This is a genomic window from Domibacillus aminovorans, from assembly GCF_001643235.1.
Taxonomy (GTDB): Bacteria; Bacillota; Bacilli; order Bacillales; family Domibacillaceae; genus Domibacillus; species Domibacillus aminovorans.
Genome location: NZ_LQWY01000044.1, coordinates 1 through 80,938, shown reverse-complemented (window position 1 = coordinate 80,938; position 80,938 = coordinate 1). Strand labels below are relative to the sequence as shown.

The 80,938-nt window shown below is 42.1% G+C and carries 77 protein-coding genes, 3 pseudogenes and 3 riboswitches; of the genes and pseudogenes, 50 read left to right on the top strand and 30 right to left on the bottom strand.

Annotation, left to right across the window (positions count from 1 at the left end):
• The coding region (locus tag AWH49_RS14375) for a transposase (protein ID WP_211268378.1) at positions 1–329 on the top strand (329 nt) is incomplete at its 5' end.
• 183 nt (positions 330–512) lie between these two features.
• Here the strand turns inward: AWH49_RS14375 and AWH49_RS14370 are convergent.
• Both AWH49_RS14370 and AWH49_RS14365 read right to left on the bottom strand, forming a co-directional pair.
• Complete coding sequence (locus tag AWH49_RS14370; protein WP_082862864.1) at positions 513–2,201, bottom strand: methyl-accepting chemotaxis protein; 1,689 nt, start codon at positions 2,199–2,201, stop codon at positions 513–515.
• Between the two features lie 195 nt (positions 2,202–2,396).
• The gene (locus tag AWH49_RS14365) at positions 2,397–4,577 is read right to left on the bottom strand and encodes a GDYXXLXY domain-containing protein (protein WP_063966291.1); all 2,181 of its coding nucleotides are present in this window, start codon (positions 4,575–4,577) and stop codon (positions 2,397–2,399) included.
• A 532-nt stretch (positions 4,578–5,109) separates the two neighbouring features.
• Between AWH49_RS14365 and AWH49_RS20820 the strand changes: the two genes are divergently transcribed.
• The 4 genes from AWH49_RS20820 (at position 5,110) to AWH49_RS14345 (ending at position 8,177) form a co-directional block, all read left to right on the top strand.
• Positions 5,110–5,373 carry a hypothetical protein gene (locus AWH49_RS20820; protein ID WP_244886864.1) on the top strand — a complete coding sequence of 88 codons (264 nt, stop codon included), beginning with the start codon at positions 5,110–5,112 and terminating at the stop codon, positions 5,371–5,373.
• A gap of 20 nt (positions 5,374–5,393) precedes the next feature.
• The gene (locus AWH49_RS20815) at positions 5,394–5,531 is read left to right on the top strand and encodes a winged helix-turn-helix domain-containing protein (protein WP_244886863.1); all 138 of its coding nucleotides are present in this window, start codon (positions 5,394–5,396) and stop codon (positions 5,529–5,531) included.
• 31 nt (positions 5,532–5,562) lie between these two features.
• Positions 5,563–5,976 (top strand): transposase, encoded by a 414-nt coding sequence (locus AWH49_RS19450; RefSeq protein ID WP_157723742.1) that lies wholly within the window; start codon positions 5,563–5,565, stop codon positions 5,974–5,976.
• Between the two features lie 266 nt (positions 5,977–6,242).
• A complete protein-coding gene (locus tag AWH49_RS14345; RefSeq protein WP_063966288.1) occupies positions 6,243–8,177 on the top strand; it encodes a primary-amine oxidase in 1,935 nt (644 codons plus the stop codon).
• Between the two features lie 110 nt (positions 8,178–8,287).
• Here the strand turns inward: AWH49_RS14345 and AWH49_RS14340 are convergent, their stop codons facing one another.
• Positions 8,288–10,477 carry a DNA topoisomerase III gene (locus AWH49_RS14340; protein ID WP_063966287.1) on the bottom strand — a complete coding sequence of 730 codons (2,190 nt, stop codon included), beginning with the start codon at positions 10,475–10,477 and terminating at the stop codon, positions 8,288–8,290.
• Positions 10,478–10,716: 239 nt separating this feature from the next.
• Here AWH49_RS14340 and AWH49_RS19445 point away from each other — a divergent pair.
• The 3 genes and pseudogenes from AWH49_RS19445 to metA all read left to right on the top strand — a co-directional run.
• A pseudogene (locus AWH49_RS19445) lies at positions 10,717–10,875 on the top strand (transposase); the annotation flags it as partial.
• Positions 10,866–11,162, top strand: a pseudogene (locus tag AWH49_RS14335) (DNA topoisomerase III); the annotation flags it as partial. The pseudogenes AWH49_RS19445 and AWH49_RS14335, both read left to right, overlap by 10 nt.
• A 253-nt stretch (positions 11,163–11,415) precedes the next feature.
• Entirely contained in the window at positions 11,416–12,324 is a 909-nt protein-coding gene (gene metA / locus AWH49_RS14330) for a homoserine O-acetyltransferase MetA (RefSeq protein WP_034288833.1), read from the top strand.
• Between the two features lie 234 nt (positions 12,325–12,558).
• Here the strand turns inward: metA and AWH49_RS14325 are convergent, their stop codons facing one another.
• The gene (locus AWH49_RS14325) at positions 12,559–13,335 is read right to left on the bottom strand and encodes a carbon-nitrogen family hydrolase (protein WP_063966285.1); all 777 of its coding nucleotides are present in this window, start codon (positions 13,333–13,335) and stop codon (positions 12,559–12,561) included.
• Between the two features lie 100 nt (positions 13,336–13,435).
• A riboswitch (SAM riboswitch) is annotated at positions 13,436–13,538 on the top strand.
• Positions 13,539–13,611: 73 nt separating this feature from the next.
• Here AWH49_RS14325 and AWH49_RS14320 point away from each other — a divergent pair.
• The 4 genes from AWH49_RS14320 (at position 13,612) to pabC (ending at position 16,976) form a co-directional block, all read left to right on the top strand.
• Positions 13,612–14,130, top strand: a complete 519-nt coding sequence (locus AWH49_RS14320) for a hypothetical protein (protein WP_063966284.1) — start codon at positions 13,612–13,614, stop codon at positions 14,128–14,130.
• Between the two features lie 64 nt (positions 14,131–14,194).
• Positions 14,195–15,568 (top strand): anthranilate synthase component I family protein, encoded by a 1,374-nt coding sequence (locus AWH49_RS14315; RefSeq protein WP_063966283.1) that lies wholly within the window; start codon positions 14,195–14,197, stop codon positions 15,566–15,568.
• Positions 15,565–16,155: an aminodeoxychorismate/anthranilate synthase component II gene (pabA, locus tag AWH49_RS14310; protein ID WP_063966282.1), complete on the top strand. Its 591-nt coding sequence runs from the start codon at positions 15,565–15,567 to the stop codon at positions 16,153–16,155. Before AWH49_RS14315 ends, pabA begins: the two co-directional genes overlap by 4 nt.
• Positions 16,140–16,976 (top strand): aminodeoxychorismate lyase, encoded by an 837-nt coding sequence (pabC, locus tag AWH49_RS14305; RefSeq protein ID WP_063966281.1) that lies wholly within the window; start codon positions 16,140–16,142, stop codon positions 16,974–16,976. The genes pabA and pabC overlap by 16 nt, the downstream gene beginning before the upstream one ends.
• Before the next feature lie 198 nt (positions 16,977–17,174).
• On the opposite strand, the gene AWH49_RS20120 is transcribed toward pabC, so the two are convergent.
• Positions 17,175–17,348: a hypothetical protein gene (locus AWH49_RS20120; protein WP_018395590.1), complete on the bottom strand. Its 174-nt coding sequence runs from the start codon at positions 17,346–17,348 to the stop codon at positions 17,175–17,177.
• Positions 17,349–17,491: 143 nt separating this feature from the next.
• Positions 17,492–17,677, top strand: a riboswitch (cobalamin riboswitch).
• Between the two features lie 104 nt (positions 17,678–17,781).
• On the opposite strand from AWH49_RS20120, the gene AWH49_RS14300 reads away from it, so the two are divergent.
• The 19 genes from AWH49_RS14300 (at position 17,782) to AWH49_RS14210 (ending at position 34,164) form a co-directional block, all read left to right on the top strand.
• Positions 17,782–18,735, top strand: coding sequence for an ABC transporter substrate-binding protein (locus AWH49_RS14300; protein ID WP_063966280.1), 954 nt, complete (start codon positions 17,782–17,784; stop codon positions 18,733–18,735).
• Positions 18,698–19,753: a FecCD family ABC transporter permease gene (locus AWH49_RS14295; RefSeq protein ID WP_063966279.1), complete on the top strand. Its 1,056-nt coding sequence runs from the start codon at positions 18,698–18,700 to the stop codon at positions 19,751–19,753. The genes AWH49_RS14300 and AWH49_RS14295 overlap by 38 nt, the downstream gene beginning before the upstream one ends.
• Entirely contained in the window at positions 19,753–21,219 is a 1,467-nt protein-coding gene (locus AWH49_RS14290; RefSeq protein ID WP_063966278.1) for an adenosylcobinamide amidohydrolase, read from the top strand. The genes AWH49_RS14295 and AWH49_RS14290 overlap by 1 nt, the downstream gene beginning before the upstream one ends.
• Complete coding sequence (gene cbiB, locus AWH49_RS14285; protein ID WP_063966277.1) at positions 21,216–22,196, top strand: adenosylcobinamide-phosphate synthase CbiB; 981 nt, start codon at positions 21,216–21,218, stop codon at positions 22,194–22,196. The genes AWH49_RS14290 and cbiB overlap by 4 nt, the downstream gene beginning before the upstream one ends.
• Positions 22,153–23,226 (top strand): threonine-phosphate decarboxylase CobD, encoded by a 1,074-nt coding sequence (gene cobD, locus AWH49_RS14280; RefSeq protein WP_063966276.1) that lies wholly within the window; start codon positions 22,153–22,155, stop codon positions 23,224–23,226. The genes cbiB and cobD overlap by 44 nt, the downstream gene beginning before the upstream one ends.
• Positions 23,220–23,765 (top strand): bifunctional adenosylcobinamide kinase/adenosylcobinamide-phosphate guanylyltransferase, encoded by a 546-nt coding sequence (locus AWH49_RS14275; RefSeq protein ID WP_063966275.1) that lies wholly within the window; start codon positions 23,220–23,222, stop codon positions 23,763–23,765. The genes cobD and AWH49_RS14275 overlap by 7 nt, the downstream gene beginning before the upstream one ends.
• Positions 23,750–25,210: a cobyric acid synthase gene (locus AWH49_RS14270; protein WP_063966274.1), complete on the top strand. Its 1,461-nt coding sequence runs from the start codon at positions 23,750–23,752 to the stop codon at positions 25,208–25,210. The genes AWH49_RS14275 and AWH49_RS14270 overlap by 16 nt, the downstream gene beginning before the upstream one ends.
• On the top strand, positions 25,207–25,986 hold the full coding sequence (locus AWH49_RS14265) for an adenosylcobinamide-GDP ribazoletransferase (RefSeq protein ID WP_063966273.1): 780 nt from the start codon (positions 25,207–25,209) through the stop codon (positions 25,984–25,986). The genes AWH49_RS14270 and AWH49_RS14265 overlap by 4 nt, the downstream gene beginning before the upstream one ends.
• Positions 25,944–26,558: a histidine phosphatase family protein gene (locus AWH49_RS14260; RefSeq protein WP_063966272.1), complete on the top strand. Its 615-nt coding sequence runs from the start codon at positions 25,944–25,946 to the stop codon at positions 26,556–26,558. Before AWH49_RS14265 ends, AWH49_RS14260 begins: the two co-directional genes overlap by 43 nt.
• Positions 26,510–26,935, top strand: coding sequence for a bifunctional adenosylcobinamide kinase/adenosylcobinamide-phosphate guanylyltransferase (locus AWH49_RS14255; protein WP_034288875.1), 426 nt, complete (start codon positions 26,510–26,512; stop codon positions 26,933–26,935). The genes AWH49_RS14260 and AWH49_RS14255 overlap by 49 nt, the downstream gene beginning before the upstream one ends.
• Positions 26,932–27,519, top strand: a complete 588-nt coding sequence (locus AWH49_RS14250) for a cob(I)yrinic acid a,c-diamide adenosyltransferase (RefSeq protein ID WP_063966271.1) — start codon at positions 26,932–26,934, stop codon at positions 27,517–27,519. The genes AWH49_RS14255 and AWH49_RS14250 overlap by 4 nt, the downstream gene beginning before the upstream one ends.
• Positions 27,516–28,004 (top strand): ECF transporter S component, encoded by a 489-nt coding sequence (locus AWH49_RS14245; RefSeq protein WP_063966270.1) that lies wholly within the window; start codon positions 27,516–27,518, stop codon positions 28,002–28,004. Before AWH49_RS14250 ends, AWH49_RS14245 begins: the two co-directional genes overlap by 4 nt.
• The gene (locus AWH49_RS14240) at positions 27,997–28,665 is read left to right on the top strand and encodes a hypothetical protein (RefSeq protein WP_063966269.1); all 669 of its coding nucleotides are present in this window, start codon (positions 27,997–27,999) and stop codon (positions 28,663–28,665) included. Before AWH49_RS14245 ends, AWH49_RS14240 begins: the two co-directional genes overlap by 8 nt.
• 137 nt (positions 28,666–28,802) lie before the next feature.
• Positions 28,803–31,010 (top strand): FapA family protein, encoded by a 2,208-nt coding sequence (locus AWH49_RS14235; protein WP_063966268.1) that lies wholly within the window; start codon positions 28,803–28,805, stop codon positions 31,008–31,010.
• 113 nt (positions 31,011–31,123) lie between these two features.
• Positions 31,124–31,576: a DUF6376 family protein gene (locus AWH49_RS14230; protein WP_063966267.1), complete on the top strand. Its 453-nt coding sequence runs from the start codon at positions 31,124–31,126 to the stop codon at positions 31,574–31,576.
• An 89-nt stretch (positions 31,577–31,665) separates the two neighbouring features.
• Positions 31,666–32,643 carry a dihydroxyacetone kinase subunit DhaK gene (gene dhaK / locus AWH49_RS14225; RefSeq protein ID WP_063966266.1) on the top strand — a complete coding sequence of 326 codons (978 nt, stop codon included), beginning with the start codon at positions 31,666–31,668 and terminating at the stop codon, positions 32,641–32,643.
• A 10-nt stretch (positions 32,644–32,653) separates the two neighbouring features.
• Positions 32,654–33,256: a dihydroxyacetone kinase subunit DhaL gene (gene dhaL, locus AWH49_RS14220; RefSeq protein WP_018395607.1), complete on the top strand. Its 603-nt coding sequence runs from the start codon at positions 32,654–32,656 to the stop codon at positions 33,254–33,256.
• Positions 33,249–33,632 (top strand): dihydroxyacetone kinase phosphoryl donor subunit DhaM, encoded by a 384-nt coding sequence (gene dhaM, locus AWH49_RS14215; RefSeq protein WP_034288889.1) that lies wholly within the window; start codon positions 33,249–33,251, stop codon positions 33,630–33,632. Before dhaL ends, dhaM begins: the two co-directional genes overlap by 8 nt.
• Positions 33,633–33,786: 154 nt before the next feature.
• A complete protein-coding gene (locus AWH49_RS14210; protein WP_034288892.1) occupies positions 33,787–34,164 on the top strand; it encodes a PH domain-containing protein in 378 nt (125 codons plus the stop codon).
• A 77-nt stretch (positions 34,165–34,241) separates the two neighbouring features.
• On the opposite strand, the gene trhA is transcribed toward AWH49_RS14210, so the two are convergent.
• Positions 34,242–34,889, bottom strand: coding sequence for a PAQR family membrane homeostasis protein TrhA (gene trhA, locus AWH49_RS14205; RefSeq protein WP_063966265.1), 648 nt, complete (start codon positions 34,887–34,889; stop codon positions 34,242–34,244).
• Positions 34,890–35,032: 143 nt separating this feature from the next.
• Here trhA and AWH49_RS14200 point away from each other — a divergent pair, with 143 nt between their 5' ends.
• Positions 35,033–35,593 (top strand): DUF1836 domain-containing protein, encoded by a 561-nt coding sequence (locus tag AWH49_RS14200; protein ID WP_063966264.1) that lies wholly within the window; start codon positions 35,033–35,035, stop codon positions 35,591–35,593.
• 127 nt (positions 35,594–35,720) lie between these two features.
• Here the strand turns inward: AWH49_RS14200 and aspA are convergent, their stop codons facing one another.
• The 4 genes from aspA to cidR all read right to left on the bottom strand — a co-directional run bounded on the left by aspA (position 35,721) and on the right by cidR (position 39,360).
• Positions 35,721–37,142 (bottom strand): aspartate ammonia-lyase, encoded by a 1,422-nt coding sequence (aspA, locus tag AWH49_RS14195; RefSeq protein ID WP_063966263.1) that lies wholly within the window; start codon positions 37,140–37,142, stop codon positions 35,721–35,723.
• A 256-nt stretch (positions 37,143–37,398) separates the two neighbouring features.
• Complete coding sequence (locus tag AWH49_RS14190) at positions 37,399–37,773, bottom strand: hypothetical protein (RefSeq protein WP_063966262.1); 375 nt, start codon at positions 37,771–37,773, stop codon at positions 37,399–37,401.
• 15 nt (positions 37,774–37,788) lie between these two features.
• A complete protein-coding gene (locus AWH49_RS14185; protein WP_063966261.1) occupies positions 37,789–38,319 on the bottom strand; it encodes an acyl-CoA thioesterase in 531 nt (176 codons plus the stop codon).
• A 144-nt stretch (positions 38,320–38,463) separates the two neighbouring features.
• The gene (gene cidR, locus AWH49_RS14180) at positions 38,464–39,360 is read right to left on the bottom strand and encodes a cidABC operon transcriptional activator CidR (protein WP_063966260.1); all 897 of its coding nucleotides are present in this window, start codon (positions 39,358–39,360) and stop codon (positions 38,464–38,466) included.
• A gap of 226 nt (positions 39,361–39,586) precedes the next feature.
• Between cidR and AWH49_RS14175 the strand changes: the two genes are divergently transcribed.
• Positions 39,587–39,844, top strand: a complete 258-nt coding sequence (locus AWH49_RS14175; protein WP_018395616.1) for a YciI family protein — start codon at positions 39,587–39,589, stop codon at positions 39,842–39,844.
• Positions 39,845–39,936: 92 nt separating this feature from the next.
• Positions 39,937–40,131, top strand: coding sequence for a hypothetical protein (locus AWH49_RS14170; RefSeq protein WP_063966259.1), 195 nt, complete (start codon positions 39,937–39,939; stop codon positions 40,129–40,131).
• A gap of 65 nt (positions 40,132–40,196) precedes the next feature.
• On the opposite strand, the pseudogene AWH49_RS19440 reads toward AWH49_RS14170, so the two are convergent.
• A pseudogene (locus tag AWH49_RS19440) lies at positions 40,197–40,421 on the bottom strand (CocE/NonD family hydrolase); the annotation flags it as partial.
• 181 nt (positions 40,422–40,602) lie between these two features.
• Here AWH49_RS19440 and lplA point away from each other — a divergent pair.
• Positions 40,603–41,592: a lipoate--protein ligase gene (gene lplA / locus AWH49_RS14165; protein WP_063966258.1), complete on the top strand. Its 990-nt coding sequence runs from the start codon at positions 40,603–40,605 to the stop codon at positions 41,590–41,592.
• Between the two features lie 42 nt (positions 41,593–41,634).
• Here the strand turns inward: lplA and AWH49_RS14160 are convergent, their stop codons facing one another.
• Positions 41,635–42,915, bottom strand: coding sequence for an N-acetylmuramoyl-L-alanine amidase family protein (locus tag AWH49_RS14160; RefSeq protein WP_063966257.1), 1,281 nt, complete (start codon positions 42,913–42,915; stop codon positions 41,635–41,637).
• Positions 42,916–43,210: 295 nt separating this feature from the next.
• Between AWH49_RS14160 and AWH49_RS14155 the strand changes: the two genes are divergently transcribed.
• Positions 43,211–45,247: a catalase gene (locus AWH49_RS14155; RefSeq protein WP_063966256.1), complete on the top strand. Its 2,037-nt coding sequence runs from the start codon at positions 43,211–43,213 to the stop codon at positions 45,245–45,247.
• A gap of 171 nt (positions 45,248–45,418) precedes the next feature.
• Here the strand turns inward: AWH49_RS14155 and AWH49_RS14150 are convergent, their stop codons facing one another.
• Together AWH49_RS14150 and AWH49_RS14145 are read right to left on the bottom strand one after the other, a co-directional pair.
• On the bottom strand, positions 45,419–45,994 hold the full coding sequence (locus tag AWH49_RS14150) for a beta-class carbonic anhydrase (protein WP_063966255.1): 576 nt from the start codon (positions 45,992–45,994) through the stop codon (positions 45,419–45,421).
• A gap of 54 nt (positions 45,995–46,048) precedes the next feature.
• Positions 46,049–46,369, bottom strand: a complete 321-nt coding sequence (locus AWH49_RS14145; RefSeq protein WP_063966254.1) for a thioredoxin family protein — start codon at positions 46,367–46,369, stop codon at positions 46,049–46,051.
• Positions 46,370–46,449: 80 nt separating this feature from the next.
• Here AWH49_RS14145 and queF point away from each other — a divergent pair, with 80 nt between their 5' ends.
• The 5 genes from queF to AWH49_RS20115 all read left to right on the top strand — a co-directional run bounded on the left by queF (position 46,450) and on the right by AWH49_RS20115 (position 49,655).
• On the top strand, positions 46,450–46,947 hold the full coding sequence (queF, locus tag AWH49_RS14140; protein ID WP_063966253.1) for a preQ(1) synthase: 498 nt from the start codon (positions 46,450–46,452) through the stop codon (positions 46,945–46,947).
• 248 nt (positions 46,948–47,195) lie between these two features.
• The gene (locus AWH49_RS14135; RefSeq protein WP_063966252.1) at positions 47,196–47,549 is read left to right on the top strand and encodes a hypothetical protein; all 354 of its coding nucleotides are present in this window, start codon (positions 47,196–47,198) and stop codon (positions 47,547–47,549) included.
• An 815-nt stretch (positions 47,550–48,364) separates the two neighbouring features.
• On the top strand, positions 48,365–48,781 hold the full coding sequence (locus AWH49_RS14130; RefSeq protein ID WP_034288931.1) for a hypothetical protein: 417 nt from the start codon (positions 48,365–48,367) through the stop codon (positions 48,779–48,781).
• A gap of 405 nt (positions 48,782–49,186) precedes the next feature.
• Positions 49,187–49,420, top strand: a complete 234-nt coding sequence (locus AWH49_RS14125) for an MFS transporter (protein ID WP_169816003.1) — start codon at positions 49,187–49,189, stop codon at positions 49,418–49,420.
• Positions 49,421–49,502: 82 nt separating this feature from the next.
• Complete coding sequence (locus tag AWH49_RS20115; protein WP_157723741.1) at positions 49,503–49,655, top strand: hypothetical protein; 153 nt, start codon at positions 49,503–49,505, stop codon at positions 49,653–49,655.
• A gap of 77 nt (positions 49,656–49,732) precedes the next feature.
• On the opposite strand, the gene AWH49_RS14120 is transcribed toward AWH49_RS20115, so the two are convergent.
• Positions 49,733–50,884 carry a tetracycline resistance MFS efflux pump gene (locus AWH49_RS14120; RefSeq protein ID WP_034288935.1) on the bottom strand — a complete coding sequence of 384 codons (1,152 nt, stop codon included), beginning with the start codon at positions 50,882–50,884 and terminating at the stop codon, positions 49,733–49,735.
• Between the two features lie 161 nt (positions 50,885–51,045).
• Between AWH49_RS14120 and AWH49_RS14115 the strand changes: the two genes are divergently transcribed.
• Entirely contained in the window at positions 51,046–51,249 is a 204-nt protein-coding gene (locus AWH49_RS14115) for a hypothetical protein (protein WP_034288938.1), read from the top strand.
• 184 nt (positions 51,250–51,433) lie between these two features.
• Here the strand turns inward: AWH49_RS14115 and AWH49_RS14110 are convergent, their stop codons facing one another.
• Positions 51,434–51,634 carry a cold-shock protein gene (locus AWH49_RS14110; protein ID WP_018395637.1) on the bottom strand — a complete coding sequence of 67 codons (201 nt, stop codon included), beginning with the start codon at positions 51,632–51,634 and terminating at the stop codon, positions 51,434–51,436.
• A gap of 318 nt (positions 51,635–51,952) precedes the next feature.
• Here AWH49_RS14110 and AWH49_RS14105 point away from each other — a divergent pair, with 318 nt between their 5' ends.
• Complete coding sequence (locus AWH49_RS14105; protein ID WP_034288941.1) at positions 51,953–52,522, top strand: TetR/AcrR family transcriptional regulator; 570 nt, start codon at positions 51,953–51,955, stop codon at positions 52,520–52,522.
• Between the two features lie 88 nt (positions 52,523–52,610).
• Positions 52,611–54,683: an MMPL family transporter gene (locus AWH49_RS14100; RefSeq protein ID WP_063966250.1), complete on the top strand. Its 2,073-nt coding sequence runs from the start codon at positions 52,611–52,613 to the stop codon at positions 54,681–54,683.
• 92 nt (positions 54,684–54,775) lie between these two features.
• On the opposite strand, the gene metH is transcribed toward AWH49_RS14100, so the two are convergent.
• From metH to AWH49_RS14075, 5 genes are all read right to left on the bottom strand, one after another.
• Positions 54,776–58,216, bottom strand: coding sequence for a methionine synthase (metH, locus tag AWH49_RS14095; RefSeq protein WP_063966249.1), 3,441 nt, complete (start codon positions 58,214–58,216; stop codon positions 54,776–54,778).
• On the bottom strand, positions 58,197–60,056 hold the full coding sequence (locus AWH49_RS14090; RefSeq protein WP_063966248.1) for a bifunctional homocysteine S-methyltransferase/methylenetetrahydrofolate reductase: 1,860 nt from the start codon (positions 60,054–60,056) through the stop codon (positions 58,197–58,199). Before AWH49_RS14090 ends, metH begins: the two co-directional genes overlap by 20 nt.
• An 86-nt stretch (positions 60,057–60,142) precedes the next feature.
• A riboswitch (SAM riboswitch) is annotated at positions 60,143–60,254 on the bottom strand.
• 70 nt (positions 60,255–60,324) lie between these two features.
• Entirely contained in the window at positions 60,325–61,029 is a 705-nt protein-coding gene (locus AWH49_RS14085) for a hypothetical protein (protein ID WP_157723740.1), read from the bottom strand.
• Entirely contained in the window at positions 61,029–61,892 is an 864-nt protein-coding gene (locus tag AWH49_RS14080; RefSeq protein WP_063966246.1) for an ATP-binding cassette domain-containing protein, read from the bottom strand. The genes AWH49_RS14085 and AWH49_RS14080 overlap by 1 nt, the downstream gene beginning before the upstream one ends.
• Complete coding sequence (locus tag AWH49_RS14075) at positions 61,889–62,260, bottom strand: GntR family transcriptional regulator (RefSeq protein ID WP_063966245.1); 372 nt, start codon at positions 62,258–62,260, stop codon at positions 61,889–61,891. Before AWH49_RS14075 ends, AWH49_RS14080 begins: the two co-directional genes overlap by 4 nt.
• Positions 62,261–62,427: 167 nt before the next feature.
• Here AWH49_RS14075 and AWH49_RS14070 point away from each other — a divergent pair, with 167 nt between their 5' ends.
• Positions 62,428–63,315 (top strand): EamA family transporter, encoded by an 888-nt coding sequence (locus tag AWH49_RS14070; protein WP_063966244.1) that lies wholly within the window; start codon positions 62,428–62,430, stop codon positions 63,313–63,315.
• A gap of 54 nt (positions 63,316–63,369) precedes the next feature.
• Here AWH49_RS14070 and mreBH read toward each other — a convergent pair whose 3' ends face one another.
• The gene (gene mreBH, locus AWH49_RS14065; protein WP_063966243.1) at positions 63,370–64,377 is read right to left on the bottom strand and encodes a rod-share determining protein MreBH; all 1,008 of its coding nucleotides are present in this window, start codon (positions 64,375–64,377) and stop codon (positions 63,370–63,372) included.
• A gap of 317 nt (positions 64,378–64,694) precedes the next feature.
• Between mreBH and argF the strand changes: the two genes are divergently transcribed.
• Complete coding sequence (gene argF / locus AWH49_RS14060) at positions 64,695–65,648, top strand: ornithine carbamoyltransferase (RefSeq protein WP_063966242.1); 954 nt, start codon at positions 64,695–64,697, stop codon at positions 65,646–65,648.
• A gap of 134 nt (positions 65,649–65,782) precedes the next feature.
• Here argF and AWH49_RS14055 read toward each other — a convergent pair whose 3' ends face one another.
• Positions 65,783–66,787, bottom strand: a complete 1,005-nt coding sequence (locus tag AWH49_RS14055; RefSeq protein ID WP_063966241.1) for a YeiH family protein — start codon at positions 66,785–66,787, stop codon at positions 65,783–65,785.
• A gap of 109 nt (positions 66,788–66,896) precedes the next feature.
• Here AWH49_RS14055 and AWH49_RS14050 point away from each other — a divergent pair, with 109 nt between their 5' ends.
• A complete protein-coding gene (locus AWH49_RS14050) occupies positions 66,897–67,757 on the top strand; it encodes a LysR family transcriptional regulator (RefSeq protein WP_063966240.1) in 861 nt (286 codons plus the stop codon).
• 161 nt (positions 67,758–67,918) lie between these two features.
• On the opposite strand, the gene AWH49_RS14045 is transcribed toward AWH49_RS14050, so the two are convergent.
• Together AWH49_RS14045 and gltB are read right to left on the bottom strand one after the other, a co-directional pair.
• On the bottom strand, positions 67,919–69,397 hold the full coding sequence (locus tag AWH49_RS14045; protein ID WP_063966239.1) for a glutamate synthase subunit beta: 1,479 nt from the start codon (positions 69,395–69,397) through the stop codon (positions 67,919–67,921).
• 17 nt (positions 69,398–69,414) lie between these two features.
• Positions 69,415–74,004 (bottom strand): glutamate synthase large subunit, encoded by a 4,590-nt coding sequence (gene gltB / locus AWH49_RS14040; RefSeq protein WP_063966238.1) that lies wholly within the window; start codon positions 74,002–74,004, stop codon positions 69,415–69,417.
• 131 nt (positions 74,005–74,135) lie between these two features.
• On the opposite strand from gltB, the gene gltC reads away from it, so the two are divergent.
• Entirely contained in the window at positions 74,136–75,041 is a 906-nt protein-coding gene (gene gltC, locus AWH49_RS14035) for a glutamate biosynthesis transcriptional regulator GltC (RefSeq protein WP_034288977.1), read from the top strand.
• Between the two features lie 92 nt (positions 75,042–75,133).
• Here the strand turns inward: gltC and AWH49_RS14030 are convergent, their stop codons facing one another.
• Positions 75,134–75,763 carry a hypothetical protein gene (locus AWH49_RS14030; RefSeq protein WP_063966237.1) on the bottom strand — a complete coding sequence of 210 codons (630 nt, stop codon included), beginning with the start codon at positions 75,761–75,763 and terminating at the stop codon, positions 75,134–75,136.
• A 152-nt stretch (positions 75,764–75,915) separates the two neighbouring features.
• Here AWH49_RS14030 and AWH49_RS21015 point away from each other — a divergent pair, with 152 nt between their 5' ends.
• Positions 75,916–76,044: a hypothetical protein gene (locus AWH49_RS21015; RefSeq protein WP_280512835.1), complete on the top strand. Its 129-nt coding sequence runs from the start codon at positions 75,916–75,918 to the stop codon at positions 76,042–76,044.
• 254 nt (positions 76,045–76,298) lie between these two features.
• Here the strand turns inward: AWH49_RS21015 and AWH49_RS21340 are convergent, their stop codons facing one another.
• The 4 genes from AWH49_RS21340 to AWH49_RS14015 form a co-directional block, all read right to left on the bottom strand.
• Positions 76,299–76,439, bottom strand: a complete 141-nt coding sequence (locus tag AWH49_RS21340) for a hypothetical protein (protein ID WP_244886860.1) — start codon at positions 76,437–76,439, stop codon at positions 76,299–76,301.
• A gap of 102 nt (positions 76,440–76,541) precedes the next feature.
• Positions 76,542–77,102 carry a MerR family transcriptional regulator gene (locus AWH49_RS14025; RefSeq protein ID WP_063966236.1) on the bottom strand — a complete coding sequence of 187 codons (561 nt, stop codon included), beginning with the start codon at positions 77,100–77,102 and terminating at the stop codon, positions 76,542–76,544.
• A 656-nt stretch (positions 77,103–77,758) separates the two neighbouring features.
• The gene (locus AWH49_RS14020) at positions 77,759–78,988 is read right to left on the bottom strand and encodes an aminopeptidase (RefSeq protein WP_063966235.1); all 1,230 of its coding nucleotides are present in this window, start codon (positions 78,986–78,988) and stop codon (positions 77,759–77,761) included.
• A gap of 53 nt (positions 78,989–79,041) precedes the next feature.
• Positions 79,042–79,494 (bottom strand): Rrf2 family transcriptional regulator, encoded by a 453-nt coding sequence (locus AWH49_RS14015; protein ID WP_063966234.1) that lies wholly within the window; start codon positions 79,492–79,494, stop codon positions 79,042–79,044.
• Positions 79,495–79,659: 165 nt separating this feature from the next.
• On the opposite strand from AWH49_RS14015, the gene hmpA reads away from it, so the two are divergent.
• A complete protein-coding gene (gene hmpA, locus AWH49_RS14010; protein ID WP_063966233.1) occupies positions 79,660–80,859 on the top strand; it encodes an NO-inducible flavohemoprotein in 1,200 nt (399 codons plus the stop codon).
• Positions 80,860–80,938: the final 79 nt, after the last annotated feature.

The window sequence follows — 80,938 nt, the reverse complement described above, 5'->3', positions numbered from 1 at the left end:
CTTCCGGCCCGAAGCAATGCCGGGACTGTCCGCTTTTATCGATGTGCACGCAAAGCCAGAACCGCATGAAACTGATCCACCGGCATGTGTGGGAAGGCTATCTTGAAGAAGCAGATCATCTGCGGCACACTCCGCAACATAAAGAAATCTATGCAAAACGCAAAGAAACGATTGAACGGGTTTTTGCGGACGCAAAAGAAAAGCATGGCATGCGCTGGACAACCCTCAGAGGACTGGGGAAATTATCCATGCAAGCGATGCTTACTTTCGCTGCCATGAACCTTAAGAAACTGGCAAGCTGGGCGTGGAAGTCTCTAAAGCCAGCTTGAGCAGGCCTGATCAAGCATACAAAAAAGACGAAGCCGCCTCAAATCAAAGATTTGAAAACGGCTTTGTCGACAGTCTGAGAGCCGCGATGTTTCGCAGCTCTTTTTTATTGGGACGGCAATATAGCGTTCCTATATGTGGATAATGCTAACAACTAAATATGAGAAACCGCCTATAAAGCGGTATTAAACGTTAAATTGTCCGACAATTTCATTCAGTTCCCGAGCCACTTTACTCATTTCGGTCGATCGATCGGCGACTTCTTCAATAGCTGAAGAGGTTTGTTGGGCAGCAGCTGATACATTAACAGTCGTTACTTCAATTTCACGAATCGATTCGGCTAGGTGTGTAATCAATTCAACGATGCGGTCCGATTTGGCTGCTTCTTCATTGGTCAAAGTGGACACTTCGCTAATTTCTTCAGCTGTGTTTGAGACGGCTGTCAGAATATCTGTAAGCGACTGAGATGTAAATTGAACCGTTTTGTTACCTTCTTCAACGAGGTTAGTGCTTTCGTTCATAGACACGACGACGTGCTGAATGTTGCTCGTAATATCTTTGACTAATTTTTCAACTTGTAATACTTCTTCGTTCGATTGTTCCGCAAGCTTGCGTACTTCTTCTGCGACAACGGCAAATCCTTTTCCATGATCACCAGCGCGGGCCGCTTCGATAGAGGCGTTCAGCGCAAGCAAATTTGTTTGTCCGGCAATACCAGCAATTGTGCCAGCGATACGATTAATTTTCGCAGTAGATTCGTTCAATTGTTGAATGGTCTGTCCGGTTTCGATGGAAGACGTTCTAATTTTGTTCATATCACGGCTAATGTCATCCACACGGCTGCGGCCTTCTTCTGCAGTCGCTATCGTCTTTTTCGAGTTATCAACACTCGTATCTGCTTTTTGTTTCGCGGTTTGAATTAAGCTTGCAAGCTCATCTAAAATATAGGTAGATTGTTCAGCGTTCATCGTGCCATCCGAAATAGAGGATGCGACTTCACCCATGTTAGAAGATACTTGCTGAACAGATACTTTCATTTCATTCAAAGATTCCGCTGTTTCAAATGAGTTGCGTGTTAATTGATCGGATGTTGTTTTCAGCGTACCAATCATATGTTTCAAATTAGCGGCCATTAAGTTTAATGTGCGGGCAAGATCGCCAATTTCATCGTTGCTTTTATTATGTGTGTTTTCAACTGACAAATTGCCATCTGCAATTTCTTTTGCCTGTGTAATGAGCGCTGAAATCGGCTTTGTTTTGCGACGGATAAGTATAATCGTCACAAGGGACGCCAAAATCATTGGAATTAAACTGATTAAAATACCATCTTTCACTACACCCCATGTCCGATCGGCTACAATCGAAGCATCAAAATCAATGACGCTGACCGCGACAATTTCATTATTCAAATAGATCGGAGCATAGCCGGATAAGCGATCCATGCCATCATATTCGTAAATTTCTGAGTATGTCGGGTGGCCCATTTCAACTAACATATCGATCGCTTCCTGATCAATATAAAAAGAATCGCCCGGTTCGAAGCCTTTTTTACGTAAATGATCATCGAGTGCTAGCAGTTTTCCATCAAAATCGACAATATACTGTGTTTCGAATATGGATTTATGTTCTGTCGTCCAATTTAGCTGTAAGCCAACCTTATTCATCGCTTTTCGATCACCAGATAAAATGGATTCTATGTCTTCCGGTGCGATTAAACCGGTTGTAATATTGGCGCATCCATACGCTTCAATACCTGCTGCTTCAGATAACTTATCGTATGCCGTTTTATATGTAGCGACAGATGTAATAAGAAGCATCGTAATAATAATGCCAATAATAATTGTTCCAAGCTGCCATGTGACTGTTTTTCTCATGTGAATCCCCCCTATTGAAAACGTTATCATTTTACAGTTATACCATATAAACAGGGAAGAAAGATACAGGATATGTGAAAATTTTGGCAATGAAAAAAGCCCACAGACGTAACCATCATCTGTGAGCACTTTAGAATATTAAATCAACGGTTTTCGAGAGAGTACATTGTTTACTCTTAAAAGAGTATAAAGCCATTATTCTAACGTTTCTAAAATCGCATCGCCATTTTCAGCAACACGGACGATCGCATGTGTTTTTTCTTCCCATTCGGCACCCGAGTTTTCGGGGATAAAGAAATGCTCAATACCGAGTGTCAACGTTCCAGCACGGGCTTTTCCTTTCATCGTCAATCCCTCTCCCGTTCCGGCATGTGCAAAGCTCGATGCTGTATAGACGGGAATGATTTTACCGTTATAATCAATCGTTTCGGCTGATTTCTCCAGCAAAACATTTACTTTTCCATCTGGGAGAGTAGACGTATCCTCATAGTAATGTTCACGATAGTTTGTCTGGATTTCATAGTTCAATTGTACATAATCTCCCTGAAGCATCGAACGTGGATCAATCGGTGCAAGTTCAAGTGCGACTATTTCCCCGTTTTGAAGGAGCTGCTCTTTTTGCCAAGCAGTGAATAATAAGAAACCAGATTGAATAGTGATAACAGCCACAAATGCGCCGATACTCCATTTCTGCACTTCAACAGGTACGGTATGCTTTCGTCCCCACATATACCAGATGGCAAAAAAGATTATGCTAATAAGAAAGAATGTAAGTGATTTGTGGAGAAGAAGCCATGCGTATTCGTAATATTTCCAGATGATGAAACCGATAAATGCCGCCCAGGCTGCCCACCGGTAAAATCTCGTTTCAAGAATTGGACGGAATAAATGCCAGCAAATATACGCCAGAAAGACGAGATGAAGCAATAATGAGTCCCAGCCTTCTTCTGTTAACGAGTAAAGCATAAATGTGATCGATAGCCAAAAAGCGGCAAGTCCGACCGGCTGCTCTTTTAAGATAAAAAACAAACAGGCATTCAAAACACCAGCGGCGAATAAAACCCACGTGCTTACTGAAAAGTCTACTCCATTTACCATAAGCAACTGGAATATCCCGTATAAAAGGGCACTGTTAGCGGCGAGATAGTACAAAATGGCTTCTTTTTTCTTAAATAAAAGAATTGTTAGTACGATAAACGGTACTACGATTAAAAATGCCGGCCACGTTGTCCCCGATGTAAATCTAACAAACAAGAAAGCGAAGACAAGTCCAGTAATTTGCAATGTCATCCGAACAACAAGCCAAGAATCTTTTCGAACGGCAAGCCCTGAACCGATACAAAGAACAGAAAGAAAGAGAAAGCTGTTTGACATGTCTCCGCTGAAACCAAAGATGAGTGCAATAAAGGAACTAAGTGACGAAACAGCAATAATTGTTCCGATAAATGCGAGAACGCCGGTTAATAGCGATATGGTATAGCGAATCCATTTCCGATCGCTCGTTTCAGAAGATGTTTTTAGTTTTCTTAAAACGAAAATGCTGAAGGCGAACAGGATAAATAACATTGGGAACCCTGCGTAAAAAATGTATTCTCCCATAATGCTGAACCATATATAAAAGACGTTCCAGACGACATAGAGGCCGAAAAATAACAGATGGACCGCAAGTTCAAACGGGTGATGCTTACGTACTTTCATAAAGGATTTCCAGAAAAAAATGATAAACGCAATGTATAGTACGTGAAGCAGCATAAATATAAAGGTGTATTCCACATCATCTGTAAATAAGTCATAAATGGAATGTGGAATGAGTAAATAAAGTGCACAGTATTGCGACACAATGAGTGATAAAAAAGACAACTTTTGTTCGTGCATTTTCAACCAGAAAAAATAAATTCCAATATGCAGAGCGATCAATCCGGTATACAAAAGGAGCTGCTCGCCTGTTGTATACGTCACAAACGTTCCGGTTGGGTACAATTTCATCCATAGTGTCAATTCAAATAATAAGAAAGACAGCCAGTAAAGCGGACGATAGCGTGTAAGCAACGCTAAAATGATGGTCGGTATGAGTGTAACGATGAAAAGTACATACGAATCTGCATGTGAATTGTACATTTGTCCGACGAGCGCGACGGCCACAGCAAACGCAATGACTGATAAAAACAACCACCAGTTGCCAAGGTAAGGAAATGTTTTGCTTCGTCTGTAAACGAGTGCTGCACCGGCACAAAACAGCAATACCGCAAGACTTAAGCCAATTTTCATCGGACGGTCAAATTCTGGCCAGTTCGATGCGAAAAAATAAACGATAGCTGTAATGAAAAAAATAAGACTGAGTAAATACGGAATATCCCCCCGCTTTTGTGCAATCATAAGAAACCCCCTGTTCCTGTTGTGTAAATCATACTACAAATAATCTCAATAAATCCTTTTCTTTGTACTTCACTTCCCGTTTTAATCTATGTTATAACACTTGTCCTTTTTCATAATATTATTTCAGAATAACAAATTGGCGATGGTATAATAAACGAAAGCAGCAAGCAGAAAGGAATGTTCGAATGAGTAGAACAGTTGTACTTGCAGAAAAGCCATCTGTTGCCCGTGACATCGCCCGAGTCCTCGGATGCAGCAAAAAAGGGAATAGGTTTTTAGATAGAAGCAAAATTGATATCTAACATATTATATAAATCAAACTTAATCCTTCGGCGTGTTTAGGCAGCCTACTTCTTTGTCCATACTGCTCCTAAAAGAACGAACAAAGGAGCGAGGAAAATGTGAAAAGGATTGACGATTACTAATGACCACGGCTGGACACTGGAACAGCTGAAAGCCTATGAAAAAAAGATAAAAAAGGCTTCTATGGTCAAGCGGGTGACTATGATCCTGCTTATTATGGAGGGCTATTATGCGATGGAAATCTCCAAGCTGCTGCATGTCCACCAGGATACGATTTCCACCTAAGTCAAGAAATTCAATCAGGGGGGTGAAGGCGCTGCTTCACCGCGGATCCTCACCGGGAAAACCTCCTCTATTGTCGCCGGATCAAGAAGCTGAAGTAAAACGGATGATCGAGCACAGCACACCGGCTGAAGAAGGCCACGGCTGTGAATCCAGCTGGGATACACGTATTTTGAAACATGTCTTGGACGAAAATCCTCTATTGCGATGACTCGTATGGGAATTGGCAAGATGCTGAAACGCTGGGGATTCAGCTACACACGTCCGACGTATATGTTAAAACGCGCGAACGGCAAGAAACAGGAAGCTTTTCAAAAAGAGCTGGCCATGATAAAAAAACGCGTCAGACAAGTTAGTCTTTTTATATGAAGATGAAAGCCATATCCGCGATTATCAGGCTTTGCGCTCCACGTGGAGTCCCAAAGGAAAACAAAAACAGATTCCGACTTACGGCCACCATGCGTCTGTCAGCTTGTTTGGCTGTGTGAACGTTCAAAATGGCGAATTCTTGTGTATGGAGAAAGAACAGTGCAATGCGCAGACGTTTTTGGCATTTCTCCGTTATATTGTAGGGAGGCATAAAGACCGGCATATCGTCATGATCCTAGATAATGCCCGGATTTTATCATGCCAAACTCTTGAAACCTTTTTAGAAGCGAATGAACACCGTCTCACGCTGCTTTTCCTGCCGCTTTTGGAAAGAGGGGGAAGAATAGATAGAATTGTCTTTGATGATGATTTTTATGTTCTTATTTGGCTAATTGGAGCTGTGATACTATTTAAGGTTCTGATGCGAATAATTGGAGAAATATAAAAAGGCGAAAAGTTTCTTAGTAGAATCTGGTCTTAAGCAGCAAATCCAAATAGTTGATGGATGAACTCCACTTGATTTTGGAAAGAATGGCTAGGTTCGAAAATAGCAAAAGTCGTGGACTTTTTTGGATTTTTTGTATAAGTTTCTCATAATTAGTTAAACTGTTACTGACGAGAGTTTCCTACTACTCGGTAGTGCCACTGAATCGAACCTTAAAGTCACTTGAAAAGTCAGTATTGTTTTGTAAATAAAAGGGAGGATATTACATGAGCAATCAAGAACCATTGAAGCAAGTTGGCCATCCATTGGAGCCTCTTACAACCGGTGAAATTATAAAAGCGGTTGCAATTGCAAGAAAAGAAAAAGGACTAACGGATGCAGCTCGATTTGAGCAAGTTGGTTTGTACGAGCCTGAAAAATCAGTTGTGTTAAATTTCAAAGAAGGCGACGCAGTTGTACGTGAAGCTTTCATGATCGTTTTGGATACATCAGATAGCCAAACATATGAAGGGGTTATCTCTCTTACAGATGAAAAAGTTGTTTCATGGACACATGTTCCAGGCGTTCAACCTTCATTCCTTTTTGAAGAATATGCTGAACTTGAAGAAACGGTGAAAAAAAATCCTGAATTCCATAAAGCGCTTGAAAAACGCGGCATTACGGATCCAAGTCTGGTTATGGTTGATCCTTGGTCTGTTGGATACTTTGGTGTTGAAGAAGATGAAGGAAAAAGACTTGCTCGTGCACTTTGCTTTGTAAGAAAAAATGAAGGCGATAATGCATATGCTTATCCTCTTACAGGTTTATTGCCAGTCGTCGACTTAAGTACGATGAAAGTTGTCAGAATCGAAGACTCTGGAGTAAAACCGATTGCGCCTATGGATGCAGAATATAAACCTGAACGAACTGATAAAATCCAAGTACGGACAGATTTAAAACCGTTAGAAATTACACAACCAGAAGGCCCAAGCTATGAAATTAATGGACATAACATTAAATGGCAAAAATGGGATATCCGAATTGGTTACACAGCTCGAGAAGGACTCGTTCTTCATACGGTAGATTATGAAGACAAAGGAGTAAAACGCCCAATCCTATACCGTGCAGCTTTATCAGAAATGGTTGTACCTTACGGGGATAATAGTCCAGCGCATGACTGGCAATGTGCGTTTGATGCTGGTGAATACGGAATTGGTCAATTAGCCAACTCATTGGAACGCGGTTGTGACTGTGTCGGTCATATCGACTATTTCGATGCGGTTATGGCCACGGGTAATGGTGATATCCATAGAATTCCTAATGCGATCTGTCTCCATGAAGAAGATTACGGAATTGCATGGAAACATACAGATTGGAGAACAGAAGATGTAGAAGTACGCCGTTCACGTCGTTTAGTAATTTCATTCTTTACGACAGTAGCAAACTATGACTACGGATTCTTCTGGTACTTCTATACAGACGGTAAAATTGAACATGAAGCAAAATTAACAGGAATCTTGAATATTGGTGTGCTTGAGGAAGGTGAAACACCAAAGTATGGATCACTGGTTGCACCACAAATCAGTGCGCCGATTCACCAACATATCTTTAATTACCGTATTGATGTAAATGTCGATGGACAACAGAACTCTGTTCAAGAATTGAACACAGTAGCGTCGCCGCCAAATTTCCAAACCAATCGCTATTTAAATTCATTCCATGCTGAAACGACAACATTCAAAACAGAACTAGAAGCTCAACGAAGAGTGAATCTTGAAACAGCAAGAGTATGGAAAATCATTAACCCTAATAAGAAAAACTTTGTAGGTGAGCCAGTAGGTTTTGAACTTGTACCTGGTGAAAATGCGTCTCCATTCTTGCATGAAGAATCAAGTATCATGAAACGTGCAGGATTTATTAAAAATCATTTACACGTTACGAAATTTGATCGTGATCAAATGTATGCTTCTGGAAAATATCCGAACCAAAATAAAGGCGGAGATACTCTAGAACATTGGGTAAAAGAGAACCGTAATATCGAAAACGAAGATATTGTTGTTTGGTATAATATGGCCGTTCATCATATTGTGCGTTCTGAGGATTGGCCAGTAATGCCAACTCACTATATCGGATTCATGTTGAAACCGCATGGTTTCTATGATGGAAATCCAGCGTTGGATCTTCCACGTCCAGCAGCAATCAAAGGCACTAGCTGCCATTAATAACTAAAAGTTGATTGAAAAGGGGAATTGTAATTAATTCCCTTTTCGCCTTTCATAACTAAAAGCAATTAACCCCTTGAATGTTATTAATTCGAAGGGGTTAATTTTAATTAATCAAATTTCAATCCTTTTAATGCTTCTGCTAGTGCATTGTTTAAAGGCTCTTCTTGTTTCTCTTGTTGTTTTAAATATTTCTGTACAGAACGTTTATCCACTTTTCCGCCAGATTCTTTCTTACGTCTTGCTTCAAAGGCAGATAATTTCTCGCGATATCCACATTTACATGCGAAAATTTGACCTGCACCTTCACCGCGAAGTTCCATTTTCTTTTTGCATTGAGGGCAGCGAGCGTTTGTGATGCGTGCGACATTTTTGCGGTGACCACATTCACGATCTTGGCAGACAAGCATTTTTCCTTTTTTTCCGTTTACTTCAAGCATTGGTTTTCCACAGTCCGGACAAGATTTTGTTGAAATATTGTCATGTTTGTATTTTTTATCACTTGCTTTAATGTCAGCAACGATTTTTTTTGTATAATTTTTCATTTCAGAAATAAATACTTCTTTTTTCAGTTTGCCATTTGCAATAGCTTCAAGCTTTTGCTCCCATTCAGCTGTTAACATAGGGGATTTTAATTCTTCTGGAACTAGATCAAGTAGCTGACGCCCTTTTGACGTAATGTGAATATCTTTACCACGTTTTTCAATTAAGAACGAGTTGAATAACTTTTCAATAATGTCAGCACGCGTTGCCACAGTACCCAATCCACCGGTTGATTTTAATGTTGCTGCAAGCTGTTTATTTTGCGTGTCCATGTACTTCGTAGGGTTTTCCATTGCCGAAAGTAATGTCGCCTCATTAAAACGTGCAGGAGGCTTTGTTTGACCTGAGGTTTGCACAATTAATTTTACATCTAATTTATCGCCTTGTTCGATGCTAGGTAAAATTTGTTCTTTCAAGTCATTTTCTGTGTCGTCATCCTCAAATCGATTTTCGTATGCTTCTTTCCAACCATTCGATAAAATGGTTTTCCCTCTAGCAACAAAATTCTCATTTCCGATTTTTGCACGAAGCGTTAATTGCTCGTATTCAAATGGTGGGAGTAGTACAGCTAAAAACCGTTTAACAACTAAATCATAAATTTTGCGTTCTTTATCCGTAAAAGCTGAGAAATTTACGTAATCTTCTGTTGGAATAATAGCGTGGTGATCAGATACTTTACTATCATCAACAAATGATTTAGAAGCTTTTATAGGCTTGCTTAAGATCTTGTTAGTCAAAGAACGATATTCTCCAGCTCCGCAAGCTTTAAGACGCTCTGAAAGCGTTCCTACGATGTCTGAAGAGATATAGCGTGAATCTGTGCGAGGGTATGTTAATACTTTGTGCTGCTCATACAGTTTTTGCATAATATTTAACGTTTCTTTTGCTGAGTAGCCAAAAATCTTATTCGCATCACGTTGTAGCTCTGTTAAATCATAAAGGCTAGGTGCAAATGATTTTTTCTTCTTTTTATCAATTTCTGTAACTACTGCATCAAGATTTCCAAGCTTTTTTACAATGGTATCGATTTTTTCTTTTTCGAAACTACGGCTATTGCCTTTTGCGTCTTGCCATGTCAGCTTTAAATTCTCTGATGTCTGTGCTTCAATGCCATAATAAGTCTGTGCTTTGAAATGCTTAATTTCTTCTTCACGTTGGGCAATAATCGCAACTGTTGGTGTCTGCACACGTCCACAGTTTAACTGCGCGTTAAAACGTGTTGTTAGAGCACGTGTTGCATTTAATCCGATATACCAGTCTGCTTCAGATCGTGCCACGGCCGATGAATATAAATTGTCGTAGGCTTTTCCAGGTTTCAGGTTTGCGAAGCCGTCTTTTATTGCTTTATCAGTTACAGATGAAATCCATAAACGCTTAATCGGTTTATTTATTTTTGCTTTTTCAATAATCCAGCGTGCGACTAATTCTCCCTCTCTCCCTGCATCAGTAGCCACAATTATTTCGTTAACATCACTTCGAACGAGCTGACTTTTAACGGAATTAAATTGTTTTCCAGTTTGCTTCATTACAACTAATTTCATGCGTTCTGGAAGCATTGGAAGATCTTCTAAATTCCATGTTTTGTATTTATTATCGTAAGCCTCTGGATCTGCCAGCGTAACTAAATGTCCTAATGCCCACGTAACGATGTATTTATCACCCTCTAAAAATCCATTTCCTTTTTTCGTACACTTCAATACATTTGCAATATCGCGTGCAACTGAGGGTTTCTCGGCGATTACTACACTTTTTGCCATTTCTTCGAACTCCTTTACTGACTATGTACCGTCTAATATACCATAGTTTTAAGTTGGTAAATGTGAAGATGCTTGCTATTTAGCAGACATAATAGACATCGCTCGTTTGAGAATTTCAGCTTCTTGTTTTAAACGTTTATTTTCTTTATGAATTTCACTTAATTTTTTAGGAGTGATTGTTGTTTCTATACCTGAATTGTTTATGGAATTCTAAAAATGTAGCTCATGGCACTTAATTAATGGAAAGAGCCTGTAAACAAGCCTCTTCAAGTAATAATCACTCAGTATTCTTATTTTATTTTCACCTTGTATTAGTCGTGAAAGACAGAAGAAATGTATTTGATGATGAATTGTCAGACTATGCAAAGGAGATGTTTGTGAGGTTGTCGGCAAACTACTTGTACGCCAGGATCGCGAATGCGGTTATCGGAAGCAATTGGCCCGTTTGACGAATGCTCGCTGCCCGAATTGTCATAAAAAGATGGAAATGCGCGGCGAAGGGGAAGGAAAGCTATTCTTCTGTAAGTGCGGCTATCGAGAAAAACTGTCGGCGTTTGAAAAGCGTAAGCAAAAAAGCGGAAATGCAGCAAACAAACGTGATGTGAATCAATACTTGAAAACGCAGCAAAAGGATGAACCGATTAACACAGCACTTGCCGATGCTTTGAAAAATTTAAAATTATAATGAGCAAAAACCGTTCCTAATTATTATCAAAAAATAATAATTAGGAACGGTTGTTTTTTTTCGGGAAAGGTGCCTATAATTATTATAATGTCTAGCTATGGACGCTCTCGGTTCGAGGATCTCGCGATGTGAGTTATGAAGGCAGTGCGATTAACGTCGTACTTTTAGTCTTTGTGTCATCCAAGTGTGTATTTCCAATGAATAGGTGTCTTCGCTTATATTTAATGAAAATGTAAACCAGGGGGGAAACTAAATGCCAATTAACATACCATATCAGCTACCGGCACGTGAGGTTCTTGAAAAAGAGAATATTTTCATTATGGACGCGGATCGTGCTCGGATGCAGGATATCCGCCCGCTCAATATCCTTATTTTGAACTTAATGCCGGAAAAAGAAAAAACGGAAGCTCATTTGCTGCGGTTGCTCGGCAATACACCGTTGCAAGTAAATGTTTCGTTTTTATATACAGCGACATATGAGTCAAAAAACGTAAGCAAATCACATCTTGAGCAATTTTATACGACACTAGAAGAAGTGAAAAGCCGCCGCTACGATGGACTGATTATTACAGGCGCACCGATTGAGCTGATGGATTTTGAAAAGGTTAACTATTGGCCGGAATTACAGGATATTATGAATTGGGCAAAAACAAATGTCACATCGACATTGCATATTTGCTGGGGTGCCCAGGCAGCGTTGTATCATCATTACGGCATTGATAAATATGAACTACCGGGTAAATGTTCTGGTATATATAAACATACGATTACTGACCCGACTATTAAATTGTTACGCGGTTTTGACGACGAGTTTTATTCGCCGGTATCGCGTTATACAGATGTGAGTCAGGAAGCGATCGAAGCAAATGAAGACTTGGTTTTGCTCGCATCGTCACCGGAAGCCGGACCGCTTCTCATGATGTCAAAAGACGCACGAAACATTATGATCACTGGCCATTTGGAGTATGACGCGACTACGCTCGCAGAAGAATATGAGAGAGACTGTGCCAAAGGTATCGATATCGCGATGCCAGAAAACTACTTTCCAGATAACGACGCATCAAAACGCCCACTAAACAAATGGCGCTCGCACGCGCATTTGCTCTACTACAACTGGCTTAACTACTATGTCTATCAGGAGACGCCATACGAGTGGAAATGAAAGGGTAAGACCCGAAAACCTGTCCATAGCTGATGGATAGGTTTTTTGACGTACAGGATGTACTAAACAAAGGTGTTGCGACAGACGTCGCGTTTATAGCCTTTGATCTATCGATATGGGTGGTCATAAAATGGGATAAGCGGTCACAAATAACTGTGAGTACCCAAAAATGATGACAGGTGATCATCATTCAATAAGAAAAGCGCCACCGACACCGATCGGGGCGCTCAACAATTAATAAAATGACTCGAGTCTGTCTTCGAATACCGGAATGCGGCTCCGAATTTCGTCAATCGCATCAAAGTCAATTTCACCAATCAGCATTTCTTCCTCTTTACCTGCTTCTGCAATCACTTCGCCCCACGGCCCAACAATGATCGAATGTCCGGCGAATTGATTATCTGGATCAGAGCCTACACGGTTGCACGCAACGACATACGCCTGGTTTTCAATTGCTCGGGCAATTAACAATGTGCGCCAATGATCGACACGAGCGAGGGGCCACTCTGCCGGTACAAACAACACACGTGCGCCATTTAAGACGTGCTTTCGGAACCACTCTGGGAACCGAATGTCATAGCAAATAAATCCGGCCATTTTTTCGCCGTCCAATTCAAACAGTCCGTCCGTATCACCCGCAGCCAAATACTTTTCTTCGTTCATCAACCGGAACAAATGCAATTTGCTATACTCTTTTACGACCTCACCGTGATGATTCACAATGATCATCGTGTTTTTCACGCCGTCATCCGTGTCATTTGCAACCGAACCGCCAACGATATGCATTCTGTATTTTTTCGCTGCATCAGACAAAAATGCTTTTGTCCGCGAAGCACCGGTATCAGCGATCTCATCAAGCCGCGTTAAGTCGTAACCAGTCGTCCATAACTCGGGCAAGACCGCCAGTTCACACCCTGCTTCATGTGCTTTTTTCAAATAGTCTGCCGCGCGTTTATAATTCAAATCTGGATTACCAAAGGCGATGTCTATCTGTAAACAAGCTATTTTCATATCCCTAGCCTCCGCTTCTTTTTGAAAATTGTATCATGGTTGACAGAGAAAATGAAACGTGCCATAATCCATCTTACATAATAAACGGACAATTTAATACATCTTATCAAGAGCAGGTGGAGGGACAAGCCCGATGACACCCGGCAACCGACCTATTTTTAGGCACGGTGCTAAATCTTGCAGTTACGACTGAGAGATAAGAGGAATACACAGACGAATCCCTCTTCCATATTCTCAGGAAGAGGGATTTTTATATTTTAAAAGGGAGGGCTTGCCATGGCAGTCGCAGAAAAAATAAAACAGGAAAAAGAGTTGAAAATCACATTAGGCAATTTATACAATACCATTCAACCGCAACAAGGAGAGCGAATCATGGTTATCGGCGGCTCAGAAACATTAGCGGCGCGATGTTCAGATGCCGGTGCGATTGTCCTGCCCGCAGCTATCTTTTCACAAATAAAGCAAAATGAATTTGATACAGTCGCGGCTCCGCTGTCGATTCACGGATATGCAGAAGGAGCACAGTGGACGGCACAGGCATACGATGTGCTCAAGGTAGGCGGCCGTTTCGTCGTCGATTTCGCCGAAGCAACCTCACTTCCACCCGCTTCCGACTTTCCGTACGCGGAAACACTCCCAGGCTACTGGGAGCGTTTGAAAGCGGTCGGCTTTACGACGATTTTATTTCAGCAGCTGACGGCTCAGAACGCGCGTGAAGCTGTTTTAAATGGTTGGACAGAACTCATGTTAGCTGAATTTCCTGTTATTGTTAACCGCTTCATTGCTGTAAAATAACCATTTCCAAACAAGTGCCGCCCGTATTATGATGAATGTAGAACATTGTGAAAGGTGGCACCACGTGAACATTTTTTACCGTAAAACAACCTACAATAAAGATCAATTTTTCACTCAATATACAGTACTGACGAAAAATGAATCGCATCATGCCTTGCTTGAAAGCGGACGCGGAGGACGCTATAGCTTTGCAGGAATGAAGCCATCGGCTATTGCGACGTCTACAACTGAAGGACTTCTTTTGCAAGAAAAAGGGCAAGAGAAGCTGTTTAAAGGGAACCCGCTTCATATGTTGATCCAGCTTTTAAACGAGCGAAACATATCGAAACGCGATGATCTCCCAGACTTTCAAGGCGGTGCGGTGGGCTGGATCAGTTACGATTATGTTCGGTTCATTGAAGCGCTCCCTAGGGTAGCGAAGCAAGACATTGACCTTCCCGATGTACAGTTTTTGCTGTTTGATGAATGGGCGGCATTCGATCATGAAACGAACGAATTATTTGTCATGAAAATGGGTGAAACGGATGAGGGACTGGATGAATTATTCTCTAGTTGGCTTGATTTAGCTGAACCAACCAATAATTGGTCGCATGCTAAATCGAAAGGCAGTACGGACGTATCGTTTCCAGAAGAGCTGTTTAAACATGCTGTTGAGCAAGTGCGTGAATACATTGCGGCAGGAGATGTATTCCAAGTCAATTTATCAGTGCGCCGGTCGAAAGCACTCGATGTGCCGCCGCTTGCCGTTTATGCAAAGCTGCGTGAATTGAATCCATCGCCGTATATGGCGTACATTCAAACACCTGATTTTCAAATTGTGTCAGGATCGCCGGAATTGCTCGTGAAAAAAAATGGTACTAAGCTCTCGACACGCCCAATTGCTGGAACACGCTCTCGCGGAAAAGATGATACGGAAGATGAGCAGCTTGCAGCAGAACTGATCAACAATGAAAAAGAGCGGGCGGAACATGTGATGCTTGTCGATTTAGAGCGAAATGATCTCGGCCGTGTGTCCCGGTATGGCACGGTTGAAGTAAATGAATTTATGGTCATTGAAAAATACTCACATGTGATGCACATCGTCTCAAACGTGCGCGGCGAACTCGCTGAAGGTAAAACGAATGCGGATGTCATCGACGCAGTCTTCCCTGGTGGCACGATTACCGGTGCACCTAAAGTGAGGACGATGGAAATTATTGAAGAGCTTGAACCAGTGCAACGGGGTATTTACACAGGATCGATCGGCTGGATTGGCTATAACGGCGATATGGAGCTGAATATTGTCATCCGGACGATGCTTGCGGCAAACGGATATGGCTATGTGCAGGCAGGAGCCGGCATTGTCATTGATTCTAAACCGGAATACGAGTATAAAGAGTCGCTTAAAAAAGCAGCGGCAATGTTAAAAGCGATGGAACTAGCGGAGGATGCACAATGATTTTTATGATTGATAATTACGATTCATTTACATACAATCTTGTACAATATCTCGGTGAACTTGGCCATGAACTCGTCGTGCGTCGCAATGATGAAGTGACAACCGATCAAATTGCCGGCATGAATCCGGATTTTGTTATGATATCTCCTGGACCATGCACGCCAGACGAGGCGGGCATCAGCATGGAAGCGGTTGAGAAATTCGCCGGCAAGATTCCGCTGTTTGGCGTTTGTCTCGGTCAGCAGTCGATTGCGCAGGCGTTCGGCGGTGATGTCATTCGCGCGGAACGGCTTATGCACGGGAAAACGTCTCCCGTTTTTCATGACGGCAAAACAGTATTTAAAAATTTACCAAACCCATTTCGGGCGACGCGCTATCATTCGCTCATAGTCAAAAAAGAAACGTTACCGGATTGCTTCGACGTATCTGCATGGACAGAAGAAGGTGAAATTATGGCGATCCGTCATAAAGAATTTGCCGTTGAAGCCGTTCAGTTTCACCCCGAATCAATCATGACCGAATGCGGGAAAGAGATGCTGCAAAATTTCATATCCACATATGGAGGCGCGTTATGTACACGTACGTAAATGGGGAAATCATTAAAAACGAAGATGTACGTATTTCTCCGTATGATCACGGCTTTTTATACGGAATCGGTGTTTTTGAAACGTTCCGTACATATAATGGCAGACCGTTTTTATTGGATGAACATCTTATCCGGCTGAATGAAAGCTTGACGGAATTAAATATTGATCTGCAATTGAATCGAAGCAATGTTGAAAAAATATTATCGATGCTTTTTGACGCCAATGGATGGGAAAATGCTTATATTCGATTGAACGTTTCAGCGGGTGACGGTGAAATTGGGTTACAGACAACGCCCTATCGAAATCCGAATATGATCGTCTTTCAAAAACCACTCACTGGGACAGAATCTCTTGCTGAAAAAAAAGGTGAATGGTTAACGCTGCGCCGGAACAGTCCAGAAGGCCGTTATCGTTTGAAGTCGCATCATTATTTAAATAATATGTTTGGTAAGCGTGAGGTTGGAAATGATCCTAAAGTTGAAGGGATATTTTTGACGGAAAACGGTTATATAGCAGAAGGGGTTGTGTCGAATATTTTTTGGACGCAGCAAAACACGCTATATACACCAGCGCGTGAGACTGGTATCCTGGCCGGTGTGACACGGCGATTTGTCATGAAAATAGCGCGGGAAGCCGGTATGAATGTAGAAGAAGGATTGTACCATCCGGAAGATGTTTATGCAGCTGATGAAGCATTTGTCACGAATTCTATTCAAGAAATTGTGCCGTTGTCTGCACTCGGAAATACAACATTTCCAGGTGCAGAAGGGGCGGCCGTAAATGCATTATTTATACGGTACCGGGAGGCTGTTCGTCTATGACGAGCAGCACTTTTTCTTTTGCGAACTCCCTGTGATAGTTCTCTGCGTCTTCTTCAGATAACCCAAATTTAATTAATGAATCTTTCACCGGTTTTTCCCGTGATATTGGATGTAGAAACAGGATAGGAAAATAATTTTAAGAGTATGTTCTGTTCCTTTCAAATAAAAAAACCTGTCCATAATAGACAGGCGGTCACATTACAATTTTTGTTCATATGATGAATCTTGGTTGAAATAGCTGTCATTATTGTCCGGAAATTTATCAATCCGGTTCGAGTCACTGAAATCAAATGAGTCACGGAGAAAATAAACGAAAAAGAATCCAACGACCATAATAATCAGAAAAAGAATAATTACTGTTAAGGGACCCACTATAAACGCCTCCATTCTTTATCGTTACTAAACATGTTCCACTTTTTCATAGATAATAAACATATAATTTTTATATAAAGCTGAATTTTCTGAAAAAATAACCTTTCTCTTTTTTCATGTATAATGAAACATGACGGAAAACATACATATGAACGTATCTAGGTGAAGCTGCGAATAGCGGTTTCTTAAAAGGGAAGCTGGTGAAATTCCAGCGCGGTCCCGCCACTGTAAATGGGAGTAAAAGACACGATGTCACTGTGTAAACACACGGGAAGACGTTTTTTACGATGACCATGAGCCAGGAGACCTGCCTTGGAACGATGCACCGACAACCTGCGCGGATAGGTGGTGTGACGGACGGGTCTGACTGTCTTTCATACACCTCTATCACGTAGAGGTGTTTTTTATTTTCCGAAAAAAGGGGGAATTATTGATGAAAAAATCATGGCTGGCATTAGGAATATCAGCGGCATTGCTTGCAGGCTGCGGTGCGGAAGAAGAGGCACCTACTAAAGAAAATAAGGAAACAAAGACAGAAGAAACAGCTGGATTTCCTGTTATAGTAACAGGGGCGGACGGTAATGAAGTCGAAATTGAAGCGGCACCAAAACGCATTGTCACATTAGCACCAAGCAATACGGAGATCGTGTACGAATTAGGTCTTGGTGAAGAAATCGTTGGTGTATCGGATAATGATACATATCCGGAAGATGTACAAACAAAAGAAAAAGTCGGCGGCATGGAGTTTAACGTCGAAAAAATTATTAGCCTTGATCCGGATCTTGTTTTGGCGCATGATTCTGCCGGTGCCGCTTCTGAAACAGGTGTTCAGCAGCTTCGCGAAGCAGGCATCGATGTCCTTGTCATTAATAACGCGGATAGCATCGCTGAAATGTACAATTCGTTTGAATTAATTGGAGAAGCAACCGGGACAGCAGCAGAAGCTGAAACGGAAGTAAAAGAATTAAAAGCGGATTTTGCGGCGCTTGAAGAAAAAGCCGCTTCTATTAAAGAAGAAGACGTGAAAAGTGTCTTTTTTGAAGTTGATCCAACACTTTATACAGCAGGAAAAGGCACATATCTAAATGAAATTTTTGAGCTGATCAACGTTGAAAACACAATGGCAGATCAAGAAGGATGGCCGCAAGTAACGGAAGAAGCGGTAATTGAAAAAAATCCAGATGTTATTTTACTGAATTACGGCTCTTACGTGGAAAACGCGGTTGATGGCGTATTGACGCGCGAAGGCTGGGATAACGTGAATGCAGTGAAAAATAAAGAAGTCATTGAAGTGAATGCGGATATTACGAGCCGGACAGGCCCTCGTCTTGCAGAAGGAGCTGAATCTATTGCGGAAGCGGTCTACCCGGACGTTTTTGCCCAATAAAAAAACGGCGTACGCTTTTGCATTGTTGTTTCTCATTGGGGCCATCTTTATAGGAACGGCAGTTGGAACGATACACGTCCCATTTCGACACATTGCTGCGATTTTAGCGCATCATTTATTCGGAACGGGGCTGTCAATGGACGCATCCATTGACAATATCGTCTGGAAAATCCGGTTCCCTCGTGTAGTGCTTGCTGGTTTAATTGGGGCTTCACTGGCGATTGCGGGAGCCGCTTTTCAAGGATTGCTCCGTAATCCGCTGGCTGATCCGTATACACTTGGTGTTTCTTCCGGGGCATCAGTTGGTGCGGTGCTTGTGCTGTTTTTTCATGTCTCGATTCCATTTCTCGGCGGATTTACGCTGCCGGTTGTCAGTGTGGCAACAGCCATTTTAACGATCTTTTGTGTGCTTTTGTTTGCGCAGACGATTGAGCGGTCAATGAAGCTTGAAACGATTATTTTAACAGGCATTATTTTCAGCTCGTTTCTTGGTTCGTTTATTTCATTGATGATTGCGCTCACTGGCGAAGAGCTGCGGCAGATTATCAACTGGCTACTTGGCAGTGTTTCAATGCGCGGGTGGTCGTATGTACAGCTTATGACACCATTTTTTATCGGTGGCGCGCTGCTTCTCATGTATATGGCACCAGAATTAAATGCGATGTCATTTGGCGAAGAAAAAGCGAAATATCTCGGTGTGAATGTTCAGCGAAAAAAAATGATGGTTCTTATTGCGGGTTCCGTCTTAACAGGTGCGGCAGTTGCAGTGTCTGGCACGATCGGTTTCGTCGGTCTTGTCGTTCCACATTTTGTCCGTATTCTTATCGGGCCTGATCACCGGCACCTGCTGCCACTTTCAATGATTACCGGTGCAGGATTTTTAATCATGGCTGATTTAACCGCTCGTACGATTATTTCACCGACTGAGCTTCCGATTGGCGTCATTACGTCACTGATCGGCGCACCGGTATTTGCACTTATTTTACTAAACAAAAAACGAAAAGGAGGCGTCGCGTGATGTTGCAAGTGAACGAGCTTTCAGGAGGATACGGAAGCGGGCTTATTGTCCGCGGCGTATCCTTTTCTGTTAAACAGGGAGAACTGTTCGGCATTCTCGGGCCGAACGGGAGCGGGAAAACAACCTTGCTGAATATGATCAGTGGGTTAACAAAACCGGCATCCGGCACGATTGTTGTGAAAGAAAAGCCGATTTTGACTTATGCACCGAAAGAATTGGCGCGCGTCGTTGCGGTGCTTCCGCAAATGACGTCGAGCCAGTATGCCTATACAGTGAAAGAAACGGTATCGCTCGGCCGATATGCGCATCAAACCGGATTTTTTAAATCGTGGACCAATGAAGATGAAACGGCTGTGCAGGAAGCGATGAATCAAACGGGAACGTCTTTATTTGCAGACAAACAGCTTTCTGCATTGTCCGGCGGCGAAAGGCAGCGCGTCTTTCTTGCGCAGGCGCTGGCACAGGAACCGGAAATATTACTGCTTGATGAACCAACCAATCATCTCGATTTATCGTTTCAAAAAGACTTGCTTGATTTATTAAAACAAATGACATCGAATGGACTCACTGTCATTTCGATTTTTCATGATTTAAACCTTGCGTCGCTTTACTGTGATAGGCTTTTACTGATGAAAAACGGTGCGGTGCATACAATAGGTACAGCAGCTGACATTATGAAAGAACAGCACATTCATGACGTGTACAATACGGATGTGCAAAAACAGCCGCATCCGGAAGTGCCAAAGCCGCAAATGAGTTTGCTGCCTGCGCCGTCGAACGTGCAACCGGTTGAAATTGGAGAAGAATTATTGGAGTGGCACAGTGACTACATTTCGATCCGCCCGCCCGTGCCATTAAAAACATTATCATCCGGCGTCATTGGAGCTGGTTGGGGATGGCGCAGTGCGTTTGTAAATCGGCACGTCGATAAAAACTACAATATGGATAACTTTGAAGAAGAAGCAGCGAATTATTTTCATGAACGCGGTTTTGACTTAAATGAAACGGTCGGCATGATGACAGCGGTGAAAATGAATGATGCGTCGTATCGACGCGAAGTTCGGGATGACGTATCCGTATTTGTCGTCGCTACAGCAGGTGTCGGCAATGCCGTAGATGTTACGAGGCCGCGTGCAAGCTGGAAAGAAAAGAAAAAACCCGGCACAATCAATATTTGGGTATTTGCGAACGGTAAGCTATCTGAAGAAGCTTTTGTGCAAGGGCTCATGACCGCGACCGAAGCGAAAGCGAAAGCACTTGCCGATGCGGGCGTTCGTGATCCCGAAACTGGCACAATCGCAACCGGTACATCAACCGACAGTATGCTGATTGCTGCTACACAGCGAGGCGCGTACCAGCAATTTGCTGGATCGATCACACCGCTTGGCATTGCGATCGGCTGTGCAGTGTACAAAAGCGTAACAGAAGCACTGGAAAAAAGCAGCCGTAGAAAGGCAATGCTATGATAATCCATGCTCTGGCCATCATTGCTGCACTTATTCTTGATCGTCTGATCGGTGATCCAAAAAATGCCCCCCATCCGGTTAAATGGTTCGGGCATTTAATTACGCTGCTAGATATAAAATGGAACAAAGGCGCATACCGCTTTGAAAAAGGAATCGCGATGCTCATCGTCGTTCTCGTCGTCACGGCAAGCGCTTCGATGGCTCTCTTATATGTCGCATCACGGGTACATCCAGGCGCCCAGATCATGATCGAAGCTATCATGATCTGGGCCTCGATTGCCCCGCGCAGTTTAAAAGAAGCAGGTATGGACGTTTATAAGCCACTTATGGATGGAGATATGAACGAAGCACGCCGTAAACTGTCGTGGATTGTCGGGCGTGATACGGATACCCTCGATGAAGGTGAAATCACACGCGGTGCAGTTGAAACGATCGCCGAAAATACGTCAGATGGTGTTATCGCCCCATTATTTTGGGCGATGATCGGTGGTGGACCGGCGGCGCTTTTATATAGAGCAGTCAACACGTGTGACTCAATGGTCGGCTACCGGAATGATGCATATGAACAATTCGGTAAAGCGGCGGCACGTTTTGATGATATCGTTAACTATATTCCCGCCCGGCTGACGGCTTTTTTGCTCGTTGTCGCAGCGGACAAACGGGCAGACATTCGCCGCCGCGCCTGGCATATAGTCGTGCGCGATGCGAAAAAACATCCGTCGCCAAACAGCGGCTGGTGTGAAGCCGCGGTGGCTGGCCTTTTACAAATTGAACTAGGCGGCTTAAATACGTACAAAGGCATCGTCTCAGATCGCGCCCGAATGGGAGAAGCAATCCATGTGCGCCGTGCTGAACACATTTTGGAAGCCGCTACATTAATGGAACGGGCCACGTACTTATTCGTAGCTATGTTTCTAGCAGGAGTGTTTATTTATGAATTTGCCATCGCACGGAGCGAATCCGTCCCATTTATATAAAGCATCAGGCGTTGCTGAACCAGGGAATGTACTTGACTTTAGTGTGAATACAAATCCGTTTGGTCCGCCGAGCTGGTTAAAAGAAAAATGGCCAGCTCTTTTACATACAATCGAAGACTACCCAGACCCGACAGGCCAAAAAGCTGTCGCGGCCATCGCAGAACAATTCACCGTCTCACATGACCAGATTTTACTCGGAAATGGTGCAGCAGAAATTATTCATTTCATTGCTCGGCACGCAGCCGGCCAAAAAGCGGTCATCTGTACACCGGCTTTCTCTGAATATGAAGACGCGTGTGAGGCTTACAAATGTCCGATTGAATTCGTCCCCGTATCTATTGACAATTGGCAGTTGCCAGTCAATGAACTCATCGAAAAAGCAGTTGATGCCGCTGTATTATTTTTATGTACACCGAACAACCCGACAGGCCAGTCTTTTCATGAGAAGGACATTCTCTCGCTACTTGAAAAAACGAGACAGTCAAATGCTATGATCGTGATAGATGAAGCATTTTACGATTTTGCAAGCGACGATTCGCTTGCGAAATACGTGAATGAATTCTCGCATCTTGCTGTTATGCACTCATTAACAAAAATGTATGCGATCGCGGGTCTACGTATAGGCTATGTCATTGCTTCTGAAACGATTATCCGTCAGTTGAAAAACTATCGTCCGCATTGGAATGTCAATGCGATCGCTCTGCAGGTAGCGGAATCCATTGCCCGTGATCATCACCATGCGTCTAAAACAAGGACAATGATTGACGGTGAACGAAATAAAATGAAAGAACAGCTCGAAAGGATCGGTTATCTCGTCTTGTCCTCTTCCGTTAACTTTTATTTGTTAAAAGATCCAGAGCTGGATGATCAAAAACCGCTTCTTCACTTTTTAATGGAACGCGGTATCGTTCTTCGGCATACAGAAAACTTCTACGGATTAAACGGAAAGTGGCTTAGAGCCGCCGTGAAAAAAGAGCAGGATAATAACCGGCTGATCGATGCGCTCATAGAATGGAGGAACAAATGTTAATCTTTATTTCTGGCGGTGTCCGGAGCGGAAAAAGCGGCATTTCCGAACAGATTGCGATTCGTCACATTCATCCAGAAGGGCGTCTATTGTACGTTGCCTGTGGGTCTAGGACGGATGCAGAAATGGATGAACGCATTTTTCATCACCGCGAGCGCCGGGCAAATTCCGGTTACACGTGGTCAACGATTGAACAGTCTGTTGATATTGGGGACATTCCTATTGAATCGAATGATACGGTGCTCATTGACTGCGTAACGACGCTTCTTGCCGGTGAATATTTTCGGGAAGATAAAGCGGCGTTTGAAGCGGGCGTCAGGATTACGGATGGCATTCTTAACATTCATAAAAGAGCTAAAACGGTCGTAGTCGTTTCGAATGAGCTGTCGTATGAAACGCCGGCAACCGATTTAACGGCTGATTATATGAAAATGCTTGGGATGATTCACCAGAAGATTGTGAAAGAAAGTGATCTGGCAGTGCTTGTCGAACACGGCATTCCTGTTGTGAAGAAAGGGGTGGTGACGTGCGCGGTGTCATGATTCAAGGAACGTCGTCGGATGCAGGGAAAAGTTTTATTGCGACAGCGCTTTGCCGTCTTCTTATCCAAAAAGGTTACAGGCCGGTGCCGTTTAAACCACAAAATGTATCAAACAATTCATATGTAACGGCGGACGGAAAAGAAATTGGCCGGGCACAAGGACTTCAGGCAGAAGCAGCAGGCTTGGAAGCGAAGCCGTGCATGAATCCACTCTTGTTAAAGCCGTCGGGAAATGGAGCATCTGAAATTGTTTTGTTCGGTGAAAGGCTCGAAGTCATGTCGGGGATGGCGTACCGGACGGATTATTACGACCGGGCGATTGCGGCGATCAAGCAGGGGCTGCAGGAAGTAAGTGAACTCGGCGATATAGTCGTCATTGAAGGTGCCGGAAGCCCGGTTGAAATGAATTTGAAAAAACAGGAAGTCGTTAATATGAAAACCGCGGAACTGGCTGATGTCCCGGTAATACTGACCGCCGATATTGACCGTGGCGGACTGTTTGCATCAATCGTTGGCACACTTACGTTGTTAGAAGAACATGAACGTGCACGTGTAAAAGGGATTATCGTTAACCGGTTTCACGGCGATGCACGCTTCTTTGAAGACGGGAAAACGTGGCTTGAAAAGTACACCGGCATTCCAGTGCTGGCGGTGCTGCCGTTTTTGCCGGGGCATACGCTTGATGGCGAAGATTCATTGTCGATCCGGGATATAAGACGGAATAACGCAGCAATTGATATCGCTGTCATCCGTTTGCCGTACATTTCAAATGGAAGTGATATTGAACCGTTTGCATTTGAAGACGATGTGAATGTACGCTGGGTACAGTCAGCTCATTCGTTCGGATCGCCGGATGCTGTTATTATTCCGGGGACGAAAAGTGCATTCGCTGATCTTGCTTTTCTAAAAGAAACGGGTCTTGATGAGAGAATTGTTTCTTTTGCAAAAGGGGGTGGTGTTGTTACCGGACTGTGCGGCGGATTTCAATTGATGGGCCAAACACTTTCTGATCCGGATGGCACTGATACAGGTGAAACGGGTTCGATAGCATATGGCATGGGGATCATTCCGGCTCATACGATTTTTAAAAGTGAAAAAACAGTCGTTCGAACAGAAGGAATAGCACGCGGCATCCCGCTATCCGGCTATGAAATTCATTTTGGCGAAACGAAGGTATGCGGCGAACCGTTTATGGTGTGCACAGATTATGAAGAAGGCTATAGATCAACGGACGGGAAAGTGAGCGGCACGTATTTGCACCATTTATTTTATAATGATCTATTTCGGGCAGACTGGCTAAATCAGATCCGCCGAGCAAAAGGATTGACAGAACGCGCGCCGCTGGATATGAATAGAGATCAAACGTATGATGTGATTGCAGAACATCTTGATCGTCATCTTGACTGGCCAATGTTTGAAGCCATTTTGGATGGTCTCCCCTTATGAAAGCCTATTTATATGCAGCTGGCATTATTATTCAATTTTTTTCGGTACTGCCTCTTCATAAAACGCTGCCGATGGAGAAAGCGGAACTGCGGGCAGTACTTCACTTGTTTCCGGTGCTTGGTCTTGCGAAAGGTATTCTTTATGCCGGCGCATTCTGGGTGCTTCTTGAATGGAACCTCCCGTTTTCAGCGCTGGCTGTGGCATTTATCGTCTGGCTTTTGCCGATCGCATTTACAGGAGGCCTTCATCTTGACGGCTGGATGGACTGGGCAGATGCGCATTTTTCGTTTCGCGACAAAGATCGTCGACTGACCATTTTAAACGATCCACGCGCTGGTGCATTCGGTGTTCTCGCGCTTGTTCTGCTATTATCGGCAAAGTTTTTATTCATTTATGAAACGGTTGCAGCAGGGAGTGGCAATGCGATGTTCGTACTGCTCATTCCATTTTTGGCACAGCTATTGACAGGTTTGTTTTTACAATACGTTCCACCTGCAAAAGAAGAAGGACTTGCATATTTTTTCCGAAAAGGTCATTCGAAGTCGCTTCCATATATATATGCGGTTTTTATAATAGCCGCAGGAAGCATTTATAGTATGTCTCCGTTATTCTGGATAATGCTTGGCTGTTCGGGATTGTATTTCGTCTTGATTAAGAGAGGCATGCAAAAAGAATTTGGTGGTGTGACGGGTGATTTGCTCGGTGCGGCACAGGAAGGAGCGGAACTTTTGTTATGGATGATCGTGTGGTTATCGGTCTGTATCGCCACGGTGTGACATACGCAAATGTAAATAAACAATTTTGCGGATGGACCGATGTGAGTGTGACAGAGGAAGGATTAATGGCATTACGTGGAATGCAAGTACCTGACTATGACTGGATCGTATCCAGTGATTTGACGCGATGTGTGCAGACAGCTAGTGCTTTTTGGAGTCAGACTCCGAATCAAAAAAAGGGGTTCAGAGAATTCCATTTCGGGGAATGGGAGAACAAGACGCACGCGGAGCTGAAACATATTCCGGTTTATCGAGACTGGCTCAACGATTATACGATTCAAGTGCCAGGTGGAGATTCATATGTTGCATTTGCGGAGCGGGTTGAAGAGGAATTTCAGCAGGTTCTTACGGAAATGGCGGAGCAGAATATTCATCGGACGGCGATCGTGACGCATGGCGGTGTCATTCGTCATTTGCTTTCGGTGTTTGCGCCGGAAGAAAAGTCATTTTCGGACTGGACGTCGGATAACGGACAAGGATATGAATTATCCGGTTCTCTTTCCGCGATGAGGAGGGGTGAGCGATGCATCTCGTTACAGGCGGTGCCTTCAATGGAAAAAAACAATGGGTAAAAGAGTATTATAGGTTAGATAAAGTAGATCATCAATGGCATTCGTTTTATGAAGAAAAGCAAGTACCTGATTTTACAGAAGATATCGTTGTATTAGAAGGCATCGAACGATATGTCAGAATGCTTCTTGAAAAAGCGGAGACTGCGTTTGAAGCGCGCGCATTGTTTAAAAAGGATCTTGATCATTGGAAAAAAGAAAAACGAGATGTTGTGTTAATTGGGACGGATATGATGAAAGGTATTGTGCCGATGAATGCTTTTGATCGACACTGGCGTGATGCAACAGGATGGTGTTTTCAGGATGCAGCAGCGGCGTCAAGCCGGGTAGACACGGTTTGGTACGGCATTGCCGAAATGATAAAGGGGGAAAAAAGATGAGATTGTATACAAGAACAGGTGATAAAGGCGAAACGAGTATTATTGGTGGGCGCGTCGGAAAAGATAATTTGCGCGTGGAAGCATACGGGACAGTTGATGAACTGAATTCAGTTGTGGGTATGGCCATAACGGAGCTTGATCCGGCAAAATTTAGAGATATTTTAGCAGATCTGGAAACAATTCAGCATGAGCTGTTTGACTGCGGCGGCGACCTTGCGACAGTAAACGGAAAGCGTGGATTTAAGTTGCAGCAAGAATCGATTGATGAGATGGAAAAGAAAATCGATGTGTATATCACGGAGGCGCCGGAATTAGAGCGGTTTATTTTACCGGGCGGTTCAAAAGGATCAGCGATGACTCATCTGGCACGTACGGTTACGCGGCGGGCAGAACGGCTTGTAGTGGGTTTAATGCGTCAGGAAGACGATATTCATCCGGTGACGCTTAAGTATTTGAACCGGTTGTCTGATTATTTCTTTGCGATTGCCCGCGTCATTAATTTCCGAGAAGGCGTGAAAGATGTGGAATATGTGCGCAGTGCGAAAGTGTTCCGCGGAGGCAAGAGGAAGGAAGAAAAAGAATGAATGCGAAAAAAATAAGCTGGCTCGCTCTGTTTGTTTCCTTATCAGTTGTTGGTGGGATGATCAAAGTGCCAGCACCGATTTCGAGCGTGGCGCTTGATTCGTTTCCCGCATTAGTCGCGGCGGTTTTACTTGGCCCTGTTGCCGGAGCTTTAGTCGGTGCATTCGGTCATCTCGTCTCGGCGTTAATCGGCGGCCTTCCAATGGGGCCGCTTCATTTGCTTATTGCCATTGAAATGGCGGCGATTGTGTGGCTGTTCGGTCAATTGTATGTGGCCGTTCGAAAATGGACGGCGATTGTGACATTCATCCTTTTGAATGGATTTGTTTTACCGGCTCCGTTTATTTTGCTTATGGGGATGCCGTTCTATATTGGAGCAGTGCCGGGCATTACGATGGCGGCGATTTTTAATACGATGATCGCAGCGATATTAATTCCCCGCATTGTGCCGGCATTTGAAAAGCGGTTCGGCCATCTGAATGCGTGATGTCATTCAAACGAATGGGCTGATCATCGCTGCGGACAATAGCGGGGCTATCGGTGGTAAGCGGAATGATCTCGTTCGTGTTCCATATGAGACCGTTGGTTATTTTTCTGCGCGTGTCGCACTAATGGAGTGCGTCGCAGCCGGCGGCGAACCGTTTGCGGCGATCATTCATAATTTTTCTGGGGACGATGCGTGGCCGTTATTATGCGACGGTATTAAACAGGCGGCAGTAGAAATTGGCTGTACGCTTGAATTGACTGGCAGTACCGAGTCGAATTTTGTCATGAATCAATCCGCAACAGGTGTCGTCATCATAGGCAGGCATGTACGGAATATCGATCAATTTGACCGGAATGCGGTACGGTACGGTGTTATCGGTAAACCGCTTGTCGGTTCAGAAGTGTTGGAAAATCCAGATGATGTTGCTTCTCTAGCTGTTTTTAAAAAAATCAATTCTATGCCAGGTGTTGAATCGGTTGTACCAGTTGGATCAAAAGGAATTCGCTATGAATTGGAACAATTAGCGGAGAGACCTCTTACATGCGAATTGGATTTAGAAAAATCATCCGGCCCGGCGACGTGTTTTATCATCGCCGTACAGGAAGTGGCGATGAAAGCAGTGGAACAGGCAGCGGGAATCGTTTACTGGTGTAAGATATAAAATGGAGTCTTCGACAGAGTACTGTCGGAGGCTTTTTATTGTCCGATAATAAGGATAAGAAGGAAGATGAGTAATCAAAACGGTGTTCCCCTTTTTGATATATAATAGTACTATAGCAATGGTACTATTGTTGGGAAATGCAGTATATTGTCGGGTGTTGTGGAGAGAGGGGGTTTGATGTTCAGTCCGTATTAAATTCATTTCGTGATCATGTTGTGATCGTAAATAAAGAAGGGATCATTGTAGCTGTTAATGAAGAATGGGAAGTCTTTGCAAAAGGAGTGAATGAGGTGGAACCATCCATTCAAACTAAAGGAGAAACAATTGAGGCCGCGGTGAATAAGGCATTGGCACTTCTCGGCGCCACGATCAATGAGGTCAATGTAACTGTGCTGTCAAGACCTGCTAAAAGTTTGTTCGGGTTAAAAAAGCATCCCGCAGAAGTGCTTGTAATCAAAAAGGCTGTCCCTTTAATAAAAATGGAACAGAAGAAACCGTTTAATATAGATGAATCGATTGATTTGCCTCTCGATGATCGAGAAGATGAACAGCATTTGAAGCGGGATCAGTCTAATACAGATGAACAGGTCCTTTTGAAAAAGGAAGGGCCTTGTGTGTTTGTACAAAATGGGCGTGTCCTCGTACATTCGGAGGGGGATCGTTATCCGTTTATTGAGCCAACAGATAACGTGCGGGTGATTGTCAATGGGCGGCAAATTGAAGAGCGGACAACTGTGACGCCGCTTGATAATATTTTAGTGCATGTGACCGATGAAGTGTCTGCGTCAAAGATGGACATCCAGCTTATTGAACAGGATATGCTGGCGGTTCTTTCATACGAGCCTGGCAAGCGGATTAATCGGTATTTGAATGATATGCAGCCGGCGTTGACGCTCCGGATTGAAGCGGAAGAGGAAGTGCTGGAGTCAAATGATATAGAAGTGAAGAAAGTGATGAAGCGACTGCAGGAGTTGAATGTAACGCATGGCATATTACGGCATACGATTGTCGATGCGTGTCGAAACCCGAGCTCAAAGGATTACATTATTGCAAAAGGAACATATCCGACAGAAGGGTTAAATGGGGATGTTCACGTGCTCGTCCGTGAGCCGGATGAGATGTCATGGGATGAAGTAGAAAAGGTTGATTACCGTGAGAAAAATATATTTGTCAATGTGGAAGAAGGCGAAATGATCGCAGAAGTCATTTCATCGGTGCCAGGGATGGCGGGAACCGATTTGCTCGGGAAACCAATTTTACCGAAAGCGGTGAAAGATGTGACGGTCCGCCCCGGTAAAAATGTGATTGTGACAGATAAGAAGATCATTGCTCTAAAAGGCGGGAGACCGCAATTGGAGTGGCGCGGGATGCTGTTTAAGGCAGATGTTATGGAGGAACTTGTTCATTCGAAAGATGTAGACCTCGATTCGGGTAACATTCATTTTCAAGGTGATGTGCGCGTGCTCGGAAATGTGCAGGAATCAATGACGGTTGAATCAGGCGGAAACATATTTGTAAAAGGAACGGTATCGAAAGCACATCTTGAATCGGGACATTCTGTGACAGTTAAAAGCAATGTGTTTTCTTCAACGATCAGCGCGGGTAAATCAAATATCGTCATCGATGAACTCGTCGCGCAGGCGAAAGAAATTTTGTACTATTTGGATCATATGATGCTAGCGATTAAACAGCTCATAATGGTGCGTCGTGAAAAGGAAAATGCGCTTCAAGTGGGAGAGCTTCATTCTGTGATCCGGTTATTGCTTGAACGTAAATATACGGATTTTCGTGGGATTTTGCTCCGGTTTGTGAAGAATGTTAATGAACATCAGCCGATTCTTGAAAAAGAATGGATGACAAGTTCAGCGCGGCTGCACAGCATGTTTATCGCGCTTTCAAAAGAGCAGATCAATAAAGTAGCGGCGATTAAAGAGTTAACAGACGAGCTGCGCCAGTTGTATGAACTGTACAGCATTCCTGTTGAACCTAGCTGCCAGTTGACCGTTCCTTATGCCATTAATAGTTCTCTTTATTCAAGCGGCGATTTAGTCGTAAGCGGACAGGGAATTTACCATTGCCGTGTCCGCACAGGTAATGATGTGTTTATTCGCGGCGTGTGCAGAGGTGGTGAAATTGTCGCGGGACATAACGTAACGATTGATGAAGTAGGCTCGGAAGCAGGATCAAAAACGCGTATTCATGTGCCGGAAAACGGTATTATTAAAATGAATACGGTGTTTGAAGACACGACCATTCAGATTGGCAGCCGCGTACATACATTTGCTGTTGCGGCGTATCATGTGAATGCTCAATTGGAACAAAATGGTGCTATTTCCCTTTATTGAAACCTGCCAATTAAGCAGGTTTTTTTGTGTGAAATAGAGGAGCAAAAAATAAAAATGAATCCATTTAATTCATTTGGACGTATATCAGGTATAAAACTGAATGGGGGAAACCAATGATGATGAAATGGACCGCAGCAATCGGACTATCTGCTATTATTATTCTTAGTGGATGCAGTCTACTTGACGAAGCAAACAATACATTGACATACGCAACCGATATGACCGACTTTTTAAATGAAACACAGCAATTCGCAACCGATGTGCCGGCGCTGCTAGAAAGTGCTGCTTCTAACCCGAACATTGTCGGAGACGTGCAGACACAGTTTGAAAGCATGCAGCAGGATATCGATTTTATGCAGGAAATAGAAGTGCCTGCTGCCGCAGAAGGTATTCATGGCAAAGTGCTTGATTACAGTGTTCAGCTTGAAACGGGCATAAGTGATGCACTAGTCAAACTTGAAAATGGCGTTGTTGATCCGGCCGCTATATTTAAAAATACGGAATTACTACAAACGATTCAAGAACTTCAAGACCTCCGAATGAATATTGAGCAGCTCGGACAATAAAAAAGCCAGTTCATTCTTAAATAAATAGCGCAGGACTTCATGCTGGTTTTGTCGAATTATTATAATATTAAGAGGAAGAGGAGATAGAGATGGATAAGCTAATGCAAGATGCGAATCGATTTGTGTCGGATATAGTAGAAGGACTCGTACTCGCTCACCCAAATCAGTACGAAAAGGTAGAAGGATTAAACGTCGTCAAACGAAAAGGTGGAGCCATCGCCGGTAAGGTAGGCCTCGTTTCAGGTGGAGGTAGCGGGCATGAACCTGCACACGCTGGCTATATTGGAGACGGAATGCTTGATGCGGCTGTCTGTGGGGAAGTATTCACCTCACCAACACCGGACATGGTGCTCGAAGGAATCAAAGCAGCAGATGGAGGTGCAGGTGTACTCCTAGTCGTTAAGAATTACTCGGGCGACGTCATGAATTTTGACATGGCGAAAGATTTGGCCGAATTAGAAGGAATTCAGGTCGATACAGTGGTGGTGAATGACGATATCTCGATTAAGAACGAAGAAGATCGTCGAGGTGTCGCTGGCACGGTTTTCGTCCATAAGATTGCTGGAGCAGCAGCTGCTTCTGGAAAATCACTGGATGAGGTGAAGCAAGTAGCGGGTAAAGTCATCAGCCGGGTCCGTTCAATGGGAATGGCGCTGTCTCCTTGTTATATGCCGGAAAGTGGAAAGCCGGGTTTTGAACTGTCTGACGATGAGATGTGGATCGGGATTGGGATCCACGGGGAGAAAGGCGTTGAACGAAAAGCGGTCGCTCCTGTCAAAGACATCGCAGCTCAGCTAGTTGAGCATTTGACAGCTGAGGTGGCGGATAAGCGCGTTGCTGTCATGGTAAACGGTATGGGTGGGACGCCGGTCTCTGAGCTGTATCTGACTTATAAATATGTAAGTGAACTACTCGAGCAAAAAGGATATGAAATTGTCCGTCCTTATGTAGGAAATTACATGACGGCACTTGAAATGCATGGATTCTCCATCACGTTACTCCCTGTTGATGAGGAATTACTTCAATATTTAGATGCCTCGTCAAAGGCAATCGGATTTTTAGTGTGAGGTGGAATAGATGAAATTAACAGTAGAAGCATTACGCACAGCCTTGCTTGCGACAGCGGACGCAATTGAACAACAAAAGGATGAACTGACCGACTTAGACAGAGAAATTGGAGACGGTGATCACGGAATTAATATGTCTCGTGGTTTTCAAGGTGTTAAAAAGGAGCTCGAGGTACAGAATTCTCTTGCAGATCTTGGAGAATTGTCAAAACTAGTTGGAATGACGCTCATTAAGACGGTCGGTGGTGCTTCGGGTCCTTTGTATGGAACAGCATTCGTAAAGTTCGCGACAAAATGGAGCGGGATGAAGTCGGTAGAGGGAGAGGATCTGTTTGCTGGTTTTAAAGAAGCAACAGAAGGCATCAAGAGTCGTGGGAAATCACAAGCCGGTCAGAAAACGATGGTTGATATTTGGGAACCATTTACTGCATCCCTTCAAGCTGATTCGACTTTAGAAGAAGTGATTGATCAAGCGTTAGTGGATACGAAGGATCTCGTGGCAACAAAAGGGCGTGCTTCCTACTTTGGAGAAGCGACAAAGGGTGTTCAAGATCCAGGAGCCTTATCGAGTTCGATCCTCTTAAAGAACATCGTGGAGGTGCTTCATGATTAATCTGATTCTCGTCTCGCATAGTGAAAAGCTCGCAACAGGTTTAAAGGAATTGCTGGCTGAGATGGTACCATCTATTGAGATTCTGGTCGCGGCCGGATTAGAAGGTGGAAAAATCGGGACAGAAGTCTCGCGAATCGAGCAAGCTTTTTCTCAAATTTCCGATGATGCATTGATTTTGACAGATATCGGATCGGCAACGATGAATGCGGAATTGGCTCTCGAATTGTATACCGGAAAGCATACCATTCGCTTCGTCGACGTTCCTCTCGTGGAAGGATCGTTTCTAGCAGCAGTCTTAAGTGGACAAGGCCAACGGATCGATCAGATTGTGACAGAGCTTGAGCAGGAATATTTATCAAAAGAAAAAACGAATTAATAAGCAAAGCTCACCTCCAAGTCAACGATTTGGAGGTGAGCTTATTTGCCGTCTGAGCGTATCTTTCAATAGGTTTTCCGTTTGAATAAATCATAATTATTAAAATTGGAATAACCATCATATAATTAAGAAAAATAATGAAGGAGTGGATGAAGTGGGGTTTTTGGATGGATTGATGGGGAATGCTTCAGAAGTTGATAATGAAGATATGAAAAAGGAATTCGGAGAGGTTCTGGCAACAAATGAAAAAGTAGAAAAATCGTACAAACTGATTCGCGATCTGTTTATTTTCACGAACCGACGGCTGATCTTAGTTGATAAGCAGGGGATGACAGGAAAGAAAGTGGAAATTCAGTCTTTGCCATATAAAAGTATTACCCGCTTTAGTGTTGAAACGGCGGGAAGTTTTGATCTGGATGCAGAGCTGCAAATTTGGATTACAGGTGATACGGCACCGATTAAGAAACAGTTTAATAAAAGTTTAAATATTTATGAAGTGCAAAGAGTACTAGCTGATTATGTCTTAACATAATTTGTAGGTGTCATATATAAATAAAAGATCAGTCTTCTTAAACACGAGAAGACTGATCTTTTTGCATTAATTCCCTATCATAACACGTATACATAAACACTTAAAAAGTGAGCAAGACTGCCAAGCAGGATGAAGATGTGAAAGATTTCGTGAAAGCCCATTTGTTTGAACTGCAGCCACTTCGGTTTTAATCCGTAAATGATGCCGCCGATTGTGTACAGAACGCCGCCCACTACAAGCAGCAAGAGTCCAGCTGATTCCATATTTGATGCGAGCGGAGAGAATATGAAAATCGCCATCCAGCCCATGACAATGTAAAGAGCTGTTGACAACCACCTCGGACAGTTAAACCAGACCATTTTAAAGATAACGCCGAACACCGCAATGGCTGAAACGATGCAAAACAGCGTCCATCCGGTCGTATTATTCAAACTGATTAAACAAAAAGGTGTATAGGAACCGGCAATTAAAATAAAGATCATGGAATGATCAAGCCGTCTGAAAAAGGCAATGACGGTATCTCTTGCAATAACAGAATGATAGGCAGCGGATGCTGAGTATAAAAGAATTAAACTGACGCCGAAAATTGTAACAGCTGTAATAGCGGCCGCTGATTCAATAGTGAACGCTGCTTTGATAACCATTGCAATCAGTGCTGCGACTGATAAAATGGCGCCAGCTAAATGGGTAAGTGCATTAATCGGTTCTCGAATAAAAACAGTCATTCAAAATACCTCCAAAGCGATATATAGTTTTTGATACTACATATTATAATAGAGTTGTAACATTACATAGTCAAGTTTTACACTATATCAATATTCACCTATAATAAAGACAATATAATTATGATAAAAAAGAAGGTGTTACTATGGGGAATTTAATAGACATTTTGAATGAACTGCATCTCGAAAACCAGCTCACACCGGATGATATACCAAACATTGATCTATATATGGACCAAGTCATTCAATTATTTGAACATACATTTAATCAATCAACCCGCAATGAAGACGAAAAAGTGCTAACGAAAACGATGATTAACAACTATGCGAAAGGAAAGCTGCTTTTCCCGATTAAACAAAAAAAGTATTCTAAAGAGCATTTATTATTAATCAGTCTCATCTACCAGCTGAAAGGCACACTATCAATTAGCGATATTAAAACGACACTTGAAGGTGTGAATGAAAATATTGATGAAATCGATATTGATTCATTTTACAAAAGTTATCTCGATATTGCCGCAAACAATGTCACTCATTTTAAAGAAGACGCGATGAGCCGCATGAATGAAATTAAAGCGGATACAAATGAACTTGAACACATTATGCATATTCTTTCGCTCGTTCATATGAGCAATATGTATCGGAAAACAGCTGAAAAACTCGTTGATCAACTTATATCGACACAACATATCAAGAATATGGAGTAGGAGATGTGAGATCATGAAGCCTGGTGGAAGTGTGTGAATAGCTGCTCGATGAGGATCATTGAGATTAAAAAAGGAAAAAGACTATTCGAAAAGCCAGTCATTAACTGCTAAACGAATAGTCATATATTTACTTATCTAATAAAGATGCTCCAGATATACCTGGGTTGGTCATTTCATAAGGATCTAAAATTTGATTTAAATCTTCTTCAGACAAAATACTATATTGCTTGCAAAGCTCACGGACAGACTTCCCTGAGATTATAGCTTCACGGGCAATTTTTGCTGCTGTTTCATAGCCGATATGTGGGTTAATGGCTGTAATCGTCCCGACACTTGTTTCTACATAATGTTTCATTTGCTCTTCATTTGCTTTTATACCTGAAACGCAGTAATTAGTAAAAACGTTGAATCCATTGTTCATAATACTAATTGACTGAAGCAGATTGAAAACGAGAACAGGCTCCATTACATTTAATTCAAGCTGACCGGCTTCTGATGCAAGGCAGATGGTGTTGTCGTTTCCGATTACTTGAAAGGCAATTTGATTAATGACTTCAGCCATTACAGGGTTCACTTTTCCTGGCATTATAGAAGAACCTGGTTGTCGGGCTGGTAAGTTAAGTTCATTTAACCCTGCACGTGGACCGGAGGCCATTAATCTAAGATCGGTTGCGATTTTGGACATATTCATCATGCATACTTTTAACGACGCGGATACTTCTGTGTAGACGTCTGTGTTTTGCGTTGCATCCACTAGATTTTCCGCTGCAAGGAGTGGGAAACCACTGATCGTCTCTAACTGTTTGACAACGGCTAAAATGTATTGAGGGTCCGCATTTAAACCTGTTCCAACAGCTGTTGCGCCCATATTTACATCATATAAGTGCTGCCGTGATTGAGTAATGCGTTTTATATCCCGCTCGATAACACGGCAGTATGCTTCAAATTCTTGCCCGAGCCGGATTGGAACGGCATCCTGTAAGTGAGTGCGGCCCATTTTGATAATATGATCAAATTCGTTCGCTTTCTCCTTAAAAGTTTGATGCATGTATTCCATGGTTGATAGTAATTTTTTTGAAAGAGCAAGTGTTGCAATATGAATAGCGGTTGGAAAAGCATCGTTTGTTGATTGTGCCATGTTGACATGTGTATTCGGGCTCAAAAAAGCATAGTCCCCTTTTTTTCTGCCGAGTATTTCCAAGGCGCGATTTGAAATAACCTCATTTGCATTCATATTAATGGACGTGCCAGCTCCGCCTTGTATAGGGTCAACAATGAATTGGTCATGCCACTGACCGTCAATAATTTCTTCAGCCGCTTGAACGATGGCTTTTTCCAAATGAGGAGGGAGGCGATTAACCTTTCTGTTGGCAATAGCTGCTGCTTTTTTGACAATTGCCATTGCTTTAATTAACTCTGCATGGATACGGTAGCCTGTAATCGGAAAATTTTCAACTGCGCGCAATGTTTGAATTCCATAGTAGGCATCAGCAGGTACTTCTTTTTCTCCTAAAAAATCTTTTTCAATTCGTCTATTCATATTTGTCATTTAGATTCTCCCAATCGTCTTTTAATAAGGTCTTTCAAAATTAATAACAAGTACTTATAGAAAAAAGAAGATCGTTAAACTAATGTATTATTATTGTACACAATTAGGTGTCAGAATAAAACTGAAGTGAAGATGAATGGATGTATGCATGTATGCATTTAGAAACGAATCAAACGGATTAATCGACCATTAGGAACATAAATAAAAACACACCTCGAAAGCAAGAGCTTTTAAGGTGTATTTTTATTCAACGTGTTTATTTTACGCTTGAAGAGCCAACTAATGATTCAGGTGTGTTACCGAGTGTGAGCAGGCTGATTTTCGCGTAGCCTATTTCTTTAAATGTTATAAATAGTTGTTTTAACACGTATATATCTGCATCCATTTTCAATGTTTTCACTTCTTTTATATATAAACGAAGGACAGATCCTTGGGATAGATTAGGCAGGCAGTTGGACGAGTCTTCATCCATAAGTAAGCAGCCCATATACTGATATTTCATTTGAAGAGCACGCGTTAAATTCATCACATGTACTATTTTTTCAAAAAGGACCGGGTAAGTATGTTCGAGATGATCCAATGCTTTTTTTGCCTTTCTTAACTCGTCAAGACTACATAAAGTAGCAATCATTTTCTATTCCTCCTTTTATCGGTCCCACGGTTTTTTTAAGGTCATATATTCCGCAAGTTCTTTACTCTTCGTTCTTCTCAGCTTACGCATTTCGGCACGGTCTTTTGCCGAATTATATAGGAATTTTTCTTCTTCTGTTTCTGGAATGACGCCAGGCACTTCAACAGGGCGCTTATTTACATCGAGTGCGACAAACGTTAGAAAAGCAGTTGCAGCAATGCGCCGGTTTCCTGTAATGAAGTCTTCCGCAATCACTTTGCAAAAGATCTCCATTGATGTGCGGCCTGTATAGGTGACGAATGATTCCAGGCAAAGTGAATCACTTTCATGAATCGCATCGAGAAAATCGATGGAATCAGTTGATGCAGTCACGCATTCTTTTACACGCGCGTGGCGTCGTGCGGATAGGCTCGCGACACTGTCGATTTTTTTCATGAGTACGCCGCCGAATAGTGTTTGATAATTATTTAAATCGCATGACAATACTTGGTCTGCATGTACAATGCGGCTTTCTCTCGTTTTAATGGCCTGTTTTGTGGCATTCATGTGTGTCGCTTCCTCCTGTAGTGGAATCTGTTACAAGTGTACTTCGACATTAAAAGGAAGTAAAATGGTTCTTTTTCATTATCAGTATAGCTTTTCTCTATGTAAATGCTTCCAAATATGAATAGTAAGTATGAAAAAACGAATCTATCTGTTTAGATTCGTTTTTGAAAATTGTGCCTTCGTAAACTGGAGCCATTCTTTGGCCGCATACGAAAGGTATTGATTTCTCCGCCAAATAATCGCCAAGTTCCAATTAATCGAAGGATTGACTACATTAACAGCCCGAACATGATCATGCAGATGACGGCAAATGCTTTCTGGTAATAAAGAAATGCCTAGTTCGGAGGCGACCATTTCTTCAATGAACGACCACTGAGAGCTTTCGGAAATAACGTGTGGATGAAAGCCAGCCAGATTGCAGGAAGAAACAATCCGGTCATTTAAAACGAAATCTTTGTTAAATAAAATAAAGGATTCAGCTGCGAGTTCAGACAAATGGATTTCTGTTTTGTTTGCTAATGGATGAGAACGAGGAAGGATTAGCATTAAATCTTCTTCCATAAAGGAAAAATGTTCGAACACTTCATTTTTCGTCGGCATCACGATAACTCCTACATCAAGATCATTGTTTTCAACATCCTCTTCAATCTTTTTAGAACCATCTTCTAAGAGCTGAAATGTAATACCTGGATAAACTTTATGGAAGGCACCGATAATTTTTAAGAAAAAATGCGCATCAAAAACAGGCGGGAGGCCGATCCGAATATGACCTGTTTTCAGTTCCAGCAGGTTATCCAGCTCTGTTTCTAAATTGTGAAATGCTTGATCAACTAGTTTAGCCTGCTCGAGCAAAATACGTCCTGCATCGGTCAATACAATTTTTTTGCGGGATCGGTCAAACAATTCAACACCGAGCTCCGCCTCTAAATTTTTAATCATTTTGCTGATCGTTGGCTGGGTAATAAACAAATGCTCCGCTGCTTTTGAAAAGCTGTTAAAGTTCGTCACTTCAATAAAATATTGCAAATGCTTAATGTCCATGTATGTACACCTGCTAAATGTGATTTATGTCTATTATAGTACAACTAGAAGTCCTTTTGTTTGAAACGAAAGTAATGTGTTGAGATGAAAAATGATTTTATATGTTCATGTTCAACTTGTTTTGAATCATTAGAAGTCAGGGAAATGAATGGAGAATCGAAACATTTAAGAATATTTGATAAAATAGATAGTGTATGAATACATTACATGACATGGAGGAGAACAAATGGCTTATTACGCTGCGTTGTTACATATGTTAGATCCGGAGAAAAATAAAGAAGTACGTCCGCTTCATATTGAGTATTTAGAGAAACTAGAGGAAGAAGGAAAGGTGTATGCACGAGGCCCGTTTGGCGATAATTCAGGAGGGCTTGTAGTATATGTCGCAGATTCCTACGAGGAAGCACAAACACTTGCCGAGAATGACCCCGTTGTTACTCATAAAGTCCGCCGTCTTGAATTGAAAGAATGGAAAAAGAATTAATGACAGAGCCTGACAATGACGTCAGGCTTTTTTTGAAAAGAAGAATACAAAGTTGAAAAACGGGTATAGAAAAGGTAAAGGGAGGGATTATCGTGAAAGCTGTCATTGTCCGTCGTAAGCCTGAAGATGTGCTTATGGAGAAGCTAGATAAAGCCCGGATGTTAGATGAAGGCGGATCATTGTCTATCGGAAGCTACGATGTGTGCGACATGGAAGCGGAAAGAGACTCCAGTTGTGAAGTGAAGGAGGAGAACGTTGTTGACGATAAACTTACTAAAACTGCTTAACGAAAATGCCTGACTCAAGTGTTCAAAGAGTCAGGCATTTTTTGTTTGTTGTTTAAAATTACATATTAAGGAATTACGGACAGCACAATGTGCGAAGGGTGCTGATTATCGTGATAAATCGTCTGTGTCGCTATTTTTGTATCGCTGCTGTTGATCATCGTACGGCCTGTGTTCAAGTTCACATCAAAGCGGGGAAAGTTGCTCGAAGACACTTCAACTCGAATTTGATGGCCTTGCAGGAAGACATTGCTTGTCGATGAATGGTTGATTTCATACGGTACATATTTCCCCGGGAATCATTTAATGTTTCTGCCGGGAAAATTGCTTTAAGATGCGGCGGCTTCTGTGTGGCGTTGTAAGAATATCCTTTTGCAGGATTTTCTGCAAATTTTATTTACACTAATCCATGATCCGGATAAAAAAGTCTAAACATGCTACAGTAAATAAAACGGGTAAATGGAGGCATTCATTATGTTGTTTATTGATAATCAAGGAATTACAGATCCGCATATGAATTTGGCTATTGAAGAATACGCAGTTAAGCATCTAGACATCAATGAGTCGTACTTATTGTTTTACATCAATGAACCGTCGATTATCATTGGGAAAAATCAAAATACAATTGAAGAAATTAACGTTGATTACGTAGAGGATCAAGGAATTCATATTGTGCGTCGATTGTCAGGAGGCGGAGCGGTATATCATGACCTCGGCAATTTAAATTTCAGTTTCATTACAAAAGATGACGGTGACAGCTTTCACAATTTCCGTAAGTTTACGGAGCCGGTTGTAAATACGTTGAACAAACTCGGACTGAATGCAGAGTTGAGCGGCCGAAATGATATTATCGCCAATGGGTTCAAAATATCCGGCAATGCACAGTTTTCAACAAAAGGCCGCATGTTTACACACGGAACTCTTTTGTTTGATACAAACATGGATGACGTCGTCGCGGCGCTTAAGGTACGCAAAGACAAAATTGAATCAAAAGGGATTAAATCCATTCGGAGTCGTGTAGCGAACATATCTGATTTGTTAGAAAAAAAAATGACGATTGAGGAATTTCGTCAGTTTGTGCTGACGAATATTTTTGAAGGAGAAGAAAATATTAAAGAATACAAATTGACCGATAATGACTGGCAGACGATCCATTCCATTTCAAAAGATCGGTATCAAAACTGGGATTGGAATTATGGAAAATCACCCGCATTTAATATTCAGCGTTCACATCGCTTCCCGATAGGCTTAATTGATGTTCGTTTAAATGTGAAAAAAGGCTTGATTGAGCATGTACACATTTACGGTGACTTTTTCGGAGCGGGTGATGTATATGAAGTTGAAACAGCGCTTAAAGGGGCTAAACATGAAAAAGAAGCGATCGAAAAGGCACTGCAGTCGCTTGAAATGAAGCACTATTTTGGTCAGGTAACACTAGATGAAATGGTGAAGTTGATTTATTAACCATTAAAACAGTTCCGAAAGCGATGCTTCCGGAACTGTTTTTTAGCTGGAAAAATAAGAAAGTAATCCATTATAAATGCCGTTTGCGGCAAGTTGTTGATAGGATTCCGTTACAATCAATGATTCTTCATATGTGTTTGTTAAATAGCCAAGTTCAAGCAAAATAGCTGGCTGATTGTTTTCGCGTAAAACGAAATAGTCGCCATGCCGCATGCCACGGTTTTTGGAAGAAATGGAGTTAGCCAATCCATTATTAATCCTGTTTGCGAGCTGTTTCTGATTTTGATGGTAGTAATACGTTGTAAAGCCAGCTGCACTTTTTTCATGAGACCCGTCGTAATGAATGCTAATAAACGCATCAGCATCGTGATAATGGGCATGATTTGTACGAGATGGAAGCGGAACGTATGTATCGGTCGATCTCGTCATCAGAACGGTGGCCCCATCTTGTTGAAGTTTTTTAGCCAAACGTTCAGCTGTTTGTAACGTTATATTTTTTTCAATTGTTCCTTGTACGCCTGTTGTCCCATCGTCTATTCCGCCATGTCCAGGGTCAAGAACGATTACTTTTCCATTTAGACTGTTCGAATCCATTGTTGTTGAATTTGTATCAATGGAAGAAGAAACTATCCAGCTAGCGACATACGCCTCGTTTCCATTTACTAAGCTGATTTTGTACCATTCGCCTTCTCGTCCTGTAAGTGGATAACGTTCTCCCGGTGATCCTTGTGCAATAACAGATGAAGACGTGGATGGGCTTGTCCGAATATTTGTACCTTCATTTAGAATAACGACAAAATCACCTGTTGATGCTGTACTTTGTGATGACTGTGTATGAACAAATTGGCTGCTTACCCATGCCGTTTCATTTTGATAAAGAATCTGAACCCATCCATTCGTGGTGGATGTGATACTAACTTGATCACCGTTGTTTACTTTTCCGATAATAGAAGCCGATAAGGAAGGGGTATCCCTTATATTTACATGATCCGCTGTAATGGTACCAGTTTGACTGGATGACGCTAGACTATCGGATGCTGGTGAATCGCTGGCACCTTTTGTGACGATATAACTTGCTACCCACCCTTTTTTCCCATCAGAGAGTTGAATTTGATACCAATCATATTTTTCCTTCAGCACTTGGAATTGCTCGTTTCGTTTTGCGCTGCTGATGACACTCGCTGTCATAGCAGGCTCACTGCGTACATTTGCACTGTCTACGCCAATTTGAATAATGTCTGATTCTGCAGAAGAATGTCTCTCCTCCAAAAAAATAAAAATGAGTAAAGCCGTAAGAAAAAGTACTAATCTCTTCTTTTCCATAATCCACCTCCCAAGGATAAATTCAACTTTATTTTAGCATCATTAAATGTTCTATACATCCGCATAAATAATGATTCAATAAATTGAGCAAATGGTCTGAATTAGTCGAAAATTGAGGTTTATTTCTAAAAAAAGAGATGCATTCAAGGAAAGAACGTACACAATTTAAGGTTCATATATGTAAATTAGAATGATGTCGAATTGGTTCCAAAGAAGGTGTTTTACTCCTATGAATAAGTGGTACATGTCATAAAGTATTCCAATCTAGTCACTTAAAAAGGAGAGGAATTAAAAAATGGAAAATAATGAAAACAGCAAAGATAAACAATTAGATCAATTTCGGGCGACCAATAAGGGAGAAAAAATGACAACAAACCAGGGCCTCCGTGTGTCTGAAGATGAGCATTCGCTCAAAGCAGGTGACCGTGGCCCAACGTTAATGGAGGATTTCCACTTTAGAGAAAAAATGACCCATTTCGACCACGAGCGTATTCCAGAGCGTGTCGTTCATGCACGTGGATATGCGGCGCATGGTTATTTTGAATTATATGAATCGATGAAAGAATATACAAAGGCAGGATTCTTACAGGATCCATTTGTCAAAACACCCGTTTTTGTGCGTTTTTCGACAGTGGCTGGATCACGTGGTTCTGCTGAAACGGTGCGTGATGTGCGCGGTTTCGCGACGAAATTTTACACGGAGGAAGGAAATTATGACTTAGTTGGAAACAATATGCCCGTTTTTTTCATCCAGGACGCGATTAAGTTCCCGGATCTTATTCACGCGGTCAAGCCCGAGCCGCATAATGAAATGCCACAGGCAGCGAGTGCGCATGATACATTCTGGGATTTTGTCGCAAACAACCAAGAATCGGCTCATATGATTATGTGGCACATGTCTGACCGGGCTATTCCACGCAGTTTCCGGATGATGGAAGGGTTTGGTGTTCATACATTCCGTTTTATTAATGAGCAGGGCAAAGTACGATTTGTGAAGTTTCATTGGAAACCGGTGCTGGGCATTAAATCGCTCGTCTGGGATGAAGCACAAAAAATTGCCGGAAAAGATCCGGATTTTAACCGCCGTGATCTATGGGAAGCGATTGATATGGGCGACTACCCTGAATTTGAGTTTGGTGTTCAAATGATCGATGAAGAAGATGAATTTAAATTTGACTTTGATATTTTAGATCCGACAAAAGTATGGCCGGAAGAAGAGGTTCCGGTCAAAATTATCAGGAAAATGACGCTGAATCGCAACGTTGATAATGTATTTGCGGAAACAGAGCAAGTTGCGTTCCATCCGGGGCATGTCGTACCAGGAATTGATTTTTCAAATGATCCGCTTTTACAAGGCAGATTGTTCTCATATACGGACACGCAGCTAATCCGTCTAGGCGGCCCGAACTTTCACGAACTGCCAATTAATCGCCCTGTTTGCCCATTTCATAATAACCAGCGGGACGGTTACAGCCGGATGACCATTAATCCAGGCCCTGTCAGCTATCACAAAAACTCGATTGATCAAAATACGCCATCAACGGCCACAGAAGAAGAAGGCGGATATGTTCATTATCAGGAAAAAGTGGATGGCCGCAAAGTACAGCGTCGAAGTGATAGTTTTAAAGATCATTTTTCTCAAGCAAGACTGTTTTGGAACAGTATGACTGAGCTGGAAAAAGAGCACATTAACGAAGCCTTCAGTTTTGAACTTGGCAAAGTGCAAAGCAAAGATATTAAGCAGCAAGTTGTGAATATGTTTGCCAATGTCAGCCAGCAGCTTGGTGTGTCAATAGCGGATGCGATTGGTGTTAAGGGTCCAAAAGACGTGAAAGAATCAAGCGTCACTAAATCATCACTAGCGCTTAGCCAGGAAGCAAATCCGATTAAAGGCGTTGCGACACGTAAAATTGCCGTTCTTGCGGGCAATGGTTTTAATGGAAAAGATGTTAGCAAAATCATGAAGGAATTTGAAAAAGCGGGTACGCGTCCAGAGATCGTCAGCGATAAGCAAGGCTTTGTCAAAGGGGATGATGGTACGGAAATGGAAGTGTCACACACATTCTTGACGGCGGACTTCGTATTATTTGACGCAGTGTATGCAGCAGGTGGTTTGAGTGTAAACCCGAAAGTGAAGAAAGAGGCTGTTTATTTTATTAATGAAGCATTCGACCACTTTAAAACAGTCGGTGCTTCGCATGATGGAGTAGATTTGATTGCAGATTTGCCTGCCGATACGGGTGTTGTAACAGAAGCGAGTCCGTCAAAAGATTTTGCGGATACATTTTTGAACGCGCTCGCTGAACATCGCCATTGGAATCGACAAGTGTAAAAACAAAAAAGTGAAAGAGCCGTGGGCGGGTGCCCGCGGCTCTTTTTCATCCCGGCGGTAAAGATAGCTGCCGTGTGTTGCTGGTGATTTTTCTTCATTATGAAAAGCACATGAATGAGCGTAAGGTGGAAAAGTTCGTACCTTGAAAGAGCAATAAAACAGGAGCAGCTCTTAGAGGGTCGCTGCCTTTTCATACCCATCGACAACGAGGTCAAGTTTGCCTGTAGTCGGATCAATGACAAGGCCGTGTACGGGAATGTCTGCAACCATAAGCGGATGAGATTTTACCAAGTTCACACTATGGGTTACACTTTCTTCTACGCTACTGAAGCCTTCGAGCCAGTGATCGACATCAATACCGGCATGACGAAGCGTATCGATTACTTCCTGCTGAACACCGCGCTCTCTCATTGCCTCGAACATCGCACTGCTTGAAAGAGAACTCATGCCACAGTCATAGTGGCCAATAATTAACACTTCATCTGCCTGCAACTGGTACACGGCAACGAGCAGGCTGCGCATAATAGAACCAAATGGGTGATTGACGATGGCCCCGGCATTACGGACAATTTTCACATCCCCGTTTTTGAAATTCATTGCTTCTGTGACAAGCTCAACAAGACGTGTATCCATACACGTTAAAACAACAACACGTTTATTTGGGAATTTCGTTGTTGTAAATTTTTCAAACTCTTTGTTTTCTACAAATGTTTTGTTAAATGATAAAATGTCTTTTAATAATGTCACAAATATTCTCTCCTCTCGACCTATTATTATTGTGAATCATTTTATAATTTTTTGTCAAACCATTTTTAATGCATTTGTGATGTTTTCTTTTAGCGTTTCAATCGGGACAAAACGTGCCATACGAAACAATTCTTTTCCATGGATAAAGAAGATGATAGCTGGTGCGGAGAAAACCGTCAATTGACCAGCTATCTCAGGTGTTGCTGCTGTATCTGCGTGGATCACTATAACAGCCGAGAATTCAGCCATTAATGATTCAACTTGAGGCAGAAGAGTATGGCACACCGAACAGCCGGGACTGGATATATAAAGTAGAATCGCTTCGTTTGATGAAAGAACGTCTGAAAATTCCGCGTATGACGATATTAGGTACATTATAACCGCTCCTTTTTCTCATTGTAAATGGTGTCTGCTATAATGAAAAGAAATTGGCTTTTTTGAAGGAGGATTCTGGCATGGCTGGACGAAGAGAAGACGAATTGAAAGACATTACACTGCTTGGCAACCAGGGCACAAAATATATATTTGACTATGATCCATCTGTCCTTGAGACATTTGATAATAAGCATCAAAATCGTGATTATTTCGTGAAGTTCAACTGTCCGGAATTTACATCGCTTTGCCCAATGACAGGGCAGCCTGATTTCGCGACGATTTACATTAGTTACATTCCCGATGTGAAAATGGTTGAAAGCAAAGCGTTAAAGCTCTATTTATTCAGTTTCCGCAACCACGGCGATTTTCATGAAGACTGCATGAACATTATTTTAAACGACCTCGTGGAACTGATGAATCCCCGCTATATTGAAGTATGGGGAAAATTCACACCGCGTGGCGGCATATCCATTGATCCGTATACGAATTACGGGCGTCCAGGGACGAAGTATGAGAAGATGGCGGATTACCGTATGATGAACCATGATCTATATCCCGAAACGGTAGATAATCGATAATTGGCAGAAAAACGAGCGTGGTTACACGAAAACGGCTGATTTGTGACCAGAAAAATCGCTGTTTTTTAGAATTTGTGATCAAAAATGTGACCAAGCATTATACGTGAAAAAGAGGTATCTCCAGATGGAGGTATCTCTTTTTAAACGTATGAAATGGACAAAAGTGTGAACTGGACCAAGATTGAGTACGTGGTAAATTAAAACGTATCATAGAATGAAAAATTCGGATTTGAAGGGGTTAAAATACAATGGAATGTTTATGTGAACAAAACGTAACCGACGAATTAAAAATTGAGGGAGATATGGGTGGAGACCCTATATGGTGTAATCGATGTGGGTGCAACCTTGATATAGACGAAGCTCCGATTTCAGATGAGTTAAAAGAGGAGCTGTGGGACTGGATGATGAGATACGGTGAATGGATTGATTGGGATAAGGATGAGTTGCTTCCTAATGGGATTGAACTTGAAGAGCAGCATGATAAACAAGGGATTAGATTAACTGAAAATGCCAAAAGAGAACTGGAAGGAACGTATAAAATTAAATTTTCACCTTCCACATCAGCAAGAAGCTATGCCAACAAAGGTTTTATGTACGAATAACCTTTACTTTGCTGAAAAAGCATTTATCTAATCCCAGATCCACTGAATGAACAGTTTTTGGGTTTTTAGTGTCACAATTCAAAAAATGGATAACCTACCTATGAAATATAAATTGTGAATTTTTATTATAAAAAGGAGGTTGATCAAAATGTACTTTACAATTGTTGCATTCTTTATAGTCCCATGGCTTATTGGATTATCACATCTTCACCGACAAGATAAAAAATCATTCCTTTGATCGCCCCATTTGCTTCAGTCAATGCCTTCCTTATAACTGAATTAGGGTTTTCCTTCAATTTTTGGAACGCCTATCCTTTCACTGATCTCAAAATATTAGCTGCTATTCCTTTGGATTTAGGCTTCTATCCTATTTTATGCTGCTATCTTATTTTTTTATAAAGAAAAGCAAACATCCATATCTCATTGTTTTTCTAATGACATTTTTCACAACATTGACCGAAGCAATATTCTTCCTAACTGGAAAAGTTGTGTATGGGAATGGGTGGAATCTTTTTTGGACTTTTATTTCTTATCTCATTCCTTATCTCTTCGGTTATTGGTTCTACCTTTACTTGAAAAAGATAAGAGTAACAGAATAAGTTTTTTATACATCTTTTGAAAATTGAGAGTAAGAAAATCAACTACTTTTTGTAATATTTCCGCACTATTGTTCGGTGTCATAATTTTGAGTTGTGATAGTACATTGTATTCGTCGTCCTACTCAAAGGCAGTAATTCAAACTTAACCAAAAATTTACAATATTAATATTCATCCCTTGTTACAATAAAAGTGATAGAAGAAAGGGGAGAACATTCATGTCAGCAGAAAACACAGTCTCAAACAGAAGCACACACCTTTTCGTTGATCCATTCATCGACATTCATTTATTAATGACAGGCGATAAGGATGTTATTGAGGGACTGGATGCTCAAGTTAGTGCGATCAAAATGTTGATAGGAAACATGGATTTCGAAACTGAATACAATGACGATCCAGAAGCTAGCCAAAAAGGATACCTTTCTGTTTTAGACGAGATTGGCAGGTTGCTGAAGATTCGCATGGACGTTTTCCCGAAAGAGCAGCGTAATATTGAGGTTGTTCGTAACTTTTTGAATGCGATGTTGTTGAGTAGAATTTATGAGCAGGAATCATATCAAGAAATTTTCGATCAGGACAGACTGGATGATGGAGAAGATGGAAAACAGCCGATTTTGATTTTTAGACCAGAATGAAAAAGTGATAGAACATTCACGTTAAAATATATCTGCATAAAATACACAACCTTGCTCATTCTTATGATCGAGGTTTTTCTATTGAAACGGCTAGTTCGGGATGTAGCAAAGCTGCAACGGATTTTAAATCATTCTCTAAAGGGGCAGTTTAGTTAAGCAATAACTCAACATAGACATAGGTAAAGAAATTAATTTTCTTATCGAACCAAATGTTGAGGAAGCAATCGGTTTATATTATGCTGCGTTCATGTTTATTGGTTTAACATTGGGTGCATTGTTGGGTGTTATTTTGCATTAAGATAACGGGGCTTTAGTTGAACAAGGATAGATAAGAAAAGTCGATTTCCTGTACGTTAAGGAATCGACTTTTTTATGTGTCTATTAGTCATGTACGGATTAAGTTTAATGTTCCTTATGACACTGAATATCGGTGCGGTTGTTGAAGCAATCATTGGAGGACCGCTTGCAGATAAGTTCGGATCTAGAAAAGTGCTTGTCGCCTTTTTAATAATGGCGTTTGCTGCACTTACTCTATTAAGCTTCAAACCTAATATGTTTATGTTACATGTACTAATCGCCATTGCAGGAGGTAAGACGACTGGAACACAAATCGTTACCAACGCTTATGTATCGCAGTAATATCCAACGGAAATCCATTCAACGGGTATTAGCTGGGCTCTCGGTATCGGTAGACTGGGCGATATTATGGGACTAACATTGGGTGGAATATCTCTTAGCTCAGCAGTTTACTTTGCAGACACACTTCTTGTTCTTTGCTGTTCCATGTATCGTTGCAGCAATTGCGATTTGGTCCATTCAAGAAAAGCATGGACATGGATCAGAAACATACACGCTTTCAAATAAGGAAGTGTAACATAACGTTATTTAAAAACATACTAAAATTAGTAAGGGTGTTCCAAAAGTCAGTGATCACTGACTTTTGGAACACCCCTATTTTGCTTGTATCATATAGAAACGGTACATGCCAAAAGCGGCGATGGATAAGAGGATGCCGAGTATATAAGGCAAGCCGATGGCGAGTGAGAAGAGCCAGCCGCCTAAAGGAGGCCCGATAATTCTTCCGAGTGAATCGAAAGAAGAGAGCATCCCGGTTGCACTGCCGTGTCCATTAGTTGAAACTTTTGTAATTAACGCTGATACGCTTGGGCGGATGAAGCCGTTTCCGATGCCAAAGATAGTTAGGAAAATAGCGGCAGTCGCAAAGCTATTGACGAATAAAATAAGTCCGAATCCAATAGCTGAAATAAGGATGCCAAGTTGAATCGTAAGCCCTTCGCCATACTTCTTCGTCAGCCTGCCGACTAAACCACCTTGCACGATTGCACCAGCAAGGCCCATAATCATGAAAATGTAGCCGAGTTCAACGATCCCTATCTCCGCTTTTTGTGCTGCGTAATACGCAAACGTCGCTTCTAAGCCGGCCAGAGAGAGAGAAACAAATAATTGAAGGAAAAAAAGAATCGAAATGGGTCCGCTAAATGCTTGCATTAGCGATGTTTTTTTCGTACTTTGCTGTCCTCTTTTTTCAATAGGCAGTGATTCCTTTAAGAAAAACAAAACGATTAAAAATGTTAAAATGGAGGATGCACCCGCAAGATAAAAAGGAACAGATAAACTTGATTTTGAAAAAATACCGCCGATCGCCGGTCCGAAAATAAACCCGAGCCCGATTGCTGCACCGATGACGCCCATTCCTTTTCCGCGGTCTTCTGGCGTCGTGATGTCTGCCACATACGCCATAACGGCCGGCATATTTGCAGAAGATAAAAAGCCCCCGATTATTCTTGCTGCAAACAGCATCCAAAGTGCAGAAGAAATCGCCATTAAGAAAAATGAAATGGCAAGTCCAAAAATACCGATCAGAATAAGCGATTTTCGCCCGATTCGATCGGACAGACGTCCCCACATAGGTGCAAATAAAAGCTGCATGACGGAGTATGCTGCCATGAGAAGGCCAAGCTGTGCAGGAGAAGCACCAATATTCTCAGCGTAAAATGGCAAAACGGGAATGATAATGCCAAAGCCGACCATGACGAGAAACATGACGGCAAATAAAATAGACAATGATTTCTTCGTTTCCAACGTGATATTCACTCCAATACCGGAAAAGGTTATATACTATAAAAGTGTACCATACTAGAGTCGTATAGATGCAAGGGTGATGAATCATGATTTGTATATGGAAACAGTCGATAATCATTGTTATACTGTACTCATCAAAAATATGCCTAGGAGGATTTAATATGACTGAATCGAATCAAACGAACCCAACGGAAACACCGAAGAAGAAAATGACGCTGCAAGAAGCGATGAAACAAAAGCTTGAAGAGAAAAAAGCGCAGGCAGCAGGTGGCAAGCAATTAGGACACGCAGCACAAACAACGAAAAAAATGAAAAGTCAGCAAACAAAAAAGGTAAGTAATTCACGTAGAAAAATGGGTGTATAAGGAACAGGGAAAATGAGAAAAATTAGGAGTTATGAAGAGGAAATGCTATACTGATTATACCATTATCTATACTTGCTTTCATGTTACCCCCCTGTTCAATTATTGAGCAGAGGGGTTCTTATTATTATCAAAGAAATAAAAAAAGACTCTCATGTGAGAGTCTGTAAATATATGTTAGTTTAAATTATGCTTTTTGTACGTTAGTTGCTTGTGGTCCACGTTGGCCATCTTCAACTTCGAAAGTCACTGCTTGACCTTCGTCTAATGATTTGTAGCCTTCACCTTGAATAGCAGAGAAATGAACGAATACGTCGTCTCCTGCTTCGCGTTCGATGAAACCAAAACCTTTTTCTGCATTAAACCATTTTACTTTACCTTGTTCCATGTGTATTTCCTCCTCGTGCGCCATGCACATATCGTGTTACTATCCTTGCTCAAATCATCCAAACGGAAAGTTATCGTAACGAACAAAAATAATTCTTTTTTAGAATAACAGAAATTGTCATGTATTGCAAGAGCAGGCAAAATAAAAGTTTTGAAAAAGAAGGATAGATAATCAAAATGTCTATACTGACTATATGAAATGGACCATTAAAAAAGAATGAATTCATTACTATTTTCGTCAGGAATTATACTGATATGAAATGGTGATTGCCGCTCGTGATACACTAAAATAATAATAATGTGAAAAGGAGAGCTCGTGATGGGAAGAAAAAGAGCCTTTACAGAAGAAGAGCTGCTTGATAAGGCGGAAATGCTCATTATTCAACACGGTTATAGCGGCTTCCATTTAAAGCTGTTAGCCAGTCATTTGCCGGGCGCGCGCAGTACAATTTATCAATATTATGCGAATAAAGAAGAAATAGCCGCAGCCTGTATGAAGAAGGCAATGGTGCGGGCACTTATAAAGGCGGGATACGTAGATGAAACAGATCCGATTGAAGCACTGAAGCAGCTGCTTCGCGTATACATGGAAGAGGCTGATCTTCATTATTTTCTCGGGGATGCGCGTAAAATTGATGTATCACAGTCAAAAAAAGCGGAGCAAAATGTCGGGGAAGTGCTGGCGATGCTCAAGCATTTGCGCGGACAGCTTGATTTATTGTTCGATCGAGCGCAAAAACAGGGTACCATTCGATCAGATTTGCCTATTTCGGTAATGGCGGGACTGTTTTTTCAGCTTATTAACACGCCAAATACATTGCAGCTGCCGCCTCATGAGTGGGCGGACTATTTATTTACATTATGGTATGAGGGAAGCGGAGCATATTGATGCTCCTTTTTTTACAATTTTAAATTGACACAAGTGTCTAAAATGAATTTAAATGGAGATAGATCTTATTTTTTAGGGGGAGACTGTGATGAAAAAAACATTCTGGCCATTAACAGATTGGGTCGCAACGAAAAAAGGGACGTGGATTGTTTTAGCGTTCTGGCTTATCGCTATTGTGCTGCTAAGTATATTGGCTCCGAGTGCGAATGATTACAAGTCCAATTCATTCGATTCTTTGCCGAAAGATGCAGCATCGATTGAAGCGGCAAAAAAAGTAGAAGAGTATTTCCCTGATGACGGTGGAGTTCCTGCGATTATTGTCTTTAATAGTGAAGAAGGGAAGGTAGAGGCGGAAGGCATTTCAAAGGCACTCACTGCGATTGAAAAAGAAATAGATGGACTGACAAGTACGGTGCCATTTGCCCAGCTCCCACCGACTACACAGGCTGAATTTTTATCAGAAGATGGTTCTGCGGCAGCCATTCCTTTTGTTTTTCAAGAAGGATTCGACAGCAGTGATTTTGAACCGCGTATTGATACGATGACATCGATTGCGATTCAAGAATCCGGTCAAGAGGTGTATATTACAGGACCTGCAGGTATTGCGACGGATACAACTGCTTTATTTTCACGTGCGGATGTTGTGCTAATATTATCAACGGTCGGTCTTATTCTAATCCTCTTGATCATCATTTACCGTTCCCCCCTATTAGCTGTTATTCCCCTTTTAGCCTCTGGTTTTGTGTATGCGGTGACAGATCGGATTCTTGGGCTTTACGGAGCAGCTGGACTTGAAATGAGCAGCCAGTCTTTATCAATTATGACTATTTTATTATTTGCGGCAGTAACAGATTATTCATTGTTTGTGCTAGCTCGTTTTAGAGAAGAGCTGAAGCATCACGAAAGCAAGTATGACGCGATGAAGTATGCAATGCGTGAAACAGGAGAGCCTGTTTTTTTCTCAGGTGGAACTGTACTTGCAGCTATGCTTATGCTCTTTTTCGCAGCCATCCGTGATTATCAAAGTTTCGCGCCGTTATTTGCGACCGCAATGGGTGTCATTATGATTGCATCCATTACACTTGTGCCAGCCTTATTTACATTGTTTGGCCGAAGATCATTCTGGCCGAAAGTACCGAAAGTTGGAGGGGAAACGGAGAAGGAAAACGGTCTTTGGCACCGTATTGCCCGTTTTGTAACGAATAAGCCGGCATTGTCAGGCGGTATTGTCCTATTGTTTTTAATGATCTCATCGTTAAATGTATTCAACGTAAAATATGAATTTGATACGCTAAAATCATTTCCGGATGATATGCCGTCCCTTATTGGATATAACATAATTGACGAGAAATTTTCAGTGGGGGATTTGTCACCGACGACTGTTATTGTCGAAGGAACGGGTAATGCAGATGTCGTCACGGATGTTTTAACACAGCAGGACGGCGTGCAATCAGCGAAGCTTGTGGCGTCTAATGGGGCCGGAGATGCGCATGAGATAACCATTGCGTTTGAAACGAATCCGTACGATGCAGCATCGCTCGATACGTTAGCCGATTTACGTGCGAATGAAGCGGAGATATTGGAAGTAGCTGGTGGAGAGGGAGATTTATATTTCGCTGGTGAAACGGCAGAAAAACTGGATGATCGCGAATTGAACAACCGTGATTTACTAGTGATCGTGTCAATTGAAATTGTGCTGTTGTTCGTGATGCTTATTGTGCTCACACGCTCATGGAAAATGCCGCTTTATATGGTCGGGACGATTGTGCTGTCGTTTTTATCAGCACTTGGTCTCGGATTGTTTTTAGTAGATCTTCTATTCGATATTGGGGCAATTAGCACTCGTGTTCCGCTTTATTCATTCGTATTTTTAGTGGCGCTTGGGGTTGACTACAATATCATTCTTGTTTCACGTTACATGGAAGAAGGCGAGAAACATCCATTGAAGAAAGCAGTTGAAATTGCGGTGGCGAAAACAGGCGGTGTTATTTCATCCGCAGGTATTATTTTAGCCGCGACATTCGCTGTGTTAATGACGCAGCCGATTGAAATATTATTTGTTTTCGGATTTATTGTCGCAGTAGGGATTTTGCTTGATACCTTTTTTGTGCGAGGACTCTTACTGCCGGCATTCATTTTGTTTTTTGAAAGGAAAAAGTAACAGATGATGGCGGGAGTTGGCTAAAGTTTTTCTGGTGTTCCGCCTTTAATATAAGAATCCCGCTGTGAGTGCTCACAGCGGGATTCTTTTTATTATACGTTGAAATAGCGTGCATCCGGGTGAGCGAAGACAATCGCTGATACCGATGCTTCCGGTTCCATCATATAGCCTTCTGTCAAGTTGACACCGACTTCTTCTGGTTTCAACAAGCCGAACAATTTTTCTTGGTCTTCAAGGTTCGGACAGGCAGGGTAGCCGAATGAGAAACGCTGTCCCTGATACTTCGCCGCGAAACGATCTCGCATTGTGAAATCGATTGGATCAGGGAAGCCCCACTGGTCACGCATTTCCTGATGAATACGCTCTGCAAAACCTTCAGCTAGTTCCAGTGCAGTTGACTGGAGTGCATGGCTATCAAGAAATTTACCTTCATCGCGAAGTTTCATTGCTTGATTACGAACACCGAATCCAGCAGTTACAACGAAAAATCCGACGTAATCCATTTCGCCGCTTTCAACAGGTTTTAAATAATCAGAGAGACAGAGGAATGGTTCTTTCATTTGACGCGGGAATGTAAACCGCTCAATTTCTGTTTTTGAATCGGCTGGATCGTAAATGATGACATCATCCCCTTGAGACTGAGCAGGGAAGAATTGATAGACAGCAGCCGTTTTCAACCCGCCGTCATTTAAGAAGCCTGTTACTGTTTCGTGAAGCTGGATAGCCTTTTCATTTTGCTCAGCTAACAAATTTTTCACATTACCTTTCATGCCGAGATGATGGCCGATCAATGTCTGCATATTCACATATGGCTTTAAATGGGCGATAGAGTAATCCGGCAAAACACGGCGACGTGTATCACGCGGCACGAGAACAGGAGCATCTTCACGAACTGTTTTGACCGGTTTCGGTGCCACAGCAACAGCCTGCTCTTTTCGTTCGTCACGGTATGCTTCAATTTCTTTCCGTTTTTCTTTTTTATCTTCCAAATCCTGCAGAAGCCCGACTTTTTGTTCAGCGTTTTGCAGGCGGTTCGCAAGATCAAGACCATCCATCGCATCTTTTGCATAAAGAACGGGACCTTCATATTGAGGGGAAATTTTCGTTTCAGTGAATCGTCGTGACAATGCGGCGCCGCCAACAAGAATAGGTACGTTAATATCAGCATCTTTAAAGTCTTGTGCGGTGATGACCATTTGCTGGGCTGATTTGACGAGCAATCCAGACAATCCGACCATATCCGGCTTTTCTTTCCGGATGACCTCAATTAATTTTGCCGGCGTTACTTTAATTCCGACATCAATGACTTTGAAACCGTTGTTGCTCAAAATAATATCGACAAGGTTTTTTCCGATATCATGCACGTCGCCTTTTACAGTAGCGAGAATAACTTTTCCTTTACCGGAATCATCTTCTTTTTTCTCCATAAATTGCTCAAGGTAGGAAACCGACGCTTTCATCACTTCGGCGCTCTGCAGTACTTCAGCAACGATTAGCTGGTTATCATTGAACAGCCGGCCAACTTCAGCCATCCCTTTCATGAGCGGGCCATTAATAATATCGAGTGGTTCGTCGTACATATCACGTGCTGCTTCAAGATCGAGAAGAAGGCCTTCTTTCGTTCCTTCGACGACATAGTAGCTTAAGCGCTCGGGCACCGTTTTTGGAATGTCTGCTTCTTTTATCTCTTTTTTCATACCACGGTAAAAGTTAGTAAAGTCCGCGAGCGTGTCATCTGTCGTTGTAAACAACAAGTCGTTCGCCATTTTAATTTCTGCTTCTGGAATTGATGCGTAACGCTCCAATTTTTCCGTGTTGACGATTGCATAGTCAAGTCCAGCCTGCGTACAGTGGTACAAATACACAGCATTCAATACTTCACGGCCGACGGGAGGAAGGCCGAATGAGACGTTACTGACTCCGAGAACGGTTAAACAATTCGGCAGTTTTTCTTTAATAAGGCGAATACCTTCAATCGTTTCAACAGCAGAACCGATATATTGCTCATCACCAGTGCCGACAGGGAAGACGAGCGGATCGAAAATGATATCTTCCGGTGCAAGTCCCCATTTTTGAACGAGCAAGTCATGTGAACGAATAGCAATTTCAAGTTTCCGTTCGCGCGTAACTGCCATCCCAACTTCATCGATTGTGCCGACAACAACGGCTGCTCCGTACTGTTTTACAAGCGGCATAACAGCATCGAACCGTTCTTCACCATCTTCTAAGTTAATGGAGTTAATAATGGCTTTCCCTTGTGAAAACTTTAAGGCTTCTTCAATGACTTTCTCGTCCGTTGAGTCAATAACAAGTGGCACTTTTACCTTTTTGACGACTTCTTTCATAAAATTAGTCATGTCTTCTAGTTCTTCACGATCAGGGTTTGCGAGACAAATATCAATAACGTGTGCGCCGCCTTTTACTTGTGCACGGGCAACTTCAGCTGCTTCTTCAAATTTGCCTTCCACAATCAACCGTTTAAATTTACGTGAACCGATCACATTTGTACGCTCACCGATAAACAGAGGACGCATGGAATCATCATATAAAAGCGGCTCAATACCGGAAACGGCGTGGCCATGAGGATTCTCAGGAGTTGTACGTGGCGCTTTATCTTTTACTACTTCGCGCATGACACGAATATGTTCCGGTGTCGTTCCACAGCAGCCGCCCACAATATTTAACCAGCCTTTATCGGCAAATGCTCCGAGCTTTTTGGATAACGATTCAGGTGATTCGTGATAATTACCTTCTTCATCCGGAAGACCGGCATTCGGGTAACAACTTACATAGCTTGTTGCCAGATCGGAGAGAGAACGGATGTGGTCGGTCATAAACTCTGGACCTGTCGCACAGTTCAATCCAACTGACAATGGTTTAATATGTTCAATTGAAATGTAGAATGCTTCAATATTTTGTCCGGCAAGTGTTGTGCCCATCGGCTCAATTGTGCCAGAAATCATGACTGGCAGTTCTTTTCCGGCTGCGTCAAACGCCCGTCTAATCCCAAGAGTGCCGGCTTTCACATTCAGCATATCTTGACTTGTTTCCATTAAAATCAAGTCAGAACCGCCTTCAATAAGTGCTTTCGCCTGTAATTCAAAGTTATCGACGAGTTCGTCAAACGTAATGCCTCCTGTAACGGACAACGTCTTTGTCGTTGGTCCAATGGCACCGGCAACGAATCGCGGCCATTCTGGTGTTGAAAATTCATCGACGACCTTGCGGGCAATTTCAACAGCACGTAAGTTAATTTCATACGCTTTATCACCAAGATCGTATTCATTTAGTACGACAGGAGTTCCGCCAAATGTATTTGTTGCAATAATATCTGCACCGGCTTCTAAATATTCACGGTGAATACGTTCAAGCACTTCCGGTTTTGTTAAGTTCAAGTTCTCGTTACAGCCATCGTATTCTTCCCCACCGAAATCTTCCGGCGTTAAATCGGCGTTTTGCAGCATTGTTCCCATTGCTCCATCAATCAGGAGTATTCTCTTTTGAAGTTCTTTCTCAATTTGATGAGTCTGCATGAACAATCCCTCTCTCTTTTAGTGCATCCAGTTCATTTATATAATGAATTAATTCCATAGACATATCATAACGTAAAAACGGCGTAATAATGTATATTCCGTTAAAAATTTGTGCTGCTGTATCAAGCAGTTCTTTCGCAATTTGTATACCTTCTTTGGCAGCACGCTCTTGATCATCGCCGCATGCACGCATTCTCTCAAGTGTCTCATCTGATAATTTAATACCGGGCACTTCATGGTGCAGAAATTCCGCATTGCGCATACTTGTTAATGGCATAATTCCGATGAATATAGGTGTTGATAAATGTTTTGTGGCTTCATATACGTCGACAATTTTTTCTTTCGTAAATACCGGCTGTGTAATAAAATAATCCGCACCACATTCAATTTTCTTCTCCAATCGCTTGACGGCTCGGTCAAGAACGCGAACATTTGGATTGAACGCCGCCGCAACGGAAAAATTAGCTTTCTTTTTGAGCGGTTTACCAGAAAATGAAATCCCATCATTCAACTGTTTAATAAGCTGAATGAGTTCAGGGCTTGATACGTCATAGACATCCGTCGCACCTGGGAAGTCGCCTATTTTTGTTGGATCACCGGTAATCGCAAGCACGTCATGAAGACCGAGCGCGTCAAGCCCCATTAAATGAGACTGCAGACCGATTAAATTGTGGTCACGGCACGTAATATGGACAAGTGAGCGGACATCATGTTGTAATTTTAATGTTGCACCCATCGCCATATTGCTGATGCGTGGAGAAGCAAGCGAGTTGTCTGCCATTGTGACGGCATCGACGCCTGCGTCATACAATTTATTGGCACCTTCAATGAATTTTTCTGTGAGCAATGTTTTTGGTGTATCAAGTTCAACGATCACAGTCCGTGCTGTTTTCGCTTTTTCACAAATCGATACGTCTGTGCTAGGCTTTGCTTCTTGAATGACAATCGGTTTTTTCGTTTTTACCTTTTTCTCCGTTAAAGGAGGAAGACCGACCAGCCGTTTTTTCGCTGCTTCTATATGTTTCGGCGTCGTACCGCAGCAGCCGCCGATCAACCGGACACCTTCATTTCTCAAAAGGACGGCAGCACGGCCGAAATAATCCGCTTCTGATTCATAAACGATCCGGCCGTCTTCTACATCGAGAAGACTCGCATTCGGATACGCGGATAGGAATGCTTTTTCAGGCAGTGTTACGTCTTCAAATGCTTGAAGCGTATGAAAAGGACCGAGGCGGCAGTTAACGCCAACAACATCAGCACCAATTCCTTCAAGACGGTGCAACGCTTCATTTAATGACAATCCATTTTGCAAAACGCCTGGTTCATGCATCGATACCTGGGCGATAATCGGAACATCGCTCATTGTACGCAGCAGCTTGACCGAGTCAGACAATTCATCAAAATCGTAATACGTTTCAAATAAAATACCATCAGGGTCGCCGGAGAGAAGACTTTCTGCTTGTTCACGGACCGAGGCGATAATTTCCGCATTTGTTGCGGTGCTTTTACGGATCCCACGAATACCTCCGATTGTACCGAGAACGAACTGTCCGCCCGGTGCAGCTGCCTTTTTTGCAATCTCGATCGCCGCTGTATTCAATTCACGTGATCGGTTTTCAATGCCATAACGGGCAAGCTTAATCGCATTGGCCCCATACGTATTCGTTTGAATAACATCAGCACCTGCTGCAATGTAGTCTTTATGAATTTTTTCAATGATTTCGGGCTTTTCTGTATTTAATTCTTCATAGCAAAAGTCAATGCCGTGTGAATATAAAAGCGTGCCCATCGCTCCATCAGCGGTAAGCACGTCTGTTTTGAGCCTGTCGAGTAATGTCATATTGTAAACGTCCTCTCTATATTTGAACTGAAAAAAGCCTTCCTAAATGCAAGAAGGCTTTTCAACATGTATGTGTTGTCCGTTCCTTCTCATCTTCCAGACTTAAATTTAGTAGTCTGCTGGATTTAGCACCTGACCTGTCTCGGCTGGTTGCTGAAGCGTCCGTGGGCCAGTACCCTCAGCTTCTCTTGATAAGAATTGGCTATTAAATTATATGAATAATTAAAATTATCATATCGTGTCGTATCGGTTCAGTCAAGAACAATTTTCACTGTATAGACGGGTGAATCGACGTTTTTCGAATGATCAGCCAAGTAATAAAAAAACAAATAACGCCAAGGAAAAACAAGATAACAAAATCCATCAAGATGGCATTGCTAGAATCACCGAAAAGAAATGATCCGATTTTTGTTTGAATAGAAGCGTTCATCAATATTAGACCAGAAAAAGCTAAAAACGAAAGACCAATCGTTTTGCCGAATCGAAAGAAGATTGCTCCGATTAAAAATGCTGTGGCGAGACAAAAGAAAGAGAGTAACATGTCAACAACCGTTGCGCTCAAAAAAGAAGGGGATGTTGACAGTAAATCTGATAATCTGAAAAAGTGAACGGTTTTCAAATTCAAAAAGTCTTTTGTCACCAGGATGGCTAATTCCACTAAAATCGTGTGAATAACTGCCATTATAATCGAAGTAACGAGAAACGAAAGCCCGATACCGGCTAAAAACTGATTGCGGGTGGCGCCGCGTTGTATACAGTACGACATGCTGTCTTTTACGGCAATAAATCCGGTAATCGTCAAATAAGCGAATAACGCAATCGATGTGCCGCCCATATACACTTCGCCGTCGGTAAACGAATAAGCAGAGATAATGGAAAGCAGCACCGTGCTACCGAGAATGATCCAAAACACACTGGCTGCTTTTTTCGTTCCAGTCCATTCGTAGTGAATAACCGCTTTTATGTTGTTCATCATTTTTTACCTCCTGTGTGAGAATCGGTTAAGTGAACCATTAGCTCTTGAATCGGAATTGAATCTGTGTCAAGACGGTACAGTTCCGCTTCATGGCGGTTCCATTCAGAACCATATACGTAAGCTGTTGCGCGTCCGGCAAATTCTTTACGATGGATGGGTGCTTTTCCATTCAAGTATTCTGTCACATCTTTTTTCGTCCCGGTAATCGAAAAGCTCATCGAACGTAATGTTTCCACGTCTTGATGAAGAAGAAGGGCCCCCTTATGAATGATAAACACATCTTCAAATAATTTTGCTGCCTCATCAATGAGATGGGTAGAGAGGATGAACAGACGTGGCTGGCGTTCGTATTCTTCTATTAATAAGTCATAAAAACGGCTGCGCGCGGCGGCATCGAGTCCGATGTATGGTTCATCGAAAATCGTCACCGGTGAATAGCTGGCCAATCCAACCGTAATGCCGAGCCCCGACTCCATTCCCTTGGACAAGCTTTTTACTTTTTTGGATTTTTTTAAATGAAAGAGATCAAGGAGTTCTTCTGCCCGTTTTTGATCCCAATTTGGATAAAAGAGGGATGCAGACTTTAATGTTTCTTTAATCGAAAAATCTTTTTTGAAATTTCCGCTTTCATTGATCAGACAGACATTGTTTGGCTGTGCAAATGGTGATGATCCATTTACAACAATTGACCCATTATCCGGAAAAATGCAGCCGGCCATCATATTAAGTGCCGTTGTTTTACCGGCTCCGTTTCGGCCGAGCAGTCCAACAATTTTGGGTCCGTTCAATGTGAAAGATAGACTGTTTAATGCTGTCTGTGATCCGAATTTTTTCGTCACGTTATCGAATTGAACGTTCATGACGAGTGTCCTCCTTTTTTAATCATCGATTCAAGTTCTTCCTGGGAAATATCCAGTTTGGCTGCTTCATTGATAAGCGGTACGATGTAGGTCTCATAAAACTGTGTTTTCCGTTTTCCGGCTACTTGCTCTTTTGCTCCGTCTGATACAAACATGCCAATCCCCCTTTTTTTAAATAAAATGCCTTCATCAACGAGCCGATTAATGCCTTTGGCGGCCGTTGCCGGATTGATTTGATAATGCGCTGCAAATTCATTCGTGGATGGAACGCGGCTACCTTCCGGAAATGTATTGTCTAAAATGCCACTTTCCAGCTCTTCAGCAATTTGAATGAAAATCGGTTTTGAATCGTCCAGTTTTGCACTCAATGGATAACCCCCCTTATCTTGTTGATTGGTTAATCACTTATGTAATTAACTATATGAGCGATGCTCATTTTTGTCAACTGTAAAAAGGAAAATGTATTTACGGCCCAGCCAACTCAGAGGTATACTTGCCTACAGAGAAACCTGAGATAGAGGAGAGAGAAGTGGGGATGAAAAGATTCGGTTATTCCTTTTTGGTATTGTTAGGCGCCTGCAGTTATGGGGTGCACGGACCGATCATAAAAATGGCTTCAAATGCAGGTTACAGTTCCTCAGACATTGTTAGCGCGCAGTATTTAACAGGCGTGATTTTTTTGGCTGCAGCATGGCTGTTTATGCCCAAAAGAAACATGTCAATCAAACAGTGGGGAGAACTGCTGGGTACGGGAGTTCTTTTAAGTGTAACCGGCTTATTTTATGCGATTTCGATCGCAGATTTGTCTGCATCTGCTGCAGTCATTCTGCTTTTTCAATTTGTCTGGATGGGCATTGTTATTGAATCTATTCATATGCGTACGTTACCAAAAGGCAGCACAGTGATATCGGTTGTTTTGATCTGGACTGGAACATTTTTAGCTGCACGGTCTGGATCCGGTGAGGCCATCGAATGGTTTTCTCATCCCGTTGGTGTTTTATGCGGATTATTAAGCGGATTAACCTTTGCGCTATTTATATTCCTCAGCGGTCGCTCAGGAAAAGGTGTGCCGGCTGTACAACGGAGTCTGTTTATGTCAATTGGGGGCTTAATTGTTATTTTGATAATGAATTCCCCGTCTTTTCTGATTGATGGGACATTTACAGGTGGACTGTGGCAATATGGACTGTTGAGTGGACTTTTTGGAGCTGTTCTTCCAGTGCTGTTTTTTGCAGCGGGTACGCCACAAATTGGATCAGGAACAGCAACGATATGTGGTGCGGCAGAACTGCCGGCTGCCGTTGTTGCAGCGTGGCTGTTCGTCGGAGAACAGGCCACAACTGTTCAAACCGTAGGCATATTGATTATCTTAATAGCCATTACGCTGCCGCAATGGAAACCGAAGCGAGCGGCATACAGATAAAAAAGCAGCCTGACATGTTTTGTGAATCAAACATGTCAGGCTGCTTTTATTAACTTAGGATGTAACTTTTTGTAATTTTTTCAATACGTGAAGGGAGCGGCCGGTACCGATTGCCACCGATTCAAGTGGATTCGGTGCAAGATGAACAGGGACGATAATTTCTTGTGAAAGCCATTCTTGAATCCCATTTAGCAAAGCACCGCCGCCGCTAAGGACGACGCCGCGGTCAACAATATCGCCGCTTAATTCAGGAGGAGACGATTCAAGTGTGACGCGGATTGTTTCTAAAATGGCCAGCAACGATTCGCGAAGTGCTTTTTGAATTTCATAAGAGCTGACGTCAACTGTTTTCGGCAGGCCTGTGACGAGGTCGCGTCCGCGCACATCCATTTTCACTTCAGTATGTTTGATTGGTGCATAGCCGATCTTTATTTTGACATTTTCAGCTGTTCTTTCACCAATTAACAAATTGTATGCTTTACGAATATATTGAACGATATCCTCATCTAGCTTATCACCGGCAAGACGAATTGAATTACACGAGACAACACCGCCGTATGAAATGATGGCAACTTCTGTCGTACCGCCGCCAATATCGACGACTAAGTTGGCGATCGGTTCTTCTACAGGCAGGTCAGCTCCGATTGCTGCGGCAATCGGCTCTTCAATTAAATGAACGGTTTTTGCACCGCTTGATTTAATTGCATCTTGAATAGCACGCCGTTCAACACTTGTAGCGCCAGACGGTGTGCAGACGACAACGGTCGGCTTACGAATCGTAAAGCCGGCTGCCTTGCTTGCTTTTTTCATTAATTCTTTTAACATTTCGGACGTGATATCAAAGTCAGCAATGACACCATCTTTCATTGGACGTACGGCAGTAATTCGTCCCGGTGTTTTCCCAATCATTTCTTTTGCATCTGTGCCGACTGCAAGCACTTTTTTCGTATTCACATCAATGGCAACAACGGATGGTTCATTTAAAATAATCCCTTTATCTTTACTGTAAACGAGCAAGTTTGCTGTTCCCAGGTCGATTCCAATTTCTACTTGACCTAACATATAATCCATTCCTCCAAACGGCGTTTTTTTGCCTGGGCTCATTATAAATAAGAAAAAGAACGGGTGTACATGGGACGAAAAGATGAACCTTGCAATGTTACAGGTATGACAAAGATAAAGGTTGTCCTTTCAACAAAAAGGGAAGCTTCTGTTACCAAAACTTAAATTTTGTCATGATCAAGATCAGACTATTGGCTTATTCGATGAAAGAAATGATTAAGCGAGAAAAAATTAATGAGAAAAGGTTGTATTTTAATTCTTTATAGTGTATAAATATAAGTATAGATAAAAGGTGACGACACGTCGGGGTGACTTTCATGATGACGATGGAACAAATCAAGGAGCAGAATATGCAGGGCAGAGATATGCTCAAGCTGCTCGACTTCAGTATTGAAGAAGTGCAGGCGCTCGTTTTGCTTGCTCATGATATGAAGAAAAAGAAAGAAAACTATACGGATGCCCTAAAAGGACAAATTTTAGGGATGATTTTCGAAAAGCATTCAACGAGAACGCGTGTTTCGTTTGAGGCAGCAATGCTTCAATTAGGCGGCCACGGCATGTTTTTAAGCTCAGATAACTTGCAAGTTGGACGTGGTGAAACGATTGAAGATACAGGAAAAGTGCTTTCTGGTTATCTTGATGGCATTATGATTCGTACACACGGACATGACCGTATTGAAATGCTCGCAGATGCTGCATCAATCCCGGTTATTAACGGACTGACAGACTTGTATCATCCGTGCCAGGCACTTGCTGACTTACTCACTGTATATGAATATAAAGGCGGATTTAAAGGCTATAAAATGGTCTATATTGGCGATGGCAACAACGTAGCGCATTCATTGATGATTGGTGCGGTTATGATGGGAATGGACTTTACGTTATCGGCTCCGAAAGGGTACGAAGCAGATGCGGATATCATTCAAAAGTCAAAAGAAATTGCAGCGCAAACAGGTGCAGTACTTGAATTTACAGAAGATCCGGTTCTCGCTGTCAAAGGTGCTGATTTCATCTATACGGACGTCTGGACAAGTATGGGACAGGAAGAAGAGACTGCGCTGCGTTTGAAAGCATTTGGACCGTACCAAGTAAATGAAACATTGTTTGCGGAGGCGAACGAAGGATGTAAATTTATGCATTGTCTGCCAGCACATCGCGGTGAAGAAGTATCTGCAGGTGTGATGGACGGCGATTCGTCTGTTGTATTCCAGCAGGCTGAAAACCGGATGCATGCACAAAAAGCTGTTTTATATAGTTTAATGAAAAAATAAAAAACCTTGTTCAGTCGTTATTGGAGAATGACTGGACGCTATACAGTACTTAACTTCAGCCGTTATTGGAGAATGGCTGATCCTATTAAATATTCAAGCATTCAGCCGTCATAGAAGGACGCTGAATGCTTTTTTTATATGCAAAAAAGGGTAAGAATGCTTAATAAAATAGAGACGACGATCAGAGCGACAAGCGGTTTAACAGCGCGTGTTTTTATCTGGCGCAAATCAACAGACATGCCAAGTGCACACATTGCCATCCCCATTAAAAAAGTACCTCCAGATGCAATAAGGTCTGTTTTATCAGTAGATAAAAATCCTTTTTCTGTTCCAATTGTACCGAGTGCGGAAACGATTAAAAACCCAATTAAAAAATAAGGAAATGGTGCGCTTTGCTGCGTGCCGTTTTTCTTTTTGACGAAAAACAAAAGAATGAGACAAAACGGGAACAATAGTAGAACACGGCTTAATTTGGATAAAAGCGCTGCTGCCATGGCATCAGTACCGCCTGCTGCACCAGCAAGTGCCGCGTGAGCAATTTCATGAAGTGTAAAGCCTGACCAGAGACCGTACTGTTTAGCCGTTAAACCAATGATTGGCGATATTAATGGATATAAGAGCGCGAAAATGGTGCCAAGAAATGCGATCATGCCGACAGACAATGCTGTATCTTCTTCTTTAGCAGCGATTATCGGTGCTGCCGCTGCAATAGCCGCTGCGCCACAAATGCCCGTACCGGCTCCGAGTAACAATGCAAGTTTCGGTTCAATGTTCAGCCAGCGTCCGGTAATGACCATGGCTACTGATGCAAATACAACGGATAAAGCCGCTTGAAATAGCAAAGGGAGTCCCTCAGAGGCAACGACCACAACATTTAATCGGATGCCATATAAAATAATAGCAAAGCGTAAAATCGTTTTCCCGGTAAATGTGATGCCTGCACGCCATTGTTCTGGATACCCGATTGTATTCCGATACAATACTGCAAGCAAGATCGAAAGTGCTAGTGGGCCTGCATATCCGATGACTGGTATATTCGCTGCGACGAAAGATATACCGGTGATCAGGGTCGTGAACGCAATTCCATTCACAAATTCTTTTTGTTTCGGTATTTGTATAGATAATACAGCTTCTTTCATTATAACTCGCCCCTTTTCTCTTCATTTCATGTTAAAATAAAAAAGGTAGAAAAGATAATTAATGATAATTATTTAATTGATAAGTAATCACTTATGATGGTGGGCGAAAATGGAGCAAAAACTAAAAGTGTTTTTAACTGTAGTCAAACATATGAACTTTTCACGGGCAGCGGAAGAGCTGTTTATTACGCAACCAGCAGTCAGTCAATATGTAAAATCGCTGGAAGATGAACTAGGTATAAAGCTTATTGACCGAACGAATAAAAAGATTCGTCTGACAAAAGCAGGCAGCCTTGTTGCCTATTATGGAGGCGAGATTTCTACACTGAATGAGAAGATGAAGCAGGCAGTAGAAGATTTGGCTGGTGAAGTGAAAGGAAAGCTTTCAGTTGGGGCAAGTTATTCATTTGGTGAGTATATTTTGCCGCATATTGTTGCTGACTTTTTAGAAAAATTTCCATCCGTTGACCCTTTTATATCCATCGGCAATACGCATGAAATTGCTGAAAAAGTCATTCGCGATGAAATTGATCTTGGTGTCGTTGAAGGAACCATTTCGTCTAGTAAGTTAGTCGCTGAAAAAATTGCCACTGATCGTATGTTTGTTATTAAAGGAAAAAAAGAACATGTTGAAAAGCGTGTCCATCTAAATGAAGAAACATGGATTGTACGTGAGCAAGGATCGGGTACGCGAGAAGCATTTGAATGGTTTGCGGAGAAAAACGGCATTCAACCGGCAAAAATTTTAGAATTCGGCAGTACACAAATCATTAAAGAAGCAGTAGAAGCTGGGCTTGGCGTCGCCCTTTTATCGGAGTGGACGATTCGCAATGAACTGGAACTGGAAAAATTGAAAATCGTCGGCGGGGGCAGCCTTTATTATGAGCGGAATTTTTATGTGATTATCCGGGATGCGCCGTTTATGACAAAAACAGCTGAAACATTTTTGCACTTTTTACGAAGAGATTAGCATATTGCTGGTCTTTTTTTTATGGAATGGTCAGAAAATAAGCAAAGTGATCAGAAATCCTGGGGAGCGGTCAGAAAGTAGGCGAAATGGTCGGAAAGTACAGGTGACTAAACTAAAAATACCCCGCTCAAAAATAAGGAAGCGGGGGCAGCCCATTTAAATCAAGGTAGTTTTGTTTCACCCATTAAGAAACGATCTGTTTCACGTGCTGCTTCGCGTCCTTCGTGGATCGCCCATACAACGAGACTTTGTCCACGACGCATATCGCCGGCAGCAAAAATGCCTTCTTCGTTCGTGTTATATTTTCCATATTTAGAAAGTATTGTATTGCGGGCTGTCGTATCGACACCAAAGTGATTCGCTAGCGGCATATCAGTTCCGCTGAAACCGATTGCGATTAGCACAAGCTCCACAGGCCATACTTGTTCGCTGCCTTGAATTTCAGTCATTGTGTAGCAGCCGTCTTCAAGGTATGTTTTTTCCATGTGGACAGTATGCAGCTCTTTTAATTTACCATGTTCATCCGCAACGAATTTCTTCGTTGAGATCAAGTATTCACGCGGATCTTCGCCGTATACAGCCGCTGCTTCTGCATACGCATAATCAAGCGTGAATGTATTCGGGTACTGCGGCCATGGGTTGTTTCCTTTACGGGCGACAGTCTGACGTTCATGTTTACCGAACTGAACGACACTTTTCGCTCCTTGACGAATCGCCGTCGCAATACAATCAGCACCTGTATCACCGCCGCCGATAACGATGACGTTTTTGCCTTCTGCAGAAATGATATTTTCATCCGTTTGATCAAGAAGCCCTTTAATGCTTTTCGTCAAATATTCCATTGCGAGGTAAATGCCGTCAGCTTCGCGCCCCTCGATTACGATGTCGCGGTGTGTCTGTGCACCAGCACATAAAATGACCGCATCATATTCTTCTTTTAACTGTTCTTTTGTAATATCTTTGCCAATCGTTGTATTCACAACAAATTCAATGCCTTCGTTTTTCAATAAATTTACGCGGCGTTCGACTGATTCTTTTTCAAGTTTCATGGAAGGAATTCCGTACATTAAGAGACCACCGATACGGTCATCACGTTCAAATACTGTGACAAGATGACCCGCTTTGTTTAATTGGTCTGCAGCTGCCAGTCCTGCAGGGCCTGAACCAACAACGGCAACGTGTTTTCCTGTGCGGCGTTTTGGCGGGTTTGGCACGATCCATCCTTCTTCAAACCCTTTGTCGATAATCGCTTTTTCAATCGATTTAATCGCAACAGCCGGGTCGTTGATCGCGACTGTACAAGACCCTTCACAAGGAGCTGGACAAACGCGGCCCGTGAATTCGGGGAAGTTATTTGTTTTCACGAGACGGTCAAGCGCTTCTTTCCATCGTCCGCGGTAGACAAGGTCGTTCCACTCTGGAATGAGGTTGTAAAGCGGGCAGCCAGACGGCGTTCCTCCAATCATCTGTCCTGTATGGCAGAAGGGAGTCCCGCAGTCCATGCAGCGGGCTCCTTGAATGCTTAATTCTTTTTCGGGAAGGACTGTCGTATATTCTTTCCAATCTTTGACGCGCTCGACGGGATTCCGTCCTGGAGCGGTTTTACGGTCATATTCGATAAAGCCGGTTGCTTTCCCCATTGAGTCATTCTCCTTTCTTACACATTTTCAATAACAGGCACTTTTTTCTCCGTAAATGCTGCGTATTTTGCTTCAGATTGCTGTAAACCTTGTTCTTCAAAATAAGAAATGGCTTTCATCATGTCTTTATATTCGTGAGGGATCACACGGATAAAGTGTTTTTTTTCTGATTCCCAATTTTCTAAAATCGAAGTGGCAAGCGGGCTTCCTGTCCACTGGACATGGCTTGCAATTAACGCTTTTACTGTTGCTTCTTCCTGTGCATTTTCGAGTGACTCTGTTAAGACCATTTCACGATTAATCAAACGTTCTTGCTTCTCGCGGTTTGGTGCATACAAGTAGGCAATACCACCTGACATACCGGCTGCAAAGTTACGGCCTGTTTCGCCAAGAATGACAACGCGCCCGCCAGTCATGTACTCACATCCATGATCGGTAATCCCTTCAACGACGATATTCGCGCCGCTGTTCCGGACAGCAAAACGTGTGCCGGCACGGCCGTTAATAAAGGCTTCCCCATTTGTTGCTCCGTATAAGTTTACATTTCCGCAAATCGCCTGTTCATGCGGTACAAGGTTTAGATCACGATGAGGACGGACGATTAAGCGGCCGCCTGATAAGCCTTTACCGAAATAATCATTCGCGTCGCCATTTACAGTGAACGTCAATCCTTTAGGAAGAAAAGCCCCAAAGCTTTGACCAGCAGAGCCATTAAAAGTGAATTGAACAGTGTTGTCTGGAAGACCTTCTGCGCCGTACGCATTCGTGACGGCAGAGCCCGTAATTGTACCCGCAGCACGGTCTGTATTGATAATGTCAAATTCACCGCATACGACTTGCTTATTTTCAAGAGCAGGTCGGATTGCCTCTAATAGAAGTTGGTGGTCAATTGTACGCTCTAATTTATAGTCTTGATCTTTCGTTTTGAACTGTTTTTGACCCGTTTTGAGCGGCGTCATATATAAAAGAGGGAACAGGTCCAGGTATTTTGCTTTCCAGTGCGATTCTTTGCGTGCATGTGGCTTCAGTACTTGTTTTTGCCCAATCATTTCATTAATTGTTCGGAAACCGAGTTCCGCCATAATTTCACGCATTTCACGCGCAACAAATGTTAAATAGTTGACGACGTGTTCCGGCTCGCCCATGAACTTTTTGCGAAGCTCTGGATTTTGTGTCGCTACACCAACCGGACATGTATCCATATGGCAGACGCGCATCATCACGCAGCCGAGAATGACGAGCGGTGCTGTCGCAAAGCCGAATTCTTCTGCACCGAGTAACGCTGCAATGACGACATCGCGGCCATTCATTAATTTCCCGTCTGTTTCGAGCGTTACCTTTTCACGCAAGCCGTTCATAAGAAGCGTTTGGTGTGTTTCAGCTAGGCCAATTTCCCACGGGATACCGGCATGTTTAATACTTGTTTTCGGTGATGCACCCGTTCCGCCTTCGTAACCGCTGATGAGAATAACATCGGCTAACCCTTTCGCTACACCAGCAGCAATTGTCCCGACACCAGATTTCGCGACGAGCTTAACGTTAATGCGCGCTTCTTGATTGGCATTTTTTAAGTCGTATATAAGCTGTGCTAAATCTTCAATCGAATAAATGTCATGGTGAGGAGGAGGAGAGATCAAGCCTACTCCAGGTGTTGAACCGCGTGTTTCCGCAATCCATGGATACACTTTTTTACCTGGAAGGTGACCGCCTTCACCCGGTTTCGCTCCTTGCGCCATTTTAATTTGAATTTCATTTGCTGTATTTAAATATTCGCTTGTGACACCAAATCGACCTGATGCGACCTGCTTGATGGCACTGCTTCTCATATCACCATTTTCATCCGGGTGGTAGCGGACTGGATCTTCGCCACCTTCACCACTATTACTTTTGCCGCCAAGCCGGTTTAATGCAATCGCAAGTGATTCATGCGCTTCTTTACTGATTGAACCGTATGACATCGCACCAGATTTGAACCGTTTGAAGATATCTTCGAGTGGTTCAACTTCCTCCAGCGGAATGGATGGCCGAGCCGTGAAATCAAGGTCCAATAGACCGCGAAGGAACATAATATTTTCTTCGTTCGCCATTTCGGAAAATTCTTTATACAACTCATAATTGTTCGTTCTTGCTGCGTGCTGAAGCATATGAATTGTTTTCGGATTGAACGCATGTTTTTCACCGGTGCGTCTCCACTGGAATTCACCGCTTGAATCGAGCGTCGGATCGTTAAATTCACTTTTGCCATATGCATCGTGATGACGGGCAAGTGTTTCTTTTAAAATAACATCTAGTGTAATGCCGCCAAGCGCTGTCGTTGTGCCGGTAAAATATGTTTCGATGACATCATGACCGATACCGACCGCTTCGAAAATTTGGGAGCCGCGGTAACTTTGTACGGTCGAGATACCCATTTTTGCCATGACTTTAATGATGCCGCTCGTTGCTGCATAGGAATAATTTTTCTCTGCTTCCTCAGTGGAAAGGTCGGTAATCGTTCCGTCTGTAATCATCGCACGGATCGACGCAATCCCTAAATATGGATAAATGGCATCGGCCCCGTAGCCGATCAAGCAGCAAAATTGATGAACGTCGCGTGCTTCCGCTGTATCTAGTACGATGCTTACATTTGTGCGGCGTCCTGTTTGAATTAAATGTTGGTGTAGGCCGCTTATAGCAAGCAATGCCGGTATTGCTGCTTTTTTATTTGTTACACCGCGGTCTGACAAAATAATGATTGATGCGCCGTTATCGATTGCCGCATCTGCTTCGATGAATAAGCGAGCCATCGTCTGTGAAAGTGCTTTTTGCTCTTTAATATTGAAAAGAAGAGACAGTGTTGCTGTTTTGAAAGCAATTTCTTTGTTAAAGGCAATTTTATTCCATTCTTTTTCACTAAGAATCGGCGTTTCTAGTCGTATACGGCGACTGTTTCGTGCTGACGGAGCCAGAATATTTCCTTCATCGCCGAGGAGAGTCATCGCAGAGACTACATTATTTTCGCGAATTGCATCAATTGGCGGGTTCGTTACTTGCGCGAACAGTTGCTTGAAGTAGTTGTATAATAGCTGCGGTCGTTCAGATAAAACAGCAAGCGGCGCATCATAGCCCATTGAACCAATTGGATCTGTTTTTTCAACTGCCATCGGTGCGATTTGTTTCGTTAATTCATCATACGTATAACCAAATATTTTTTGAAGATTCAGAATTTCATCCTCGCTATACACTTCCTGTAATCCGGCTCTTTCTTCCAAATCTGAAATGTGTATTAAATTTTCATTTAGCCATTCACGGTAAGGTTCAGCTGTCGTAATTTCTTGTTTAATTTCCGCGTCAGATACGATCCGGCCTTTTTCTAAATCGACAAGTAGCATCTCACCGGCACTGACCGTTTCTTTCTTCACGATTCGTTTTTCATCGACTTCGATTGTACCCACTTCAGAAGAGTAAATAATATGATCATCATCCGTTACATAATAACGTGCGGGGCGCAATCCATTTCGGTCTAAGATAGTCCCGATTTGGCGGCCGTCTGTAAATGAGATCGATGTTGGACCGTCCCACGGTTCCATTAGGCAGCTATGATATTCGTAGAAGGCAAGTTTCGGATCGATGATGTGAGGATCGCGGTCCCACGGTTCTGGAATTAACATCATCGCCGCATGGGGAAGGGAGCGTCCAGACAATGTTAAAAATTCAATTGCGTTATCGAGCATAGCAGAGTCGCTTCCGTTCGTATCGATAACCGGCAAAAGCTGTTCGTATTGATGGCCGAAATGTTTTGAGTAACCAGCTTTCTCGCGTGACTGCATCCAGCTAACATTGCCGCGGTTTGTATTAATTTCGCCGTTGTGGATTAAGTAGCGGTATGGATGCGCGCGTTCCCAACTCGGGAATGTATTTGTACTGAAGCGAGAGTGTACGAGCGAGAAAGCAGATTGGTAGTCTTCTTTAGAGAGGTCAATGTAATATTGATCGATTTGCTCGGGTGTTAGCATTCCTTTATAAATAATCGTTCTTGTTGAGAAGCTTGGAATGTAAAATGAACCTTTAACATCGGAGTTGTTCCTAACTTCATTTTCAATTCGTTTTCTCATAATATATAGCGCGCGTTCAAATTCTTTTTCTGTTTCGTGCTTTTTGCTTTTTTCAACAAACAATTGCATGACATAAGGAGCGATTGCCAATGCTTCCGGTCCCGCTGCTTCTTGGTTAACAGGAACATCGCGCCATCCGAGCAGTTTTAATCCTTCTTCGTGAAGAATGAGTTCAGTCTCCAATTGAATGTGTTCGCGCTGTTTTTTATTTTTGGGCAAAAAGAACATACCCACTGCATAATGGAAAGGAGCAGGTAAATTAATGTTCAGTATTTCACATTCTTTGCGGAAAAAATTATCGCAAATTTGCAGCATAATTCCCGCACCATCACCTGTTGTTCCATTCAAGTTCCCACCGCGATGCTCAAGACGGCAAAGCATATGAATACCATCCTGGACAATTTTGTGGGAAGGACGCCCTTTTATATTGGCAATAAAACCGATGCCGCATGCATCGTGTTCATTAGAAGGATTGTATAAGCCTTGTTTTTCTGGATAACCGTAAAGATTCATGTCGTACACCTCCAGGATTTAAATCATTTTCTCTGTTAATATTTATTGTAAAGATGATAAATGATACAATCAATATATTATTAACGAGTTTTCGATCTCATAATGAGATGAATTGGAGGAGGGAAGCAAATATGGAGATGCGCCAAATTAAATATTTTATGGAAGTTGCAAAAGAAGAACATGTCACAGAAGCGGCCCATCGCCTTCATGTCGCTCAATCTGCTGTCAGCCGGCAAATCGCAAAATTAGAAGATGAACTTGGCGTAGAACTGTTTTTACGTGAAGGGAGAAGTGTTCGACTGACGCATGCGGGTAAGATTTTTTTGCAGTATGTTGAAACGGCGATGGATGCGATGGATAAAGCGGTGCAAGCGGTTAATGATTATTTAAATCCGGAAGCGGGCAAAATTCGGCTCGGTTTTCCGAACTCGTTGGCAACGAAAACATTACCTCGTGTAATTTCAGCGTTTCGCAGTCAATATTTGGATGTCGGATTTGATTTTAATCAAGGATCAAACCGTGAACTACGGGAACTTGTTCAAAAAGGAGAAATTGATATGGCATTCGTTTCGCCCGTTCCAGAACCGTCACCGGAAATTGAGACACACATCTTTTTCTCGGAACATATGCGTGCGCTTATTCCGACGCATCATCGCCTGTCGAAACAGGAATCACTCAATTTGCGTGATTTAATGGATGACCAGTTCGTTCTGTTCCGTACCGGTTATGATATGCGCGCTCTCGTCATTGAAGCATGCCGTCAAGTGAATTTTGAGCCAGCAGTTGCATTTGAAAGCGATGACGTTTATACGATTAAAGGGCTTGTGGAAGCAGGGCTTGGTGTGAGTCTGCTTCCGGAGACACTGCTTATTGATCATACACCAATGGGTACGGTGAGTATCCCAATCAGTGTGCCGCGCGTGACGAGAACAGTGGGGGTGATTATTACAAAAACAAGACCGTTGCCGCCATCTGAAAAATTATTTTATGATTTTTTAATTAAATATTACAATCGCCTAAATGAATTCAGCTTTTAATTAAGAAAGGACACCGGCATTTAATTAGCTGGTGTCCTTTCTTAATTCATGCCTAGTTTCCATTGCGGAAAACGAGTTCACGTGAGCCATTTTTATGATTTAGACTCGTACAGTAATCCCTTTTTTTCTACTTGTTTTATCAATTCTTGAGCGTAAGGAATATGAGGATCAATGGTAAAACGAACTGGTTTTTGTCCTAACTCAATTATTTCATCCAATGAGGATAACTCTAAAAATTTCCGCTTGTATCCTTCTGATTGTAATGCTTTCGCTATAATTACATCAAAATCATCCACAATTTCAGGAGAACATTCATTTACTTTTATGAAGTGCTGCATCAAATCTTCCCATTGTTCCTTTGTCGAAACTAATTCAGTCCGTATGATATGCTGGAATGAATGACACTTCTTGCAAATGAGTTGTATATCAATCAAATTGCAAATCTTATTTAAAAAATCGTATTCCTCTATTTCGTGCAAGTGAAGATGTCTTATTTCTGTATCATTTTCAGGTGTCCAGCCACAAATAGAACACTTTTTTCCTTGCTGTTCCAATATCAAAGGACGAATTTTCTTTCTCCAAAGGTGGTCTGTAACAGTTTTTCTTACTGTGTATCCGTGAAAAAGCGGAGGTTTAGCAGAAGGTAGCAGTTTAAAGTCTGTTATGTTCAATTCCTCTATTTTTTTCTTTCTACTTGTTTTTGCCGCTCCCTTTATCCCCACAAAATCACCTCCCTTATTATGATTACCGTTACCGTACTGGAATGAACCTTTACCAAATAATTATTAAAAAGAAGGCTCTGTTAAACAAGAATGTTGTTATCTCTTCAAAAGAAAAAATTAATTTTAAATTCTCAGTTTGGAGGAGTAAATAAATGATTACGATTTATGAAAATAGGTACAAAGAAGAAGTCATTAAATTAATATTGTACGTACAGAATGTTGAAGCTGGTGTGGGTATTAGTATCGAGGAACAACCAGATATTCTAGATATTCGGAAATGACGGTGGGAACTTTTGGGTAGCGTTAAATGATAGTAGAACAAAGATGAATCATATTGATTAATAAGGTTTGTAACATTTCCTAAATAACAAGTACCTTGATGGTTATTCACTTTACAATCACATAGGTCTTCTTTTATGTTTCCACGGATATGTTCTATATGGATTAGGAGTAAGTCCCTTTTCAACATACTTTTTAATTCTATCTCTTGTCTAATCAAAACAATAGCAAACAGGGATAGTAAGAGAGTTATCTTTTAGGTGAATAGGAACTTTAATTTCCAATATGGAGTACAATTTTTATCGGTATCGAGATACACAACATCACAATCTTCTAACGAACAAAAATAGTGGACTAAATCTGTATTCAAAGAATCTAATGTTAGTGGTTTTAGCATCGACTTTTAGGTAATTCAAGGTGGATCCAACTTAGAGCCACTATTTTTAGAAACTTGTTCTCTTGTAGTATAGCAATCAGACATAATCTACGTCCTCTCCTTTTATTTGAAAATCCTTTTAAACCATGATTTTTTCTTTTCTTCTTTCTCACTCGTTTGAGTAGAAAGCAATGATTTCTTTGCTTCTTGACTTGCACGTAACGATGCCATGAGTTGTTCGTCTCTACGATTTACACTATCTTTAATGTATTTGCGTCGAGCATCGAATTTTTCGGATTGTGTTTCAAGCAAATTTAAAAGAATTTCGTTAAAATCCTTTTGTTTGGCAGATGCTTGCTTCTGTTCTTCGAGTGCCGCTTTAATATTTGAAACAACTTCGCTCATATCAGCACTTACTATCTCACCCGATTCGCTCACAACATCAATGGTCATTGGGATACCAGATGAAGTTAGTAACTTGTCCACGTCTTTATTCGTTTTGCCCTGCTTATACAACTCACGAATTTTAGTTAATACGTCATAGCAATCTTCGTGTAGTTGATAGGTTCCGTGTTCTTTCTTCATCCTTAATAAATGCTTATGCATTGACATATATCTTTTCAATGTTTCTTGGCGGATATTTGTTTTTTCGCTCATTTCTACTACTGTGATCCATTCGCTCATACGCTCACCTCGATGTTATTGTTACTCACCCATCTTAATAAAGTCAGTGTTGGCAGTCAATTGCTATGCAACACTCATTAGCATATCCATTCAAGACAATCACTAAACTCACTATAAGGTGATTGTGCATACAAAAGGACCTCCTATAAGAAAAATGTAAAGCACTTTAAAAGCGAATTTGGAGCGTCTGGTGACGTTTTAGAGGGTATATAGAATGGTTGCTAATCATTTTTGAGGTGTTCGAAAAAGATAAAAATCAGCAGGTTACTTATTTCCACTATATAATTATATAGAAATAACTGCTTGGGGATTTCCAAGAGTATTCTCTTGTGATTGCTAATTTCAAATCCATGTTCCTTTACCAAAAAGAAGTAATGACGAGATAACCGTTTGGGATACTGAGCAGGTTGAACACTTCATGACATATTCAAAGAAACATAGATTTTATACGGTAATGTAAAGGTTATATCAGAGAGGGTTGGACACACATCTATTCAAATTACGCTAAATAAATATAGCCACGTGCTACCTAGTATGCGGAAACACGTGGCTGATGAATTAGATAAATTGTTTGAAGCTAAGGAAATGTGACCATTTCTGTGACCAATAAAGAATTAAGGAGCTGAAAACGTCTATAAATAAAGTCCTTTCTTAATTCATGCCCAGTTTCCATTGCGGAAAACGGGTTCACGTGAGCCATCTTGCTTAATGCCATCGATATTCATATCAGCAGAACCAATCATGAAATCAACATGTGTAATACTTGTATTAAGGCCGTTTTTTTCTAGTTCTTCCTGTGCCATTGCTTTACCGCCTTCAATACAAAACGCGTATGAGCTGCCGATTGCCAAATGATTCGATGCATTTTCATCAAATAATGTATTAAAGAATAAAATACCGGCGTTCGAAATAGGGGAATCGTGCGGGACGAGTGCGACTTCGCCTAAATAATGAGCGCCCTCATCTGTTTCAATAAGCTGCCGTAAAACATCTTCTCCTTCGTCTGCCGTCACATTGACAATGCGTCCTTTTTCAAACGTAACCGTAAATCCGTTAATAATATTTCCAGCGTAGCTAAGCGGTTTCGTCGCTTTTACATACCCGTTTACGCCTGTTTTAATCGGTACGGTAAACACTTCTTCTGTCGGCATGTTAGCCATAAATGAATGACCCTGTTCACTGATACTACCGGCACCGACCCATAAATGATTATCAGGCAGATCAATCGTTAAATCTGTTCCTGGTGCAGTGTAGTGAAGCGTTTTGAAATGCTTTTCATTTAATATGGCGACTTTTTCACAAAGACGGGCGTCATGTTCCTTCCATGACTGTATCGGATCCGCATGATCAGCGCGAACTGATTTGAAAATGGCTTCCCATAGGGCAGGAATACGCTTTTCTTCAGGCAGATCAGCAAATACTTTATCTGCCCATTCTTTTGACGGAGCAGCAATGACTGTCCAACTCACTTTGTCAGATTGAATGTATTCACGGTATTTTTTCATCGCGGTACCAGCTGTTTTTTGATATGCAGCAATCCGCTTTGAATCAACGTCTTTCAATAAATCAGGACTTGAAGAAATAATAGACATAAAAGCAGCGCCTTCTTCAGCGAGTGTTTCCATCATTAGCTTATTCCATGCCGGGAATTCATTAAATGCCTCATCAGGAGCAAGAGTATACTTTAAACGGGAAACGGTGTCGTCACTCCAGTCAACATATACGTGTTTTGCGCCCGCTTCATATGCTTTTTGAACGATAAGACGGACCAGTTCAGCGGCATCGAGTGTCGCACGTACAACAAGTGATTGACCGGGTTGTACATTGACGCCAGTTGTTACGGATAGTTGTGCATATTTTTCAAGCTGTTCATGAAAAGTAGTCATGTGAAATTCTCCTTTATATTAGGTAGTGATTTCATTGTAACAAAAAGAACGCATCATTGTTTGAATGACGCGTCAGAGTTCAATAGTGTGCGGAGCATGTCTTTATTCGTTATTAAGTCGGCGAGCGTATAGCGGTCTAGCACGGCAAGATACGCCTGCAACGCTTCAAATAAAACGTGTTTCAGCCCACAGACAGGAGTGATAACACACCTGTTTTTTTCTTCGGAAAAGCATTCCACAATGTGAAAATCATCTTCCGTTTTCCGGACGACAGCACCGATGTTGATTTTTGCTGGCTCCATCGCCAGCCGGATGCCGCCGTTGCGTCCGCGCAGCGTTTCAATGTAGCCAAGTTTGCCGAGTTCATGAATCACTTTCATTAAGTGGTTTTTAGAAATATTGTAGGCTTCGGCAATATCTTTTATATTGGACAACTTATCTTCATTATACGAACCAAGATAAATTAAAACACGCAGCGAGTAGTCTGTATATAATGTTAATTTCATATTCTCACCTATCCTGTCTATTTATTATGTCACGGGTAACGATCGAGTGCAATTGTGAACAATTTTTAAAAGGTGTATTTAAAATATTGCTTTTTTTGTGTTGATCCAGTATAAATAAGATATAAATAAAATACATCTTTAAAAGATGAATCGGAGGGAACTATCGTGCTATCACAAAAAACAATTGATATCGTCAAATCAACTGCTCCTATTTTAGAAACACATGGTGTCGACATTACAACTTATTTTTATAAAACAATGTTTGAAGCACACCCTGAACTATTAAATATTTTTAACCATGCAAATCAATCACAAGGCCGTCAGCAGACAGCTCTTGCAAATACAGTATACGCGGCAGCTCAGTATATCGATCAGCTTGAAGTGCTTCTTCCGACAGTGAAGCAAATTGCCCAAAAGCATCGCAGTTTGACCGTGAAACCAGAACATTATCCAATCGTTGGTGAATATTTATTAAAAGCGATTAAAGGAGTGCTTGGTGATGCAGCAACAGATGAAATCATCGGTGCATGGGGCGAAGCGTATGGCGTGATCGCGCAAGTGTTTATTGATATTGAAAAAGAAATGTATGCAGAAGCAGCTGAGAAGTCAGGTGGATGGGAAGATTTTAAAGAATTTATCGTTGAAAAGAAAGTAACGGAAAGTTCACTTATTACATCTTTTTATTTAAAAGCAAAAGATGGCGTATCCGTTCCGTGGTATTTGCCAGGGCAGTACATTACAGTCCGTTTATCAATTCCTGGCCAAAAGCATTTATTGAACCGTCAGTATAGTTTGTCTCAAGCACCGGGAAGCGACTCTTTCCGCATTTCTGTCAAACGGGAAGCAGATCATAATCCACAGGGAAAAGTATCAAATTACCTTCACGATCGATTAAATGTGGGCGATACGATAGAAGCAAGCGCACCTGCTGGCGATTTCTATTTAGAAAAAGGAGAGCAGCCAGTCGCATTAATTTCAGGCGGTGTTGGAATTACGCCGATGATGGCAATGCTTGGCTCAATTGCAGAAAATGAGCCAAATCGCAAAACAGTATTCGTTCATGCAGCGCGTAATAAAGATGCACATGCATTTGGCGAAGAAGCAGGGGCGCTCGTTGAAAAGTTAAACGATGGAAAAATGTACATTGCCTATGAAGCGAAAAAAGATGAATCGGAAGTGTGCGACATTACGGGTTATGTAAGCCGAGACTTTTTACAGCAGGTCATTGAATCAAACAGCGTATGCTACGTATGCGGACCGATTTCATTTATGCGTGCGGTCGTCAGTCATTTGACAGCGCTAGGCTTCAGCAAAAACAATATAAAATACGAATTTTTCGGACCGGCACTGGCTTTGGAGGCGTAAAATAAAAAGCGGGGAATCTTATAGGGATTCCCCGCTTCAGCTTGTAGACAAAGTCTTCATTTTGAAGGCGATGTTTGCG

What these genes read in the sequence shown, in the direction of transcription:
- AWH49_RS14370 (WP_082862864.1), bottom strand. Translation starts at nt 2,201, where the DNA reads ATGAGAAAAACAGTCACATGGCAGCTTGGAACAATTATTATTGGCATT.
- AWH49_RS14365 (WP_063966291.1), bottom strand. Translation starts at nt 4,577, where the DNA reads ATGATTGCACAAAAGCGGGGGGATATTCCGTATTTACTCAGTCTTATT.
- AWH49_RS20820 (WP_244886864.1), top strand. Translation starts at nt 5,110, where the DNA reads ATGCGATGGAAATCTCCAAGCTGCTGCATGTCCACCAGGATACGATTT.
- AWH49_RS20815 (WP_244886863.1), top strand. Translation starts at nt 5,394, where the DNA reads ATGCTGAAACGCTGGGGATTCAGCTACACACGTCCGACGTATATGTTA.
- AWH49_RS14345 (WP_063966288.1), top strand. Translation starts at nt 6,243, where the DNA reads ATGAGCAATCAAGAACCATTGAAGCAAGTTGGCCATCCATTGGAGCCT.
- AWH49_RS14340 (WP_063966287.1), bottom strand. Translation starts at nt 10,477, where the DNA reads ATGGCAAAAAGTGTAGTAATCGCCGAGAAACCCTCAGTTGCACGCGAT.
- metA (WP_034288833.1), top strand. Translation starts at nt 11,416, where the DNA reads ATGCCAATTAACATACCATATCAGCTACCGGCACGTGAGGTTCTTGAA.
- AWH49_RS14325 (WP_063966285.1), bottom strand. Translation starts at nt 13,335, where the DNA reads ATGAAAATAGCTTGTTTACAGATAGACATCGCCTTTGGTAATCCAGAT.
- AWH49_RS14320 (WP_063966284.1), top strand. Translation starts at nt 13,612, where the DNA reads ATGGCAGTCGCAGAAAAAATAAAACAGGAAAAAGAGTTGAAAATCACA.
- pabA (WP_063966282.1), top strand. Translation starts at nt 15,565, where the DNA reads ATGATTTTTATGATTGATAATTACGATTCATTTACATACAATCTTGTA.
- pabC (WP_063966281.1), top strand. Translation starts at nt 16,140, where the DNA reads ATGTACACGTACGTAAATGGGGAAATCATTAAAAACGAAGATGTACGT.
- AWH49_RS14300 (WP_063966280.1), top strand. Translation starts at nt 17,782, where the DNA reads ATGAAAAAATCATGGCTGGCATTAGGAATATCAGCGGCATTGCTTGCA.
- AWH49_RS14290 (WP_063966278.1), top strand. Translation starts at nt 19,753, where the DNA reads ATGTTGCAAGTGAACGAGCTTTCAGGAGGATACGGAAGCGGGCTTATT.
- cbiB (WP_063966277.1), top strand. Translation starts at nt 21,216, where the DNA reads ATGATAATCCATGCTCTGGCCATCATTGCTGCACTTATTCTTGATCGT.
- cobD (WP_063966276.1), top strand. Translation starts at nt 22,153, where the DNA reads ATGAATTTGCCATCGCACGGAGCGAATCCGTCCCATTTATATAAAGCA.
- AWH49_RS14275 (WP_063966275.1), top strand. Translation starts at nt 23,220, where the DNA reads ATGTTAATCTTTATTTCTGGCGGTGTCCGGAGCGGAAAAAGCGGCATT.
- AWH49_RS14265 (WP_063966273.1), top strand. Translation starts at nt 25,207, where the DNA reads ATGAAAGCCTATTTATATGCAGCTGGCATTATTATTCAATTTTTTTCG.
- AWH49_RS14260 (WP_063966272.1), top strand. Translation starts at nt 25,944, where the DNA reads ATGGATGATCGTGTGGTTATCGGTCTGTATCGCCACGGTGTGACATAC.
- AWH49_RS14255 (WP_034288875.1), top strand. Translation starts at nt 26,510, where the DNA reads ATGCATCTCGTTACAGGCGGTGCCTTCAATGGAAAAAAACAATGGGTA.
- AWH49_RS14250 (WP_063966271.1), top strand. Translation starts at nt 26,932, where the DNA reads ATGAGATTGTATACAAGAACAGGTGATAAAGGCGAAACGAGTATTATT.
- AWH49_RS14245 (WP_063966270.1), top strand. Translation starts at nt 27,516, where the DNA reads ATGAATGCGAAAAAAATAAGCTGGCTCGCTCTGTTTGTTTCCTTATCA.
- AWH49_RS14240 (WP_063966269.1), top strand. Translation starts at nt 27,997, where the DNA reads ATGCGTGATGTCATTCAAACGAATGGGCTGATCATCGCTGCGGACAAT.
- AWH49_RS14235 (WP_063966268.1), top strand. Translation starts at nt 28,803, where the DNA reads ATGCAGTATATTGTCGGGTGTTGTGGAGAGAGGGGGTTTGATGTTCAG.
- AWH49_RS14230 (WP_063966267.1), top strand. Translation starts at nt 31,124, where the DNA reads ATGATGATGAAATGGACCGCAGCAATCGGACTATCTGCTATTATTATT.
- dhaK (WP_063966266.1), top strand. Translation starts at nt 31,666, where the DNA reads ATGGATAAGCTAATGCAAGATGCGAATCGATTTGTGTCGGATATAGTA.
- dhaL (WP_018395607.1), top strand. Translation starts at nt 32,654, where the DNA reads ATGAAATTAACAGTAGAAGCATTACGCACAGCCTTGCTTGCGACAGCG.
- dhaM (WP_034288889.1), top strand. Translation starts at nt 33,249, where the DNA reads ATGATTAATCTGATTCTCGTCTCGCATAGTGAAAAGCTCGCAACAGGT.
- trhA (WP_063966265.1), bottom strand. Translation starts at nt 34,889, where the DNA reads ATGACTGTTTTTATTCGAGAACCGATTAATGCACTTACCCATTTAGCT.
- AWH49_RS14200 (WP_063966264.1), top strand. Translation starts at nt 35,033, where the DNA reads ATGGGGAATTTAATAGACATTTTGAATGAACTGCATCTCGAAAACCAG.
- aspA (WP_063966263.1), bottom strand. Translation starts at nt 37,142, where the DNA reads ATGACAAATATGAATAGACGAATTGAAAAAGATTTTTTAGGAGAAAAA.
- AWH49_RS14190 (WP_063966262.1), bottom strand. Translation starts at nt 37,773, where the DNA reads ATGATTGCTACTTTATGTAGTCTTGACGAGTTAAGAAAGGCAAAAAAA.
- AWH49_RS14185 (WP_063966261.1), bottom strand. Translation starts at nt 38,319, where the DNA reads ATGAATGCCACAAAACAGGCCATTAAAACGAGAGAAAGCCGCATTGTA.
- cidR (WP_063966260.1), bottom strand. Translation starts at nt 39,360, where the DNA reads ATGGACATTAAGCATTTGCAATATTTTATTGAAGTGACGAACTTTAAC.
- AWH49_RS14175 (WP_018395616.1), top strand. Translation starts at nt 39,587, where the DNA reads ATGGCTTATTACGCTGCGTTGTTACATATGTTAGATCCGGAGAAAAAT.
- lplA (WP_063966258.1), top strand. Translation starts at nt 40,603, where the DNA reads ATGTTGTTTATTGATAATCAAGGAATTACAGATCCGCATATGAATTTG.
- AWH49_RS14160 (WP_063966257.1), bottom strand. Translation starts at nt 42,915, where the DNA reads ATGGAAAAGAAGAGATTAGTACTTTTTCTTACGGCTTTACTCATTTTT.
- AWH49_RS14155 (WP_063966256.1), top strand. Translation starts at nt 43,211, where the DNA reads ATGGAAAATAATGAAAACAGCAAAGATAAACAATTAGATCAATTTCGG.
- AWH49_RS14145 (WP_063966254.1), bottom strand. Translation starts at nt 46,369, where the DNA reads ATGTACCTAATATCGTCATACGCGGAATTTTCAGACGTTCTTTCATCA.
- queF (WP_063966253.1), top strand. Translation starts at nt 46,450, where the DNA reads ATGGCTGGACGAAGAGAAGACGAATTGAAAGACATTACACTGCTTGGC.
- AWH49_RS14135 (WP_063966252.1), top strand. Translation starts at nt 47,196, where the DNA reads ATGGAATGTTTATGTGAACAAAACGTAACCGACGAATTAAAAATTGAG.
- AWH49_RS14130 (WP_034288931.1), top strand. Translation starts at nt 48,365, where the DNA reads ATGTCAGCAGAAAACACAGTCTCAAACAGAAGCACACACCTTTTCGTT.
- AWH49_RS14125 (WP_169816003.1), top strand. Translation starts at nt 49,187, where the DNA reads ATGTTCCTTATGACACTGAATATCGGTGCGGTTGTTGAAGCAATCATT.
- AWH49_RS14115 (WP_034288938.1), top strand. Translation starts at nt 51,046, where the DNA reads ATGACTGAATCGAATCAAACGAACCCAACGGAAACACCGAAGAAGAAA.
- AWH49_RS14110 (WP_018395637.1), bottom strand. Translation starts at nt 51,634, where the DNA reads ATGGAACAAGGTAAAGTAAAATGGTTTAATGCAGAAAAAGGTTTTGGT.
- AWH49_RS14105 (WP_034288941.1), top strand. Translation starts at nt 51,953, where the DNA reads ATGGGAAGAAAAAGAGCCTTTACAGAAGAAGAGCTGCTTGATAAGGCG.
- AWH49_RS14100 (WP_063966250.1), top strand. Translation starts at nt 52,611, where the DNA reads ATGAAAAAAACATTCTGGCCATTAACAGATTGGGTCGCAACGAAAAAA.
- metH (WP_063966249.1), bottom strand. Translation starts at nt 58,216, where the DNA reads ATGCAGACTCATCAAATTGAGAAAGAACTTCAAAAGAGAATACTCCTG.
- AWH49_RS14090 (WP_063966248.1), bottom strand. Translation starts at nt 60,056, where the DNA reads ATGACATTACTCGACAGGCTCAAAACAGACGTGCTTACCGCTGATGGA.
- AWH49_RS14085 (WP_157723740.1), bottom strand. Translation starts at nt 61,029, where the DNA reads ATGAACAACATAAAAGCGGTTATTCACTACGAATGGACTGGAACGAAA.
- AWH49_RS14080 (WP_063966246.1), bottom strand. Translation starts at nt 61,892, where the DNA reads ATGAACGTTCAATTCGATAACGTGACGAAAAAATTCGGATCACAGACA.
- AWH49_RS14070 (WP_063966244.1), top strand. Translation starts at nt 62,428, where the DNA reads ATGAAAAGATTCGGTTATTCCTTTTTGGTATTGTTAGGCGCCTGCAGT.
- mreBH (WP_063966243.1), bottom strand. Translation starts at nt 64,377, where the DNA reads ATGTTAGGTCAAGTAGAAATTGGAATCGACCTGGGAACAGCAAACTTG.
- argF (WP_063966242.1), top strand. Translation starts at nt 64,695, where the DNA reads ATGATGACGATGGAACAAATCAAGGAGCAGAATATGCAGGGCAGAGAT.
- AWH49_RS14055 (WP_063966241.1), bottom strand. Translation starts at nt 66,787, where the DNA reads ATGAAAGAAGCTGTATTATCTATACAAATACCGAAACAAAAAGAATTT.
- AWH49_RS14050 (WP_063966240.1), top strand. Translation starts at nt 66,897, where the DNA reads ATGGAGCAAAAACTAAAAGTGTTTTTAACTGTAGTCAAACATATGAAC.
- AWH49_RS14045 (WP_063966239.1), bottom strand. Translation starts at nt 69,397, where the DNA reads ATGGGGAAAGCAACCGGCTTTATCGAATATGACCGTAAAACCGCTCCA.
- gltB (WP_063966238.1), bottom strand. Translation starts at nt 74,004, where the DNA reads ATGAATCTTTACGGTTATCCAGAAAAACAAGGCTTATACAATCCTTCT.
- gltC (WP_034288977.1), top strand. Translation starts at nt 74,136, where the DNA reads ATGGAGATGCGCCAAATTAAATATTTTATGGAAGTTGCAAAAGAAGAA.
- AWH49_RS21015 (WP_280512835.1), top strand. Translation starts at nt 75,916, where the DNA reads ATGATTACGATTTATGAAAATAGGTACAAAGAAGAAGTCATTAAATTA.
- AWH49_RS21340 (WP_244886860.1), bottom strand. Translation starts at nt 76,439, where the DNA reads ATGCTAAAACCACTAACATTAGATTCTTTGAATACAGATTTAGTCCAC.
- AWH49_RS14025 (WP_063966236.1), bottom strand. Translation starts at nt 77,102, where the DNA reads ATGAGCGAATGGATCACAGTAGTAGAAATGAGCGAAAAAACAAATATC.
- AWH49_RS14020 (WP_063966235.1), bottom strand. Translation starts at nt 78,988, where the DNA reads ATGACTACTTTTCATGAACAGCTTGAAAAATATGCACAACTATCCGTA.
- AWH49_RS14015 (WP_063966234.1), bottom strand. Translation starts at nt 79,494, where the DNA reads ATGAAATTAACATTATATACAGACTACTCGCTGCGTGTTTTAATTTAT.